Annotated in this window: 107 protein-coding genes and 1 other annotated feature (1 of these 108 running past the window's edge); of the genes, 68 read left to right on the top strand and 39 right to left on the bottom strand. The window is 43.4% G+C overall.

Features of this window, described 5'->3' with window-relative positions:
* Positions 1-467, bottom strand: partial view of a sugar phosphate isomerase/epimerase family protein gene (locus CYL31_RS19320; protein WP_212916763.1) — the 5' portion only. Its footprint begins 430 nt before the window's first position; only the first 467 of its 897 coding nucleotides appear in the window; the start codon lies at positions 465-467; its stop codon lies beyond the left edge, outside the window.
* A gap of 49 nt (positions 468-516) precedes the next feature.
* The gene (locus CYL31_RS19315; RefSeq protein WP_212916762.1) at positions 517-1,323 is read right to left on the bottom strand and encodes a TIM barrel protein; all 807 of its coding nucleotides are present in this window, start codon (positions 1,321-1,323) and stop codon (positions 517-519) included.
* Between the two features lie 437 nt (positions 1,324-1,760).
* Between CYL31_RS19315 and CYL31_RS19310 the strand changes: the two genes are divergently transcribed.
* The 3 genes from CYL31_RS19310 (at position 1,761) to CYL31_RS19300 (ending at position 5,376) form a co-directional block, all read left to right on the top strand.
* The gene (locus tag CYL31_RS19310) at positions 1,761-2,687 is read left to right on the top strand and encodes a sugar ABC transporter substrate-binding protein (protein WP_212916761.1); all 927 of its coding nucleotides are present in this window, start codon (positions 1,761-1,763) and stop codon (positions 2,685-2,687) included.
* Positions 2,688-2,749: 62 nt separating this feature from the next.
* The gene (locus tag CYL31_RS19305) at positions 2,750-4,300 is read left to right on the top strand and encodes a sugar ABC transporter ATP-binding protein (protein WP_212916760.1); all 1,551 of its coding nucleotides are present in this window, start codon (positions 2,750-2,752) and stop codon (positions 4,298-4,300) included.
* A 32-nt stretch (positions 4,301-4,332) separates the two neighbouring features.
* Positions 4,333-5,376, top strand: coding sequence for an ABC transporter permease (locus tag CYL31_RS19300; protein ID WP_212916759.1), 1,044 nt, complete (start codon positions 4,333-4,335; stop codon positions 5,374-5,376).
* Positions 5,377-5,601: 225 nt separating this feature from the next.
* Here CYL31_RS19300 and CYL31_RS19295 read toward each other — a convergent pair whose 3' ends face one another.
* Together CYL31_RS19295 and CYL31_RS19290 are read right to left on the bottom strand one after the other, a co-directional pair.
* Entirely contained in the window at positions 5,602-6,636 is a 1,035-nt protein-coding gene (locus CYL31_RS19295) for a LacI family DNA-binding transcriptional regulator (protein WP_212916758.1), read from the bottom strand.
* A 71-nt stretch (positions 6,637-6,707) separates the two neighbouring features.
* Positions 6,708-6,896 (bottom strand): hypothetical protein, encoded by a 189-nt coding sequence (locus CYL31_RS19290; RefSeq protein ID WP_212916757.1) that lies wholly within the window; start codon positions 6,894-6,896, stop codon positions 6,708-6,710.
* A gap of 186 nt (positions 6,897-7,082) precedes the next feature.
* On the opposite strand from CYL31_RS19290, the gene CYL31_RS19285 reads away from it, so the two are divergent.
* On the top strand, positions 7,083-7,928 hold the full coding sequence (locus tag CYL31_RS19285) for a MurR/RpiR family transcriptional regulator (RefSeq protein ID WP_212916756.1): 846 nt from the start codon (positions 7,083-7,085) through the stop codon (positions 7,926-7,928).
* An 84-nt stretch (positions 7,929-8,012) separates the two neighbouring features.
* Here the strand turns inward: CYL31_RS19285 and CYL31_RS19280 are convergent, their stop codons facing one another.
* The 3 genes from CYL31_RS19280 to CYL31_RS19270 all read right to left on the bottom strand — a co-directional run bounded on the left by CYL31_RS19280 (position 8,013) and on the right by CYL31_RS19270 (position 9,598).
* Positions 8,013-8,195, bottom strand: coding sequence for a PFL_1563 family small protein (locus tag CYL31_RS19280; RefSeq protein ID WP_048814147.1), 183 nt, complete (start codon positions 8,193-8,195; stop codon positions 8,013-8,015).
* A gap of 129 nt (positions 8,196-8,324) precedes the next feature.
* On the bottom strand, positions 8,325-9,017 hold the full coding sequence (locus tag CYL31_RS19275; RefSeq protein ID WP_212916755.1) for a ChrR family anti-sigma-E factor: 693 nt from the start codon (positions 9,015-9,017) through the stop codon (positions 8,325-8,327).
* 5 nt (positions 9,018-9,022) lie between these two features.
* Positions 9,023-9,598 carry a sigma-70 family RNA polymerase sigma factor gene (locus CYL31_RS19270; RefSeq protein WP_212916754.1) on the bottom strand — a complete coding sequence of 192 codons (576 nt, stop codon included), beginning with the start codon at positions 9,596-9,598 and terminating at the stop codon, positions 9,023-9,025.
* Between the two features lie 265 nt (positions 9,599-9,863).
* Here CYL31_RS19270 and CYL31_RS19265 point away from each other — a divergent pair, with 265 nt between their 5' ends.
* The 10 genes from CYL31_RS19265 (at position 9,864) to CYL31_RS19220 (ending at position 18,582) form a co-directional block, all read left to right on the top strand.
* Positions 9,864-10,307 (top strand): nuclear transport factor 2 family protein, encoded by a 444-nt coding sequence (locus CYL31_RS19265; protein WP_249411633.1) that lies wholly within the window; start codon positions 9,864-9,866, stop codon positions 10,305-10,307.
* Positions 10,308-10,317: 10 nt separating this feature from the next.
* On the top strand, positions 10,318-11,070 hold the full coding sequence (locus CYL31_RS19260; RefSeq protein WP_212916752.1) for an SDR family NAD(P)-dependent oxidoreductase: 753 nt from the start codon (positions 10,318-10,320) through the stop codon (positions 11,068-11,070).
* 65 nt (positions 11,071-11,135) lie between these two features.
* Positions 11,136-12,386 (top strand): NAD(P)/FAD-dependent oxidoreductase, encoded by a 1,251-nt coding sequence (locus tag CYL31_RS19255; RefSeq protein WP_212916751.1) that lies wholly within the window; start codon positions 11,136-11,138, stop codon positions 12,384-12,386.
* Positions 12,380-13,165: a DUF1365 domain-containing protein gene (locus tag CYL31_RS19250; RefSeq protein ID WP_212916750.1), complete on the top strand. Its 786-nt coding sequence runs from the start codon at positions 12,380-12,382 to the stop codon at positions 13,163-13,165. Before CYL31_RS19255 ends, CYL31_RS19250 begins: the two co-directional genes overlap by 7 nt.
* 39 nt (positions 13,166-13,204) lie before the next feature.
* On the top strand, positions 13,205-14,473 hold the full coding sequence (locus tag CYL31_RS19245; RefSeq protein WP_212916749.1) for an SAM-dependent methyltransferase: 1,269 nt from the start codon (positions 13,205-13,207) through the stop codon (positions 14,471-14,473).
* 14 nt (positions 14,474-14,487) lie between these two features.
* On the top strand, positions 14,488-15,003 hold the full coding sequence (locus CYL31_RS19240; protein ID WP_212916748.1) for a DUF2878 domain-containing protein: 516 nt from the start codon (positions 14,488-14,490) through the stop codon (positions 15,001-15,003).
* Positions 15,004-15,028: 25 nt separating this feature from the next.
* A complete protein-coding gene (locus CYL31_RS19235) occupies positions 15,029-15,757 on the top strand; it encodes a hypothetical protein (RefSeq protein WP_212916747.1) in 729 nt (242 codons plus the stop codon).
* A 36-nt stretch (positions 15,758-15,793) separates the two neighbouring features.
* Positions 15,794-16,351, top strand: a complete 558-nt coding sequence (locus CYL31_RS19230) for a DUF3833 domain-containing protein (RefSeq protein WP_212916746.1) — start codon at positions 15,794-15,796, stop codon at positions 16,349-16,351.
* A gap of 240 nt (positions 16,352-16,591) precedes the next feature.
* The gene (locus CYL31_RS19225; protein ID WP_212916745.1) at positions 16,592-18,145 is read left to right on the top strand and encodes an EAL domain-containing protein; all 1,554 of its coding nucleotides are present in this window, start codon (positions 16,592-16,594) and stop codon (positions 18,143-18,145) included.
* Positions 18,146-18,231: 86 nt separating this feature from the next.
* Positions 18,232-18,582 carry a DUF6164 family protein gene (locus CYL31_RS19220; RefSeq protein WP_212916744.1) on the top strand — a complete coding sequence of 117 codons (351 nt, stop codon included), beginning with the start codon at positions 18,232-18,234 and terminating at the stop codon, positions 18,580-18,582.
* Between the two features lie 24 nt (positions 18,583-18,606).
* Here CYL31_RS19220 and CYL31_RS19215 read toward each other — a convergent pair whose 3' ends face one another.
* Complete coding sequence (locus CYL31_RS19215; protein WP_212916743.1) at positions 18,607-19,572, bottom strand: DMT family transporter; 966 nt, start codon at positions 19,570-19,572, stop codon at positions 18,607-18,609.
* A 110-nt stretch (positions 19,573-19,682) separates the two neighbouring features.
* Between CYL31_RS19215 and CYL31_RS19210 the strand changes: the two genes are divergently transcribed.
* On the top strand, positions 19,683-20,615 hold the full coding sequence (locus CYL31_RS19210; protein ID WP_212916742.1) for a LysR family transcriptional regulator: 933 nt from the start codon (positions 19,683-19,685) through the stop codon (positions 20,613-20,615).
* Positions 20,616-20,704: 89 nt separating this feature from the next.
* On the top strand, positions 20,705-21,688 hold the full coding sequence (gene rlmF, locus CYL31_RS19205) for a 23S rRNA (adenine(1618)-N(6))-methyltransferase RlmF (RefSeq protein WP_212916741.1): 984 nt from the start codon (positions 20,705-20,707) through the stop codon (positions 21,686-21,688).
* 205 nt (positions 21,689-21,893) lie between these two features.
* On the opposite strand, the gene CYL31_RS19200 is transcribed toward rlmF, so the two are convergent.
* Together CYL31_RS19200 and CYL31_RS19195 are read right to left on the bottom strand one after the other, a co-directional pair.
* On the bottom strand, positions 21,894-22,799 hold the full coding sequence (locus CYL31_RS19200; RefSeq protein ID WP_212916740.1) for a pseudouridine-5'-phosphate glycosidase: 906 nt from the start codon (positions 22,797-22,799) through the stop codon (positions 21,894-21,896).
* A complete protein-coding gene (locus tag CYL31_RS19195; protein WP_212916739.1) occupies positions 22,796-23,872 on the bottom strand; it encodes a carbohydrate kinase in 1,077 nt (358 codons plus the stop codon). The genes CYL31_RS19200 and CYL31_RS19195 overlap by 4 nt, the downstream gene beginning before the upstream one ends.
* Before the next feature lie 175 nt (positions 23,873-24,047).
* Between CYL31_RS19195 and CYL31_RS19190 the strand changes: the two genes are divergently transcribed.
* Both CYL31_RS19190 and CYL31_RS19185 read left to right on the top strand, forming a co-directional pair.
* On the top strand, positions 24,048-26,354 hold the full coding sequence (locus CYL31_RS19190; protein WP_212916738.1) for a bifunctional diguanylate cyclase/phosphodiesterase: 2,307 nt from the start codon (positions 24,048-24,050) through the stop codon (positions 26,352-26,354).
* 51 nt (positions 26,355-26,405) lie between these two features.
* Positions 26,406-27,131 (top strand): 1-acylglycerol-3-phosphate O-acyltransferase, encoded by a 726-nt coding sequence (locus CYL31_RS19185; protein ID WP_212916737.1) that lies wholly within the window; start codon positions 26,406-26,408, stop codon positions 27,129-27,131.
* On the opposite strand, the gene CYL31_RS19180 is transcribed toward CYL31_RS19185, so the two are convergent.
* Both CYL31_RS19180 and CYL31_RS19175 read right to left on the bottom strand, forming a co-directional pair.
* Positions 27,128-28,504 (bottom strand): DUF3482 domain-containing protein, encoded by a 1,377-nt coding sequence (locus CYL31_RS19180; RefSeq protein ID WP_212916736.1) that lies wholly within the window; start codon positions 28,502-28,504, stop codon positions 27,128-27,130. The two genes, CYL31_RS19185 and CYL31_RS19180, sit on opposite strands and share 4 nt — an antisense overlap.
* A 3-nt stretch (positions 28,505-28,507) precedes the next feature.
* On the bottom strand, positions 28,508-29,833 hold the full coding sequence (locus tag CYL31_RS19175) for a DUF2868 domain-containing protein (RefSeq protein WP_212916735.1): 1,326 nt from the start codon (positions 29,831-29,833) through the stop codon (positions 28,508-28,510).
* A 276-nt stretch (positions 29,834-30,109) separates the two neighbouring features.
* On the opposite strand from CYL31_RS19175, the gene CYL31_RS19170 reads away from it, so the two are divergent.
* Complete coding sequence (locus CYL31_RS19170) at positions 30,110-31,723, top strand: methyl-accepting chemotaxis protein (RefSeq protein ID WP_212916734.1); 1,614 nt, start codon at positions 30,110-30,112, stop codon at positions 31,721-31,723.
* A gap of 77 nt (positions 31,724-31,800) precedes the next feature.
* On the opposite strand, the gene CYL31_RS19165 is transcribed toward CYL31_RS19170, so the two are convergent.
* Entirely contained in the window at positions 31,801-32,262 is a 462-nt protein-coding gene (locus CYL31_RS19165) for an Lrp/AsnC family transcriptional regulator (RefSeq protein WP_212916733.1), read from the bottom strand.
* Positions 32,263-32,398: 136 nt separating this feature from the next.
* Here CYL31_RS19165 and CYL31_RS19160 point away from each other — a divergent pair, with 136 nt between their 5' ends.
* The 18 genes from CYL31_RS19160 (at position 32,399) to CYL31_RS19075 (ending at position 50,731) form a co-directional block, all read left to right on the top strand.
* Positions 32,399-33,355: a DMT family transporter gene (locus CYL31_RS19160; protein ID WP_212916732.1), complete on the top strand. Its 957-nt coding sequence runs from the start codon at positions 32,399-32,401 to the stop codon at positions 33,353-33,355.
* A gap of 332 nt (positions 33,356-33,687) precedes the next feature.
* A complete protein-coding gene (locus tag CYL31_RS19155; protein WP_212916731.1) occupies positions 33,688-34,170 on the top strand; it encodes a TRAP transporter small permease in 483 nt (160 codons plus the stop codon).
* Positions 34,167-35,447, top strand: coding sequence for a TRAP transporter large permease subunit (locus CYL31_RS19150; RefSeq protein WP_212916730.1), 1,281 nt, complete (start codon positions 34,167-34,169; stop codon positions 35,445-35,447). The genes CYL31_RS19155 and CYL31_RS19150 overlap by 4 nt, the downstream gene beginning before the upstream one ends.
* A gap of 15 nt (positions 35,448-35,462) precedes the next feature.
* Positions 35,463-36,455 carry a TRAP transporter substrate-binding protein gene (locus CYL31_RS19145; RefSeq protein WP_212916729.1) on the top strand — a complete coding sequence of 331 codons (993 nt, stop codon included), beginning with the start codon at positions 35,463-35,465 and terminating at the stop codon, positions 36,453-36,455.
* Between the two features lie 122 nt (positions 36,456-36,577).
* Positions 36,578-37,273: an L-ribulose-5-phosphate 4-epimerase gene (locus CYL31_RS19140; RefSeq protein WP_212916728.1), complete on the top strand. Its 696-nt coding sequence runs from the start codon at positions 36,578-36,580 to the stop codon at positions 37,271-37,273.
* Between the two features lie 9 nt (positions 37,274-37,282).
* Complete coding sequence (locus CYL31_RS19135) at positions 37,283-38,116, top strand: Cof-type HAD-IIB family hydrolase (protein WP_212916727.1); 834 nt, start codon at positions 37,283-37,285, stop codon at positions 38,114-38,116.
* Positions 38,113-39,642, top strand: coding sequence for an FGGY-family carbohydrate kinase (locus CYL31_RS19130; protein WP_212916726.1), 1,530 nt, complete (start codon positions 38,113-38,115; stop codon positions 39,640-39,642). Before CYL31_RS19135 ends, CYL31_RS19130 begins: the two co-directional genes overlap by 4 nt.
* Before the next feature lie 17 nt (positions 39,643-39,659).
* On the top strand, positions 39,660-40,304 hold the full coding sequence (locus CYL31_RS19125; RefSeq protein ID WP_212916725.1) for a 3-keto-L-gulonate-6-phosphate decarboxylase UlaD: 645 nt from the start codon (positions 39,660-39,662) through the stop codon (positions 40,302-40,304).
* A 6-nt stretch (positions 40,305-40,310) separates the two neighbouring features.
* Entirely contained in the window at positions 40,311-41,069 is a 759-nt protein-coding gene (locus CYL31_RS19120; RefSeq protein ID WP_212916724.1) for an IclR family transcriptional regulator, read from the top strand.
* A 9-nt stretch (positions 41,070-41,078) separates the two neighbouring features.
* A complete protein-coding gene (locus CYL31_RS19115; RefSeq protein ID WP_212916723.1) occupies positions 41,079-41,948 on the top strand; it encodes an L-ribulose-5-phosphate 3-epimerase in 870 nt (289 codons plus the stop codon).
* A 260-nt stretch (positions 41,949-42,208) separates the two neighbouring features.
* Positions 42,209-43,216, top strand: a complete 1,008-nt coding sequence (gene yiaK / locus CYL31_RS19110) for a 3-dehydro-L-gulonate 2-dehydrogenase (RefSeq protein ID WP_212916722.1) — start codon at positions 42,209-42,211, stop codon at positions 43,214-43,216.
* A 69-nt stretch (positions 43,217-43,285) separates the two neighbouring features.
* The gene (locus tag CYL31_RS19105; RefSeq protein WP_212916721.1) at positions 43,286-44,794 is read left to right on the top strand and encodes a sugar ABC transporter ATP-binding protein; all 1,509 of its coding nucleotides are present in this window, start codon (positions 43,286-43,288) and stop codon (positions 44,792-44,794) included.
* An 82-nt stretch (positions 44,795-44,876) separates the two neighbouring features.
* Positions 44,877-45,926, top strand: a complete 1,050-nt coding sequence (locus CYL31_RS19100) for an ABC transporter permease (protein ID WP_212916720.1) — start codon at positions 44,877-44,879, stop codon at positions 45,924-45,926.
* 77 nt (positions 45,927-46,003) lie between these two features.
* Positions 46,004-47,116 carry a substrate-binding domain-containing protein gene (locus CYL31_RS19095; protein WP_212916719.1) on the top strand — a complete coding sequence of 371 codons (1,113 nt, stop codon included), beginning with the start codon at positions 46,004-46,006 and terminating at the stop codon, positions 47,114-47,116.
* A gap of 91 nt (positions 47,117-47,207) precedes the next feature.
* Positions 47,208-48,155 (top strand): SMP-30/gluconolactonase/LRE family protein, encoded by a 948-nt coding sequence (locus CYL31_RS19090; RefSeq protein ID WP_212916718.1) that lies wholly within the window; start codon positions 47,208-47,210, stop codon positions 48,153-48,155.
* A gap of 27 nt (positions 48,156-48,182) precedes the next feature.
* On the top strand, positions 48,183-48,857 hold the full coding sequence (locus tag CYL31_RS19085; protein WP_212916717.1) for a hypothetical protein: 675 nt from the start codon (positions 48,183-48,185) through the stop codon (positions 48,855-48,857).
* A 227-nt stretch (positions 48,858-49,084) separates the two neighbouring features.
* Positions 49,085-49,387 (top strand): helix-turn-helix domain-containing protein, encoded by a 303-nt coding sequence (locus CYL31_RS19080; RefSeq protein WP_212916716.1) that lies wholly within the window; start codon positions 49,085-49,087, stop codon positions 49,385-49,387.
* Positions 49,388-49,762: 375 nt separating this feature from the next.
* Positions 49,763-50,731, top strand: a complete 969-nt coding sequence (locus CYL31_RS19075) for a hypothetical protein (RefSeq protein WP_212916715.1) — start codon at positions 49,763-49,765, stop codon at positions 50,729-50,731.
* A gap of 95 nt (positions 50,732-50,826) precedes the next feature.
* Here CYL31_RS19075 and ettA read toward each other — a convergent pair whose 3' ends face one another.
* Both ettA and CYL31_RS19065 read right to left on the bottom strand, forming a co-directional pair.
* Positions 50,827-52,488 (bottom strand): energy-dependent translational throttle protein EttA, encoded by a 1,662-nt coding sequence (ettA, locus tag CYL31_RS19070; protein ID WP_212916714.1) that lies wholly within the window; start codon positions 52,486-52,488, stop codon positions 50,827-50,829.
* Positions 52,489-52,640: 152 nt separating this feature from the next.
* Positions 52,641-53,546 (bottom strand): DMT family transporter, encoded by a 906-nt coding sequence (locus CYL31_RS19065; RefSeq protein WP_212916713.1) that lies wholly within the window; start codon positions 53,544-53,546, stop codon positions 52,641-52,643.
* 163 nt (positions 53,547-53,709) lie between these two features.
* Here CYL31_RS19065 and nrdR point away from each other — a divergent pair, with 163 nt between their 5' ends.
* From nrdR to CYL31_RS19025, 8 genes are all read left to right on the top strand, one after another.
* Positions 53,710-54,201: a transcriptional regulator NrdR gene (nrdR, locus tag CYL31_RS19060; protein WP_212916712.1), complete on the top strand. Its 492-nt coding sequence runs from the start codon at positions 53,710-53,712 to the stop codon at positions 54,199-54,201.
* Positions 54,198-55,352, top strand: coding sequence for a bifunctional diaminohydroxyphosphoribosylaminopyrimidine deaminase/5-amino-6-(5-phosphoribosylamino)uracil reductase RibD (ribD, locus tag CYL31_RS19055; RefSeq protein ID WP_212916711.1), 1,155 nt, complete (start codon positions 54,198-54,200; stop codon positions 55,350-55,352). The genes nrdR and ribD overlap by 4 nt, the downstream gene beginning before the upstream one ends.
* A gap of 306 nt (positions 55,353-55,658) precedes the next feature.
* Positions 55,659-56,183, top strand: a complete 525-nt coding sequence (nusB, locus tag CYL31_RS19050; protein WP_212916710.1) for a transcription antitermination factor NusB — start codon at positions 55,659-55,661, stop codon at positions 56,181-56,183.
* Positions 56,184-56,544: 361 nt separating this feature from the next.
* Complete coding sequence (locus CYL31_RS19045; RefSeq protein ID WP_212916709.1) at positions 56,545-57,105, top strand: helix-turn-helix domain-containing protein; 561 nt, start codon at positions 56,545-56,547, stop codon at positions 57,103-57,105.
* Positions 57,106-57,431: 326 nt separating this feature from the next.
* A complete protein-coding gene (locus CYL31_RS19040; protein WP_212916708.1) occupies positions 57,432-57,725 on the top strand; it encodes a DUF6172 family protein in 294 nt (97 codons plus the stop codon).
* Between the two features lie 156 nt (positions 57,726-57,881).
* Entirely contained in the window at positions 57,882-58,832 is a 951-nt protein-coding gene (gene thiL, locus CYL31_RS19035) for a thiamine-phosphate kinase (RefSeq protein WP_212916707.1), read from the top strand.
* 29 nt (positions 58,833-58,861) lie between these two features.
* A complete protein-coding gene (locus CYL31_RS19030; protein WP_212916706.1) occupies positions 58,862-59,344 on the top strand; it encodes a phosphatidylglycerophosphatase A family protein in 483 nt (160 codons plus the stop codon).
* Positions 59,345-59,434: 90 nt separating this feature from the next.
* Positions 59,435-60,130, top strand: a complete 696-nt coding sequence (locus CYL31_RS19025) for a hypothetical protein (RefSeq protein ID WP_212916705.1) — start codon at positions 59,435-59,437, stop codon at positions 60,128-60,130.
* Between the two features lie 192 nt (positions 60,131-60,322).
* Here the strand turns inward: CYL31_RS19025 and hydA are convergent, their stop codons facing one another.
* The 3 genes from hydA to CYL31_RS19010 all read right to left on the bottom strand — a co-directional run bounded on the left by hydA (position 60,323) and on the right by CYL31_RS19010 (position 64,637).
* The gene (gene hydA, locus CYL31_RS19020; protein ID WP_212916704.1) at positions 60,323-61,765 is read right to left on the bottom strand and encodes a dihydropyrimidinase; all 1,443 of its coding nucleotides are present in this window, start codon (positions 61,763-61,765) and stop codon (positions 60,323-60,325) included.
* A gap of 62 nt (positions 61,766-61,827) precedes the next feature.
* The gene (locus tag CYL31_RS19015; RefSeq protein WP_212916703.1) at positions 61,828-63,312 is read right to left on the bottom strand and encodes an NCS1 family nucleobase:cation symporter-1; all 1,485 of its coding nucleotides are present in this window, start codon (positions 63,310-63,312) and stop codon (positions 61,828-61,830) included.
* 83 nt (positions 63,313-63,395) lie between these two features.
* Positions 63,396-64,637, bottom strand: a complete 1,242-nt coding sequence (locus CYL31_RS19010) for a Zn-dependent hydrolase (RefSeq protein ID WP_212916702.1) — start codon at positions 64,635-64,637, stop codon at positions 63,396-63,398.
* 217 nt (positions 64,638-64,854) lie between these two features.
* Here CYL31_RS19010 and CYL31_RS19005 point away from each other — a divergent pair, with 217 nt between their 5' ends.
* The 8 genes from CYL31_RS19005 (at position 64,855) to CYL31_RS18970 (ending at position 72,365) form a co-directional block, all read left to right on the top strand.
* Positions 64,855-65,532 carry a TetR/AcrR family transcriptional regulator gene (locus CYL31_RS19005; protein ID WP_249411632.1) on the top strand — a complete coding sequence of 226 codons (678 nt, stop codon included), beginning with the start codon at positions 64,855-64,857 and terminating at the stop codon, positions 65,530-65,532.
* A gap of 272 nt (positions 65,533-65,804) precedes the next feature.
* The gene (gene cofG / locus CYL31_RS19000; RefSeq protein ID WP_212916701.1) at positions 65,805-66,935 is read left to right on the top strand and encodes a 7,8-didemethyl-8-hydroxy-5-deazariboflavin synthase CofG; all 1,131 of its coding nucleotides are present in this window, start codon (positions 65,805-65,807) and stop codon (positions 66,933-66,935) included.
* Complete coding sequence (gene cofH, locus CYL31_RS18995; protein WP_212916700.1) at positions 66,932-68,137, top strand: 5-amino-6-(D-ribitylamino)uracil--L-tyrosine 4-hydroxyphenyl transferase CofH; 1,206 nt, start codon at positions 66,932-66,934, stop codon at positions 68,135-68,137. Before cofG ends, cofH begins: the two co-directional genes overlap by 4 nt.
* A complete protein-coding gene (cofD, locus tag CYL31_RS18990) occupies positions 68,137-69,096 on the top strand; it encodes a 2-phospho-L-lactate transferase (protein ID WP_212916699.1) in 960 nt (319 codons plus the stop codon). Before cofH ends, cofD begins: the two co-directional genes overlap by 1 nt.
* Positions 69,096-69,812, top strand: coding sequence for a 2-phospho-L-lactate guanylyltransferase (gene cofC, locus CYL31_RS18985; protein ID WP_212916698.1), 717 nt, complete (start codon positions 69,096-69,098; stop codon positions 69,810-69,812). The genes cofD and cofC overlap by 1 nt, the downstream gene beginning before the upstream one ends.
* Positions 69,805-70,578 (top strand): coenzyme F420-0:L-glutamate ligase, encoded by a 774-nt coding sequence (gene cofE / locus CYL31_RS18980; protein WP_212916697.1) that lies wholly within the window; start codon positions 69,805-69,807, stop codon positions 70,576-70,578. Before cofC ends, cofE begins: the two co-directional genes overlap by 8 nt.
* The gene (gene npdG, locus CYL31_RS18975) at positions 70,575-71,270 is read left to right on the top strand and encodes an NADPH-dependent F420 reductase (protein ID WP_212916696.1); all 696 of its coding nucleotides are present in this window, start codon (positions 70,575-70,577) and stop codon (positions 71,268-71,270) included. The genes cofE and npdG overlap by 4 nt, the downstream gene beginning before the upstream one ends.
* Positions 71,271-71,360: 90 nt before the next feature.
* Complete coding sequence (locus tag CYL31_RS18970) at positions 71,361-72,365, top strand: TIGR03842 family LLM class F420-dependent oxidoreductase (RefSeq protein ID WP_212916695.1); 1,005 nt, start codon at positions 71,361-71,363, stop codon at positions 72,363-72,365.
* A gap of 721 nt (positions 72,366-73,086) precedes the next feature.
* Here the strand turns inward: CYL31_RS18970 and CYL31_RS18965 are convergent.
* Complete coding sequence (locus CYL31_RS18965) at positions 73,087-73,893, bottom strand: amino acid ABC transporter permease (protein ID WP_212916694.1); 807 nt, start codon at positions 73,891-73,893, stop codon at positions 73,087-73,089.
* A gap of 109 nt (positions 73,894-74,002) precedes the next feature.
* Entirely contained in the window at positions 74,003-74,791 is a 789-nt protein-coding gene (locus CYL31_RS18960; protein WP_212916693.1) for a transporter substrate-binding domain-containing protein, read from the bottom strand.
* A gap of 178 nt (positions 74,792-74,969) precedes the next feature.
* Between CYL31_RS18960 and CYL31_RS18955 the strand changes: the two genes are divergently transcribed.
* The 7 genes from CYL31_RS18955 (at position 74,970) to lplA (ending at position 83,178) form a co-directional block, all read left to right on the top strand.
* A complete protein-coding gene (locus CYL31_RS18955) occupies positions 74,970-75,806 on the top strand; it encodes a hypothetical protein (RefSeq protein WP_212916692.1) in 837 nt (278 codons plus the stop codon).
* A 31-nt stretch (positions 75,807-75,837) separates the two neighbouring features.
* The gene (locus CYL31_RS18950; protein ID WP_212916691.1) at positions 75,838-76,323 is read left to right on the top strand and encodes a GNAT family N-acetyltransferase; all 486 of its coding nucleotides are present in this window, start codon (positions 75,838-75,840) and stop codon (positions 76,321-76,323) included.
* Between the two features lie 55 nt (positions 76,324-76,378).
* Positions 76,379-76,930, top strand: a complete 552-nt coding sequence (locus CYL31_RS18945) for a DJ-1 family glyoxalase III (protein WP_212916690.1) — start codon at positions 76,379-76,381, stop codon at positions 76,928-76,930.
* 262 nt (positions 76,931-77,192) lie between these two features.
* The gene (carA, locus tag CYL31_RS18940; RefSeq protein WP_212916689.1) at positions 77,193-78,323 is read left to right on the top strand and encodes a glutamine-hydrolyzing carbamoyl-phosphate synthase small subunit; all 1,131 of its coding nucleotides are present in this window, start codon (positions 77,193-77,195) and stop codon (positions 78,321-78,323) included.
* A gap of 23 nt (positions 78,324-78,346) precedes the next feature.
* Positions 78,347-81,562: a carbamoyl-phosphate synthase large subunit gene (gene carB, locus CYL31_RS18935; protein ID WP_212916688.1), complete on the top strand. Its 3,216-nt coding sequence runs from the start codon at positions 78,347-78,349 to the stop codon at positions 81,560-81,562.
* On the top strand, positions 81,562-82,038 hold the full coding sequence (gene greA / locus CYL31_RS18930; protein WP_212916687.1) for a transcription elongation factor GreA: 477 nt from the start codon (positions 81,562-81,564) through the stop codon (positions 82,036-82,038). The genes carB and greA overlap by 1 nt, the downstream gene beginning before the upstream one ends.
* Before the next feature lie 126 nt (positions 82,039-82,164).
* Complete coding sequence (gene lplA, locus CYL31_RS18925; RefSeq protein ID WP_212916686.1) at positions 82,165-83,178, top strand: lipoate--protein ligase; 1,014 nt, start codon at positions 82,165-82,167, stop codon at positions 83,176-83,178.
* 101 nt (positions 83,179-83,279) lie between these two features.
* On the opposite strand, the gene CYL31_RS18920 is transcribed toward lplA, so the two are convergent.
* From CYL31_RS18920 to CYL31_RS18900, 5 genes are all read right to left on the bottom strand, one after another.
* The gene (locus CYL31_RS18920; protein ID WP_212916685.1) at positions 83,280-83,909 is read right to left on the bottom strand and encodes a DUF1349 domain-containing protein; all 630 of its coding nucleotides are present in this window, start codon (positions 83,907-83,909) and stop codon (positions 83,280-83,282) included.
* A 391-nt stretch (positions 83,910-84,300) separates the two neighbouring features.
* Positions 84,301-85,836: an FAD-binding domain-containing protein gene (locus CYL31_RS18915; RefSeq protein ID WP_212916684.1), complete on the bottom strand. Its 1,536-nt coding sequence runs from the start codon at positions 85,834-85,836 to the stop codon at positions 84,301-84,303.
* Between the two features lie 92 nt (positions 85,837-85,928).
* On the bottom strand, positions 85,929-86,990 hold the full coding sequence (gene dinB, locus CYL31_RS18910) for a DNA polymerase IV (protein ID WP_212916683.1): 1,062 nt from the start codon (positions 86,988-86,990) through the stop codon (positions 85,929-85,931).
* A 69-nt stretch (positions 86,991-87,059) separates the two neighbouring features.
* Complete coding sequence (locus tag CYL31_RS18905; RefSeq protein ID WP_212916682.1) at positions 87,060-87,734, bottom strand: endonuclease III domain-containing protein; 675 nt, start codon at positions 87,732-87,734, stop codon at positions 87,060-87,062.
* A gap of 66 nt (positions 87,735-87,800) precedes the next feature.
* Positions 87,801-88,430 carry a TetR/AcrR family transcriptional regulator gene (locus CYL31_RS18900; RefSeq protein ID WP_212916681.1) on the bottom strand — a complete coding sequence of 210 codons (630 nt, stop codon included), beginning with the start codon at positions 88,428-88,430 and terminating at the stop codon, positions 87,801-87,803.
* A 106-nt stretch (positions 88,431-88,536) separates the two neighbouring features.
* Between CYL31_RS18900 and CYL31_RS18895 the strand changes: the two genes are divergently transcribed.
* Complete coding sequence (locus tag CYL31_RS18895; protein ID WP_249411631.1) at positions 88,537-89,130, top strand: lipoate protein ligase C-terminal domain-containing protein; 594 nt, start codon at positions 88,537-88,539, stop codon at positions 89,128-89,130.
* A gap of 66 nt (positions 89,131-89,196) precedes the next feature.
* On the opposite strand, the gene CYL31_RS18890 is transcribed toward CYL31_RS18895, so the two are convergent.
* The 11 genes from CYL31_RS18890 to dksA form a co-directional block, all read right to left on the bottom strand.
* Positions 89,197-89,709: a hypothetical protein gene (locus tag CYL31_RS18890; protein ID WP_212916680.1), complete on the bottom strand. Its 513-nt coding sequence runs from the start codon at positions 89,707-89,709 to the stop codon at positions 89,197-89,199.
* Between the two features lie 104 nt (positions 89,710-89,813).
* Positions 89,814-90,311, bottom strand: a complete 498-nt coding sequence (locus CYL31_RS18885; RefSeq protein ID WP_212916679.1) for a hypothetical protein — start codon at positions 90,309-90,311, stop codon at positions 89,814-89,816.
* Entirely contained in the window at positions 90,301-91,218 is a 918-nt protein-coding gene (ssp4, locus tag CYL31_RS18880; protein ID WP_212916678.1) for an Ssp4 family T6SS effector, read from the bottom strand. The genes CYL31_RS18885 and ssp4 overlap by 11 nt, the downstream gene beginning before the upstream one ends.
* Positions 91,219-91,405: 187 nt before the next feature.
* Positions 91,406-93,052, bottom strand: a complete 1,647-nt coding sequence (pgi, locus tag CYL31_RS18875; protein ID WP_212916677.1) for a glucose-6-phosphate isomerase — start codon at positions 93,050-93,052, stop codon at positions 91,406-91,408.
* A gap of 155 nt (positions 93,053-93,207) precedes the next feature.
* Positions 93,208-94,074 carry a pantoate--beta-alanine ligase gene (panC, locus tag CYL31_RS18870; RefSeq protein ID WP_212916676.1) on the bottom strand — a complete coding sequence of 289 codons (867 nt, stop codon included), beginning with the start codon at positions 94,072-94,074 and terminating at the stop codon, positions 93,208-93,210.
* The gene (gene panB, locus CYL31_RS18865) at positions 94,071-94,898 is read right to left on the bottom strand and encodes a 3-methyl-2-oxobutanoate hydroxymethyltransferase (RefSeq protein WP_212916675.1); all 828 of its coding nucleotides are present in this window, start codon (positions 94,896-94,898) and stop codon (positions 94,071-94,073) included. The genes panC and panB overlap by 4 nt, the downstream gene beginning before the upstream one ends.
* Before the next feature lie 3 nt (positions 94,899-94,901).
* On the bottom strand, positions 94,902-95,384 hold the full coding sequence (gene folK / locus CYL31_RS18860; RefSeq protein ID WP_212918942.1) for a 2-amino-4-hydroxy-6-hydroxymethyldihydropteridine diphosphokinase: 483 nt from the start codon (positions 95,382-95,384) through the stop codon (positions 94,902-94,904).
* Between the two features lie 14 nt (positions 95,385-95,398).
* The gene (pcnB, locus tag CYL31_RS18855; RefSeq protein ID WP_212916674.1) at positions 95,399-96,862 is read right to left on the bottom strand and encodes a polynucleotide adenylyltransferase PcnB; all 1,464 of its coding nucleotides are present in this window, start codon (positions 96,860-96,862) and stop codon (positions 95,399-95,401) included.
* Positions 96,863-97,416: 554 nt separating this feature from the next.
* Positions 97,417-98,814 carry a sigma-54-dependent transcriptional regulator gene (locus CYL31_RS18850; RefSeq protein WP_212916673.1) on the bottom strand — a complete coding sequence of 466 codons (1,398 nt, stop codon included), beginning with the start codon at positions 98,812-98,814 and terminating at the stop codon, positions 97,417-97,419.
* 102 nt (positions 98,815-98,916) lie between these two features.
* Positions 98,917-99,816 (bottom strand): tRNA glutamyl-Q(34) synthetase GluQRS, encoded by a 900-nt coding sequence (gene gluQRS / locus CYL31_RS18845; RefSeq protein ID WP_212916672.1) that lies wholly within the window; start codon positions 99,814-99,816, stop codon positions 98,917-98,919.
* Between the two features lie 5 nt (positions 99,817-99,821).
* Entirely contained in the window at positions 99,822-100,256 is a 435-nt protein-coding gene (dksA, locus tag CYL31_RS18840) for an RNA polymerase-binding protein DksA (RefSeq protein WP_430010748.1), read from the bottom strand.
* Between the two features lie 168 nt (positions 100,257-100,424).
* Between dksA and CYL31_RS18835 the strand changes: the two genes are divergently transcribed.
* Complete coding sequence (locus CYL31_RS18835; RefSeq protein ID WP_212916670.1) at positions 100,425-101,591, top strand: aminotransferase class I/II-fold pyridoxal phosphate-dependent enzyme; 1,167 nt, start codon at positions 100,425-100,427, stop codon at positions 101,589-101,591.
* Between the two features lie 48 nt (positions 101,592-101,639).
* Here the strand turns inward: CYL31_RS18835 and lptG are convergent, their stop codons facing one another.
* Together lptG and lptF are read right to left on the bottom strand one after the other, a co-directional pair.
* Positions 101,640-102,701 (bottom strand): LPS export ABC transporter permease LptG, encoded by a 1,062-nt coding sequence (gene lptG / locus CYL31_RS18830; protein ID WP_212916669.1) that lies wholly within the window; start codon positions 102,699-102,701, stop codon positions 101,640-101,642.
* 5 nt (positions 102,702-102,706) lie between these two features.
* Positions 102,707-103,822 (bottom strand): LPS export ABC transporter permease LptF, encoded by a 1,116-nt coding sequence (lptF, locus tag CYL31_RS18825; protein ID WP_249411630.1) that lies wholly within the window; start codon positions 103,820-103,822, stop codon positions 102,707-102,709.
* Positions 103,823-104,076: 254 nt separating this feature from the next.
* Here lptF and CYL31_RS18820 point away from each other — a divergent pair, with 254 nt between their 5' ends.
* The 4 genes from CYL31_RS18820 (at position 104,077) to CYL31_RS18805 (ending at position 109,517) form a co-directional block, all read left to right on the top strand.
* On the top strand, positions 104,077-105,537 hold the full coding sequence (locus CYL31_RS18820; protein ID WP_212916667.1) for a leucyl aminopeptidase: 1,461 nt from the start codon (positions 104,077-104,079) through the stop codon (positions 105,535-105,537).
* A 267-nt stretch (positions 105,538-105,804) separates the two neighbouring features.
* The gene (locus CYL31_RS18815; protein ID WP_212916666.1) at positions 105,805-106,254 is read left to right on the top strand and encodes a hypothetical protein; all 450 of its coding nucleotides are present in this window, start codon (positions 105,805-105,807) and stop codon (positions 106,252-106,254) included.
* A gap of 131 nt (positions 106,255-106,385) precedes the next feature.
* Complete coding sequence (locus CYL31_RS18810; RefSeq protein WP_212916665.1) at positions 106,386-109,169, top strand: valine--tRNA ligase; 2,784 nt, start codon at positions 106,386-106,388, stop codon at positions 109,167-109,169.
* 90 nt (positions 109,170-109,259) lie between these two features.
* Complete coding sequence (locus tag CYL31_RS18805; RefSeq protein ID WP_212916664.1) at positions 109,260-109,517, top strand: cold-shock protein; 258 nt, start codon at positions 109,260-109,262, stop codon at positions 109,515-109,517.
* Position 109,518: 1 nt separating this feature from the next.
* Here the strand turns inward: CYL31_RS18805 and CYL31_RS18800 are convergent, their stop codons facing one another.
* On the bottom strand, positions 109,519-109,941 hold the full coding sequence (locus CYL31_RS18800; protein WP_212916663.1) for a CBS domain-containing protein: 423 nt from the start codon (positions 109,939-109,941) through the stop codon (positions 109,519-109,521).
* 143 nt (positions 109,942-110,084) lie between these two features.
* Between CYL31_RS18800 and tadA the strand changes: the two genes are divergently transcribed.
* Together tadA and purL are read left to right on the top strand one after the other, a co-directional pair.
* Positions 110,085-110,573, top strand: a complete 489-nt coding sequence (tadA, locus tag CYL31_RS18795; RefSeq protein ID WP_212916662.1) for a tRNA adenosine(34) deaminase TadA — start codon at positions 110,085-110,087, stop codon at positions 110,571-110,573.
* A gap of 117 nt (positions 110,574-110,690) precedes the next feature.
* On the top strand, positions 110,691-114,590 hold the full coding sequence (gene purL, locus CYL31_RS18790) for a phosphoribosylformylglycinamidine synthase (protein ID WP_212916661.1): 3,900 nt from the start codon (positions 110,691-110,693) through the stop codon (positions 114,588-114,590).
* Positions 114,591-115,207: 617 nt separating this feature from the next.
* Positions 115,208-115,327 (top strand) — a sequence feature (16S ribosomal RNA rRNA prediction is too short).
* Positions 115,328-115,343 lie beyond the last annotated feature (16 nt).

Genomic DNA, 115,343 nt, shown 5'->3' with positions numbered 1-115,343 from the left:
TCTACACACAAGGTTAAGCCTTCCTTTTCAAGTAACGGAACCAAGACATCCATTGATCGCCAAAAGGCATTTTCGCAGGCTTCTGGTGTATGAATGCCTTGGCGATCAGCATTGGAACGTTCTGGCGAACCGCCTCGACCAAACTCGGAAATAAGCAATGGATTATCCAGCTCGACAGCGATCTCAATCGTTCGCTTCCAGTTGTCCATGGCCATTTTCCATTCGTCTTCGTATGGACTAGACCAACGATACATGGGCTGGATAGTGGACAATGAAACGTCGTGATCTTTCATGGCTTTTTTAAAGCTTTGCAAGCGCTCAGGGTAAACGCGAGGACGAGTCCACCATTGTAAAAAGTCAGCTCGCGGTGACAATTCAATGTGATCGTAGCCCATTTCTTTAGTGGCTCGGCACAGCGCCTCTAAAGAAAGGTGGCGGTGCATGTAGGGATCGAGTGCAATTTTCATAATAATAAAAACCTATTATTTATTTTTATAGAATGAATTCGGTCAGTGATTATTGAGCTAATGATTGGTTCACAAAATCAATGCTGTCTTGAACCGCTTGTTTTGGGTTTGGAAGATCCCACACTTTTTTAGAGAAAGGTTCGAATGACACTGGGCCTGAATAACCTGCTGCCAGTAAAGTACGGAGCTGCTCGACATTATCTAGTCGATCATTTGGGCCAACTAAAACACGGTCGCCATCAAGCATGTCATTAAAGGTGATATTGTCTTCTAAGCCGGAAATGTGAATTAGGCCTGTACGTTCTGGAAAAAACTCATCTTCCCCAGCTCCTTTATGGTGGAATGTGTCGTGAACTAGAGAGAATCTATCTTGCTGGCCAATCGCATCAATGGCTTCTATAGCCACGCGTTTAGAACGAAGTGAAGAAATTGGGAAGCCTAATGGTTCTACGAAACCCTTAAGATCATATTCTTCTAAAATTTTTGCGAGTTCTGAAAGCGCATATTTGAGGTCTTCGAAACTTACCTCATTGCCATCATTTAAAGGGCAAACCACTAATCCTTCTGCCTTGGCAGCTTTTGCAAGTTCCGCCATGTCTCTGGCTTGTTGGGCACGTTCATCATTCCAAACATTAAACGGGTAAAGGGCATTTATCGACAGAACTTTGATATTGAGCTCATCAGCCAACTTTCCAGCCATCTTTGCAGTCGCTAAGTCTGTTAAGCTGTTCTCGCCAACATCGTTCCTAAATTCAACTGTTTTTGCATTAAGTTGAGACGAAAGAGTTAGAAAATCTTTCAAGGAATAGGATGGGCAAACCATATGGTTTAAACCGAATTTCGGTAATGTAGACATGTTTTTATACCTTTAATGTGTACCTTGTATTTCTTCTTAAATTGCAAAGCAAGCAATACAAAAGTGCGGTTTTAGAATTATTTTTGCCTTGGCATAGTACTGCTGGTGAAAAAAAACCGTCAATCAAGAATGTTGTGATTAACTCATAAACTATCAAATCACATCATTTTTGGGGAATTATGAATCTCTATGAAATCGTAATTTTAGGCTTGACAAAATAAGTCTCATCAAGCAAATTGGAATGTATATTCCATATGTGTTTATCCATGGAATATATATATTCGAATTGAACGTGTTACCGATGAGACGTTCAATTCGATTGTTTAGAAGAAAGGGATCTCTATATGTGCTGAGTTGTCCATCTCCTAAACGCGCTTTACCGGAAAAAATAAAAACAATTAGAGCGTATAAACGCTTATTTTCGAGGAAATCGCACAATGAAAAAATTAATTCTTACAGCTATAGCTTCTTCAGTTATCGCAACTTCTGTTTCGGCAGCCGATCTAAAGATAGGCGTATCTATGGCTCTTTTTGATGACAATTTCTTAACGAGTCTGCGAAATGGTATTCAAGCCGGCGCAAAAGAGAACGGAGTAGATGTTCAGATTGAGGATGCTAAGAATGGCGTTGGCAATCAGTTAAACCAAATTCAGAACTTTATTGCATCAGGTGTAGACGCGATTATCGTTAACCCTGTTGATACTGATGCTACGACGTCTATTTCTGATGACGCGCAAGCTGCTGGTATTCCCCTTATTTATGTGAATCGTCAACCGATAAATGTCGATTTACTACCAGACAATCAGGCTTTTGTTGCTTCTGATGAGAGAGTGTCAGGGACGCTACAAACACAAGAGGTGTGCCGCCTACTCGGAGGCAAAGGTAACGTTGTGGTTATGATGGGAGAGTTAACAAACCAAGCAGCGTTACAACGAACACAAGATATTCATGATGTTTTAGAAACCAAAGAGTGTTCAGGCATTAAAGTAGTTGAGCAGCAAACGGCTGAGTGGTCTCGTACTGAAGGCAATGATTTGATGACCAACTGGATCGCAGCAGGTATTCAGTTTGACGCCGTTATTGCTAACAATGATGAAATGGCTATTGGTGCTATTCAAGCTTTAAAAGCATCTGGTCGGTCAATGGATGATGTTGTCATTGCAGGTATTGATGCAACGACAGATGCATTGGCAGCGATGAAAGCTGGGGAACTTGATGTAACGGTTTTCCAGAGTGCGGAAGGTCAAGGTCGAGGCTCTGTTGATGCCGCGATGAAATTGGCAAAAGGTCAAAGTGTTGACCAAAAAGTTTGGGTTCCATTTGAATTGGTAACACCAGAAAACCTTCATAACTATTTGAAATAATAGTTAAAGGTTAAAAAACTAGAAATCCATTAAATTAAAATAAAAATTGGAGGGATTGCGTTATGAATAGCGCAGCAGTTGAGGAAGCAGTGCCTGTTAATGGCGCAATTCCCCGAGAACAATCGTTCGAATATGTTTTAGAAGTTGACCATGTACGCAAGGAATTTCCTGGTGTGCTGGCATTAGATGATGTGATGTTAAAAGTTCGCCCAGGGAGTGTACATGCACTTATGGGAGAAAACGGAGCTGGCAAATCAACTCTAATGAAAGTTATTGCTGGTATTTATCAGCCTGATAGCGGTGAAATTAGATTGAGAGGCGAGACTATTACTTTAGAGACGCCACTAAAAGCTCAGGAATCTGGTATCGCCATGATTCATCAAGAGCTACTGCTGATGAACCAGATGACTGTCGCTGAAAATATTTGGATACGACGCGAGCCAACCAATTCTTTTGGTTTCATCGACCATTCTGAAATGCACAGAATGACAGAGGAGCTATTTGAGCGTCTAAACATTCAACTTGATCCTGAAGCTGAAATCAGCACGCTATCGGTAGCTAACCGTCAAATGGTTGAAATAGCCAAAGCCGTGTCGTTTAACTCAGATGTTTTGATTATGGATGAACCAACTTCGGCGATTACCGAAACGGAAGTGGCTCACCTTTTTGATATTATTCGCAGTCTGCGTAAACAGGGCATTGGTATTGTTTATATTACTCATAAAATGAACGAGCTGTTTGAAATTGCAGACGAGTTTTCGGTTTTCCGTGATGGAAAATACATTGGAACACATGCATCTAGTGATGTGACGCGTGATGACATCATTCAAATGATGGTTGGTCGTAGTGTTGATCAGATGTTTCCAAAAGAAGAAGTTGAGTTGGGCGATGTCTTGTTATCTGTAAAAAACCTAACATTAGAAGGTGTTTTTCACGATGTTTCGTTTGACGTTAGAGCGGGTGAGATTTTGGGTTTTGCAGGTCTTGTTGGTTCTGGACGCTCAAACGTCGCGGAAGCTATTTTCGGCGTGACACCAGCAGATTCAGGTACGGTTTGGATTAATGGCGAAGAAGTTCATATCAAAAATCCAAACGATGCCATTATGCAAGGTATGGCTTTTTTAACCGAAGATCGTAAAGAAACCGGTTGTTTTCTTTCCTTAGATATCCAAGAGAATATTCAATCTGCCGTTTTGCATGAAAATTTTGTTAATAGCGGTGGCTTTGTCGATCAAGCTAAATTGAATGAAGAATCCGAAGAGTTATGCCGAAAATTACGAGTTAAAACTCCAAATATGGAAGAGTCCATTGAGAACCTTTCAGGTGGTAACCAACAAAAAGTATTAATAGGTCGTTGGTTGCTTACCCATCCGCGCATTTTAATTTTGGATGAGCCGACACGAGGTATTGATGTTGGAGCTAAGTCCGAAATTCACACATTAGTTACACAGCTCGCTCATAAAGGCGTTGCCGTTATTATGATTTCTTCCGAGTTACCTGAAGTGCTGGGCATGAGCGATAGAGTACTTGTTATGCACGAAGGGCATGTTACTGGAATCTTGGACCGTTCTGAAGCAGACCAAGTATCTGTAATGAATTTGGCCGCACAATAGTATAAAAAATTAGAAAAATAAGAGGTTTTTTTATGACTACGTTAAATGACACCATTAAAACGGCTAAAGATAGTCAGGGAGCCAAGAAAACAAAAAGAATTCCTCCTGAGGTGAGTATTCTTCTTGTTTTAGTAGGTATTTCTATTATGTTTGAAATACTTGGCTGGATGTTTATTGGTCAAAGCTTTTTGATGAACATGAGTCGTCTACAGATTATTGTTTTGCAAGTGTCCGTGATTGGGATTATCGCCATTGGGGTGACCATGGTTATCATAACCGGAGGGATAGATTTATCCTCTGGGTCTGTTGTGGCGATGTCCGCAATGATTGCGGCAACCTTTGCTCAGTCAAGTAATTGGCCTAAAGTACTGTCTCCTGCTTTGACCGATTTACCATTTTTTGTCCCCATTCTTGTTGGTCTTGCTGTCGGTGCTATGGCTGGTTTTGTGAATGGTTGGTTAATTACGAAGACGAAAATACCACCATTTATTGCAACGTTAGGGATGATGGTTTCGGCGCGTGGTGTGGCTCGTTGGTACACTGATGGTAGTCCTGTATCAGGTTTCACAAAAGAATTTGCTATGCTGGGTAATGCCTTAGATCGTTGGATGCCAGTTGTTATCTTCATCGTTGTCGCGATTATCTTTCACATCGTTATGCGCTACACACGATTCGGTAAGTTCACCTATGCAATTGGTGCAAACCCTCAGGCTGCACGTGTCTCTGGTATCAATATTGATCGTCATTTAATCAAGGTATATACCATCGCTGGGTTGCTTGTTGGTTTAGCTGCAATGGTTGCAATTGCACGTATTAAAACAGCTCAAGCTGGTATGGGCTTGATGTATGAGTTAGATGCGATTGCCGCTGCTGTTATCGGTGGTGTTTCTCTCTCTGGTGGTCGAGGCCGTATTGCAGGAACGGTAATTGGTGCCCTGATTCTGGGTGTGATGTTGTCTGGTTTTACTTTCCTACGAATCGATGCTTATTACCAAGACATTATCAAAGGCGCGATTATCGTTGTAGCGGTTGTTATTGACCAACAACGTCAGAACAAGCGTAAGAAGACTACATAGCGTTACCTACTGTCTCTGTCGGGGATCTAAACTCCCTATTGCAGCTCTTTGTTATACATCGAGCTGCTTTTTTATGCGTGGATTTTAAGTTGCTGGGACTGTTTAGGTAAGGTTAGGCTGTTGTTTTGATAAGATCTGGATGTGGAAATGATTTCAAGTCCACATTCAAGCTGAGAGGGGATGAACAGAGAGGATTAAGAGAAGGGCTGTAAGCGATAAATCTCTTTATAAGTTTTCCGCTACATGCAGCTCGACCGAAAGTTGGACTGGTGCAAGAGGTCGGTATTGTTTGCTGCTAAAAGATTCAGCAAACAAGTCTGACAGTCTATGTGCTAGTTTTTGAACTGGCGTAGCAATAATCATATCTATGGTGCCATCGCTTAACGCTAGGCGTGTATAAGACGTTAATTCATTGCAGATAAGTGTGATTTGCTGACTTTTCCCCGCTTCTTTTAAGGCTTTAATAATGCCTTTTACGCCACCTCCGGCACTGTAAATAGCCGTTAAATCGTTCGGATAATCGGTCAGCAGTGTTTTGGTGGCTTGATATGCGAGTGTTTCATCATCTAGGTTGGTGAGCGGGGAAAGCAAATCGAAGTTATGCTTAATTTCTCTAAAGTAGGAAATAAAACTGATCTCGGCAATATCTTGGTTCAAATAGCGGTGACTACCAAGCAATATGCCAACTTTACCAGCGGTTTTAGCCAATCTAGAAATGGCCCAAGCGGCAGTGCGTCCGGCCTTTCTATTGTCTACACCAATATGTCCAGTGCAGGTATTAGTAGATAGAGGCGATAAAATAGTAAAAACGGGTGTGTTTTCTTCAACCAGTTGTTCGATATGACGATTAAGAATGTGATCATCTAGAGCGACTAGCGCAATACCGTCAGCATGCTTACTTTCTTTGATTATTTGCTCGGTGATGTATTCAGGAGTGACTTCATCCATAAAGATCACTTTTGTTTCAAATTGGAATTGTGTTTCCTGGGCGCAAGCTTGGCGAATCGCTGCTCCTAAACCTTCATAGAACTCATCATTACTGCGTTGCAGCAAAATGGATAAATGCTTAAATGGTTTGGATTCTCGTACGCGTCTTTTGAGCAAACCAGACGCGTGGTAGCCAATATCTTCAGCAGCAATAAGAACGCGCTGAGAGGTCGATTCTCGCACTTTGGAACGCTTATTCAATACTCTATCAACAGTGGCAATGCTAACACCTGCCGCATCCGCTAAATCGTGAATAGTCGGTCTTTTAGACATAGAAGATAACCTGATATTATGCAGTACGTAGTTGTTATTAGGGCTGATATCTTAGCGTGGAATTTAATGTCTTATGCGTCTTGGTTTTCATCGAATTTATAAAAAAAGTGCCATAAACAATAAAAAGTAATACCTGCAGCAATGATCCCCCAGAATGGTTCTCCTGATAGCCACTCGACTAATGTCCAGCCAAAACAAAATACGGTAGCTGCAACACGACGCCATTTAGGGCGGAAGAATTTACGATCTGCTTCGTTCAATTTAAATATCCTATTTTATTAAATAAGTATCTTTGTCTAGGCGTTTTGATACTAGACATGTTAGTAATTACTAAGTTAGAATTTTTATTCTAAAATTGCAATAATTACTTCTCTCTATAGGCTCACTATTTCTCTATGTGACTATGCTTGGTTTTTTGGGAGAACTTTGAGTACAGAGAGTATTTCATGTCAGACGTCCTAGCTCCAGAATCGCTAACAGATTTGAAAGAGATCATTAAACAGCATTATTCAAAATTAAGTAAACGACTACGCCAGGTGGCTGAGTTTGTATTAGATGCGCCAAGCGAAGTTGCCTTTGGCACCGTTGCTACCTTGTCTAAAGATGCTGGAGTGCATCCTTCTACATGGGTTCGATTTGCGAATGCTTTTGGTTTTAGCGGTTTTAGCGAAATGCAGAAGTTATTCCAACAGAACTTGATGGAGGAAGCGCCTAGCTATCAAGATCGAATTCGTTTAGCTAGAGAAGCGTTTGGGGAAGAAAGTAATCAGCAGTCTCCGTCTCAATTATTAACTCGTTTTTCACACGCTAATGCAATCGCCCTTGGGCATTTGGGTGAAACGACAGCTGCAGAGGATTTGGATAAGGCGATACAAATATTGTCTCAAGCTCATGCGGCGCATATTGTCGGAGTAAGACGGGCGTTTGTTGTCGCCAGCTATTTTGCTTATGCCTTGCGTCATATTGATCAAAAAGCGTATTTGGTCGATGGCGTGGGTGGGATGTACAAGGAACAGGCTAGCGCTTTAGACAAGAATGATGTGCTTATTGCGGTGAGCTTTCACCCTTATGCTGAGGAAACGCAAAGTGTTGCGAAAGCGGCGGCAGAGAAAAATGTGCCTCTTATCGTGATTACGGATAATCAAATTAGTCCGTTGGCTTCTATTGCATCGGTATGTTTTGTTGTCAAAGAAGCTGAGATAGACTCTTTTCGTTCTTTGTCTTCCTCGCTTTGCTTAGCGCAGGCATTATCGATTGGATTAGCTTATGAGCTAGAGAGAAAGAACGCTTAGACTGGCTTCAGGCTCGATAAAGGAAGCCAAGTCTGCGTTATTCTTTCACTAATGAGCTTAGTCTTAGCTGAATAAAACGAAGGCTTATTGTGCTTTCGTTTTGCTATTTCCTAGGGAAATGTGACGTGATCCTGTTAGTTGAGATTGTCCACTAACTCCTGAATCGATTTTATCTATGTGTCCACCGCGAGCTAGAAACTCTTGCATTTGCTTTTCAATGGATTCAGACGTCTCCGAAGCTGCTGGCTGTTTCTTCTTAGTTGCCATGATAAATAGTCCTTGTTTTTAGTTTGAACAAGGACTATACCAGATTTTCACAAAATTTGCTTGTTATTGGCTAACGTCTGCTATCGTGTGCCTATCGTTGGCTCTGCTGATAGGCACAGTCTGCTTTTATTAACTCGAATGTGGATGGTATCGACGAATAATTGGATTCAATAATCGTGTTAACCAACCAGTAAATTCAATTGGTGCGTCTAATACGGTTAAACAGATGCATTCCGCGTCTTTGGTGACGATTGGCTTATGTTTATGGCTGGCGTCACGATTAATAAAATCGCCTTGGCGATAGACGCCGCTCTCATCAGAAAATGCGCCTTCCAATACCAAAGTTATTTCGTCACCAGTATGCGTGTGAGTTGGCATATGAGCGCCCGCTTTTACTCTGGTGAGCGCAATCTGAGCACCGCCTTCTTCGTTGTAAAGGGTGGCAATCTTAAACGACGGTGATAAGCGCATCCAATTTAAGTCATCGTAATTTTTCTTAATAAATTGACGCAGGCTCTTAGGAATCGCGTAGTTATCCCAATCAATCGCGGTTGGCTCTTCTTCTACCTTCAGACTGTTGTTGTTTTGCTCGGCTTGTGCGTTTAGCTTTTCGAAAAAGCTGTCTTTTAAATTACTAAGCTGACGACTGTCGGTCTTAGTCTGATCAAAAAGATGTGAGCCGAGCATTTCCAACTTGCGGATTTGCTGTTGGCACTCATGGCAACGTTCTAGATGTGTAGATACGCATAAAGAATGTGCTAATGGTAATGAGCCGGCAGCGTAGTCGGTCAGTATTTCAATCGATGGATGGTAGTGAATCATCGATACTACCTCTTAACGTAAATAGTGAGTTTGTGCAAAGCTAGACGAACTCGAGACTTAATCGTCCCAAGTGGAAGAGATAACTCTTCTGCCGCTTCTTTATGAGTTTTGCCTTCCAAATAGACTTTGGCCAAAACCTGTTTTTGATCCGCAGGCAATTTGTCTAAGCCTTGTTGAATCCGTTCCTGATCTCTTTTTTGTTGCGCATCTTTGAATAGGTCAGCATTTTCGTCGACCACATTTTGCCAAAGATACTCAGGGTCAATATCTGATTGATGGCGACTGTTCTTACGCAAATAATCAATACGTGCGTTTCTAGCTAGAGTAAAAACCCAAGTGTTAAGAGACGCGGATTCAGGCTTGTAAGTGTGAGCCTTATTCCATATGCGAATCATCACTTCTTGAGCAATATCATCGGCCATTAAATTGGCACCAGGCTGTGCCGCTAGGCAAAAAGCTCTTACTTTCGGAACATAGTGATCAAACAGACGAACGAGTGCCGTTTGATCTCTGTGTTCCGCAATAGCAAGCATATCTGCTACGCGTTGTTCATCTGGTTCTATTTGTATTGCGCGTTCCATTTATCGCTCCAAAAGGAAGGCTGACATGTCGTTTCTCAAATATACGTGCTAATTAGAAGGATGGATCACATTCGTCTTTTTTAATAGTAAAAACATTTGTACTTTTAAATAGGTAAAAATAAGGGTGTGAAAAATCTTACTTTTCAGACCCTCTATTTAAAAAAGAGTGATCCAGAATTTGCTTGAACACGTTTAACGAAAATAAATGAAACGAATTGATTTTGATCAATTCTCCAGATCAAGATGGCTAAGGTAAGTGATGGGCATGACGGACTCTAAAATGGATCCCAATTCTTTGTTAATAGAGCGTTTTAAAGCGTTTTATCTTGATGTAAAGCATCCAAAGCTAGACAAAATAGATGACGTATATGCAGAAGATGTATTGTTTAAAGATCCTGTCCATGAGCTACGTGGTGCAGAAAACTTGCATGCTTATTTGTCAGAGATGTGTGTCAACGTTCACAGTGGCCGTTTCGAATATTTAGATCAAATTGTGTCCGATAATACGGCCTACATAAAATGGAATATGCATTTCAAACATCCAAAACTAGGCAATAAAACCATTACTGTTCGCGGCATTAGCCAGGTGCAATTTAACGAGCGTATCTATTTTCATGAAGATGTTTATGACCTTGGTCAGTTGATTTATGAGCACGTGCCTTTGTTGGGTGCTGTGGTAAAAGGCTTAAAAAAGCGCCTAGCGAACTAAGGAGAGTCCTATGAGTCAGGCAATGGATAAAAAAGTCGTTTGGATAACCGGAGCAAGTTCTGGTATAGGGCTTGCTTTAACTAAGCGTTATCTAGAAGACGGCTGGCGAGTGTTAGCTAGCGCAAGAAAGTCCGGTGAGCTTGAGGATCTATTAGAAGCGTTTGATAGCTTAACCTTTGTGCCCTTTGACATGACCGATGACAGTCAGATCGAAGCGGTTCATGATACTTTGAGTTCTTATTCTGCTCATTTAGATTGTGCTGTATTGAATGCAGGAACCTGTGAATATTTAGATATTAATGAGCCAGATTGGAAAATGATGGATCGCATAATGTCGGTTAATTTCTTTGGTCTAGTGAACAGTGTTGAAGTGTGTTTGCCTTTGCTTAAAAAAGCATCAAGTCCGCATTTGGTGGGTGTGAGTTCTCAAGCTGTACAGGCTGCCTTTCCGCAAGCTGAAGCCTATGGAGCAAGTAAAGCCGCTATTCGATATTTCTTATCTTCTTTACGAATGAATTTGAAGCAATTTAATGTCGATGTCACCTGTTTATTGCCTGGTTTTGTTGATACGCCTTTGACGCAGAAAAACACCTTTTCTATGCCGTTTCTAATGTCACCGGATGATGCCGCAAAACGAATGTTTAACGCGTTAGAGTCTCGTCCATTCGAGTACGCCTTTCCAAAACGGCTAACGGCCATGTTGTGGGCAGGAAGACATTTTCCTAAATTATGGCTTTCGATGTTGGCGCCAAAAACTAAATAACGATTTCAAATCTAAAAACACCAGTTCAGCTGGTAATAACAAAATATGTTTTAAGGGGACAATGAGTGAAAATTGCCATTATTGGATCAGGGATTTCCGGTCTAACCAGCGCTTATCTTTTACAGCAGCAACATGATGTGACGGTGTTTGAATCTGCAGAGCGGATCGGCGGCCATACTGCGACCGTACAAGTAGAAGAAGCAGGGAGTACTCGGGCAATTGATACAGGCTTTATTGTCTTTAATGACTGGACTTACCCAAACTTCATTCGTTTGATGGACGAGTTAGGTGTGAAATCTAAAGCAACAGAAATGAGCTTTAGCGTCAGCTGTCAGCGTAGTGGATTAGAGTATGGTGGAAACAACTTAAACACCTTGTTTGCTCAGCGTCGAAACCTATTGAACTTCTCTTTTATTGGCATGTTAAAAGACATCCTACGTTTTAATAAAGAAGCCATTTTTGACCTAGAAAGCGGCCAGTTAAAAGAAGGCGTGACGCTTGGCGAATATCTAAAAGAAAAGGGTTACGGTAGCCGCTTTGCGAGCCATTACTTGATTCCTATGGGAAGCGCTATTTGGTCGTCTACCTTGGATGAAATGATGGAATTCCCTTTGGTATTCTTCGTTCGTTTCTTTAAAAATCATGGTTTATTGAGCGTTAATGATCGCCCGCAATGGCGAGTAATCGAAGGAGGTTCTTCGGCGTATTTACAGCCTTTGGTTGAAAAGTTCAAAGACAGAATCGAGCTTGGGGCAGATATTACTCAAGTGCATCGCTCTGAAGATAAAGTCATCCTTCATTTTGGTGATGGCTCTGCACAGATTTTTGATCAAGTGGTATTCGCTTGTCACAGTGACGAAGCCTTGGCTTTGTTAGCTGATCCCTCCCAAGACGAGCAAGCCATTTTGGGTGCGATTCCTTATCGAAATAACGATGTAGTACTGCACACAGACACACGACTATTGCCAAAGGAAAAACTCGCTTGGTCGAGCTGGAATTATCACCTCGGCACGGATCGAACTAAACCTGCAACCCTTAGCTACAACATGAATATTCTGCAGCATTTTTCCAGCGATACGACTTATGTGGTGACCTTGAATCAGACGGATATGATCGCGGAAGACAAAATAGTTGGGCGTTTTCAGTATTCTCATCCTACCTTTACCTTGGAAGGCATCAAGGCTCAGGATCGTTGGTCGGATATTAACGGTGTGAACAAAACATGGTTTTGTGGTGCCTATTGGCGCAACGGATTCCATGAAGATGGTTGCTGGAGCGGTGTACGTGTGGCGAATGGATTAGGTATTTCATGGTAGATTTTGTTCCTAAGCACAGCGCTATTTATCATGGCATGGTGAGGCATCGTCGTTTTACACCGCGTTCCCATGCCTTTCGTTATCGCGTCTTTATGATGTATTTCGATTTAGACGAGTTGGGCGATGTGTTGGCGATGAGCCCGTGGTGGTCGATGAGATCTTGGTCACTGGCTCGATTTTCTCGAAAGGATTATTTCGGGGATGAGTCTCTGTCAATCAAACAAGCCGTCTTGTCTGAAGTAAATGAGCGTTTGGGGCTGAATTTATCAGGTTCTGTGCGCATGCTTACCAATTGTCGCTATTTCGGTTTCATCATTAATCCCATTACCATTTATTACTGCTTCGATGAAGAAGAGCTGCTGCAAGCTATGTTACTTGAAGTGACGAACACGCCTTGGAACGAGAAAATTCCTTACGTTTTAAAATGTGATCCAAGCGATCAAATGCAGCGTATTCAATTCAATAAGGCAATGCATGTGTCGCCTTTTCATCCGATGGAACATTTTTACGATTGGCGCAGCAATGTTCCGAATAAGAAGTTAGCTGTACACATGCAGAACAAAGAATTAGAGGGTGAGCAATGTGTGTTTGATGCCACATTGTCGCTGACTCGAATGACACTAACGTCAAACTCCATGGCTAGGGTGCTGTTTAATTATCCTGTCATGACGATGAAAGTCGCATTCGGTATTTATTGGCAAGCACTTAAGCTTTGGATGAAGAAAGTCCCTTTTTATTCACATCCGAATTCATCGTCTACCACTACTAAATTGAAATAATAAATTAAGTAGAACAAATGCATTAGGAGACTAACAAGTATGAACTCCGTCAGTATGGATAATCAAAAAGTGAGAAAAAATCGCACAACAACATGGTTTGATAATTTAGCCCGCAAAATGGTCTTTACTATGCTGGGTAAATTGGAAGTGGGTCATCTTACGTTGGAAGAGAATGGTGAAACCTATTCCTTTGGTGAAGCGAAAGATAATACTCAATACATTGCTCATATTCATGTTCACGATATTCATGCTTACCGAGATGTATTCCAAAACAGCAGTATCGGTGCGGGCGAAGCTTATATGAAAGGCTGGTGGTCGTCTTCAGACGTTGTTGGTGTTATTCGTTTGATGGTCGCTAACCTGAATTTAATCAATAAAATGGACGCGAAACGCCCAATCTGGAGCCGTATCGGTGCCAAAATTGTACACAAGTTAAATGCTAATACTAAAAAAGGCTCAAAGGACAATATTTCTGCTCATTATGATTTGGGTAATGACTTTTTCTCTTTGTTTTTAGATCCAACCATGATGTATTCCTCCGCGGTTTATCCTCAGATTAACTCCTCTTTAGAAGAAGCGTCGGTGAATAAACTGGATCGTATTTGCCAAAAACTTCAGCTTAGTGAAGATGATCATCTTTTAGAAATTGGCACAGGCTGGGGCGGGATGGCGATTCATGCCGCGAAGCATTATGGTTGCCAAGTGACTACTACGACTATCTCGAAAGAGCAGTACGAATTTGCCAAAGCGCGGGTTGAAGCCGAAGGTTTGCAAGACAAGATCACTTTGTTGCTTGAAGATTATCGTGATCTTCAAGGCCAATACGACAAACTCGTATCTATCGAAATGATAGAAGCGGTCGGCCACGAATACTATGACAGTTATTTTTCTAAGTGCAGTGCGCTATTGAAACCGCACGGTGTCATGGTGATTCAAGCTATCACTATTGCTGATCAGCGCTATGATTACGCACGCAGCTCTGTGGACTTTATCCAGCGTTATATTTTCCCTGGTGGTTGTTTACCATCCAACCAAGTGATTGCTCACAAGATTGCTTCTAAAACAGACATGCAGATTGTCGGGCTAGAAGACATCACTGAACATTACGCGAAAACTCTTGCGGATTGGCGTACACGTTTTCATGCGGCACGTCGTGAAGTAACCGACATGGGATTCGATGATGTGTTTTGTCGCATGTGGGACTTTTATCTAGCTTATTGTGAAGGTGGTTTTAAAGAGCGAGCCATTAGTACAGGGCAGTTTGTTTTTGCTAAGCCGGATCATCGCTTGTCGATTGGCACTAAGTAAATGGAGTAAATGGCATGAAACCTTTGATGAATGCCATTTTGTTTCAAGTCGTTTGGTTTGTCTGCTTGCTTGCTGGTAATGCTTGGGCATTGGTCGCCACTTTGGCTTATCTTTTTTTGCATGATCGCTATTTTATGCATTCTCGTAGAGAATGGCGTCTGCTGTTTTCCTTCCTAGCACTAGGTGTCGTCATTGATGGTACTTTGTTTCAAATCGGAGTGTTTTCATCGAACGTAACCTTGTTTGGACAAACAGCATTGCCGCCCATTTGGTTGCTCTGTCTTTGGGTTTGCGTCGGTACCTTATTTGCTCATAGTTTGGCTTTTTTGCGCTCACGTTATGTTTTGAGCGCTGTAATGGGCGTAGTTGGGCCAACGATGAGTTATTTTGCTGGTGCTAATTTAGCCGGTATCAGCTTGGCAGAACCTGTGATCTTGACTCTTTTTATAGTAGCGATTATTTGGTCTTTGGTGTTACCGTTGGGCGTATGGCTTTGTGAAAAATGGGCCTTGTTTCAAAGAGAGCATTAGTTAAAAAGTGAGGATAGATAAGAAAATGAAGCGTTCTTTCGTATTTTTTCCGCAGCAGCGGTTTTTTATAGCAGCCCTTTGTGCCTTCTTCTTTAGCTCTTTCTGTTTGGCCGATACATCTTTTTCAAAAATAGTAGGCAGTGCTTATAGTGTGAAAACAGGTGCTTTGTTGTATAGAGAAACTCACGAGAAACTCAGCGACGAAGCTTACAATGTAGAATATTCAGAGCCTGATGGTCGTGTTTTTGGGCATAAAAAACTCGATTTTTCTCAGTCGAAGATGACACCTAGCTTTTCTCAGGTTAATGAGCGTAATGGCGAAAAGATTGGAGTCACTCAGTCTGGTGGGAAATTAAACATCGTTTATCAAGAAAATCGTGCTGCTAAAGAAGAAAAAGCCTCTGTGAAACTTGCGGCAGGTATGATTGTCGATGCTGGCTTTGATGCATTCATCAAACAGTACTGGGATGCCTTAGAAGCAGGTAAAAACATGGATATTGAATATCTAGTGCCCAGCAAACAAACAACCTTTTCCTTCCGTTTTAGCAAAGCCTCCTGTGTGGAAGGTACTGCGGACGGCGCTCAGTGTTTCGCACTTACTCCAGTATCTTGGTTGGTAAAATTGGCGGTCGATCCTATTGTGGTTGCTTATGACCCAGCAGACAAAAGATTATTACGCTTTACTGGTCGAGCAAATATTTGTGATGAACAAGGTAAATATCAAACAGTCGATATTCAATACCATTATATGTAATTTATTTTCAACGTTAGCTTAGGAGAAGTAAGTAATATGAGACATCTGTTCCGATCTGTTACGGGTAAACTCACTGTTTTACTGTGTGTATTATTGCTTACGGCATGCTCTACGTCTGATGTGTCTTTGTACGCTAAAAATGAGCCAAAGTTTGACTTACAAAGTTTCTTTACTGGGCCTTTAACTGCGCATGGCATTTTGAAAAATCGTAGCGGTGAAGTGACTCGTTATTTCAATGCTACGTTAGAAGGTCGTTGGAAAGGTGGTGTTGGCATATTAGCTGAGAAATTTGTGTTTGATGATGGTGAAATCCAACATAGAACTTGGATTATGACGCCAAATGAGCAGGGCGAATACTCAGCAACAGCGAATGATGTAGTTGGATCTGGTGACATTAAAATATCCGGTAATGCCTTGTTTATGAATTATGTCTTACAAGTTCCCTATGATGGTGACTTAATCGAAGTGAATGTTGATGATCGTATGTACATGGTAAAAGAAGGTGTGGTTATCAACGAATCTGTGATGAAAAAATTTGGGGTCGAAGTGGGTTACTTAACTATTGTTATTGAAAAAACACCTCAACAGTACTGAGTAATTTAGTGATATTCTGACTTTTTACCCAGAAATGAATAATGCTTAAGAGACTTTATTACTAAGCTGGATAGAGGTAGTGAGTGTAAGGATTATCTTCTAGGTTATGTATAAAAGACTGCTTTAAAGCGGTCTTTTTTATTGGTACTTTTAAATATCTGTGTAATTATGCGGATATTTTCATGACCCTATAAATAGTATGTTTATGTGGTTAGATATTAAATGTAGGGAGGCGGCTTTGTGTTTAAAAATATCAGTGCATTAATGCCCTCGAAAAAAAAAGTACTTTCTTTTTATGGCCTTCTATCCCTACTTCTCATTCTGACCCTTTTCACTTTAGGGCTTTATCTTTCTTTATTAAACGATTTAGAAAATAAAACCACAGCCGCTAAACGTGCTTTATCTGAGCGAATGGATGGCATTTTCACTGAGCTAAAGCAGGTTACAGATGATGCTGATTTGTCATGTGACAGGGATAATATCAAGCTGTTACGTCGAGCAACATTTTATTCGCCCACCTTTAAAGAGATTGGCTTATTTAACTCTAATTTTAAGGTTTATTGCTCTAATCTAGGCCCTATTAACATCAAGATATATGACTCTATTATCTCTCGTATTAAAGGTAGTGCAGATAGAAAAACGGTTTCACTCATGCGCTCTAATACCTTGAGTGAGTCGACTTTTTTTGCTTTTTATCAAAGAAGCGACGGTCTTGGTGCTAATGGGCTAGCTCCACCAGATAGGATTGCTATCAGCGTTGATATAATACTCTTGCCTGATTATTTCTATGAGTTGACTCTGGGCAAGCAAATTCTTTCTTCCAATAGAGAAGGTATTGATTCAAGTGTTATGGCTGAACAAGAAGCGTCTTTGGCTGATTGGTCTATGTCATTGGTCGTACTTTTGCCTTCAAGTCTATACTGGCGGCACTTCTGGTCGCTCTTGCCGGTTATGCTAATTTGTTGGGCGCTGTTGTTAGCTGCATTTTTTATCGGGCATTTCGTACTGGTTTATTATCGTCGTTCTTTGCGCCACTGCATCAAACGAGCGATTAAAAGTGAGACCATGGAAGTACACTTCCAGCCTATTGTTTCGCTTAATGCTGGTTGCTTTCATGAAATGGAAGCGCTTATCCGTTGGCGCTCCTTTCGCCATGGTCAGGTTTCGCCATTGGTCATTGTCGATATGGCAGATCGACTTGGCCTGATTGATGACCTTACTTGGATGGTAATTCGAAAAGTTGGGGACTTTTATAGAGAGTATCCGGAGCAATTACGTAATATAAAAACGGCTGTCAATGTTGATAGACACAGCTTACTTAAAGAAGGTTTTGCTGACACCTTGGCTACTATTCTTGAAGAGTACCCAGAGTTAAAAGGTCGACTAGGGCTGGAAGTCACTGAAACCAGTGCATTAAACGCTGTGGAGTTGCCTTTGATGGTGAGTCGTTTTGAACACATTAAAGCCTTGGGTGTCGGTTTGTCCGTGGATGATTTTGGAACGGGCTATGCAGGTTTAGATTTTCTTCGTCGTTTCCCATACGACACATTAAAGTTGGATCAAGTCTTTATTGCTAGTTTGAAAGATGATCAATTTACCCGTCAGGTGCTCACCTCTGTTACTAAGCTGGCAAAAGAATTAAACATGGAGCTGGTGGCTGAAGGTGTTGAGCGAGAAGACCAATTAAACGCAGTTCGAGAACTTGGCGTAGACAGAGTACAAGGTTACTACTTCTGCCGGCCTTTACCGAAAGAGCAAGTTATTGCCTGGTTTGAAGAAAACACTATTAAATAAAGACGCTATTGCGATACTAGATTGTATTATGTGTCCGCTTCTCTTACCCTCTACCGCTCAATTTCTACGCTCAAGGTTTTTACAATATGGCAACTCTGGTTTTTCGGCTTAAATATGTTCCTGATGAGGAAGCGGACGATATTCGTCAACTATTAACCGACCACGATATTGCCTTCTACGAAACCACTGCAGGGCGCTGGCAAATTTCCATGGCTGGTCTGTGGGTAAAAGACAAAGAGCAAGCCATCAAAGCAAGAGAGTTAATTCGAGAAGACCAAATTGCCCGAGCTCAAACCATGCGTCCCATCACTTTTGGGCAATGGATATTGGGTTATTTACAACACGCTCGTCAGAATCCTACGGAAGCAATTTTTACTCTAATCGCCGTGTTGATTATTTTAGGTATTTCAATTATTCCATTTACGTTATGGCTGTAACCGCCTAAAGCTTTGAAGATCAAATTAAGCCGCTTCACTGAGTGACTTTGTTAGTAACGCGGCTTTACGCTGAACTCTTGCACTAATCAATTGCACGTTAATCGCACTGACGATAACCATTAACATTCCAAATAAACTTAACAAGTCAGCATGAGATGAGCTAATACTGCTCGTCCACCATCCAAAGGCGACACAAAGCTCGGTCAGTATAAACGCCATTACAGGCGTCAAAGCAACAGACGCGCTTACTTGCACTGTTTGCCAATAACGCATGGCTTGCGCAAAAGCGCCATAAGCGATAAGTGTATTAAGACAGCAAAATGCCGCAATCCAAGCATCATCAGAAGACATCTTTAATAGCTCGCTTGGCGATGAAAATGGCAGCATAACGATCAAGGCATAAATATATATCGCCAGTAAAATATTGGACGGTGCTAGATGTTTGAACAAAGATTTTTGCAGTAATGCATACATAGACCACGCTGCGGCAGACATTTGAACAATAGCAAAACCAACCCAAATTGAGCCTTGACCACCTTGCCCAAAAATAGGGTGGAAGAATACCAACATCCCTAGACCTATTCCCACAAAACATAGCCATTGTTGCCAGTTAATGTTTTCTTTCAGAAAGAACAAACCACCTAAGGCGAGAAACAACGGTGCAATTTGAAAACTCAATTGCGCTGAACCCGGTAATAAAAAGTTCAAGCTCCACGCAAAGCTGGTGTAGTTAATAATCAAAAAGGTTCCTGCAGCGAAAAGACGTAGCCAGTCATTTTTAGACAAGGATTTAAATTCTCCTAGCTTGCCGCGTTGCCATTGCCATAAGCCCAATATGATACCCGCTACAGAAAAGCGTAGCCAAGTCAGAGTAATCGGATCGGAAAATCCACCTGATAGTTTAAGAGCAATAGGAAGCATTCCCCAAAACAGCACGGTAACAGAGCTAAAAAAGAGGCCGTACAAGAAAGTCTGTTTTGCAGTTAACATGGCAGTAGCCTTTTAAATTAAGTGAACCAGAAATGCCATAATGGCTTCCCCCCTCTGTTAAATCCAATGCATAATAGTTCTAATCATTATGCATAAATCGAGATTTGGTCATGATCCCTAGTTCGCTACAACATTTGGATCTTAAATCCTTAACTGGACTTCTATATTTATTGGAAGAGCGTAACGTTGGCCGGGCGGCTGATCGCCTGTATTTAAGCCAATCAGCCATGAGTCGATTGCTTAATCGACTACGTGACGCTTTTGATGATCCTTTGTTTATTCGTACCTCAAAAGGCATGGTGCCAACATCAAAAGCATTAGCACTAGAAGCGCCATTAAAGTTAATGCTGGAACAAATGGCGGGGCTGGAGTCTCCTCCAGACTTTCAACCGCAAAGCAGCAACCGTGTTTTCCGCTTACAAACCACTCATTATCAGGCTCAAGCCTATGTGCCAGCTATAGCGGAACGCTTTTACCAAGAAGCGCCATTCGCCTCTTTGGAAACAACGACTATTACTGAAACCAGTTTAGTCAGTCAAACCGAGCATTCTGTCGATGTGGTGTTATGTAGTGAATACATTGAGATTCCGAATACCTACCGCAAAGTTTTGTTGGGGCGTGAAAAGTTTCGCTGCATCATGTCGAATAATCACCCACTTGCTAAGCAAGACAAAATTAGTCTTGATGAATATTTAAGCTTTTCCCATGTGCTGGTTAGTATGGGCGGAACTCGACGCGTGGTGAGTGATTTTGTTTTGGCTGACAGGGCCCATGAACGGCGTTTTGCATTTCGTACGCCGTACTTTTTGTCTGCGTTAGAAACAGTAGGGCGTACTTCGTTGTTAATTAGTACCAGCGGTTTATTGGCGGAGCGATTTTGCGCACAATTTAACCTCACAATGAAACCTTTGCCCGTTGAGTTTCCTGATTCTAAATATTTTTTAAGCTGGCCAAAAAGTATTGAACGAGACCCAGCTGTTGAATGGTTTAGAAAACTCACAGAAGAGGTGGCAAAAAGCTTAATTCCTTATCCAGAGCCGTGACCTTCCAATACCGTGACATTCCAGCGCATTTAGTCCAATCTGGGAAATTCGGTTATACTCGAGTTTTGGTTTAAAACAATGGCATCACAGTGGTCTTAAAAAGCAAGAATACGAAAAGCAAACGTACCAATAAACTAGAGCTTCATCCTCGTAATCCGCATCGTGCGCGTTACGATTTTGCCCTATTGGCGGATTCTTGCCCTGAATTGTCTGGTTTTATTCAACTGAATCAATACGGTAATGAGTCAGTGGACTTTGCTAATCCTGATGCGGTGAAAACCTTAAACCGTGCCTTGCTTAGTCATTTCTATGGCGTTGCTTTTTGGGATATTCCACCGGGTTATCTTTGTCCACCTATTCCTGGGCGAGCGGATTACATTCATTATTTAGCTGATTTACTCGCCGCCAGTAATCAGGGCGTGATTCCTCGTGGCAAAGGTATAAAAGTTTTGGATGTTGGTGTTGGTGCAAACTGTGTGTATCCGATTATTGGTCATCAAGAATATGGCTGGCAGTTTGTTGGTTCCGATGTGAATCCTGTTGCTGTGGCAACCTGTGACACCATTGTGAAATCTAACGCTTGTCTCAAAGGCGTGATTAGTGCGCGCTTGCAAACTCAACCCACTAAGCTTTTTGATGGTGTGTGGAAGGAAAAAGATCGCTTTGATTTGACCTTATGTAATCCGCCATTTCATACCAGCGAATCGGCAATGATTGACGAATCTCAGCGAAAATGGCGTGGTGTGAAAGGCAAAACAACGACGACGGAAAAGCCTGTGCTGAACTTTGGCGGCACAGCCGCAGAATTATGGTGTGATGGCGGCGAAGCTGGCTTTGTCTCGCGCATGGTAAAAGAAAGTGTGCAGTACGCTGATCGTTGTTTTTGGTTTACCTCTTTAGTGGCGCGTCAGGGCAATTTAGAGGCGATTTATCGCACATTAAAGGAAGTCGGTGCTCGCCAAGTGAAAACGATTGAAATGGCGCAAGGCCAGAAAATTAGTCGATTTGTCGCGTGGAGTTTCCTCGGTGACGATCAAATCGACTACTGGAAAGACAATTATTGGCAAAGCTAATCTCTTAGTGTGAATTCCCCGCGAAGAGAGGCTAAACGGCTTCCGTTGATCTTGTAGGTCGCGCATTTATGCCGACAAAAAACTCACCACGACAAATTACGTCTTGTCGGGCTAAAGCCACGACCTACAAAAACCAATATAAATCAACCAATTGTAGGCTAGTTAGACATGACAAACGTAGGTGTTTGCCATGTAGTTCGCTTGGTTAAAGTGCGGAGGCGATTTCGGCAGCAAGGCGAGCGTTGTTAAACACCAGCTGAATATTACTGGCTAAACTGTCGCCACCGGTTAATTCCGCCACGCGTGCTAGCAAGAAGGGGGTGGACTCTTTACCTGCTACGCCTTGTGCTTCCATCTCTGTTAATGCCTGATTAATAGCAGCATCAATGGCCGCTTTATCCATCGCAAACTCTTCCGGAATTGGGTTCGCGATAATCGCTCCACCGTGCAATTGCATTCCCCATTTTGCCTTAATGAAGTCGGCAATATCGCCAGCAGACTGCATGTTGTAATCTACTGTTTGATCACTTTCGCGAGTATAAAAAGCAGGCAGCATATCGGTTTTATAGCCTAATACTGGCACGCCTTGAGTTTCCAAATATTCACGTGTTAGAGCAAGATCAAGAATCGATTTTGCGCCGGCACAGACAACGGCTACATTAGTTTTGGCCAACTCCTGTAAATCCGCTGAAATATCAAAGGTTTGCTGTGCGCCGCGGTGAACGCCACCAATGCCACCAGTGGCAAATACTTTAATACCAGCCATTGCCGCAATAATCATTGTCGCTGCAACCGTGGTTGCACCGTGTTGTTTTTGTGCGACAACAAAGGGTAAATCACGGCGTGAGCATTTGGTCACAGACAAGCCAGCTTTTGCCAAAGTATCAATTTCATCATTACTTAATCCCGCTTTCAGGCGGCCATCAATAATGGCGATAGTCGCAGGAACGGCGCCATTATCACGGATGATTTGCTCTACTTTCTTGGCAGTTTCGGCATTTTGTGGCCACGGCATGCCATGAGAAATAATGGTGCTTTCTAAGGCGACAACAGGTTTTCCTGCCGCAATGGCTGCGGCAACATCTGGGTGTATGTCTAGGTATTGATTCATAGTTTTTCTATCCATTGAGTTACATTTTGAACAGTAAGTTCTGGGTGATTTGCGTGAGGGCTTTCTAATGTCATCGCGGCGCAAGCCAGAGCAAAAGATAGAGCCTGATCGAGGTTTTTGTTCTGCTGACGAGCACTTATATAACCTGCCAACAATGCGTCACCGGCACCGCTGTCGCTAACTGATGAGCTTGGGTGGCAAGCTTTGCGTTGGCTGTATTCTACGTTAGCAAAAAGCACGCCTTGGCTACCAAGGCTGAGCAATATTTCTTCAACGCCAGCGTTAAGTAAGGCTTCTGCTAGTTTTTCTGGTTCTGTTTCATTGCTATCAAGAATGGCTCTAGCTTCATCTTGATTGACTTTTAATAGGCTCAATTGCGGCAAGATAGAGCGTAATCTAGGCGCTTTTGCGGTGGACACTGCATCGGCAATAAAGCGTGCCGACAGAGGTTGTTTTGCCAACCATTCGATAACCTCGGCTGACAAATTCGCATCGATAATAATGCTGTAAGCGCTTTGTAATAATGCCTGCTTGCTACTAAGTTTTTGCTCATCTAGTGTGTCAATGATGCGCATGTCAGCAATCGCTGCTTGCAACTGACCATTATCATTGTTGATGGCTAAGTAAGTACCCGTTGGTAAGGTGTCATGACGTAAAACGTTATGGGTTTCGACGCCACTTAAACGAGTTTGCTCAATAAGCCAATCTCCGCGTTGATCCAGTCCAATGGGGGCGACCAAATGTACATGTTCACCCAGACGAGCTAAGTTTTCAGCGATATTTCGACCGACTCCGCCAGGGCTCTGGCTAATGGTTCCTGGGTTTGAATCACCAAATTTTAAGGTCGCGTTGCTATGACCATTGATATCGACATTGGCACCACCGAGAACAACATAAGCGTTTTGTTCGGCGAGTAAGTAGCCTTTCCCTAGGATATAACCCTGTCGAGTGAGTTGCATTATATGCCCTGCAACCGATTCTCTGCTCATACCTAGTCGATCGGCAATCGCTTGTTGTGAGGCTAGAGGATCTAATTTGATGGCTTCGTAGACGCGATAAGTTTGCTCTTTCATATGACCACTAACAGAAGTTTAAAAAAATAACTTAAGTTAATTTTTGTTGATATACAAGTGTATTAGGTCTGATATAGCATAAACATGTTATAAGCCCTATTATTCTTGATCATCCGTTGTGTTTTTGGAATTTAAGCTAAGCAGGCTAGGTCATTAGCATTAAAGAGGTTTTAAGGTGTTAAAAAGCTTTCAAGCACGACTCATTATGTTTGTCTTAGTGTTACTTGCGCTGGTTCAATTAGGAACGGCGTTAGCTGTATTGTCGTCTCTAAAAGAGGATAACTACAGGCAAGGCGTTCATTCCATCGACGTATCACGCAATGTCTTCGATTTATTTTTAGAAGCACGCGCAGAACAGTTAACCAAAGGCGTTGAAATATTGACCTCTGACTTTGGTTTTAAGCAAGCGGTAGCGACCAGAGAAACCGGCACAATTCGTTCTGTTTTACAAAATCATGGTGCGCGAATAAACGCGGATATCTCACTTCTTGTTTCCCCTCAAGGTGAATTGATTACGGCCACTCAAGAGCTGAATATTAACAATACGATTGCAGAGCTAGTTTTTGCCGCACGTCGTTCAGGTGGTTCATCCATCAGTACTATGATTGCCTTTGATAATCGTGCTTATCAGCTGGTTTTGGTGCCTATAAAAGCACCCAATGTAGTGGCGTGGGTTGGGATGGCTTTTTTGCTAGATCAAGCTTTGGCTGAGCAGATTAAAAATGTCACAGGATTAGACATCAGTTTTGTCTATGAAGTTGATAATGAACACTCTCTTTCTGGTGGATCGACCCTGCCGTTAGAAGAGAAAGATGCTCTACTGAAGGATATTGGTAACGTTGAAAGTATTCTTAAATCTCCCGTTTTTTCTAATGATGAAAAGTATCTATCGCTCGGTGTAGATCTTGGGATGCCAAATCAATGGGGCATTATTCATCTGCCTTACGGTCCTTGGCTACAGAGTTACAACAACACTCGTAACCAGTTAGTTTTGATCTTTACTGGTGCACTGGCGCTGGCGCTGCTTTTTGGTATTGCTCTTGCCCGAAATATGACTCAGCCGATTAGCCGTTTGGTCGACTACGCCAAGCAAATTGGTCAGGGTGGTAATAAAGAAAAAATTAGTGCGCCGGGTATGGTTGGCGAATTTGGCGTTTTATCCCATACCATGAAAACAATGCAAGACTCGATTATTAATAGGGAAGAAGAGCTGACCTATCGAGCTTCCCATGATCAGCTCACAGGTTTGTTCAATCAGAGTGCAGTAGAGCAGTATTTAAGCGACACATTACCCAAAGAACAGGGTGGTTTAGTGCTTGTTAATATTCGTCACTTTAAAGATATCAATAATATGTTGGGATTTGATGTCGGCAATGCCTTGCTTTCAAAAGTGGCGGAACGTCTTCAAACATGGGGGCATGATGCCAATATGTTGGCTCGATTAAGCGGTGATAAGTTTTTGCTGATTTTTGGTCGTCCAATAACTGAGCAAGATTGTAGCGATTTAAAATGTCTGTTTAGTGAAGAGTTTGAAGTAGAAAAAGGCTCTGGAATTCGTCTTGATATTAGTATTGCTATATTGCCATTTGAACATGCTACGGCCAGTGTAAATAGCGCCATGCGCCGCTTGGATATTGTGGCTGATGAAGCACGAGAATCAAGCGAGTTATGTGTTTTTTATGAAGTCGGTCAGGATGAAAACCACCGTCGTCAGCTGACAATTATCCGAGATTTACCTAGTGCGTTGAAGAGCAACCAACTGTTTGTTGTTTATCAACCTAAAGTGGGTTTAGCAGATAATGATTGCAATGAAGCTGAAGCTTTGATTCGCTGGATTCATCCCGAATTAGGTTTTCTTCCACCCGATGAGTTTATTTCTTTGTTAGAACACGCTGGCAGCATCCAACAGTTAACAAAATGGGTGCTGAATACTGTGTTGTCCCAACTGAGTAAATGGTGGGCAGAAGGGCTTGAGATACGTGTAGCAGTCAATTTATCTGCTCATGATCTGTTAGACGAACAATTGCCATTTATTGTGTCTGAAGCATTGCTAGCGAATCGTTTACCAACTCGTGCTTTGGCGCTAGAAGTCACAGAAAGTGCCGTAATGAAAGATCGAGCGAAAGTTATTAATGTCTTGAAGGCCTTGCAAGAAATGGGCGTTCACCTTGCTATTGATGATTTTGGTACGGGACAGTCATCATTAGCTTATTTGCGTGAGTTACCGGTGAATGAAGTGAAAATCGATCGAGCTTTTATCCAATTTATTGATAGCAATAAAGGCGACGAGTTTATTACCAAGGCGACCATTGAGCTGTCTCACAGTTTGGGCTTTCAGGTAACCGCTGAAGGCGCTGAGAATGCGGAGGGAACGGCGCTTTTAAGACAATATCATTGTGATAAAATACAAGGCTATTTTTTCTCTAAGCCTTTGGTTGCAGAAGAGTTCTTTAAATGGCGTGAAGCTTTTCATAAACGATAAATGACAATAAGAGATCAATCTTACACGCCGCTAACGTGAGGTTATTCCAATATGTTGCTTTTGATACGGATGGCATTGCTATTATTGTTGGTGGTAGGCGTAACACTATTAGGTATTGTGTTTTGTCTGCTTACCTTATGGTCTAAAAATCGCGTGTACTATTTAGGTCGAGTGTTTGCCCAAATTGGCCCTCTGTTTGGGTTATCGGTCGAAGGTCGAGTGGCCGAATCTGCAAAAAATATTCCCCAAGCTGTTTACGTTGCTAACCATCAAAATAATTTTGATTTGTTTACCTTGGCTGTCGTCGTTCCCAAAGGCGTGGTGACAGTAGGTAAAACCAGCTTACGTTGGATTCCTTTCTTTGGCGCTTTGTATTGGGCCAGTGGTAATTTTTTGATAAATCGAGAAAATCGTAAACAGGCGCTTGCCACCATAGATCAAATTGTCTTTAGCATGAAAAAAACTGGCTTATCTATTTGGATGTTTCCTGAGGGTACACGCAGTCGCGGGCGTGGTTGGTTACCCTTTAAACGTGGTGCTTTTCATGCTGCTGTACAAGCGGGTGTTCCTGTTGTCCCCGTTGTGTGCAGCAGTACGCATGGGCAAGTGGGTTTGAATCGCTGGGATAATGGCAAAGTCATTGTTGAAATGTTGCCGCCAATAGACACAACAGGGCTACATGAAAGTGATGTCATGAACCTGTTAGAGTCTTGTGAAAAGCAGATGCATGAAACACAGTTGCGTTTGGATCAGGAACTTCTGAATCAACAAAACTAGCTTTGATTCTTATTAGAGCTTTTATCTGAGTTAAGGATTTTTTCTAGTACGGTTTGTAAGCCTTGTTTACTTGAGTGGGTATCTGGCAAGCTTTGCTTTTCCCATTCTGGGTGTTGTTGAGCTTGTTTCCAATAAGGTTTAATTTGGTCAATCAGATCATCGTCTTGGGCTTGATTAGCAAGTTCGTAAGCTTGCTGAGAAGCATGACCACGCTGATGTAAATGGTGAATCACCGTTAAACCACGAAGACATAAAAGCGTTAACGTAGCTTTATCAAGACACAGATAATAGCGCTTGGTAAATTTGCTTTTTAGTGTGTCTTTGTAATGTTGGCCTGTTTTCCATGTGGCACCTAAAATAGCGCCAATTGTCGTCGCGGTGCCTAGTGTTAAACCTGCCGACATCACATCAATGCCTGCACCAATTGCCGCGCCAGTTAATGCGCTGGTACTGGTTTCTATTCCCCATTCTTTTAACGTATCCGTATCAAAAATATCTTGTTGCCAGCGATCATTTTTAATCGCCAGTGGTGTGGCTTTTAAGTCTTCTTCTTGAAACTCATAAAGGCGCAATAATCCGGCGATATAACGGCTTTCCAATGCTCGAATCTTATCTTCGAAAGCTGATGACTCGCTGGCTGTTGGCGGGTAGTTTGAGCACTCAATGCGAGTACAAGCCGCTTTTAGTATTAATTCGGCTAATTGATTCGCAGCCATAGTAAGGCGTAATTGTGCGGCTTCTTCTCGTGATTCAATTAGGTGTTTGATGGCGTCATAATCTTCCGGCATCAGGCTTTGAATACTTTGATATAGACGTTTTTCATCCTCGAAATAAAAAGCCACCGTGTCGTATTTTATCACCGCATGCAAATGGCGTTCTGCTAAGACTTTACGCCAAGCTTCTAGATGAGCACTTGGCGACGCGCTAAAATTCAGGATAGGAATAATGGGTTTATTCGCGCTGGCCAATAACGCCAGTTCATCTAGATACTTGCCGAGAGGTGCTTGGCGAATATCAATCACGTATAAGATGATATCTGCCTTGGTTAATTGCTTAAGGATTTTCGCTTCTTGCTCAAACTCGTCTTGTGCAAAGTGGCTTTCACAAAATGGCTGTAACCAGTCTGCACCTTGGTAAGATCGGAATGCTTCTGAATGGCGGATTTGCCAAAGGCCAATGGAATCTTCAAAACCTGGTGTGTCGGTTAAGGTAATGGCTGATTGTTGGCCGATTTTGATCTTTACACTTTCTACGTGGCGAGTGGTTCCAGCTCTATCGCTGACTTCGCCAAAGTCTTGCTTACGCAACAAGGTACGGATCAGCGAGGTTTTGCCTGTGTTTGCGTGGCCAACGACCAAGAGAGATATCGACACGGCTTAGTCCTTCTGCTTGAGTTGGGTAGAGTAAATGTGCGCTTCTTTGGCTAGGCGTTGCCAATCTTCGATAAATTTAGCCTTGCCTTGCTCTGCAATGACCATGGTCAAAGTCGAGTACGCCTTGCTGGCTTGGGTGAAAAATCGTCGTGTGCCGCGATCTGGGCTTTGTTCAGCGTTGACTAAAATATAAATAGGCTCTTCCTTGGATGAGGCTAAAAATTGATCTTGTTCTTCTCGGCTGTTTAGTAGCGAGACAGAACGCGCAGTATTTAAATAATCAGGTTTAGCATGACTCCATTCAAATAAAGCCCAATGTTGAGAAAAGGCGCTGTTTGCAAGAGTATCATTATTTGTACCGTCCGAATTCATCGGCGAGCGAGAGGCTTTATGATGGTCTGCATCTAAGATATTGCGGCTCTGGCTTTCCTGTTGGCGATAACGATTCTGAATGATTTTTTCTTGCGTACTGAGTGGCTGAATGGCTCGCTTAAAGTGGTACATCCCCAAACAGATGACGGTAAAAATTAGCCTCGGCAGCACGCCGTATATAAAAATACTTGCGAGTAGAAAGTTCGCCCAATGCTGTCTGGTGGCAGCGGTTTGTGAAATAAGGTCGACGCGACTGGCGAGAATGTCTAATTGGTTAGGAAGAGCAATACCAAACCACTGTGGAATCGCGCTGAGCGTTTGCGTCAGTTGAATAAAAGCATCGTCGCTTAATAGCGTGGTTTCCCAGACAAAGTTGACTTGATTGGTCAGTAGCAAAAGCAGAGTCATGACCCAACCTGCCAATAAATAACAGCCCCATGCACCATGAGAAAGACTGCTGATTAACCATTTATTCGAATGAGCAGGGCATTGCCAATGGATGTAAGCCGCACTCACATCTGTGTTTATATGTGAGTGCTTACTTACCTTATGATTAAGAAAAATCAGCAGGTTTAACAATATACCTTTACTTTCTGTGTGTTGTTTCATGGTGGCTATCATGGTAACAAACCAAACGACAAAATTTAGCGCATGAAATCCCAGCAAGATAATGAACAACCAAAAAATATTCACCTGATTGGATTGGCCTGTCGCAAAAGCGGGTGGCACAGCCATAAAACCCAGCAACAAAGAAACGATCAGCAACCCTAAAATTCCACGATTAAAGTAACGCTTTAGCCGTGTAAACTGAGCTAGATAGCTGGTGGATTTAGGTGATGCTTCTAGTTCTTTTAGCGCACTAGTTAGGTCGCTTGCGTGAGTCGACAATCGAAACTCGGTATGCGTTTCTAACCAAGCTGCTAGGGCGAGTTTGGCTTTGAATGTTGGGAAAGTCATGTTATCGCGTTGCTCTTTTCATAGATTCGTATGCACCCATTGTCCTCTTTATTACTTTGTTTTACTTGATGTTATTGATAAAGGCAAAGGTCAGTCACCTATCTTTAATTAAGTCTAATGTTAATGTTGTTGAGCTATATCAACAGGATAGTATTTATAAGTTATTAAATGCAGTATAAATGTAGGTAATTGTTACATCGAATTGATTCATCGTACAAAACCACTCTACTATGAGTTATACATTAGACACGGTGATTTTTGTTAGGAGACAATATTATGCGTTTTAATTCCATCAGGGTGAAAAGCTCTTTACCCGTTCTTGTGATGAGTATTACCTTTATTGTGGCCTTAGCTTCAATGGTGTATATCGTTAATCAGTTAGGCGCTGCTCTTAATGCGCAAGCAGATTCTTACGGAAAAGCCTCTGCAGTTATTCTGAATGCGGACCGAGATCTTTATCAAGCTAAGCTTGCTGAGCAACGTATTGTGGTTGGTGTGGGCAAGCTTGATGACGAAGAAAAGGATCGTGTTGAAAATGCCCAACAAGTAAAAGATCGTTTTAATTTATTTCGTCAGTACTTATCCGCCGAACCTCAGATTTATAATTCACTGGGCGACTTTGATAAAGCCTTTACGACTTGGTTAAACTCTTCTAACGCCTTTGTTGCATTAGACAAAAATGCTTCAACTTTTACTGCCGCTGAGCAAAAAGCCAATGCAGACTTTAGCGCTTTAAGAGGTATCCTCGATAAAGCGGGCGAAGCGGTAAATAACCATGCAGAAATGTCTAAAAAAGCCATAATAGAAGAAGAAAAAGCGTTTGAAAAAGTTGCCATTGTTATTGTTGCGGTAGGTTTGCTGATTGCCGTTTGGTTTAGTTATAAAACGCCTAAAACCTTGGCTCACCAAGTGCGTTATTTAGGACAGCGTATTCGTGAAATATCGGAAGGCGACGGCGATTTAACTCAACGTATCGAATTTTCTACTAAAGATGAATTGGGGGATCTTGCTAATGAATTTAACGATTTTGTCGGTCGCCTAAGAGTTATTATTGCTAATATTCATAAACAGTCTGATGCGTTGGGAGAAATGACAGGTCAGTTAAATAGCGTCGCAATGAAAACTTCTGGAATTACGACCGCATTAGCGAATGCCTCTGCCTCTATTGTTAGCGCTGGTCATGAAATGGACATGTCTAACCAACAAATGGCGACGGTAGCACGTGATACTGCAGAAGAAGCGAAGACTTCTAATAGTTTGACGCAAAATGGTATGACTGCAGTCAATAAATCACAGCACGCGATTACTGAACTGGTTTCTGATATAGAGTTGGCACTAGGGCGCTCTGATGAATTACAAAAGAGTTCTGAGAACATAGCCTCTGTCTTAGAAGTGATTCGCAACATTGCAGAACAAACCAACTTGCTAGCATTGAACGCCGCAATTGAAGCCGCGCGTGCTGGCGAGCAAGGTCGTGGTTTCGCAGTGGTCGCGGATGAGGTTCGTACCTTAGCAACGCGAACTCAAGACAGCACCAATGAAATTGAGTCTATGATTGAGAAACTAAAAATCAACGTAGCAGAATCGTCTAAAGCGATACAGAACAGCCGTGATAACGCTGGGTTTACTGTGGAGAATTTTGACGAAGTAACCAAGGTGTTCAATAGCTTGCAGGAATCTTTCGCAAAAGTTCAAGAGATGGCAGCGCAAACGGCACAAGCAACAGAAGAGCAATCAATTGTTGCTAATGACATCAACCAAAACATGGTGTCGTTGAAAGACCAAACTGATTCTGTTCAGTCTGTATCGGATCTTATCCAACAGCAATCCAAAGACATTACTAAGCTGTATCAAAACCTTGATCAGCAAGTTGGAAGTTTTAAAGTTTAGTTCTACCACGGAACGTAAACCAAAACCGTTTATCGAAAGATAAGCGTTTTTTTTATTTATAGTCTGAGGTAAGTCGTTTAAGCCATTCTTTTTAATGGCAATGGTGCCGCCGTTTTGACCGAGCGAATAGCAAAGTGGCTTTGAATGTCTTTGACATGAGGCAAAGACTGCAGAGCTTTTAGAATGCGCTCGTAGTCTGGTAAATCCATTGCGACCACTTCTAGACGATAATCCGCAATGCCAGAAACAAGATGCGCGCTGATAATGTCTTCCATCTCTAAAATCGCATTCTCAAACACAATATGCTTATCGCCAGCATGGCTTTTCAAACGCACTTCCACAAACACCGTCATGGAAAATCCGGCTTTTTGACGATCAATGCGTGCGTGATAACCCTCGATCACACCAGTGTCTTCCAATTGCTTCACGCGACGTAAACAAGGCGAGGGCGATAGATGAATTTCCTCCGCTAATGCGACATTAGTCAGACGTCCGTCTGATTGCAGATGAGAGAGAATATCTAGGTCTGTTTTATTCATATTGGCACACTTAGTACTTTATAGAATTGAATTGAGTGTTATATGCTAAAAAGTAGCCTTTCTTGAGGGTAAATAGCAAGGACATGCTCGCGGATGAGAGCAGATAATAAAGCTATCGATTTCCCGCGAGGTGGTTATGCCCCAAACAGTCACACAACACACATCATCAATATCCGCTCAAGAGCTGCCAAAATACAAACAATACGCCACAGGTTGGGGCTTTCGCCTTGGTCTATTGGCTGCTTTTGTGAGTATTTTGATTTGGGCATCTTGGCTGGTCAGTATGCGTGCCGGCATGACCAATACTTTGACGGCTTTCGATTTGGGCATCTTACGATTTTCTCCGCCAGCATTATTACTGTTTCCTTTTTTATGGCGAGCCAGAGCACAAGTAAAAGCGGTTTCTCCCATACTTTTGTTAGGTATTGTTTGTGGCGCAGGCCTGCCATTTTTCTACCTCAGTGCCACAGGTTTGAAATACGCGCCAGCGTCTCATGCAGGTTTATTGATTCTTGGTGCCTTTCCTTTCTTTGTTACCTTGCTGGCCGTGCTTTTCTATCAAGAAAAAGTCAGCCGTGAACGTAAGATTGGCTTGAGTCTAGTCAGTATTGGCGTGATTGTTCTGCTCAGTTTGTCACTACTAACCGCGCCAGAAAACACCTGGAAAGGTGATCTATTACTGCTAGCTGCGAGCTTCTTTTGGGCGGTGTATACCGTCAGTTTACGTATCGCAGGTTTGCCTCCATTGGTATCAACGGCATTGATGGGTTTAGTATCCTTGATCGCACTCGCGTTTTTATGGGCAAGTGGGCTAGCTTCTAGCGGACTAGCTGATGCCTCTTGGGACATGTTAGCTGGACAAATTCTCGTGCAAAGCTTACTCGTCGGCCTCATGACGGGCTTTTCCTACGGTTATGCTATCCACAAACTCGGTGCGGAAAACATGGCCGCCATCGGCGCCTTCACCCCAGTACTCGCCGCGCTCATCGCCATCCCTGTACTTGGCGAACACCTCGAAGGTTACTCCATCGCGGGGCTAATCTTCGTTAGTGTTGGTGTCGTTATCGCCAGCGGGATCTTTAAAAAGCGGTAGTTTTGTTGGTTTATTGTTTTGAATAGCTGCTGATGTAAATATTGTAGTGTGTTTTATCTAACCGCCTATCTTCGATTCGAAGGTCGGCGGTTTTTTTTGCTCAGATTTACAGGCGAAATAACTTTCTAAAAAAAACTGTGCAAAAAAGCTTCATTTTATTTGTTTTTATGTCATTATGCGGGAATAGTGTTTGTTTGTATTTCGTATTGCGGAATATTGTGTTTTTAATGTCTCTTTTTTTAGTGATCTTAAAGCACAAGGAAGTGACATTTATAAATATAAAAAAGTGAAACCATTGGGCTTTCCCAAAGAGTTTACAGAGGTTTTAGAGCATGAAAAAAATAATAAAATGGATGTGGCAAGGTATTGATGTGTTGATCACCGTTATTCTTGCCGTAATGGTTGTATTGGTATTTACCAATGTCGTTCTACGATATGGTTTTTCTTCTGGAATACGCTCTTCTGTTGAACTGTCTCGTTTAGGTCTGGTATGGATTGTTTTGCTGGGTGCTGCTGTGGTATTGCGTCGAGGCGAGCATCTTGTGGTGACAGAATTTTCTGAACGTTTTTTCCCTTCGGCTGTGCCTATTTTAAATCGATTTATTTGGTTGGTTATTCTCATCTCGTCAAGCATGTTGTTTGTTGGGGCGTTGAATCAAACCCTAGCAAACTGGCATAACATTTCTCCTTTAACTGGTCTTCCTACTGCGCTATTTGCATTGGCGGGTGTGATTTCAGGTCTGCTTATTGGGCTGATTTCTTTGGTTCGAATATTTAATCCCAGTTGGTTATTGGAACAGGAGAATGACGAATGACTCTGACTATTTTTCTTGGGGTATTGATCGCCTCTATTTTGCTCGGGTTACCGGTTTCTTTTGCTTTGTTGTTGTCTTCCATGGCGTTGATGCTTCATATGGATTTGTTTAGTGCAAACATTTTGTCTCAAGCACTGATCGGTGGTGTTGATAGCTTTACTTTATTGGCGATTCCTTTCTTTTTGATTGCTGGTGAGGTGATGGCAACAGGTGGATTGTCTGAACGCATTGTTCGTCTTGCTAATACTTTTGTAGGTCACCGAAAAGGTGGGCTAGGTTATGTTGCTATTTTTACTTCTATTTTATTGGCTGGCTTGTCTGGCTCAGCAGTGGCTGATGCTGCAGCCTTGGTCAGTATCCTTTATCCAATGATGAAAAACGCTAAGTATCCGGAGGGTTCGTCTATAGGTTTACTGGCGTCTGGTGGGATTATTGCTCCAGTTATACCGCCTTCTATTCCTCTAATTTTGATTGGTGTTGCTGGTGGTATTTCCATTAAGAACCTATTTATTGGCGGTATTGTGCCAGGTTTGTTAATGGGCATGACGTTGGTGTTCATGTGGGGCTTTATTGTTCGAAAAGAAAAATTAGATATTGAGAAAAAAGCGACTTTTTCGGAAAAAATGGCCGCGTTAAAAGATGGTATTTGGGCGTTGTTTTTACCCATTATCATTTTAGGGGGGATTCGTTTTGGCATATTTACGCCAACTGAAGCGGCAGTTGTCGCTGCAGTGTACGCCATTCTTGTGTCGTCTTTTATCTATAAAGAACTGAATTTCAAACGTTTGTACTATGTGCTTGGTCGTGCTGGGCGCTCCACAGCGATGGTCATGTTTTTGGTGGGGTGTGCCATGGTTGCTGCTTGGCTGATTACAGTGGCTCAGTTGCCTCAGCAATTGGCTGAGATTTTAGCGCCTATGATAGACAGCCCTCGTTTGCTGATGGCCATCATTATGCTCTTGGTGTTTCTAGTCGGAATGGTGATGGATTTAAGCCCTACCATTTTGATTCTTGTTCCTTTGTTAATGCCCATCGTCAAAATGGCAGGAATCGACCCTGTTTATTTTGGTTTGATGTTTGTTATCAACACGTCTATTGGTTTGATTACACCACCTGTTGGCACGGTTTTAAACGTTGTGTGTGGTGTTTCCCGAGTTTCTATTTCTACTTCTGTGAAAGGAATTCTGCCTTTTATAGGAGCCTATGTCGCTCTGTTAATACTCTTCATAGTATTCCCCAGCATTATTACTGTCCCGATGAAATTTATTATTGGATAACCCAAGGAGAAAATAATGAAAACAATAAAAAGATTATTTAAAGGTGTTGGTCTGGTATCCGTTGTTTCGTGTGCTGTTTTATCAAATTCGGCCCTAGCTGCAACAACTTTGAAGCTAGCTCATGCTGCCCCAGAATCTGATTTGCAGCAGGATATGTCTCTGTTCTTTAAAAAAGAAGTGGAAGCTCGAAGCAATGGTGATATTAAGGTGAATATTTTTCCTCAAGGTCAGCTTGGTAACGATCAACAGATGATCCAGAGTACTCGTTTCGGCTTAGTTGATTTTTCTATTGTTGGGCTGAATAACTATTCTGGCCTTTTACCTGAATCTGCTGCTTTTACCTTACCTTTTATGTTCCCAAATCGCAGTGCTGCTTACAAGGTGCTTGATGGCGAGGTGGGGCAGTCAGTATCTAAACAAATGGAGGCCTTTGATCTAAAAGGCCTAGGTTATCCAGAAAATGGCTATCGTAATATGACCAATAGTCGAGGTCCAATTCGAACACCAGCCGATGTGAAAGGTCTGCGTATGAGAGTGAATGGCTCTAAAGCGTTGAATGATATGTTCAACCTTTTAGGTGCTAATCCAACACAGATTCCTGTTTCAGAGCTTTATACCGCCTTGGAAACTGGTGTGGTAGATGCTCAAGATCATCCTATTGGCGTAACCTTGTCGTTCAAATTTTACGAGGTGCAAAAATACCTGAGTTTAACTCAGCATGCTTATTCTCCTCTTGCGTTCACGATGAATCTTAAATCTTTCAATAAATTGAGTCCTGCTAATCAGGAGATTATTACTCAGGTAGCAAAAGATGCGGTAGATATGCAGCGTAAACTGAGTATAGAGAAAGAAGATTCAATGATTGCAGACTTGGAAAAAGATGGCATGAAAGTCAATCGTGATGTTGATGGCGCAGCATTTCAAGAAGCAGTTAAACCAGTTTGGGAAGCATTTATCAAAGAGCATGGTGACAAGATGGTGAACGACATTTTAGCGGCTTCTAAATAGTTCTAGCACTCGAACCTTATCGGTAATTAGTGAGTGTCAGTTTTTATTTTTAAATTACTTTTTGTTCATCTGCTTATCATGTTAAAGCCATGATAAGCAGATATTACTAGTCGAGAATTATCATGTATCAGACATTAAAAGAAAGAGTATTGAAGGCCAATTTGCAGTTGCCTGAATATGGTCTGGTGACCTTTACATGGGGCAATGTGTCAGAAATTGATCGTGACAGAGAAGTGATTGCCATTAAGCCTTCTGGTGTGAAATACACCGATATGACGGTAGATGACATTGTTGTCATTGATTTTGATGGGAATTGTGTAGAAGGGAAGCTAAACCCTTCTAGCGATACAGCAACTCATATTGAACTTTATAAAGCCTTTCCAAGTATTGGAGGCATTGTGCATACGCACTCCCGCCATGCCACGATATGGGCTCAAGCCGGTTTAGATATTCCTGCATTAGGAACCACCCACGCAGATTATTTTTATGGTGATATTCCTTGCACCAGAATGTTGAGTGCGGATGAAATCTCTAAAGATTACGAGAAGAACACAGGCATCGTGATTATTGAAGAATTTCGCAAGCGAGGAATCAGTGAGACAGCGGTGCCTGGGACGATTATTTCTGGTCATGCGCCTTTTTCTTGGGGAAAAGATGCCTTTGATGCGGTACACAATGCGGTTGTATTGGAAGAAATATCCGCGATGGCAATTGGAACTCGAGCTTTGAATCAGCAGATCAAAGTACAGGATGAATTGCTGGATAAACACTATATGCGTAAGCATGGTGATAATGCGTACTACGGTCAGAAGAAATAAGGCAATTCTATGTATGAATTATTAGCACTCGATTTGGACGGCACTGTACTCAAATCAGATCGTACTATTAGTCCTATTCTGATCGCCAAAATCCGCGAACTTTCTGAACGTATTCCGGTGATGATAGTAACTGGACGCCATCATACGACGGCGCGTCCTTACTATTTAGAGCTTGGCTTGAAAACACCAATTATTTGCTGCAATGGTGCTTACGTTTATGACTATCAAAATGAGCAAGTACTCCAGCATAACGCTTTGTTAAAAGATGTTGCTAAACAGTTTGTTTCGCTAGCAGAAGAGCACGATGTGACTGCTGTTATGTATGTCACTAACGCCATGTTGCATTCAAAACATCGCCCTTTACCTTATGTTGAAGCTTTGTCTGAATGGGCAAGTACCTTCCCAATAGGGAGTCGTCCACAGATATATAAGGTCGATAATTTTCATCAAGAGATTGAGCGTCACTCCTTCGTTTGGAAATTTGTTTTAGAGGGAAAAGAAGTAGATCACTTTGCTGCATCGCCTTTTATTCAGCAGCACTTTAATGGGGAGTATTCTTGGACGAATCGCATCGACTTTGCTCGTATTGGGAACACTAAGGGCGCAGCGCTGACAGAATACCTCGAAAAAATAGGTATTAGTGCTGATCGTATTGTTGCGGTAGGGGATCACCATAATGATATCTCTATGCTGACGTTAGCTGGAATGGGCGTCGCTATGCTTAATGCTGATGAAAATATTCAACGACTGGCAGATAGGGTGACAATAGCTACTAATGACGATGATTTTGCCTTAGCAGACTTAATTGATCAGCTTTTTCTGACCGAGGGAGAAAGCAAATGAATTATTTTATTGGTTTAGACTCAGGCGGCACCTTCATGAAGGCCGCTTTGCTAGACAGTAATGGTAAGCAAATAGCGATTGCAAAAGTGTCGGCCAAAGTGCTAAACGAGCAACAGGGCTGGGTGGAACGCGAGCTAGATGACTTATGGAGCGATGCGAAATCAGCGCTTATTAAGCTACTTAAATCCGTTGATATTGATGCGGCAGATATAAAAGGTTTAAGTATTTCAGCACAAGGCAAAGGGGTGTATCTGTTAGATAAAAAGGGAGAAAACTTACGTAATGGAATTATCTCCTCAGACTCCCGCTCACTAAGCATCGTTAAAAGATGGCAAGAAGAAAAAATCCCCGAAGCTATTTATCCAATTACTTTACAGACCTTGTGGACAGGGCATCCTGTTTCCATTGTTCGTTGGCTAAAAGATCACGAGCCGCAAAATTACCAACAGATCGGGTCAATTTTAATGGCGCATGATTATTTGCGTTATCGCTTGACTGGTAACATTGCTGCAGAGTTAACCAACATTTCAGAGAGCAACTTCTTTAATGCTACTAGCGGTGAATATGATCCCGAATTGCTGAGAGTGTTTGGTATTGAAGAGGTTTTCTCTGCGCTACCCCCGATTATTAAACCAGATGAGCTTGCGGGCTATGTCACCCAAAAAGTTACTGAAGAAACTGGGTTAGAAACAGGCACGCCAGTGTTTGGCGGCTTATTTGATGTGGTTTCTACCGCGATTTGCTCTGGTATTAATGCTAATGAGGATACTCTTAATTATGTTACAGGTACTTGGGCTGTGACCTCAGGTATTGCGACTGGTATTCCTTCAAAATCAGATATAAATGAGTCGAATTACAATTACGTATATGGTCATTATGTTTTGGATAAGCAATACATCATTCATGATGCCAGTCCTACATCGGCTAGTAACTACGAATGGTTTCATGATTATTTGGGCAAAAATGGTGAAATAGATCATCAGACTAATCAACAGCTGGTCTCTGAGTTGCCCGCTGCAGCTAGCGAGTTATTTTTTGTACCTTTCCTTTATGGTTCCAATATGGGGTTGGGTATTAAGGCCGGCTTTTATGGCATGCAGTCCCATCACACTAAAGGTCATCTAATTCAAGCGATTTGGGAAGGCATTCTATTTTGTCATAATGTTCATTTGGATCGAATGCGTACTCGTTTCCCTAATGCTTCTGTTCTGAGGGTAACAGGAGGTACAACTACTTCTGAAGTCTGGATGCAGATGCTCGCTGATTTAACAGGCATGTCAGTTGATATACCTAGTCTTGATGAAACTGGGTCTCTTGGTGCTGCTTTAGTTGCCATGGTGGGCGTTGGGCAATATGAAAGTATTGAGTCCGGTCTCGCTGCTATGGCGATTGATGCGAAACGCATTGAGCCGAATCCAGCTCATTATCATGCTTACCAGCGTAAGTATCGGCGTTATTTGAAATTGGTGAGCCTATTCAAAGAATTTGAGAGCAAAGATTTTGAAGAGACAGAGTTTGAACTTTAAATATTTAAGGAAACGTTATGACCAAACCTTTATTACAGATTGCGTTAGATGCAACCGATATACAGACAGCAATAGCATCTGTAGAGAATATTGCGGATTATGTTGACGTTATCGAGATAGGTACTATCTTAGCTTTCGCACATGGGGTGAAAAGTGTCAGTTTGCTACGCGAAAAATACCCTCAACATGTTATTGTTTGCGACATGAAAATTACTGATGCCAGTGCTATTTTAACTAAAATTGCATTGGCAGAAGGGGCGAATTGGGTAACGGTAAGTGCTGCTGCACACATTGAGACGATTCGGGCTGCTTATCAAGTGGCTGAGGAATGCTCTGGAGAGATTCAAATTGAACTCTATGGACATTGGACATTGGACGATGCCAAAGCTTGGGTCGAGATAGGTATTACACAAGCTATTTATCACCGTTCACGTGATGCTGAATTAGCTGGTGTGACGTGGACAGAAGAAGATTTAACAAAAATGAAGGCGTTATCTGATTTAGGAATCGAATTATCTATCACGGGTGGAATTGTGCCCGAAGATCTACATTTGTTTAAAGATCTTAAAGTAAAGTCTTTTATTGCTGGCCGTGCATTGGTGAGTGCTGAGGGACGTTCGATTGCTGAATCCTTCCATAATGAAATTGAAAAATATTGGTAGGTATTAATGAGTGAACAAATAAAGTCACTTCTGAAATCGTTAAGTGTATTGGAGTTTCTAGGTCAATTTCCCAATGGTGCATCATTGCAGACCATTGCAAAGCAAACAGGGATGACCAAGTCATCAGCTCACCGCATTCTTTCAACATATGAAAGTGCGGGCTATGTCTCTCAGCTCTCCAGTGGTCGTGACTATCGACTAACGATGAAGCTATTGCATGTGGGGCAGGTGGCGTTAAATTCAGATGTGACTGGTTTTGTGAAACCTTATTTAACGCAATTGCTTGATGCCATTAATGAAACGGTAAATTTCTTGGCGTTTGATGGGGATAACATCCTTTTCAAGGACAAGTTAGAACCAAGCAATGCTTCGTTTCGTACTCGAACCTATATTGGATTGCATTCGCCTGCTTACTGTTCGGCCGCGGGTAAATGTTTTTTAGCTTTCGCCTCAGACCAGATACGCGAAGCCTATTGGCAGCGCAATCACAATACAATGCGACAGCTAACGGAAAATACCATCTTGGATAAAGGTGCCTTTTTTAAGGAGCTAGAGCGGGTAAAAGAGCGTGGCTATGCTATTGACGATGAAGAAAACGAAGCCGGCATATCCTGTGTAGCCATTCCTGTTTTTAATAAAGACGGAATGCCCATTTATGCCATCAGTGTGTCTTCATTGACGCCGAAGATGGCTCGATTAGGCTTTGACTCTCTAGCTGGCATAATTACAAAGACCGCCAAGCTAATTGAGGAAAAGTTATTTTGAGGTGAAGTAATGATTCATTTTGCAAAGACGTTTCGTTTAGGTATTTATGAAAAGGCATTGCCAGCTGACTTGAGTTGGCGTGAGCGTCTAGAAAATGCCAAGGCGCTGGGGTTTGATTTTCTAGAAATATCCGTTGATGAAACTGAAGATCGGCAAGCTCGCCTTGATTGGTCTGATGACGAAATTTACACCCTGAGAAATCTTTGCATAGAACTTGATATGCCATTGCAGTCAATGTGTCTGAGCGCGCATCGTAAATACCCTTTTGGTTCCATGGATGACAAAGTTAGAGAGCGAGCCTTTGATATTATGGAGAAAGCCATAGCACTCGCTTACAAGCTCGGTATCCGTTGTATTCAAATGGCGGGTTATGATGTGTATTACGAGCCCCAGTCAGAACAAACACACCAGCGTTTTGTTGCTGGTATGCAGCGAGCTACCAAAATGGCCGAGCGAGCAGGCGTTCTTCTTGGTGTAGAAATCATGGATACTCCTTACTTGAATTCTTTGAGCAAGTTTGAGGTACTAAAGCGAGAAATTCCGTCGCCATATTTCATGGCTTATCCAGATGTTGGTAATATCTCTGGTTGGAATCATCATGTACCTACTGAGTTAAAGTTAGGACAAGACCATATTGTGCAGATCCATTTAAAGGATACATTGCGAGTATCTCCAGATAGTAAAGGACAGTTTCGAGATCTGGTTATTGGCGAAGGTGAAGTTGATTTTCATGCCATTTTTAAAACCCTTGTCGAGATAGATTACGCTGCGCCATTTGTGATTGAAATGTGGGCGCAGAATGACAATTGGTACGAAGACATTGTTCAGGCCAAAGCGACACTTGAACGCATAGCTCATGAGTCCGGCTTAGCGCTTTAGTTGCGTCCATTAAGAGAGTAATCGTTTGCTCTGTCAAAGAGCAATACTGACGATTAGTTGTCTCTTCCCCCTTTTTTTCCAAATGTCCTTCCCGATATTCAATCGCTTAATTTTTATTTGAAAATTAAGCGATTGGCTTTGTCTGTGAATAAAAAATATAAAAGTTGATTAAAAAAGCTTCACATATTCTGGCTTTGTGTCATTATACGGAAATACAATAACAATATATTCCGTATTGCGGAATTAAGGTTGCGCTTATTATGCCTATCATTTCGGTAGAACAACTTCAAAATACGTATGAAAAAATCCTCTTATCTCGTGATATGGCGTCTGACATGGCCAAACGTTTAGCGGCAGGTTTCGCTGATATGGCGAATGAAGGAGTTTACTCTCATGGTATCAATCGTTTTCCTGTTTTTATTGGTCAAGTTGACAAAGGGCAGATTCAACTAAATGTCACCCCTGAGTGCGTTAACAGTATGGGCGCTTTGGAACAGTGGGATTGTCATTATGGTCCAGGTGTTTTGAACGGGTTGATTTGCGCGGATCGAGCGATGGAATTGGCACGTGAGTATGGCATTGGCATGGTCGGTATGCGCAATTCAAATCATTGGATGCGTGGTGGAGCTTACGTATTAGAAATGGCTCGCCAAGGCTTTGCTGGTATTGCGGCGACCAACTCTATTGCTGTGATGCCTGCTTGGGGGGGGAAAGATCACCGTATTGGAACCAATCCGTTAATTATGGCGATAGCAGGTGATCCACCAGTATTGGTTGACTGCTCAATGTCTCAATTTTCTTATGGTCAGTTACAAAATCACGTTCTAGCCGATAAAGAATTACCTGTTGTGGGCGGTTATGATGATGAAGGTAATTTGACCAAGGACCCTCATATTATTTGGGAAAATAAACGTGTCTTACCAATGGGCTTCTGGAAAGGTTCTTCCATGTCTATTGTTCTAGATATGATGCTGACCGCTATTACTGGTGGACGCTCTGTTCCTGCCATTACAGAAGACCAAGACGGCGAATTTGGTGTGTCGCAATTTCTCATTGCTATTGATCTAAGCAAAACCATAGAAAAAGCTCAGTTTGCAACCGAAATGCAGCGTATTCGCGATTATGTTCTGGCGTCAGAGCCTGCTGACAGTGGTGAAGTGTCGATCGCGGGATCAAGAATACAAGCCTTTATCGACAAGCATGAAAAAGCCGGCGGTATCGATATTCACCCTGAAATCTGGAGTCAGATCCAACAACTTGCTCAGTAATATTAAGAGATACCAGCGTTAATAGACATCAATTACTTAACAATAAAAATAATGTAAGTGGGGTGAGGTATGTTGGAAACCAGTGAGCTGAAAAAGTCAGAAACGTCACTTTTGCAGTTTAAGAATATTACTAAAAGATTTGGTAATAGCATCGCAGTGAACGATGTGTCTTTTAATGTAGGTTCACATTCTGTAGTGGCCTTATTGGGAGAGAACGGTGCTGGAAAATCGACTTTGATCAAAACTTTGGCGGGTATTTACCAAGAAGATCAAGGTGAGATTGTTTATCAAGGTGTACCGTTAGATCAGAAGAATAGACATCATGATGAAATTGCCTTTATCCATCAGGATTTAGGTCTAGTTGATTGGATGACAGTGTCAGAAAACATGGCGTTAGCTATGGGGTACTGTAAGAAATTTGGTTTAATCGACTGGCCAGCGACTGATGCTCGAGCCGCAGACGCACTCGCTAGCGTCAATGCAGATATAGACCCACGTACTCGAGTATTCCGCTTATCTCGCGCAGAACAATCCTTGATTGCCATTGCTCGTGCCGTTTATTGCAAAGCCAAAATTCTTGTTTTAGATGAACCTACTGCGAGTTTACCTGCTGCCGATGTCGAACGATTATTTGAAGTCATTCGCGATCTTCGTAAAAAGGGCGTGGGCATGATTTATGTTTCCCACCGTTTAGATGAAGTAATGGAAATATCCGACAGCATGGTCATTATGCGAGACGGTTTGTTGGTTGCTGAATGTCTAACAGAAGGTATGAAATCTAAAGAGCTTGTTGAGCTTATCGTTGGTAATGCTCAAAAAGACTTCCATCGACTTAATGTTGCTCCTAGCTCTCCTACTGTACTTGATGTCTCGGATTTTGAAGCCGGAAATGTGGGACCCGTTTCCTTTCATGTAAAACAAGGTGAAATCCTTGGTCTAATTGGCTTACGTGGCGGCGGTCAAGGTGAAGTGGGGCGTGCTTTGTTTGGTGACTATCCAATATTTAGTGGCCAAGTCCGACTGGATGGTCAATTGCTTCACTTAGATTCTACTTCTGCTGCCATTAATGCTGGTATTGGTTATGTAGCGGGCGAGAGGGGAGAGAATCTCGCGATGTCTATGTCTGTTCAAGACAATCTTTTTATTAATCCTTTATTAGGTGAAACGCCTTTCTTGTCGCTCAATGCTCTGTCTAAAGAGCAAGATATAGCGAGTGACTTGATTGATCGCTTTGACGTTCGCCCTAGAGATCCTAATCAGACTATTGAGAACTTAAGTGGTGGTAATCAGCAAAAAGTCATTATGGCTCGTTGGCTGAATTTGAAAAAGCGCGTTTTGATTCTGGATGAGCCTACAGCGGGGGTAGATGTAGGTGCCAAGGCTGAAATATACAACTTGCTCAAAACGGCAGTGAGCAATGGACTCACAGTGATAGTAGTTTCTACTGACTTTGAAGAGATAGAGAAGATTTGTAATCGCTGTTATGTATTCAGCAAAGGGCATATTCATAAAGAGTTAGCAGAGGAGGAAATGACCTTTGCCAATATGCTGAAAGTCGCTTCGGCGGATGGTGAATAGTTACCGAGTTGCTCGTTCGTAACGAATGAAAACGTGTTTCTTATTGAATAGCTAAAATAAAAATTATAGAGAGTAGCAGACAATGACAACTTCTATTAAATCCACGGCATTAGAGCCGGATCACAATGATAAAAATTCATCCAACGAGGGGCTTTTTTCCCATGTTGGTCGCTATCTTCCAGTTTATGGTCTACCTATTTTAACCCTACTATTGATCATGTTCTTTTCTGTTTTATTACCGGATACTTTTCCAACCATGCTGAATTTACGCTCTATTTTAAGCGATAAATCCATCATCGCGATTTTAGCGCTTGCTGCCATGGTTCCTATGTTAACAGGCAAGATGGATCTGACAGTTGGTTATGGCATTGTACTTTGGCATATTTTAGCAATCAGCCTTCAAACTAAATTTGGTATGAGTTGGCAAATGGCGGTATTCGTCGTTTTAGTATGTGGCATGTTGTTTGGCCTTCTTAATGGTCTTTTAGTTGAGATGGCTAAAATTGATTCTTTCATTGCTACGTTAGGTACTGGCACTGTTATCTATTCCGTTGCACTTTGGTATACCGGAGGGCGTCAAGTAATTGGCTCTCTAGATGCTGATTTCTACTCACTCTCGAATGCATTTTTCTTTGGTTTGCCTGCGCCTGCATTTTACGTGTTGGGGATTGCTATTTTGTTGTGGATTATCACTGAGCGTTTGCCTTTGGGGCGCTGCTTATATGCTATTGGCGCTAACCCTAGAGCGGCTGCGCTGAATGGTATTCCAGCACGCAAGTATGTTATTGGTGCGTTTGTTACCTCTGGTTTATTGACTGCTTTTGCAGGCGTGCTTTTAGCAGCAAAATTACGAATTGGTCAGGCAAATGTTGGTCTGGAGTTTTTATTACCTGCTTTGGTTGGGGCTTTTCTAGGATCTACGACCATCCGTCCCGGACGAGTCAATGTGCTTGGCACCATTATTGGTGTGTCTATTCTGGCCGTGGGTATTTCAGGTATTCAGCAGTTAGGCGGGGCATTTTACATTGAGCCATTGTTCAATGGCGCAACCTTATTGATATCCATAGGTATTGCAGGTTATGCCCAGCGTCGAGGTGGCCGCATAAAACGAATTATGAAAAAGAGTGAGTAGCAAGCCAATTGAAATGAGTGAATGAGTTTGTAATTTAACTTCGAGATATAAAAACAAAAAACACAGATGAGGTTACCATGAAAAAATATCAATCTATTTTAAAATATAGTTCTTTAAGCTTATCTATATTGCTAGCCATAGGAACAGGCAGTGCTAAAGCAGATGATTTTTTAGATATAGCTAAAGCGAAGGTTCAAGCAGCAACAGCACCTTATAATAAGTGGGACGGTCCAACCTCGGGTCCAAAAGCTGTGTCTGGAAAAACGATTGTCTTTTTGGCTTCTGATATGCGAAATGGTGGTGTGCTTGGTGTAAGTAATGGCGTAGAAGAAGCTGCAGTTTGGACAAAATGGAAGGTTCGTGTGCTGGATGGTCAAGGAACAGTATCTGGCCGTACCGCAGCGTTTAATCAGGCGATAGCGTTAAAGCCAGATGGTATTATATTAGGGGGCTTTGATGTTAATGAACAAGCTGCCGCACTTGAAACAGCCACGAAACAGGGTATTAAAGTCGTAGGGTGGCACTCTGCACCAAATCCAGGTCCTATTCCAAGTAAGAACTTATTCTCAAACATTACGACTAGCGCTGATGACGTCGCTGAAATTGCAGCATTAGCTGCAGTGGCAGGTTCTGATGGTAAAGCTGGAGTCGTTATCTTTACTGATTCTGCTTATGCTGTTGCGATTGCCAAATCGGATGCTATGGCTAAAGTCATCAAGCAATGTAGTGGCTGTACTCTAATATCCGTTGAGGATACACCGTTATCAGATACTTCTACACGTATGCCTCAGTTAACAACATCTTTGTTGCAGCGCTATCAAGGTAAGTGGACCTACTCCTTGGGAATTAATGATCTTTATTTTGATTACATAGGTTCTGCATTAAATGCCTCTGGTCTACCTGCAGATAAACTTCCTCGTAACATCTCGGCTGGCGATGGAAGTCAATCGGCTTATTCACGCATTCGTTCTAACTTCAACCAAATAGGCACAGTACCAGAGCCACTTAATATGCACGGTTGGCAAGTTGTTGATGAACTAAACCGAGCCTTTGCGGGCGTTGCTGATAGCGGCTTTGCGACCCCGGTACATTTGGTTACCCCGGAGAATATTCAGTTTGACGGTGGTCAAAACGATATTTTCGATCCAGACAACAATTATCGCGAGCATTATAAAGCGATTTGGAAATAGTCTCTGATAAGTAATAAAGCCCCTTTTTCTATTTAGATGTTAAAAAAAGGGGCTCTTTATTTCAGTTTTTATGATGTTTTGGATATTGAATATGTTAGCTGTCGAAAAATTTGATAATAGAATTGAGCGTATTTTATTAACAGATTCTGTTCTAGAAAAAGTTTGTACAGGCGCGACATGGAGTGAAGGTCCTGTCTGGTTAGAAGCTTCTCAAACTTTGTTGTGGAGTGATATTCCCAACAACCGAATATTAAGTTGGAACGAGGAGAAAGGGCTAAGGGTATGGCGTTCGCCTGCTAACTTTACCAACGGTCATTATCTAGATTTGCAGGGCAACCTATTGCATTGCAGTCACGGTGGTCGATCTATTGAGAAAACCTACTTGCAAACCGGTGAAACCATCACGTTAGTCGACCGATATCTTGGTAAGCGTTTGAACTCGCCAAATGATTTGGTTGTGAAATCTGACGGTACTATCTGGTTTTCTGATCCACCTTACGGCATTTTATCTAATGTAGAAGGTTATAAAGCCGAGTCTGAACAAGAGGGTAATTTCGTCTATCGTTTTGATCCTATTAACGATGAGCTATCCGTTGTTTGTCATACCATTGAAGAGCCCAATGGCTTGGCTTTTTCACCAGATGAATCAAAACTCTATATCGCCGACACTTCTGCAGCATTACGAGAAGATGGCTCGGGAAATCATCATATTAAAGTATTTGATGTCGAGCAGGGGCGCAAGCTAAGCAACGAAAGGTTGTTTGCCGTGGTGTCACCGGGTTTAGCCGATGGCTTTCGAGTGGATCAACAAGGTTGGATCTACACTTCGTCGGAAGACAGTATCCAAGTTTATCACGATGACGGCACCTTGTTAGGCAAAATATTTGTTCCAGAAAAAGTCTCTAACTGCACTTTTGCGACAGACAGGTCTTCTAATCACAAAGGCGAGACCTTGTATATTACTGCTTCTACTTCCATTTATCGTATTAGATTGAATACCCGTGGGGCTCGTCCTCAGGCTTCCGGCAATGGTATTTGATAGCGAAACTTTTTTAAGGGATCATTGATGAATTTTACAGAATATTCCACCATTCTTAGTGCTTTTAAAGAGGGTGTATTTACTTCTATCCTAGACAGCTACGACGATATTTGCCATGCACAAGATCAGTTGATCGCTGAACTCACCAGCAAAGGTGCCGTTATCAAAGGCTGGAAAGTCGTTGAGGATTCCGGTGTTTTTATCCTATCACCTATTTTTGATTTTCAAATTTTTGAGAATAAGGGCGCTCAGTTACCTAAGGATGAATTATCTGGCATCGAAGTGGAAATCTGCTATCAGTGCAGTGTTCCGCTTTTAGCAAGTGATATTGAGTACGCGGTTAGCAATACCCAGCCACTGGTGGCTCTTGAAGTCTTGCGTCCAAAAATTAATGACAAGAGCTATCAATCTTGTGACTTTTATTACAACTTCGGCATCTTGGTTTCGAGCCAACCTATCGCAAGTGACTTTTCTCTCAAAAGCGGACAAACCTACGATTACTCGACCAGCGCTCCCGATTTTTTCGAACAGAAAAAGGCGGTGCTGTTGAAGGGCGTACAAGAATGTGTTCGTCGAGGCTATATCGATGATTTTTTCTTCATGACAGGCAGCCTTAACGGACTTATTGCAACCGATTCATGCTTGGGCAAAAACGAAGTCATTGCATCAAATGGCACGTTAATTAGTATAGATGTTGTGTAGCGCTTTTTGAGTTTTTCGATGGAACAATTAAGCGTTTTTAGCTTACTGGTTCCCATTCCCATATTTGGCGAACATCTAGAAAACGACTCCATCGCCGGACTCATCTTTGTCAGCATCGGTGTCGTTATCGCCAGCGGGATCTTTAAGAAGAGGTAGGTTCCAGTAGTTTATAAATATACCCTATTAGGGTATATTTATAAATCATTTAGAATCTTGAAGAGATCGCCATGAGTGATATTTTAAAGTCTGTTCATAAGACAGCCAAAGGCCTTAAAAAAGCGGGTGTGATTGATAAAACCACCATGCGTCAGTTTGATACCTTATGCTTAACCTCCATTCATGACTTCACGCCTGAACAAGTCAAAAAACTAAGACTCGCCAACAACCTTTCCCAACCCGTTTTCGCACAATATTTAAATGTCAGCGATAAGCTGGTTAAAAAATGGGAGCAAGGTGAAAGCAAACCCAGAGGCGCAGCGCTGAAAATGCTGTCTCTTGTGGAGCGAAAAGGGATTGAGGTTATTGCCTAGCCTTACCCAATTAACCTGAACTTGTAGAAAGCTTTGTATCTCACTTTCAGCAATAAATGAGGTAGTACGTTTCTTGTCTCTCACTCGTGTACATCAAATTCACTAGTCTCTCATTTTTTTAAGTAAATGAGAGACAAAGTCTTATATGATGTTTTTATATGCAATACCTGAACGTTAGCGAGAAATGGGAACAAGTGAGAGCAAACCTAGAGGCTGCGCTGAAAATGCTGTCTCTTGTGGAAAAAAAGTATTGAGGTAATTGCCTAGTTAGTCTCTTTTCCTTGTGTCTTGCAAGGGAAAATAGAAAGTGGGGCTTATTTCTTTTGGGTTTATAATTATTGGCTCTGGTCTTTTTATACGAAGCAAGGATATTAAATGTCACATAGGAAAACGCTGACTCAGCTCGGCTGGTTTAAAGTAGCATTTTTTGCACCACTTGCTGTTGGCGCTATAGTCGCTGGGTTTATTGCGTGGCATGACTTCTTTTCCGTTGAGTCTATGAAAGCGTGTTGGACATCTGATTGTATTAACGATGCTATTGGTCGTTTGAAGTTACCCATTGCCATCATGGCTCTTATTTTCCCTGCGGTGGCGCTTGTTGCTTCACATCATCGGTCAGCTCAAACGGCTATACAAATAGAAAGAACAGACAAGCAAATTCAGCAGGCCCAATTAAAGAATTCATTTGAAAATTGTGTGAAGCACAGAGAGCTTTTTTTTTCATATTTGGAAGAGCAAGAAAAGGTTTTAGGCGTTAAATTCACAGAAAAACAATTTTTATATGAAATAATATTCCGTGAGAATGACTTTATTCACTTCGCTTACTATGCAGATGAAATGGCTCTTAACAAAGAGTTAGTGTTAATGAATGATGACCAGGTGTTTTATAACTTTCAGAATCATTTTCACTATGTTTATTTTATATTGAATGAGCGTATAAAGTGCTGGAATCTATTAACGGGCAGTGAAGAAAGAAAGTTTTTCCATCTTGCTGATAACCTTAATACTGGATGGCTTTGGTGCGGCATCTCTATCACTATAGGAAGGAGTGGGCGATCTATTTTTGAATATAATGGCTGTTATATAAATGGTCGTTTTCAGCATGATTTTTATTTAATGCTTAGCGTCTTACAGAGTCTTGAAAAGTTTTGCCTGTCAAAAGCGTTTCAAGAAAGACAAACTACTCTATATCGTATAGAAGAAAGGAAGTTTACAGAAGAGTCATCAGATTTCTCACAGTGTTTATACACAGAAAAACGTCGAATTAGGCCTGTTTTAGACGTGAATGGTGTTGTGTCTGGGTACGAGGAAGTGCCTGACCCAGAAGAAATGATCCCGTTTTAGAGAATGAAATGCTTTTGATTAAAGATCATTAAAAAACCGCTTCCATCTCTGAAAGCGGCTTTCCATTCTTTACCAACCAATCCTACTAAATAGAATTACGCATCAATACGTTTGTATTTGATACGCGTTGGTGTGGCTTCGTTGCCAGTACGAGCTTTGTAGTCGGCTTCGTATTCGGCGTAGTTCCCTTCGAAGAAGACAGCTTTGGAATCGCCTTCGTATGCAAGGATGTGTGTTGCTATACGGTCTAGGAACCAACGGTCGTGGGAAATAACAATCGCGGCGCCTGGGAAGGCCAGTAGTGCGTCTTCCAGTGCACGTAAAGTTTCTACGTCAAGGTCGTTGGTCGGCTCATCCAGTAGCAATACGTTGCCACCTTCTTTAAGCAGTTTCGCAAGGTGCAAACGGTTACGCTCACCACCTGACAAATGCTTAACCAATTTTTGTTGATCCGACCCTTTGAAGTTAAAGCGACCAATGTAAGCACGAGACGGCACTTTGTAGTTGTGAACCGTGATCATGTCTAGGCCATCTGCGATTTCTTCAAAGACGGTTTTGTCGCCGTCTAGTTCACGCATTTGGTCAACGTAAGCAAGTTGTACTGTCTCGCCCAACGTCACTGTGCCGGTATCTGGTTTTTCGATGCCTGCGATCATTTTGAATAGGGTAGATTTACCTGCACCGTTACCACCAACAACCCCGACAATTGCACCTTGTGGCACAACCATGTTGAAGTCTTCTAGTAGCATCTTGTGTTCGAAGCTTTTGCTAACGCCTTCGATTTCGATGACTTTAGAACCAAGACGAGGTCCTGGTGGAATGTACAATTCGTTGGTTTCGTTACGATCTTGGAACTCTTGTGAGTTCATCTCTTCGAATCGAGCCAAACGCGCCTTGGATTTAGATTGACGACCTTTGGCGTTTTGGCGAACCCACTCAAGTTCCGATTTAATGGCTTTTTGGTGAGAGGCTTGTTGTTTCGCTTCGGTTTGTAGACGCGCGTCTTTTTGCTCTAACCAAGAAGAGTAGTTGCCTTCGTATGGAATACCATGGCCACGGTCAAGTTCCAGAATCCAGCCAGCGGCGTTATCTAGGAAGTAACGGTCATGGGTAATCGCCACAACAGTGCCTGGGTAATCTTTTAGGAATCGCTCTAGCCAAGCAACGGATTCCGCATCCAAATGGTTTGTTGGCTCGTCCAGTAGGATCATGTCTGGCTTGTTCAACAACAAACGACATAAGGCAACACGACGACGCTCACCACCAGAAAGGTGTTCTACTTTCGCATCCCAGTGTGGAAGACGTAGAGCATCGGCTGCAACTTCAAGGGCGCGCTCTAGGTTGTGGCCTTCTTTTGCTTCGATCAAGGCTTCAAGTTGGCCTTGTTCTTTTGCTAGCGCATCAAAGTCCGCATCGGGTTCAGCGTATTCAGCGTAAACCGCATCCAAACGCGCCATCGCTTCAATAACGTCAGCGAACGCTTCTTCAACAATGCCGCGCACGTTCTTTTCTGGATCAAGATGAGGTTCTTGCTCCAAATAGCCGATTTTGATGCCCGGCATTGGACGTGCTTCACCATTATGCTCGGTATCAACGCCCGCCATAATGCGAAGTAGAGTCGATTTACCAGAACCGTTAAGACCCAATACACCGATCTTAGCGCCAGGGAAGAATGAAAGAGAAATGTCTTTTAGAATCTCGCGTTTTGGGGGTACGACTTTCCCTACGCGGTTCATGCTGTATACAAACTGAGCCATAAAGAATCAACTTATCCTATGATTGGAGATCCATGCACTATTAATGTCGTGCATAAATTTCGTTAAAACGCTCCAGAGGGTTGCCAAAAAAGTCTGGCAAGTCGATGGAGAGCCAATTGCAATTAGTGGGGTTAAGGATAGCACAATCAAGGCTATTTCAGAATAATCAAAGCCGCGCCAGCCACAACGAAAATCGCACCAAGCCAGGCGCCAAATGCAGGGCGTTGGCCGGTGGTGATCCACAAGCCCGGTAAAATTAGTACGGGAACAACTGCTGATAGCGTAGTGACAATACCGACATTAGCGTTGCCGACGCCCCAAACTAGGACGCTCATGCCGATAACCATACCAATGGTGGCGAGGGTAGCGATGCCCATGAAATCAACACGAGTTAGTTGAGCAAAGGGAATCGCGTCAGCAGGTTGTTTGTGTCGATAAAACAAACCATAAGCCAGAACTAGAGCGAGAGCGCCAGTTCCCACGCGTAACGCAGACACCGCAATTGGGTCAGCACCATCAAGCAAAGCAGGTTTGCTAAGTAGAGCGCCACTGGCCTGACCAAGCGCTGCACCGAGTGCGAGTAAAATTCCCATGCTCAATTTGCCTTTAGTTTGTTCCCAAGCATGAAGGCTGTTTCTGCGACCAAACAATATGGCAATCACCACGCCAATCAATACCAAGCCGCAGGCAAATAGCTGACTAAAAGAAAGGTTTTCCCCTAAAAATAGCCAACCTAACAGAATCGACATAGGCGCGTTGGTGGCAAAAAGCACACCAGTGCGTCGAGGGCCAAGGCGATGCACCGCAGTAAACAGCATGGTGTCGCCAATGAAAATCCCTAACAAACCAGACAGCATGACTATCTCGGCATGTTGCCACAAGGTTGAATTGAAGCGCTGGGTGATTAAGCAAATTGCCAAAAGAATGGAGCTGGCAATAACAATACGAAAGGTATTAAAGCGCATGGTGCCAAAACGTTGAATTAAGTTTGGCGCCATCAGGCTCGAAATAGTCCAACACAAGGCAGCAACCAAGCCTGATAATTCTGCGAACGGCATATAAATCCTTATAAATTCATTCATTCTTTAATGCAGAAGAATGATAAAAGCGCACACAGTAGCTCGGTAGCTATATTATGGCGGGGTTGGTATGATTTCACCCATCACACGATGGCCTAATTTTCAGGCATTCTTACACCAAATTAGCGATATTGGAAGCACCATGCGATGCCCTTTTTGTGGAACTCAAGATACTAAAGTAGTGGATTCTCGATTGGTTTCTGAAGGCGCACAAGTTCGCCGCCGTCGTACCTGTAGCCATTGCCAAGAGCGCTTCACCACCTTTGAAGTGGCCGAATTACAAATGCCTAAGCTGATCAAAAGCGATGGAAGTCGAGAAGTGTTTGACGAGGACAAGTTGCGCAATGGCATTATCAAAGCTATTGAAAAACGTCCCGTTAGCATTGAAGCAGTAGAAACTGCGATCACTCGAATCAAAGAAAAAATGCAAGCCACTGGTGAGCGAGAATTACCCTCTCGTTGGACTGGCGAAGCCGTGATGGAAGAATTGCAGCGTCTTGATCAAGTGGCCTACGTTCGCTTTGCTTCCGTTTATCGAAGCTTTAAAGATATTAGCGAATTTCGCGAAGCGATTGACCGCCTAGAAAGCCATAAGACGGCTGCCCCAGAATCGAAAAAAGAAGACGAAGCATGACAGCATATAATCACGAATACTGGATGGCAAAAGCCATTCAACTAGCGAAAAAAGGCCGCTATACCACTCATCCGAACCCACGGGTTGGTTGTGTGTTGGTTAAAGATCAGCAAATCATTGGCCAAGGTTTTCATGTCAAAGCCGGAGAAGGTCACGCCGAAGTCAATGCCTTGGCGGATGCGAAACAAGATGCTGTTGGTGCAACCGCTTACGTCACTTTGGAGCCTTGCAGCCACCAAGGTAAAACACCGCCTTGTGCCGATGCCTTGATCAAAGCTGGCGTCGCGCGAGTTGTTTACGGTATGCAAGACCCAAATCCTGAAGTGTCTGGTAATGGTTTAGCGAAAATCAAAAAAGCCGGTATTGAAATCATCGGTCCTGTGTTGGAATCGGACTGCGAAGCGCTCAATCCCGGTTTTATCAAACGCATGCGCGAAGGACTTCCCTACGTGCGAGTGAAACTTGCCATGAGCATGGATGGCCGCACGGCAATGGAATCTGGTGAAAGCCAATGGATTACCGATTCAGCGGCGCGTCTTGATGTACAGCGTTTACGCGCGCAAAGCGATGCTATTGTCACAGGTATTGGCTCGGTGTTGGCAGACAACCCAAGCATGACGGTTCGCATTGACAACGATGACCAAGAAGCCGATCCGAAAAGCGTGCGTCAGCCGATTCGTGTGGTAATGGACACGGCGTTGTCGATTCTTCCTGAAGCGAAAATTCTTTACCCAGCGAATCAAGCTTGGGTATTTTCAGTAGAAGAAGAGGTCGAAGCAGAGCATTTAGAAGTGCTCACTAAAAAAGGCGTAACTGTGCGCTTTGCTCCACGTGGCGAAGATGGTCGACTCGACTTGCTGGACGCAATGGAACAACTTGCCGATGCAGGCATTAACGAAGTTTTATTAGAAGCTGGCGCAGAATTGGCTGGTGGTTTTTTAGAAGCGGGTCTGATCGACGAAATCGTGGTTTACATGGCACCGAAACTATTGGGTTCCAGTGCCCGTCCATTATTTAAATTGCCTTTAGAGGCGATGGACGAAGCGGTTGATCTGACACTTAAATCGGTTCGCCAAGTTGGACAAGATGTGCGTTTGGTCTATATACCAAAATACCTCGATGAAGATTTTGAAGGCGATTTTGACGAATAGCCAAAAGCTGAGTCATTGCTTTTTCAGGCTTTTTTTAAGAAAAGCCTGAAAATCGTTTTTTCTTGCTGATATTTCGCCAACTTTGCCGAGAAACCTAGAATAAATGTTGCTATAATCGCCGCACAAGACAACCCGTATATTCGTACCTTTGGTCGATATGACTCAGATACTGTCTAAAGGCTGTATCTAGTAGCTCTTTAACAACCAAGGGTATTTTTTAAACAAACAAAAGCCAAACAGACAAAAGCCAAATAGGCAAAAGCGTCAGCCCATAAGGCGACGTAGTCTGGACAATTGAGGCAAAAAATGAGCGAAGTGGAAACAGCAAACGACCAAACTCCAGCACCAAAACGTAAAGAGAAAAAACCTTCACGTTCGCAATTGCGCAGTGCTTCTCGTCGTTTGGCATTACAAGCGGTCTATCAGTGGCAGATGAACCAATCTGCCGTGAGCGAGATCGAAACTCAATTCGTTATAGACCAAGACCGTGATATGGATTCTTGCGATAAAGTCTACTTCCGCGAATTGCTACAAGGTGTAACAGCCAGCGCGAAAAAACTGGACGCTTTGTTTGAAGAATTACTAGATCGTCCATTAAGCGAACTAGACCCAATTGAATTGGCCGTTATGCGTATCGGTGCATTTGAATTGTCTCAACGTTTAGACGTGCCATACCGTGTCGCGATCAACGAAAGTGTAGAGCTAGCAAAAGGCTTCGGCGCGACGGAAAGTCACAAATACGTAAACGGCATTCTAGACAAGCTTGCACAACGCGTGCGCCGCGAAGAAATCGCCGCTCGTCGAGATGCTAATAAAGAGTCGAACAAATAGTCGAAAGACGATTATTTAAAGACTACTGAAAGCATTCTTGAAAGACAGCTAGAGCCCCGTTATTACTTGCTAATAACGGGGCTTTTTTATGCCTTTATATTGAAAAAAGTACTGTCCCTTCCCTTTTCTTCAAGGAGAAGGTTAGGATGAGGTTACTTTGTCTTTACGCACCAGCTTTGGTTAAATCCAACAAATAACGACTTGTTTCGAAACTATCGCCTACCTCCACAAGTCGTTATTTGTTGGATTGTATTGCGAGATGCAAGGTTGTCTATATTGGCTGAGATATGATGATTGTATTGCATAAAGCTTAAATGCGATGATATTCATATTATTTCGAACTTCGAGAGACTAAGCTTTCATGAAAATAAGTAATCCATTAACAATAATTGCGGTTTTTGCAGGATTAGCAGAAACGTTAGCTACGGTTGCTTTAGTTCAATTGCCTAGTGAAATACAGATTGTTTTTGTGTATTTCGTAATGGCATTCCCTACTTGTATAGTGTTTCTTTTTTTCTGGATTTTGTATCACAAAAATTTTGTTTTATATGCTCCCAGTGATTATCAAAATCAGGATCATTATTTAGAAGCAAATAATCTTAGTGAAAAGATTTATGAACAGGTAGATCTTGCGTTTGAGTCTATTAATAAAAAGGGAAACAACATCAGTCAAATTGAGATAAATGCAGTCAAAGAGAGGTTATCCCAAGTTATTTCATCTGAAGTATTATCATCTCTTTCTAATTCGATTTTGGATGCTTTAAAAGATGGGCCTAGTACGGAATTACAATTAGCTGAGCGATTGCAATGCAATAGGAATTCTATTCGAAAAGCGACAAGGAAATTGGAAGAACTATTTTTAATTCAAAAGATTCGATATGAAAACTCAATGGCAGCACCACAGTGGAAGCTGATAATTTGAAATTATACGCTTTGATTTGAACCTTCTTAACCGTATCGCTTATATATTGGAAGATGTAGGATTTATTCGGAAGGAAAATTATGCTTCACAACATTCTAGAATGAGAAAATTAATGATATTGCATTTAGCCGACAAGCGTTGGAATTGATCTCAACAACACCGCCTCCTGCTTCCCATAAGCTTAGTGCACCGAGAGGGGACTCATTTCTGGATTGTAAAAATACATCTTATTTCTCTTATTGATGGCTGGTTTATTCTGAACCCGCTATCATAGGCAGTATCAAGGTGGCTGTTACGCTGCCTTACTCAATACTTTTAGGATCATAATGAAAAAGAACTTTGTTTTATCTCACCCCAAAAAATCATACCAGCGTCTTATTGAAGAAGCGAAAAACGAAGTTAAGCAGTACATCAAAGCAGAGCGTAATAAAGCCTTGCCAGATGGCGCGGATTTTTGGGGATTTAACTGCAAATTTGGTCAAGTCGCAGACAAGGCACGTTCAATTCACGAAGGTGATATCAATACCAATATTAGCTCGGCGCAAAGCCAGCATTGGAAGACTTTTTATCTAGAAGTGATTCCAACACCAAAGCAGCGTGCAAAACGCTCAGAAGATTAAGCGCGAATTTGGCGTTAAAAAGTACAATTAAAACAGGGCAGATTACCTAGCGTAATCTGCCCTGTTTTGCTTCTGACATCGGCGGTTTAATACGGTATGCTTTGCCAGTGTTTTCGGTGCTGTATGTGAGGTCCGAAATAATAGAAGGGTAGTCTGTTGAAAGAATTCGAGTTGATACAAAACATCTTTCAAGCGTCTGTGATGGCAAGTACACAGGGACGTGGAGATCTTTTGTTGGGCATTGGTGATGATTGTGCTCAGGTGCAAGTGCCGCAAGGTCAGAGTTTGGTGTTTTCCATGGACACCTTGGTCGAAGGGCGACATTTTCCTTTCGATGCAGATCCTGTTGATATCGGTTATCGCGCGGTGGCAAGCTGTGTGAGCGATTTAGCGGCAATGGGCGCAAAACCAGCGTTTTTTACCTTGGGACTGACTATTCCAGAATCTGATCCACAATGGTTAGCTGGTTTGGCACAAGGCATGGCGGAACTGGCCGAGCCAATAGGCTTGGCCTTGGTTGGCGGCGATACCACCAAAGGCCCGTTGACCATTACGCTGCAAGTGCATGGTTATGTAGAGCCAGACATGGCGGTAAAGCGTAGCGGGGCAAAGTTCGGTGATGATATTTATGTCACCGGTTTGCTAGGCGATGCCGCGGCCGCGGTGCCGATTGTCACGGGCGAGTTGCAAGTATCCAGTGAGCGCTTTGATTATTTTTATGATCGTTTTTGGCGTCCGCAGCCAAGGCTAATAGCTGGCATGGCGCTGAAGCGAGTGGTTCATTCCATGATGGATATTTCCGATGGCCTTGCTCAAGATATCCAGCATATACTTAAAGCGTCTGGCGTCGGGGCAAATATCGACGCGAGTCGTGTGCCGATTTCCGCTGAGTTAAGTCGTTGGCAACCTGAAACTGCGGTGGCATTAGCGTTAACCGGTGGCGATGATTACGAGTTATGTTTTACTGCATCAAAAGCTCAAGTCACTGAGATAGCGCTAATCACGCAAACCCTAAGCTTGCCTTGTACCAAGGTGGGGGAAATTGTCGACAATGGTTTTGTGATCCAAAACTATGATGGCGAAGTAACAGGTTGGCAACATTTCTAATTTTTTATTTAACGAGTAGGTAAAGCTTCATGGCAAACTCTGCCCCAGCGTCGGTATGGCGTAATCCGATACATTTTTTGGCGTTTGGTCTTGGCTCTGGTGCCGCGCCAAAAGCACCAGGAACCTTTGGTACGCTTGCTGCTGTGCCCCTGTTTATCTGGTTCCTACAAGATTTAACCGCCACAGCGTACTTCATCGTACTGGTAGTGACATCGCTGGTGGGAATCTATCTTTGTGGTAAAACCTCGAAAGACATGGGCGTACATGACCATGCTGGTATCGTCTGGGACGAATTTGTTGGTTTCTGGATCACCATGTGGCTGGCGCCTGCGGGTTGGTTTTATATCGTGCTGGGCTTTGTGTTGTTTCGCCTATTCGATATCTTGAAACCTTGGCCAATCTCTTGGGTCGATAAAAACATCCACGGCGGCTTCGGCATCATGCTGGACGACATTTTGGCTGGCATTATGTCTTTTGTTGTACTGCAGGCTTTGATCGAATTTGTCTTGTAACCGCTTAAAAAAGCAGAATAAAGCGTTTAGCTCTTTTATCCAAAGCGAGAAATTCAGATATTTAATATACGTTTTAATGTTAGGAGTACTATGACATCGATTATCTCTGCTATCACAGGTTATATAATTGTCGTCTCTACGTTCTACTTGATGGGATATTGGACCGAGTTTGGTATTAATCATTTGGAGTATATAACTATTTCTGAAGTGGCTGTTGTTGCACTGAACTCCATTCTTGCATCTTTTGGCTTTATCGCACTCGGCTCACTTCTGAGCTACATATACTTGGGAAATATTTTTAAAGTTGGTGAAGGTAAATATACTCCTGAGGGGAAATTTATAAATAAATGGTGGAAGTTGATAGCGTTTCCATTTGTAATTCTTGCTGTGTATGCAATATACACTGATAAACCTCTTGCTATGTATGCTTTAGCGCTAATCTTCGCTCCCATAATTGGAATATGGATTGGAAATCAGGGCTTTTTAGAGGGTGTTATTAAAAACCCTGAGATAAGATTTTCTGTCATCAATATGGCTGTTGTTGTTATATTTTTGTCTCATCCAAAAGGTTTCTTAGATGCATATGCAAGGAAAAATGATTCTGATAATCATCAGGTTCTTATCGAAAACATCCAGTACACTTACATAGGTAGACTAGGTGACAACTTATTTCTTTATCAAGAAGCTAGCAAAAATATAATTCAATTTACCCCTGTACCGAAAAAAATAAAGTATCTTTCTAACAAATCCAGTAAAAAGGATGCAGAGATCATCACCTCTTCTTGATATGTGAAACTTTTGATGAATCTTGATTATAATAAAATGATTAACTTTAACTCCTGTTATATGAAAATACTTATTCTGCGAAAACTCTATAAAAAACCGCAGATAACGGATCATGTAGTGTTCGCGCCAGTGTCGAAATGATCCGTTATCTGCGGTTTTTGAAGCTTCATAACGTCGTGATAGTGCTCTCTTTTAACGCACAACCGCTTTGGGTTTATTCAGTTCTTTACGCTTTCTTAATGATTCGTAGAAAGGCGCGTAAGCTGGACGATCAATGTATTTTCCATCGCCAGATTCGACCATCAGTACATTGTCATGCCAAGCGAGTTTGCCATTACAAATAGTGGTTTCTGGCACACCGTGGATTTCCATGCCTTCAAAAATACTGTGTTCGATTTTCGAGTGATGCGTTTTTGCGGAAATCGTTTTAGTCGCGGCAGGGTTCCAAATCACCAAATCTGCGTCTGCGCCGACACGAATACAGCCTTTGTTTGGATACATGTTGAAGATTTTGGCTGTGTTGGTCGAGGTTAAGGCGACAAATTCATTCATGGTGATTTTGCCTTCGTTTACGCCTTTTTCCCATAGCACCATCATGCGTTCTTCCACGCCTGCTGTGCCGTTAGGAATTTGCGTGAAGTTGTTTTTGCCCATGGCTTTTTGTTCGGCACAAAAGGCACAATGATCGGTAGCAGTAGTTTGTAAGGTACCGCCTTGCACACCTTTCCATAACGCATCTTGGTGATGTTTGGGTCTAAACGGAGGGCTCATAACATGAGCCGCAGCTGTGGCCCAATCTGGATTTTGATACACACTTTCGTCAACCGTGAGATGACCTGCTAATACTTCGCCAAATACGGTTTGGCCGTGGTCTTTGGCGTAGCGAATGGCATCGACGGCTTCTTCTGTGGATACATGCACAAGATAAATTGGCGCGCCAAGCGTATTGGCAATGCTAATCGCTCTGTTAGCTGCTTCGCCTTCTACAGAAGAGGGGCGCGACAGTGGATGGGCTTCTGGTCCCGTCATGCCTTCAGCCATGAGTTTGTTTTGTAAGTGATAAACCAATTCACCATTTTCTGCGTGAACGGTTGGGATAGCACCGAGCTCTAGACACTTGGTGAAGCTAGCCACCAGAATGTCATCGGTTGCCATGATGGCATTTTTGTAGGCCATGAAATGTTTGAAGCTATTCACGCCATGGTCTTTTACCAGTATTTTCATTTCTTCCGCTACTGTGTCATCCCACCAAGTAATGGCGACATGGAAGGTGTAGTTAGAATGAGCTTGTTTCGCCCAGTCGCGCCATTGGTGGTAGGCATCTAGTAACGACTGCTGAGGGTTGGGAATGACAAAATCGATAATGGTCGTGGTGCCACCAGCGAGCGCCGCCACTGTGCCCGAAGCAAAATCGTCTTTTGCGACTGTGCCCATGAAAGGTAATTGCATGTGAGTATGTGGATCGATACCGCCTGGCATGATGAGTTTGCCTGTGGCATCAATGGTTTCAACGTCTTTTGGCAACACGCTGATGTCGCCAATCTCGACGATTTTATTGTCCTTGCAAAGAATATCGGCTTTGAAGGTTTCTTCGTGGGTGACGATCGTCCCACCTTTAATAAATAGACTACTCATGTGTCGTCCTTTTCTAGTTGTAAAGTATACGCGGCACCAAGCAGTGCCGCGGTGAAAATAATTTAGGATTGCAGTGCGTCGGTTTGAGTCGCAGAAGCGGTTTGCATATTGGCAAGTACGAAGTAAACGATGGCACCAGTGAAAGCACCAGTGAACCAGCCGTAGCTATAGAACCAACCAAGAGCCGGCATATTTAGCGCGATTAAGGTAATGACAACAGGCACAGCAAAGGCGATTAGTCCCGCATTGTTAAACGCTGGATAAAGGCTATTTGGTGTATAAAGTGCGACCAAATCTAAATGCTGACGTTTGATTAAGAAGTAATCGACAATCATGATGCCAGCAATCGGACCAAGTAGACTTGAATAACCCAGTAGCCAGTTTGAATACATGCCTTCTACGCTGACATCCGATTCCAACAAACCTAATTTTTTTAGTAATTCCCAGCCCATTAGCAGAATACCAATCAAGCCGGTGAGCAAAGCGCCACGAGTATGATTAATCAGTTTTGGTGCGATGTTTTGGAAGTCATTAGTTGGGGAAACCACGTTAGCTGCAGTATTCGTTGAAAGCGTGGCAATGACGATCAAGATCATCGCAACAGCAACCCAAAATGGGCTGTCGATTTTGCCAATCAAAGATATTGGATCGGAGATGGTTTCGCCTACCAGCGTTGTCGAGGCTGCGGTTAGAACAACACCTAAGGCTGCAAAGAAGAACATGGTGATAGGCAAACCAACGATTTGACCAATAACCTGATCTTTTTGCGATTTTGCATAACGGCTAAAATCGGGAATGTTCAATGATAAGGTTGCCCAGAAACCAACCATAGCTGTTAGACCGCCAAGGAAGTAGCCCATAAAGCCAGCGTCGGCAGGACGGCTTGCTGGTGTTGCAAGCAGCTCAGTAAAAGATACCTTGTCGCTCGCCCAAAACATCAGTCCAATGGCAACGATTAATAACAAGGGTGCAGATAAAGTTTCCATCCATTTGATAGATTCTGCGCCACGGATTACCACGTACATGTTTAGCGCCCAGAAAATGAAGAAGCCGATCACTTCGCCGACGCCACCCAAGCTTGCCCAACCATCGGATACGGCAGACAAGAACAAATGAATCGCCAAACCGCCAAACATAGTTTGAATACCAAACCAGCCACAGGCCACCAGAGCACGAATCAAGCAAGGGATGTTTGATCCAATCATGCCGAATGATGAACGCAATAACACAGGGAAAGGAATACCGAACTTGGTGCCAGGGTAGGCGTTTAGAGTTAGCGGAACCAGCAAAATGATGTTGGCGATAAGAATAGTAAATAAGGCTTCCATCACCGACAAGCCGAAGTAGGCGGTCAACACTCCACCCAAAGTATAAGTCGGCACACAAATAGACATACCGACCCATAACGCGGCGATATTCCACTTGCTCCAAGTACGATCTTTTACTTTGGTTGGCGCTAAATCGTCGTTATACGCTGAACTTTGTTGGAGGTCGCTATCAACCTCCAACTCATAAAACTCACCTTGTTTAACAGACTTGCTGGTCATTTTTGCCACCTCTTCTATTTTTCAATTATTTATAGGTTTCATTCAATGGTTCTTTGTTTTCTTCATTTATTTGTCATCATGAGTTATTGATGTTCTTTAGCTATGCGTTCGCTGGCTTCGAGCATGGCGTGCAGCAGCACATTGGCGCCTGCCGCACATTCTTCTGGTGAACTGTATTCCGCTTCGTTATGACTGATGCCATTCAAACAAGGCGTAAAGATCATCCCCGTTGGTACAAGATCCGCCATGTAACAGGCGTCATGACCCGCACCGGCGTAAATGTCCATGTGGCTATAACCGAGTTTTTCGGTGGCGGCTTTTACGTCGTCGGAAGCGTTGAACTCCACTGGAGCGAAATACCAAAAAGGATCGACGTTAACTTCCACACCATGATCGAGAGCGATTTCTTTGCAAAACGCCAATAGCTCTTCGTGCATGGTGAGCAATACATCAGGTTTAGGATTACGAAGGTCAGCGCTGAATTTCACATTGCCCGGAATCGTATTGCGTGAATTTGGCCAGACTTGCATAAAACCCACCGTGCCCAAGCCATTTTCATGGCGAAGTGCGATGGCATTCATTTCGGTAACAATGGCAGTAGCCGTTAACATCGCATCTTTGCGAAGGTGCATGGGTGTGGTGCCAGAATGAGAAGGGCGACCCACTACCTCAATGTTGTACCAGCGAATACCTTGGCCTAGTCGGACGATGCCGATGGCTTTTTCTTCGTCTTCAAGAATCGGCCCTTGTTCGATGTGCGCTTCGAAAAATGCGCCCATGTGCCGGCTGCCCAGTTCCATCTCGCCCAAGTAACCAATACGTTCTAGTTCGTCACCGAGACGAATACCATTGACGTCGGTTTTGTTTAATTCGGTTTCCAGATCGAAGCGACCGACGTAAGTTCCTGAGCCTTGCATAGCGGGTTGGAAGCGCGAGCCCTCTTCGTTGGTCCAAACGGAAAATTCCATCGCAGTGGGGGTTTCAATGTTGTTTTCATGAAGTGTGCGTAATACTTCAACGCCAGAAAGAACGCCGAAGACACCGTCGAACTTGCCACCAGTAGGTTGAGTATCAAGGTGGCTACCTGTTCCAACAGCGGGTAAATCATTGTTTGTGCCTGAGCGACGAGCAAAGATATTGCCGATTTTATCGACTTCAACGCTACAGCCGCAGGCTTCACACCAAGAAACAAAAAGGTCGCGGGCTTGCTTGTCTAAGTCTGTTCCTGCAAGGCGATTGCAGCCGCCTTTTTCAGTGCCGCCAATGTCGCCCATTTCCATTAAGGTGTCCCAAAGGCGTTGCTCGTTGATACGAAGGTCTTGCATTACTAGCTCCTACTTCTGCTTCCAATACCTTTACCAAAAGGTAAAAAATGTCGATAAAAAAACATCAACAACTTGTCTTTTAGGTCAGCAATAAGTAGGCCAAGTTTTAATCAAGTTTGCTGAGAAAGGCTCGTTAGAGTCATCTGACTGTGCTATTTTAAAACCTGTAAAAAAGATAATGTTTAATAAAAACAGCGTCTTATAAGATTAAAAAAGAATGTACTTTTTATTTAAGGCGGATTGGATTTTGGTTGAGAAGAAAGCGAAACGCACAAAGCAATCAATTAATAGAGAAGAATTAGAGTCACGTATATTACGTTCTGCCGAAGTGTTATTTGCAGAAAAAGGTTACAGCGGATCTTCTATGGAAGCGATTGCGGTAACGGCAAATATTTCTAAGCAAAATCTTATTTATTACTTTCCAAACAAAGAGTTACTCTACAAACGTGTGTTAAAAGAGATGCTCGATATATGGATAGAAAAGCTGTCTTTTCTAGAAACTCAAGGTGACACACCTGAGGCAGTTATTCGTCGTTATGTGCGCGAAAAAATGCAGCTTTCACGCATGTATCCGAATGGTTCTAAGGTTTTTGCTCATGAGATTATCAGTGGCGCACCTGTCTTAAAAGAGTACCTAATTAGCCACTTAAAACCTCAGTTTGATCGAGATGTTATGTTGGTTAAGTCATGGATAAATAAAGGATTAGTCGACGATATAGATCCAGAACATCTGTTTTTTACTATTTGGGCCGCGACACAAACCTATGCGGATTTCTCGGTGCAAATGGAAGTGCTATTAGGCAAGCATCGTTTAGATGAAGATGATTTTGAACGAGCGGAATTAGCGGTGACCGACTTTGTTGTGCGCGCTCTTGGTGCCGAAAAAAATAATTAAAAATAATTTCATCGAATTTTCCTGCTGATATTTTCATAACTGGCGTTTTTTATGACCAATTGAATTGTGTAAAAAAACGCCAATTTTCATCATCTTAACCTTTTGGTTAACTTATTACTTAACTAAACTTTAGACCGCTAGCCCTTTATTAGTGCGTGTTTTGCACTAATAAAAACAATTTACTCTGCGCAAAATGATTGCTATTAATTTTTATACCAAATGGTAAAAAAGTTAATTTAACCTCATCAAATCACTAATAGCGTGGAGTGAATATGATCTCTGATTCTGAAGCCATATCTTATGAGTTTGCTACTGGGCCAGACTTGTACGCACTCTGCCAAGAAGCCGCTAAAGCGCGTGATAACGCTTGGGGCAAACAGCTTACTTATTCAAAAAAAGTCTTTATACCTTTGACTAATATGTGTCGTGATACCTGCGGTTATTGCACTTTTGTGCAATCGCCAGATTCGCCTCACGCTAACTATATGACGCCGGAGCAAGTGTTAAAAACCGCACGAGAAGGCGCGGCATTAGATTGCAAAGAAGCTTTGTTCAGTTTGGGCGAGCGCCCAGAAGAACGTCATCAGAAGGCTCGCGACATGTTGGCTAATTTAGGTTACGACAGCACCTTAGATTATCTGCATGACCAATGCGCAAGCGTGTTAACTCACACCAGCTTATTACCTCATGTTAATGCGGGTGCTTTGTCTTTTGACGAGCTGAAACGCCTGAAACCCGTTTCCGCAAGCATGGGAATGATGCTTGAAAATGTGTCCAATAATTTACTCAAGAAAGGCCAAGCTCATTATGCTTGCCCAGACAAAACGCCAAAACGTCGACTCGACACCATAGAGCAAGCGGGTCGACTTGATATCGCCTTCACTACGGGAATCCTTATTGGCATTGGTGAAAATTGGGCAGACCGAGTAAACAGCCTTATCGCCATTCGTGATCGCCATCTTGCCTATGGGCACATCCAAGAAGTCATCATTCAGAACTTTCGCGCCAAAGCAGGCACGGCAATGGCCGATTATCAAGAACCCAATTTAGACAACATGAAGCGCACCATCGCCGTTGCCCGTTTGATCTTACCCGATGACATCAGCATACAAGCACCACCCAATTTGGAAGTGGAATACGGCAGTTACATCAATGCGGGTATTAACGATTGGGGCGGTATTTCGCCTTTGACCAAAGACTTCATTAACCCAGAACGAGCATGGCCGCAGATCAGTAGCGTGGCGCAAGCTTGTGAAGGTTTGGGTTATTCGCTGGCAGAACGTCTGACCATTTATGACCGCTTTCAGCATCAGGACAATAAATATCTAACACCTAATTTAACGCAACGAGTCGCGTCGCTGGTTAGCCGTGCTGCTCAAGTGAGTGGAGGAGTTATCGCATGAACCTATTTCCTTTAACGTCAAACAATGCCCAAGTGAGCGAATCTGTTCGAATGATTTTGCATAAGTCTTTATTGGGCGAAGAGCTGAGTGTCGAAGACGCTTGTGTGTTATTTGCTACGCAAGGTGCAGAAGCCCAAGCTGTATTAGACACCGCCGACAAAGTACGTGAAAAGCGCGTCGGCAATGTCGGAACTTTTGTGATTACGCGCAATATCAACTTTACCAATGTGTGTTACATGGGCTGCCGATTTTGCAATTTCGCCAAAGAGAAAGGCGACAAAGAAGCAGAATTTCTCACCGTTGAGCAAGTCGCAGATCGAGCCGAAGAAGCTTGGAATCGCGGTGCGACAGAAGTCTGTATTCAAGGTGGATTGCATCCAGACATAGGCGCTGATTATTACCGTAACCTTATTATCGCCGTGAAAAATCGTGTGCCAGAGATTCATATTCACGCCTTTTCTCCGTTTGAAATTTGGTATGGCTGCAAAAAAGGTCGCCTTGAGCCAGAAGCCTTTTTGACCGAGTTAAAAAATCTTGGTTTGGGATCTATGCCGGGCACAGCGGCAGAGATTTTAGACACCGAAGTACGTAAACAACTGACTAAAAATAAACTCACTACAGAAGAGTGGGTGCGCATTATTAAAGCCGCCCATTCTGTTGGCGTGCCGACGACTTCTACCATCATGTACGGTCATGTTGATCAGCCGATTCATTGGGCAAATCACCTCAAATTATTACGCGATATTCAAAAAGAAACCGGTGGATTTACCGAGTTCGTTCCGCTGGGTTTTATCCATTACGAAACCCGTTTATACAAGGACAACCCAGACAAGGTTCGCCCTGGCCCAACTCAAGACGAGCATTTTAAAATGCACGCCATTGCTCGCCTGATGCTGCAAGGTCATATCGATAACATCCAAGCCTCATGGGTGAAAATGGGCCCTGATGTGGCCGCGAGAATGCTACGTTCCGGTGCTAATGATTTGGGCGGCACCTTGATGAACGAAAGTATTTCTCGCGCGGCTGGGGCAACGCATGGTCAAGAAGTCTTCCCAGAAGACATGGTGTCCAATATTCATGCAGCAGGTTTGCATGCAGTACAGCGCAGCACCAAATATGACGTCGTAAAAGACTATCCAATAGCCGCCACTAGCATCAAAGCGCCATTGACGAACCGTATTGCGATTCAAGGAGTGGCTTAATGACCAGCTTAAATATCACCTTGTTGGCGGGTGGCGTAGGCGGTGCGAAAGCCGCCGAAGGTTTGGCAAAAAGCCAATACGCCAGCTCGACCAAGATCATTGGCAACATTGCTGACGACGATGAGTTTCACGGTCTTTGGGTCTCGCCAGATATCGATACGCTGATTTATTCCTTAGGCGATCAGATCGACCGCCAGCAAGGTTGGGGACGTAAAAACGAAACTCATCAAGTACTCACCGAGCTAAAAGCCTTAGGGCAAGACACTTGGATGACCCTGGGGGATTTGGATCTCGCCACGCATATTTACCGAACGAATTTAAAGCACCAAGGCGTCAGCGCCAGTGAAATAACAGAACGCTTGGCAAAACGTCATGGCGTTAGCGTGCCGATTTTGTTGCCGACCAACGATGTGCTGCAAACCCGAGTGAAGACACCTCAAGGCTGGTTGTCTTTCCAAGAGTTTTTTGTACGTGAGCATTGTCAGTCCGACGTGCTGGATATTGAATATCAAGGTATCGCTGATGCCAAACCGACTCTTGAGGCCTTAGAGCAAATTGCTAACAGTGACTTAATTATCATCGCGCCGAGCAATCCTATCGTCAGTATTGGCGCGATTCTCGCTGTGCCGGAAATTCAGCAAGCAGTGGAAAAAAGTGGCGCTTATGTCATTGCTGTTTCACCTTTAATTGGCGGAAAAACGGTAAAAGGCCCTGCGGATAAAATGCTCGAAAGTGCAGGAAAAAGCATCGATTCAAAAGGTATCTATGACTGTTACAGTTCATTTTTGCATGGCATGGTGATTGACGATGTAGATCAGCAAGACACCGCATGGTTGCAAGCGCAAGGTCTGGATGTACTGGTAACGCCAACTCTGATGAAAACACCTGAGGAGAAAACGGCGTTACTCACTCAAGTGGTCGAGTTCGCCTTGTCTTATAAAAAGCAGAGGGCGGCCTAATGAAACATCATTCTGCAACGTATTCGCCAAGCATTTATCACTTAATCGATAAGCTGTGCGTGGTGATTCCGATGAAATCGCCCAAGCGTTCCAAACAAAGGTTGGTTGGCTGCTTGTCGGATGCGGCCCGTGAAAAGCTGTCTTTGACCTTGTTTGAAAACACCTTGGCGTTTTTTCAGCGCCATTTCCCCATGCTAGATGTGTTGGTAGTGAGCGAGTCCCTTGAAGTGCTTTCGCTTGCTCAGGCTTATGAAGCCAACACCTTATTTGATGATGGAGAGAAAGGTCTAAACGGCGCGTTAGATTTTGCCTGCGATTGGGTGAAGCAATCTGGATACGATAGCCAACTTATCGTCCCTAGCGATATTGCGGCGTTGGACCCAGAGGAAATTATCGCATTGATGAAGGCGGCTCATGATGCGCCAGTGGTGATTGCCGTTGCCAAGGATGGCGGCACCAATGCGTTATTAACATCACCACCTGATGCGATTCACTTTGAATATGGCTGCGATTCGGCCTCTGCCCATAAAGCCAATGCAATGAATAATCGACTGGTTTGTCGCAGCCTGCATCTTGCCAATCTCGCGTTGGATATTGATCACAGCGAAGACCTGCAAGTAGCGGTGATTCGTCAACCTGAACGCTTCAAAGCATGGCGCGACAGTGGACCGCTATTCATAAATAAATCGCACATTAAGGAGCGTCACTATGCCTGATTCTATGAGCATGTTTCGTCTGATGGGTTTACCGAACTTTCGGGAAGGTGATGATTTAGCGCAAAAAATTATTGATACCTTAACTACGCAAAATCAAACGCTGGTAGCTGGCGACATTCTAGTGATCGCGCAAAAAGTGGTGTCGAAAAGCGAAGGTGCATTTGCTTATCTAGATGACATCACGCCCAGCGAAGAGGCCATCGAGTTGGCGAAAACGGTTAATAAAGACCCACGTAAAGTCGAAGTTATTCTTTCGCAATCGACGCGCATTGTGCGAGCAATGAAGCGACCAGATCAAGAAGAAGGCGTGCTGATCGCCGAGCATAAAAATGGCTACATCTGCGCTAATGCGGCGGTGGATGAATCCAATGCCGACCATCCCGGGCAACTGATTTTACTGCCCGAAGACCCAGATAAAAGTGCGCGATTACTGTGTCACAGATTAGAAGCACATTTTGGCTGTGATTTGGGTGTGGTGATCAGCGACACCTTTGGTCGTCCTTGGCGATTGGGGCAAACCAACGTGGCGATTGGCTTAGCGAATGTGCCAGGCGTGATGCACATGTTGGGTGAGTTGGATGCCTTTGGACGACCTTTGAGTGTCACCGCGCCAGCCTTTGCTGATGAACTGGCAGCAGCATCTGGGTTACTGATGGAAAAAAGAGCCAAGTCGCCAGTGATTGTATTCCGCGGCCTATCTTGGCCAAAAACCGACAGTTCGAGCCGAGACCTGATTCGTGCTCACAACGAGGATCTTTTTAGATGAAAGACGAAGCAAACAATAAAGTCGCCATCATTGGCGGAACCGGCCCGCAAGGGAAAGGACTGGCCCTGCGTTTAGCATTGGCTGGCGTCAGCGTGGTATTGGGCTCTCGTGATCCTGCCAAGGCAGCAGAAACCGCACAGCAGCTTATCGCCACCTTGGCGGAACAGGATTGTCAGGCGGACATTACTGGCTTGTCGATGGAAGACGCGACCAAAGCCGCAGACGATATGGTGATCTTATCAGTTCCTTATAGTGGTCACGATGCCACTTTGACCGCATTAGCACCATTACTCGTTGGCAAAACCTTGGTCGACATCGTTGTGCCATTGGCGCCGGGTAACCCAAAAGCTGTGGTGATGCCAGCAGCTGGCTCGGTGACAGAATCGGCGCAGTTGTTATTGGGCGACGACATCCCTGTTATCGGTGCCTTACATAACGTGTCGGCGGTGACCTTGAATGATTTATCTCGTGCCATCAATTGCGACATCTTGGTGTGCGGTAATGACCTTGAAGCGAAAAAGCGTGTCATGGATTTGATCGAAAAAATGGGCACCAAAGCCTACAACGCTGGTTTGGCAGACAGTGCTCGCTGCGTAGAAGCGCTGACGCCGATTTTGATTCGTCTGAACATGTCGAAAGAGGTGCCGTTTTCTCATGCGGGAGTTCGTATCTGCCCCCCAGATGGACACTAGTTTATGGCGACTGCGCTCTCCAATACTTTGTTAATCACAGTTTCAAATTTTTAAAAATATTAAAAAGCATAATCACAAGAGGAACACATTATGGAATTTGGCATTACGTTTAAAGGCTTCGTCAGCCCAGATCGCGCGCGGAATCTTGTTCGTCAGGCGGAAGCGGCGGGTTTCACTTACTGCTGGTTTTACGATTCACATATCCTGTGGCGTGAGTCATTTGTGGCCATGGCAATGTGTATGGAGCACACCAAAACTATGCGTTTTGGTCCTTGTGTGACTAACCCGAATATTCGTGACTGGTCTTTGTCGGCCAGCTTATACGCGAGCTTGGCGCATCAAAGTAATGGTCGTTTCGACATCGGTCTTGGTCGTGGTGATTCTTCCATGCGAGTAATGGGTAAAAAACCCGCGACCTTGGCGCGCCTTGCGGAATTTACTACCAAGGTAAAAGCCATGGTGCGCGGTGACGAAGTGGAATACGGCGAATGCCCTGAGCCTGTTAAACTGCCTTGGGCGACGGGCTATGAATTACCAGTTTGGATTGGCGCTTATGGCCCGAAAGCCTTGGCGACAGCGGGCGAAGTAGGCGATGGTTTGATCTTGCAAATTGGTGATCCAGACTTGGTAAAATGGTTTAAAGATCAATCTCTTGCAGCGGGTGAAGCCGCAGGCCGTGATATGTCTAACTTCAAAGTCCAAGCCGCTGCGCCAGCTTACTTTGGTGATATGGATTATTGTATCGAGCACACTAAATGGTTCCCTGCGATGGTGGGTAACCACGTAGCAGATATTGTTGAACAATACGGCAGTGATTCGGGTTTGGTACCAAAAAGCTTAACGGATTACATCGAAAAACGTCGTGGTTACGATTACTCCAAACACGGCCAAAGCGACAATCCATTCTTGGACTTCATCACCGAAGACATAGTAAAAAGCTTCTGTGTATTGGGAACCGTCGAAGATCATATCGCTAAGATCAAAGACCTAGAAGCGGCGGGAACCACGCAGTTTAACATCTACCTAGACAGCGGCGACGAAGAAGAAATCATCGCCAAATACGGTAGAGACATTATTCCCGTGTTTAATGGCTAATTTGTTTTGATCATAAGCGAATAACATTCCTCCTCGAAACTACCGCCTACCTCGTCGGAATGTTATTCGCTCATGATATTTGAGTCAGCGGATATGTTTTTGCGGTCATCGACCGAATAACATTTCTCCTCGAAACTACCGCCTCCCTCGTCGGAATGTTATTCGCTCGTGATGTTTGAGTCAGCGGATATGTCTTGCGGTCATCGACCGAATAACATTTCTCCTCGAAACTACCGCCTCCCTCGTCGAAATGTTATTCGCTCATGGTGTTTGAGTTAGCGGATATGTCTTTGTTCCTTCCCCTTTTGTCTACGATACAAGATGTCATCTTTCTTTGAATAAAGGGGAGATGATTTAGTGATTAGTTGACTTAGCCTTCTGAACTTGAAATCCCGAATAAGTCACTTCGACGCAATCCCGATTGCGCGACCTTATGGAGTTTCAGAGTCAGTTAAAAATATCCTTTCCCATAGCAGTAAAAACAATCTATGCCTTACGATACAAGGCGCGTAGGAAGCAATAATGCGCCTATGAAAAAAATCAGGCATTAAAGGTCTTAAAGCGAATTTTTGCTTTTCTTTAAATTGAAGTTTTTGGGCGCTAGCAAAAAGTTACACGCCCAGCAGGGCGGAATAAAGGTCGGGAATACAAAGCGTTTGAATGGAGCCCAAAGAAGAGAATACCCCTTCCCCCTTAGCAGCGGGCGGGAGCTAGTCTCTAATCAATGATGATCATTGCGCCTCAGATGGCTTTCAAAAGCTCGTATCATTAGCGATAAGCTGAGTGTGAGTACGAGGTACATGAAGGCGACGACGTTGTAGGTTTCGAAGAATTGAAAGGTGGAGGAGCTGAATACTTTGCCGAGTTGGGTGATGTCTTGCACGCCTAATACCGAGACGAGTGCGGAGTCTTTGATCATGGCGACGAGGTCGTTGCCAAGGGGCGGTAAGATTTTGCGCATGGCTTGGGGTAGGGTGATAAGACGGAAGCGGTGCCAGTTGGATAAGCCTAAGGCTTTGGCGGCTTCGATTTGGCCTTTGCCAACTTCTTGAATCCCTGCGCGGAAGACTTCTGCAATGAAGGCGCTGTAGCTGATGGCTAGGGCAATAATGGCGCGCCAGAGTAGGGTGAAATCTCGTGTGCGAGCTTTTTCTATCCAGCCCGCTTCAATCGGCATTTGTAATGCCCAGTTGTAGAATTTTACCATTTCTGGTGCGCCGACAAAGGCGATGTAGAACAGTAGTACGAGAACGGGTACGCCGCGAAATATTTCTACATAAAAACGGGCGAATTCACGAAGTATGCGATGACGAGAAAATCCTGCTAGTGCAATTAATAACCCAAGAAAACTTGCCAGTATAAAGGCGGTAAATGTTACGCCGATTGTCGTCAGCAATCCTTCGCTTAGTGCGCCTGCGATGCGTTGATAGCTTTGGTCGGAAATCATGTTCCATAGCAGAACCAGAGCAATAATAATGATGGTGACGAGCCACCAAGGCGTGCGTTCTAGGGATTTTTTAAAGGGCATAATACATTCATAGCAAGACCGTTCCGTGGTGGTTAACAATAAAAAACGGATCGCTATAAAAGTATAAGATCCGTTGCTGTGAGTTTGTTGTTTCTATTGACTGGTTTTTTTAGCGGTTATAGTCGAAGAACCATTTTTTGTTCAGGGCTTCTAATGTGCCGTCTTTTTTCATGCTTTCGATGGCAGCATTGATCGGCTTAACAAGGTCTGAGCCTTTAGCCAAAATGAAGCCAAAATCTTCAGATCCCAATGGGCCTCCAACGATTTTGAACGCACCTGGATTGGCACCGATATAACCGCGAGCAGAGGCTGCGTCCATTAATACGCTGTCCACATCGCCAGATTTAAGTGCTTGGACTGACGCGCCAAAGGTGTCCAATAAGGTGATGCGAGGATTGTTTTCATCGCCATCAAGCACATCGTAGACGGCGACATAAAAGTTGGTGGTGCCTGCTTGCGCACCAAACTGTAGGTCTGGGTTGGCGGCAAAGGATTTTGCATCGTTAAAGCGTTTTTCATCGGAACGCACTAACATGAGCTGTTGAGAAGTCATGTAAGGAATAGTGAAGTCAATTTGCTGGGCGCGCTCTTCATTAATAGTAATACCGTCCATGCCGACATCGTATTGGCCTTGTTTGACGGCTTGGATCATGGTGTCCCAGCTGCTTAGGTGCCATTCAATGTTGGCGTTTAAGCGTTTGCCAATTTCGTTCATGGCATCGTATTCCCAACCAATACCTTCACCTGTTGCTGGGTCGACAAAGTTAAGTGGCGTGTAGGCATTTTCGGTGACAGCTAAAATCGTGCGACCTTTAAGGTCTGGCAGGCTGTCGGCAAAGCTGAAGCTGCTGATCGAAACGGCAGCGATAACCATCAAACGAGATAACAAAGACACCATGTTTTCATACCTTTTATGGAGTTGCTTTAAATTGGTTGCGATTATACACAGCCATGGTGCAAAGATCTCTAGCAAGCTTTAGGCCATCAAGTGGCATCTGTTGGCGTAAGCGAGTATATTTGCTTACCAATATTCAATTAGATGAATGTGCACTTTTACGACTGCGATTAAGGTTATTATGTCCCGCGAATTACCACCTCAACAGGCTTTTCAGACTCATTGCTTAGCGCAAATGGGCGTGGTGTCCTGGTTGCCTATTGAGAAAAGTGAGTCTGCTACGGACAGTGTGACGGGCACGGTTTTTATGCCGCCTCAGCCTTGGCCTATTGATGTGGCAGTTCCGTCAAGTTCCTTCGCGGACTCATATGGTGATCAGTCTTCAGCTGGGTTTAGATCTGCCGAGCCAGCGCCAGTACCTAAATTATCGCCAGAAGAAAAAGAGCCTTTGGTTCATAACTTGCGAGAGCAGTTAAACGCTGGGCCGGAAATTATCGTCGAAGATTTGCAGCCAATCGAAGAGTTGGCTGTCGATATTGTGGTTGAGCCAGATCCAACGCTAAATACTCAAATTACGCGACTGAATATTCACGCTTATGTTTTGTCTAATAAACTTTTGATTCTAAGCGATGTCCCTCAAGTATTTTCTCAAGCGGAAGACATTGAGCGCTTGGCGTTAAAAATGGGGCAAGCCTTGTTAAAACAGCCGATTGATGAATGGCAGGGCAGTGCGTTTAGTTGGCCGGGGCAATTGCGCAATCCGTACTTCTTGAATCGTACCGATTGGCTGTTTGGCGCGTTAGAAAGCTATGTGGGCCGTTTGGTAAAAGATTTCCCTGAAACTCCATGGCTAGTGCTGGCTGGTGCGCAAATTACGCAGTTAGTGGAAGATTTACCGCCTGAAAGCCCGTTAAAACACTATCCTACTGCGCACATCGTAAGTTTGTCTGAATTGTATCGTATTCCTGAACTGCGCAAAGATGCGTGGCAAGTGATGCAATCCAGCTTTTTCCGTTAATCTTTTTGCCTTTAATGAGGCGTTCAATTTTATGATTCCTTCTGTTTCTATTCGTCTGGCTGTTGAGTCAGATTTGCTTCCTATTATTCAACTTGATGCCTTGTCTAATCCTCACCCTTGGGGGGAAAGCTTGGTCGCTGATGCATTACAGACACGCAAAAATTGGGTGGTTGAGTTAGGAGACGCGACGCAGAAATCGATCGTTGGTTGGTTAACTGCGTCGATGGTGCTTGATCAGTCCGAATTAGAATTAATTGTGATTGATTCCTCTGTCCGTAGACAGGGGCTAGCTAGACAGTTGATGATGGTTTGGTTAGAGACGGTCGCGCAGCTGGGTGTTAGTGAGCTGCTGCTGGAAGTGCGTGAGTCGAATCTAGGCGCCATTTCCCTTTACGAATCGTTAGGATTCGAATTGGTTGGTCGCCGAAAAAATTACTATCAAATAGAAAAAAAAGGGCAAATAGAACAAGGCCACGAAGCGGCTTGTTTGTTTACACTGAAAATAGAAAGCCTTTAAACGAAGTTGTTGTTTAACGCTTTTATGAATTTAATGTATTTGAAAGAGGTAAAGTATGAGCAAGGTATTGGTTCCTATTGCTAACGGCAATGAAGATATTGAAGCCATTACGATTATCGATGTGTTGCGACGCGGTGGCGTGGAAGTTACTGTGGCGAGTATTCATGAATCGAAGCAAGTTGTTATGGCACACGGCATTAAATTAGAAGCCGATGTTTTATTAACAGATGTGGCGGATCAAATTTTTGATGCTGTCGTGTTGGCTGGCGGTATGCCAGGTGCTGAGCATTTGCGTGACTGCGAGTTGCTAATCGATATGTTGGAAAAACATGATATTCAAGACGCTTTATTAGCGGCTATCTGTGCGTCGCCTGCTGTAGTGTTTGGTACTCATGGTTTTGTGGTGGATAAACAAGCGACTTGTTACCCAGGTTTTGAAGATGGGTTGATTGGTGCTGAGTACATTGCGAATGAGCCTGTGGTGATGGATGGCAACATTTTGACTGGCAAAGGGCCTGCTGCAGCAATGGTTTTTTCTTTGACGGTATTGGGTAACCTAAATGGTTACGATGCAGCTAAAAGTGTCGCTGATGGATTGTTGTGTTGAGAGGTTATTTTGTCCTGTGCTTATTCTTGACTAAGAAGTCAAGAAAAAATGCGTTCAAATCCCGTGTTTTTGCCTGTTTTCTCGGCAATTCGGTGGACGCAAAAGTCGTATCGGAGTAGAATTAGGCAGATTTTTTGAACGCGAGATCCATTGGTTATCCATCATTGGAAGAACGGCAAAAACGCAATTTCTTAAAAGCGAGATGAGCCGCCGGTTTATCTCGCTTTTTTGCAACCTGATAGTCTCTAAATGGGAGGTTCCTTTGGCAACATCAGCGATTCTGGCTCTGGAAGACGGCACGATTTTTAAAGGGGTGTCGATCGGAGCAGATGGCTCCTCAACGGCCGAGGTAGTATTCAACACCTCAATGACCGGTTATCAAGAAATTCTTACTGATCCTTCCTATGCTCGACAAATGGTCACCTTGACCTATCCCCACATCGGGAATACAGGCGTTAACTCTGAAGATGAAGAATCCGATAAAGTGTGGTGTGAAGGTTTGATCATTCGTGATCTTCCTTTGGTTGCTAGCAGCTGGCGTTCACAAGAATCTTTAGATTCTTACTTGAAGCGCAAAGGTGTGGTTGGTATTGCCGACATCGATACGCGTAAATTGACTCGTATCCTTCGTGAAAAAGGCGCGCTAGCGGGTTGCATCATGGCAGGTGAAAACCTAGATGAAGCCGCTGCCGTTGCTGCTGCCAAAGCGTTCCCAGGCTTGAAAGGCATGGATCTAGCGAAAGAAGTAACGGTTGAGAAAGCGTATGAGTGGACTGAGTCTACTTGGGATCTTGTGAAAGGTCACACGACGCCAGAATCTTTCGACTTCCACGTGGTTGCTTATGACTTCGGTGTGAAACGTAACATTCTTCGTATGTTGGTTGAGCGCGGTTGCCGTTTAACCGTTGTGCCAGCAAAAACTCCAGCTAGTGACGTTTTGGCGATGAATCCAGATGGCGTATTCCTATCCAATGGACCTGGTGACCCAGAGCCATGTGACTACGCGATTCAAGCTATTAAAGAGATCCTAGAAACAGAGATTCCTGTCTTTGGTATTTGTCTTGGACATCAGCTTTTGGCTTTGGCTTCTGGCGCGAAAACCAAGAAAATGAAGTTTGGTCACCACGGTGCAAACCATCCGGTACAAGCTATTGAAAAAGGCACAGTGATGATCACCAGCCAAAACCACGGTTTTGCGGTAGATGAAGACACTTTGCCAGCTAACCTTGTGATGACTCACAAATCTTTGTTCGATGGTTCTTTGCAAGGCATCGCGCGTACAGATAAGAGTGCATTCAGCTTCCAAGGTCACCCTGAAGCGAGCCCGGGGCCACACGATGTTGCGCCGTTGTTCGATCAGTTCATTGAAAACATCAAAGCCACTAAAGCCTAAAAGTAGGAGCGGAGCGAAATATTATGCCAAAACGTACTGACATAAAAAGCGTCTTAATTTTAGGTGCAGGCCCTATTGTTATCGGTCAGGCTTGTGAGTTTGACTATTCTGGTGCGCAAGCGTGTAAAGCGCTTCGTGAAGAAGGCATTCGCGTTATTCTGGTGAACTCAAATCCAGCGACTATCATGACTGACCCAGTTATGGCTGATGCGACTTACATCGAACCAGTTGAATGGAAAACAGTAGAAAAAATCATTGAAAAAGAACGCCCAGATGCGGTTTTACCGACTATGGGTGGCCAAACAGCATTGAACTGTGCGTTGGATCTTGAGCGTCACGGTGTTCTAGAAAAATACAATGTTGAGATGATTGGTGCGACAGCAGATGCTATCGACAAAGCAGAAGATCGTAGTCGTTTTGATAAAGCGATGCGCGCAATTGGTCTTGAGTGTCCGCGTGCGGGTATTGCTCACAACATGGAAGAAGCGCTTAAAGTTCAATCTGAAGTAGGCTTCCCTTGTATTATTCGTCCTTCTTTCACTATGGGTGGTACCGGTGGTGGTATCGCGTACAACATGGAAGAATTCGACGAAATCTGTACTCGTGGTTTGGATTTGTCTCCAACCAACGAATTGCTAATCGATGAATCTTTGATCGGTTGGAAAGAGTATGAAATGGAAGTTGTCCGCGACAAAAAAGACAACTGCATCATTGTTTGTGCGATTGAAAACTTTGACGCTATGGGGGTTCACACGGGGGATTCCATTACAGTTGCGCCAGCACAAACTTTGACGGATAAAGAATATCAAATCATGCGTAACGCTTCTTTGGCGGTATTGCGTGAGATCGGCGTAGAAACCGGTGGTTCCAACGTACAGTTCGGTATGGATCCAAAAACAGGTCGTCTTGTTGTTATCGAGATGAATCCTCGTGTATCTCGTTCGTCTGCTTTGGCATCGAAAGCAACTGGTTTCCCAATTGCGAAAATCGCAGCAAAATTGGCGATTGGTTACACGCTTGATGAGTTGCAAAACGATATTACTGGTGGTCAAACGCCAGCGAGCTTCGAGCCTGCAATTGACTACGTTGTTACTAAGATTCCTCGTTTTACGTTCGAAAAATTCCCAACAGCGAATGATCGTCTAACCACGCAAATGAAGTCGGTTGGTGAAGTTATGGCGATTGGCCGTACTTTCCAAGAGTCTTTGCAAAAAGCATTGCGCGGCTTAGAAGTGGGTTCTGATGGCTTCAATCCTCAGTTGGATTTTGCTGAAGAAAACAGCAAAGAGAAATTGGCTTACGAGCTTCAATCTCCTGGTTCTGACCGTATTTGGTACATTGGTGATGCCTTCCGTTCTGGTATGACGGTTGATGAAGTGTACGAAGCAACTGGTGTTGATCATTGGTTCTTGGTGCAAATCGAAGACTTGATCAAAGAAGAGGCTGCGTTGGCAGACAAAGGTCTGATCGACATGACTTACGACGTGATTCGTCGTTTGAAGCGTAAAGGTTTCTCTGATGCGCGTCTGGCTAGCTTGTTAAGCGTGACTGAAAAGTCTATGCGTGAGCGTCGTTACTTAATGAACGTTCATCCAGTTTACAAGCGTGTTGATACCTGTGCGGCAGAATTTGCTACTAACACAGCGTACATGTACTCAACGTACGAAGACGAGTGTGAAGCAGCACCAACGGATCGTGAAAAAGTTATCATCCTTGGTGGTGGTCCAAACCGTATCGGTCAAGGTATCGAGTTTGACTACTGCTGTGTACACGCAGCGCTAGGTCTACGTGAAGACGGTTACGAAACCATCATGGTGAACTGTAATCCTGAAACCGTATCGACTGACTACGATACGTCTGACCGCTTGTACTTCGAGCCAGTAACGCTTGAAGACGTGTTAGAAATCGTTCGCAAAGAAAAGCCAAAAGGCGTGATCGTTCAATTCGGTGGTCAAACGCCACTGAAAATCGCTCGTGCTTTGCAAAACGAAGGCGTGCCAATCATTGGTACAACGCCTGAGTCTATCGACCGTGCAGAGGATCGCGAGCGTTTCCAAAGCATGATCCAGCGTTTGGGTTACAAACAGCCTCATAACGCGACAGTGCGTAGCGTTGAGCAAGCTGCAGCGAAAGCCGCACTTATCGGCTACCCACTTGTGGTTCGTCCATCCTATGTATTGGGTGGCCGTGCGATGGAAATCGTTTATAACGAAAAAGAATTGATGCGTTATATGACCAGCGCGGTGAAAGTATCTAACGACAGCCCAGTTTTGCTAGATCACTTCTTGAATGCAGCGATTGAGATCGATATCGACTGTATCAGTGATGGTCATCAAGTGGTTATCGGCGGCATCATGCAGCACATCGAACAAGCGGGCGTTCACTCTGGTGACTCTGCGTGTTCTTTGCCTCCATACTCTTTGTCGAAAGAAGTGCAAGATGACATTCGTGAGATGATCACAAACATGGCGCTAGAACTTGGCGTTGTTGGTTTGATGAATACTCAGCTTGCGGTTCAGGATGGTGAAATTTATGTGATCGAGGTTAACCCTCGTGCATCACGTACTGTGCCTTTCGTTTCTAAGTGTATCGGTCGTTCTTTGGCGCAAGTTGCTGCCTTGGTAATGGCAGGTAAAACACTGGAAGAGCTTGGTTTCACTAAAGAAATCATTCCTTCTTATTACAGCGTGAAAGAAGCCGTTTTCCCATTCAATAAGTTCCAAGGTGTCGATCCGATCCTTGGGCCTGAAATGAAGTCTACGGGCGAAGTGATGGGCGTGGGTGATACCTTCGCTGAAGCATTCGGTAAAGCGGTTCTTGGTGGTGGTACGGAATTGCCAACATCTGGTCGTGCTTTCATCAGTGTTCGCGATATGGACAAAGAAGGCGCGGTAGACGTCGCTCGTCGTTTGGCTGAACTAGGCTTTGACCTTGTAGGTACCGAAGGTACAGCGAAATACCTGACTGAGCGTGGTGTTGAAGTTCGTAAAGTGAACAAGGTGAATGAAGGTCGTCCACATATCGTAGATATGATGAAAAATGGCGAAATTGATTACATCATCAATACGACGTCTGGTACTCAAGCGATTGCAGATTCTTCTGTTATTCGTCGTACAGCTTTACAGCGTAAGGTTTGTTACACTACGACATTGGCTGGTGCTGAAGCAACGAGTATGGCGATTAGCCTAACAGGTGAAACGAAAGTTAGAAGACTGCAAGATTTGCACTTGGGGAAATAATGAAAAAAGTACCAATGACAGTAGAAGGTGAAGCTCGTCTTAGAGAAGAGCTTAATCACTTGAAAACTGTCGTCCGTCCTCGCGTGATTGCGGATATCGCAACCGCGCGTGAGCATGGCGACTTAAAAGAAAACGCAGAATATCACGCGGCTCGTGAAGAGCAGGGATTTGCTGAAGGTCGTATTAAAGAGATCGAAGGCAAACTTGCAGATTCACAAGTGATTGACGTTAAAGCATTGCCAGTAACTGGCAAAGTGATTTTTGGTACAACAGTGACTTTGTTCAATGTTGATACCGAAGAGACTGTCACTTACAAAATTGTCGGCGACGATGAAGCTGATGTGAAAGTGAAGAAAATCTCTTACGCTTCACCTATCGCGAAAGCCATTATTGGGAAAGAAGAAGGCGACGAAGTTGCCATTCAGGTTCCTAGTGGTGAAGTGGTTTATGAAATCGAGAAAGTTGAATACCTATAAATAGGTGTTAGATACTTCTCTCTAAAAACCATGATGTGAAAGCATCGTGGTTTTTTTATGTCTGCGAAAACGTTATAAAGGTAGCTGATTTTTAAGCTTATTCCTTTTGTAATACGAGAAAATGCCATGGCTAGCCGAATTCTAATCTCCCATTCTAATAACCCTCATTTTAACCTGGCGGTGGAAGATTGTATTTTTCGCTCTATGCCAGCGGATCAGCGCGTGTTGTTTTTATGGCGAAATGCTGAAACTGTGGTGATTGGCCGTTCTCAGAACCCGTGGAAAGAATGTAATATCAACAAGATGGAGCAAGACCAAATACACCTTGCTCGTCGTCAAAGTGGTGGTGGTGCGGTATTTCATGATTTAGGCAATACTAACTTTACCTTTATGGCGGGCAAACCTGAATACAACAAAGAAGTCTCCACCGAGATTGTTTTGCAAGGCTTGAAGAAGCTCGGTATTGAAGGCTACGCCAATGGCCGAAACGATTTAGTGGTGGGAGAAGGTGATGGTATGCGTAAATTCTCTGGCTCCGCCTACAAAGAAACCAAAGATCGCGGTTTTCACCATGGCACTTTATTGCTACATGCAGATTTAAGTCGCTTAGCCAATTACCTAAACCCAGATGTGAAAAAGCTTCAGTCGAAAGGCATCACCTCAGTGCGTTCACGAGTCACCAACCTAAACAGCTTATATCCGGCTATTGACCATCAACTCGTCTGTGACGCCATTGTCGAAGCGTTTTGTGAATACTTTGATGAAGTGCCAGTCATAGAAGAAATTTCCCCTGAAGCCTTTCCAGACTTACCTGGATTTGTGGAAAAATTCGCCCAGCAACAAAGCTGGGATTGGAACTTTGGCAAATCGCCACAATTTACCCACACGTTAGACGCACGCTTCAAATGGGGCGGCGTAGAAATTCACCTCGACCTGAGTAACGCTCAAATTACCGCCGCGAAAACCTTCACCGACAGCCTTTTCCCAGATCCAATTGAACTGCTTGCAGAAAAACTGGTTGGCGTGACTTACCGACCAGATGCCATTGCAGATTGTATTGACTCGCTCATTGAAAGCTATCCAGACCATAAGGCCGATTTAGAAGAGATGAAAGAGTGGTTGGTGAAGGCGGTTTCTTAGACCAATTCCCATGTGAGCCGAATAATTCGCTTAATCGGCTCACATGATGAAAGACAGTTGGCAACATCCTGATTGTCTAAGCTTTATCTTTGACGTTGGGTTTAGGCGGAGTGAGCTAGCCACTTACAAGGCTCTAAACTCATATCGGTGAACGTAGCGGTAAAAGATGAATTCTGAGGGCTGCACGCATACACACCAAATTTTACCGATTTCTCTGCGGGTTGTGGTGGGTTGCATTTGCCCATCTCGACCGTTGTTTCACCAAGCTGATGCAAATGAAATACGCGCATTTGATTGAAAACAATACCATCAAATGATGATTCAATCAGGAAATCAGCCCCTCGACGGCTTAAGCGATACCAGATTTCTTTTGGTAAGGGAATATCTGAGGTGGCCCAGTCTGAGTAGCCAAAATTCGTTACGACACTTCCTAGTCTTGAAAATGCTTGGTTTTCGTATTCAATTGAGGCTTTGAACCAATTCTCACTATCGAGATAGATAATAAGACCACATTGATCAAATTGAGTTTGGTAAGTGAAACTGGCTTTGGCGGTAAAGGTGAAGTTTTCGCCAAATTCGATCTGCAATGCGGGAGCATTGTCATTACGAAAGCCATAGTAACTGCGTTGCCAGAGATCCGTGTTCGGCTCAGTTGTTATAGAGACTGAGTCTATACTCACCTCATTCAATTTTGGCTCAAAAATCCATTTACCATTTGTAAAATCTACCATTTTAATCCTTTACGCTCCTTCTTGAATTTGTCTTGTTATTAATGCTGACCGTGAATTTATTGCTCTGGTGGTTTTTGAATCTTTTTAAACGAATCTATTAAGTGAAAAGATAGCATTGAAAAGTCAGGCGTTGTGTCTTGATAGCTTCCGCTGGTAACTAAATAAAAACCTTGAGCCGAATAAATGATTTATTCGGCTCACATCTGCTCTGACAGTTTAATGGAAAGATTCTAATTTCCCCAGCAGTTAGCTATGAGCGGGAATCAGTGTGTAGCCTTTGATCAGGTGGCTAAGTTCTGTGTGCTATTGCACTCTTGTCTTTTCAAGGCAATATGTCAGGTCAGGTCAGGTCAGGTCAGGTCAGGTCAGGTCAGGTCAGGTCTAATTTAATTTAAAACAAACTTAGCTGATTCCCTTCTTCATTATCATTCGTTTTTCGCTTTCGTGATGACTTAGAGCTAGAGCGTGATCTTTTTTGATTTTGTTCATTAAAACCTTTTGCAGCGATAATGTTGTGCTGCGCTCTTAACTCTGTGATTTTTGCTTTAGCTGTTCTGTGAACAATTTCAAAATCTACGAGGGGAGCAGGATAAAAAGATCCTCCTTCCGATTTAATGCCAGTCTTCAAATAACCTTTACTTTTCCAAGGTTCAAAAATCCAAGTGTGACTGATATCCCTTAATTCAGGAATCCATCTTTTTACAAAAATACCAGACCTATCGAGATCAAACGCTTGATTTACAGGGTTATAAATCCTTAGTGTTTTATTTCCCGACATTCCACTATGCATCTGGATCTGTGGATAATGTATGCCTGGTTCAAAGTCTACAAATAACTTAGCCAGCCACTCGGCCACGGGTCTCCAAGGTAAGGAAAGAGAAAAGGTTGCAACGGAAACCAGCATAGCCCTCATCCTAAAGTTGATCCAACCATGAGCGTGCAGACAGCGCATGCAAGCATCAACCATAGGCCATCCTGTTCGCCCCATTCTCCATGCTTCAAATTTATCGGCATCAAAAGGACGATCAAGCTTTTCCATCGCGGATGTAAGCGCTACATGTTCCATATGATGATTACTCTCGAAAGTCTGGATAAAGTAGCAGTGCCACCACAAGCGAGTGTAATAATCATGTAAGCTTTTTTTCCAGAAACTGTTTTGCACTTTTTTCTGGGCTAATAGCACTGCATTGGCAATCTCCCTCAGACTCAGGCATCCGTTCGCTAAATAAGGGCTTAACCTGGAACATCCACTTTCCGCCGTTAGAGGAGAACTGATCGATCCTCTGTAACGTTCACTACGATGATTTAAGAAGCTTTCGAGAATAAGCAAACCGTTTGTTCTGCCGCCCAATTGTCTAAGCGGACAATCCAACTCGTCGTAGGTCACAAGCGTTGGCAAATTTGATAGCTTTAATTCCGAGGGTAATTCAGCGTTGATGAAATACGGATTGTCAGACACCGTAGATGGGGGTCGGGAAATCCATTCATCCCAATGTGCCTTAAATCTGGACTTCCTTTTACTAATAGGCCTTACAACCCCGAACTGAGCGTATTCTCTCCAATCAACATGCTCTTGCCTGCACCATCGTGCAACTTTCTGATCTCTTTCAAATGTCCACAAGTTACCGATTTCTTCGTGGCTGTGTAGAGTAAAATGGCCAAAGTTGCAGAGAATTTGCTTTAACGCAACTTCAACGTTTCCTTCAAAAAGAACCAGCCGACCGCCGATATTCTGCAACTGCTCGGCAAGGTCGAAGAGAGATTCACGAATGAAGAGCCATTGCCGATTACTTGTGTCTGGCAATTGCCAGTACTCGTGTTCAACCTGGTAGAAACAAAGCACAGGCCCCAGTAAGCTGGCACGAGATAATGCTTCGTGGTCTACAACTCGCAAATCGCGTTTAAACCAAACAACCTGTAAGTTCAAGCTGACTACCTCTTCTATCAGGGTTGATAACTGTGACGTTTAAAATCACTTAGACGAACTAACATCCGCTCCACTGCATCCTAAATTTTGACTTAGTGATGAAAAAGGCTCAGTTGCTCTTCATTTTCACTGGCATCAGTTAAACCTACAGACAAACCAATCAAGCGGACTGGTGAACCGTGACCACTTTCCCAACAACGATGTACTAAGTCTGCAAGTTTTTGATGACAAAGGTGAGTTGCTTTTGCTTCACGCTCGACACTTTGGAAATTGGTAAAACGGACTTTTACCGATAACCTCGAAATCTTTCGTTTCGAAAAAATAATAGATTCTCTGGTCATCAACTCAGGTAGCAAATCTTTTAGCAAAACATTCACAGCCCTATCAACTGCATATAAATTTTTAGGTAATGTTCGTTCGATGCCTACCGATTGCTTTTCTTTTTGAACGACCACATGTGCCCTATCAACGCCCTGACACCTCCACCAAAGTAGCTCACCATTGCGACCGAACAACGCCTTTAGTTGTTGCAGTGGAGCACTTTGAATGTCTGCCCCCGTAAATAAACCAACTGCTTTCAGTTTTGCTAATGTTGACGGTCCGACCCCAGGAATTTTATCCAACGTTAGTCTGCTGATGAAAACACCTATTTCATTCGGCGGGACCACGCAAAGTCCTCCGGGTTTATAAACATCAGAGGCAATTTTTGACAGAAATTTAAGTGGTGCAACCCCAGAGGAGACCGATAGGCCTATACTTTCTTTTATGTCTAATGTGATGGCTTGAGCTAACTTTGTAGCGCTTCCCCCAAACATTGTCGAGTCAGAGACATCGAGATACGCTTCATCCAAGGAGGGCATTTCAATCTTATCTGTGTACTTTAGGAGCAACTCCTTCATCTCTGCACTAACGCTTCTGTAAAGCTCCATCCTTGCAGGGAAAGTAATTAAGTCCGGACAAATAATGAAAGCATCAGAGAGCAACATTGCAGAACGAAGCCCGGCAGCACGAGCGGGATAGTTGCAGGTAGCAAGAACCGGAGACCTGCTGACAGTTCCAATAACAGCCACCGGATTATGACTTATCTCAGGCCTGTCTCGAATTTCTACAGACGCGAAGAAAGCGTCCATGTCTATGTGTATAAACTTGTGCAACAGGAGTCTCCACAAAGTAAGACCAGCCCTTTCAACAAGAGGCTGGTTGAACTGTCGAAAAAGGCTTGTTTAAGAATCGAATTGTTTGCAAAGCTGATTTACACAACACTCGGAGCACTTCGGTTTTCTGGCTGTACACACTTGCATACCGTGTTGTATTAGCCATTCATGGGCATGTTTTTTGTAAAATGACGGTGTAACAAGATTGATCTTGACAGACGCCTCTTCAGCCGACTTAGCCTCAACAATGTTTAAGCGATTCAGGACACGAAGTACGTGTGAATCTACGGCTATCGTGTCCTTAGAAAAGACAAAATTGAGCATTAAATCTGTTACTTTGCGGCCTACACCTCGGAGCTTCATCAGCTCTTCTCTAGTTTCCGGAATCTTACCATTGTGAACTTCGAGGATCTGTCGTGCCATCACCTTGAGATTAACTGTTTTCCTGTTGTAGTGTGCTACAGGCTTAATTAATTGTCTTAGTTCTTCATCATCAAGTGCCAGTAGTTCTTCGAAATTAGAGACTCTCTGATACAAGGGGACACAAGCATTTACGACTCTTTTAGTTATAGTCAGAGTTGATAGGCATCCAGAAACAATACTTCTAAAAGGAGTGCTCGACAAACCATTTGTCATCCAAGGATCATCTGTGTTCTCGAACGTAGGATAGGTCTGGCTTAGTATTTCATAGATTTGAGCAATTTCAGTACTTGATGCTAACCCTTGTTGATTCAACTTATTCACAACGCCTCCGAAAAATGGACTGTTCAGTCCATTTTGTCGTTTGTTGCAGATTTTGTCAATTCAAACCTAGAGACTATTAATCAAACCTTTAGCATTTAACAGAACAATTACATCTGACACATGGTCACAGATATGCTCTTTTGAGTTTTCTGGGAGACAGCCAAAAGCAGCTTGAAAGCATAAAGGTTGAATTACTAACTCACAAAACCTTACTGCAATTTCTCTGAGATGCTCATCATCGCGACTTTCTAAGAAAGTTTTGAGAGCGAATTCTACGTAATCTACCGAGCCAGTGAGGCTCGATTGATAGGCCTTTTGAGCCAGCTGCGGAAAATTAAGAGCTTCCGCCGCAGTAATTCTGATAAAAGCAATACATCTGTCAGCGAGCATGCCAGCAGCAAGCTTCTCACCAACCTGTTGAAGACAATCGTTAAGATTGCCATATTTTGGAGCTTCACCTAATTCAGTAAACAATGTTCTTATTGAACGTTGAACCACAGCAGAAAATAAACTTTCTTTGTCACCAAACCTCAGGTAAAAAGCAGATTTACCGCAATCTGAAACACTCAAAATCTGACTAATCGAAGTTCTACCATAGCCCTGGCTCATGAATAGGTCAGTGGCACAGGCTAAGATCTTTTCTTCAAATAACCCCGCTTCACTGGCTTTTGGGCGACCCTTTTTCTTTATTGTCATAATGCTTAACGAACTCTATGCTAATTGAAATACGTACTTGTCTACATGATACTAAATTTATGTTAATAGAAAGAGAAATGAACCAAGAGAAGGTTAGCCTTCCACAATGCAACGCCTTTTCAAAGTATACCTCCTCATTCTTTTTGTAGTGGCAGATTTAAGTCGCTTAGCCAATTACCTAAACCCAGATCTGAAAAAGCTCCAGTCGAAAGGCATCACTTCCGTACGTTCACGAGTCACCAACCTAAACAGCTTGTATCCGGCTATTGATCATCAACTCGTCTGTGACGCCATTGTCGAAGCGTTTTGTGAATACTTCGGCGAAGTACCAGTCATAGAAGAGATTTCCCCTGAAGCCTTTCCAGATTTACCTGGCTTTTTGGAAAAATTCGCTCAGCAACAAAGCTGGGATTGGAATTTTGGTAAATCACCGCAATTTACCCACACGTTAGACGAACGCTTCAAATGGGGCGGCGTAGAAATTCACCTCGACCTGAACAACGCGAAAATTACCGCCGCGAAAACCTTCACCGACAGCCTTTTCCCTGATCCAATTGAACTGCTTGCAGAAAAACTGGTTGGCGTGACTTACCGACCAGATGCCATTGCAGATTGTATTGACTCGCTCATTGAAAGCTATCCAGACCATAAGGCCGATTTAGAAGAGATGAAAGAGTGGTTGGTGAAGGCGGTTTCTTAGGTTAAAACCTACGTGAATAGATCTATGAGCCGAATAAACGATTTATTCGACTCATAGATCGTAAAATTAATCTTCTATCTTAATTTCTTCTAATGGTTTGCCATCATGTAGCCTATGCATTACTCGGATATGATGCTTTCTATAGGTGACAAAGCCGAAGTATGTCTCAGAGTAAAGTATAAAAAGTGCAATGATGCTTACTGATGCAGATATAAACCTTATGTGCTGGGTGCTAGATAGTTGAGTTGTTTGAGCGTATTCAATTCCTGCGGCTATTATTGTCAGAATTAAAGGAAAGCCATGAAGGTATTTTAATGCCGTTATATAAGAGTGATGTCCCCAAATGATTTTTATGTTGAAAAACATAAAGCAGGGTATTCCAATGAGTATACTTACAATAAAGGCTATATCCGACTCGATATTAAAGCTTTCTCCTATTTCAGAGTATGTAATTGATATGGAATAGATACTTAAAATAGTGACAATTAGGAAATATGTTACATATTTTAATGGAGGGTATGGGGTTATGAAATCTGAATCATGCGTTTTAGGCTGACCTCCATGAGTAAGTTTTTTCATTAAGATCCTATGGTTATTTGTATTTATACAGCTAGGTTGGGTAGTAATATTGAATTAAAATGAAGCTAATATTGTCTCATATTTATAATTTAATCGAATGCAACTTAGTCTTCGATCTCAATTTCTTCTAGTGGTTTCCCATCTCGTAGTTTATGCATAACACGAATATGATTTTTTTTATAAGTAACAAAGCTAAAGTAGGTCTCAGAATATAGGAGATATAAATTAAATGCATTCATACATATAACTATAATTTGAACTCCCAAAGAATTTTTCACGGACGTGTTTGTTGTTAATCCTGAAATTATTTCAAATACTAATAATAAAAATACAACAGCGTTGATCTTTTTCAAAGTTATAATATAAGAATGATTGCCCCATGCAATTTTCATATTTACAAATATAAATAGCGGGACTATTGAAAATATAGTGATAAAATATTCAGCGGTGGCTGTTAAGTTAAAGTGTTTGAGTATCATTCCTGAAGTTAATGAAGCAGTTATTATAGTAAATATTGTTACTGCTAGGAAACATACAGTAAACCTAAGTGGAGGGAGAGGAGATAGGAAGTCTGAGTCATGTGCTTTTAGCTTATTTGTCATGAGCATTCTCCCACACACCAATTGTCATTCCATTTACAGCGCCGGATAGGGCGCTGCCTGTGAAAGATAGACTTGCACCTATAGCGTCTTTTAATTGATTTACATATGTTCTTTTTATCCCAAAATTAGAATAACGTTTGGGGTATGTTCCTGATTGCATGTACTTTTTTAAAAGAGTGTTATTTACGTTAGGATTTTGCATGCGGATTACTTCTTCTGTGAGCCTTTTTCGGTCGGCTCTATTTAACCCTTTTAAGGTATCAATATAGCTTTTACCTGTGCTTTTTTTAGTTAATTTAGCTGCTTTTATTGTCATTGCGTACGATGTTCCAGCCCCTGCGAGTGAAATTACATCAAGAGCATAGCTCATAGTCACGTACCATTGATTGGAATCTAATTCATCATTTGTTTCTGCGTTCCCAGAAATTTCATTGTAAGTTCTTAATCCACCGTTTACGCACTGTATAGTGCTTGCAATAGCTGCTGATGTTGATAAATAGGTTAGTGGTGAAGTTGTTCCTGCTGTTAGGGGGATAGTTCCTGCAGTGCCGATAACTACTAGCCAGCTCAAAGCAGCAGCTCCACAGCTTAAGGCAGCACCAGATACTTCTAAGACTAGATTTCTTTCTTTGGGATTATCTTGGTTTTGCTTTAAATATGAGGCGAACTCTTCAGGTGACATGTTTTTATAAGGCTCACGAAGAATTACATAGATAGGATCTAGTCTGCATACATTGCTAAAGGGACGGAGTTCTATGATATTTAGGTTGGAGTCAATGTATCTGACTCCTGCACCTGATAGCGCATATATTTTGTCAATCTCATTAAAAAGTTTTTTTAGATCGATATTCAACTCTATTTTTTTCTTAAGTTGGTCGCGCTGGAAGGGTGTCATAAAGCCTATCATAGATTCATTCCTTGATCTTTTTCTAATAAGTTACGATATTTTACGTCAACTTGAGGTCATTTCAACCTTGTTGTTAGTCTTTTAAAGCGAATTCATTTTTTCTTAGCGGAGAATAGCAAAACAAAAACACCAGCCGAGGCTGGTGTTTTTAATGTAATGATAGAAAGTCTAAGCCGCTCTTTTTTAGTTAAGCCTGAGCTTTCTTGAACGCTTTGATCAGTGCTTGAGTAGAAGCATCCAGTGCGCTGTTGTCACTGTCGCTGACTAGACGGTTGTAGATGTCTGTTCCCAATACTTTGCCGAGCTCTACGCCCCATTGGTCGAATGAGTTGATTCCCCAAATTGTGCCTTGTACAAAAGTACGGTGCTCGTAGAGGGCGATCAAGGCACCAACAGTGGCGGGTGTCATTTTATCCGTTAGTAGGGTGTTGCTTGGGCGGTTGCCTTTGATCACTTTGTGTGGCGCGATAGCGGCGATCTGCTCGTCTGTCGCACCTGAATCACGAAGTTCTTGCTGCGCTTGCTCAAGTGTTTTGCCAACCATCAAGGCTTGTGACTGGCTTAAGCAGTTAGCAAATAATTGTGCGTGGTGTTCGCCAATTGGGTTGTGAGACGCCAATGGCACGATAAGGTCCACAGGGACAAGACGTGTGCCTTGATGCAATAACTGGTGGTAAGCGTGTTGGCCGTTGGTGCCAGCGCCACCCCAGATGATTGGGCCTGTGTCTGTTTCTACTCCATCGCCATTCAATAGCGTCGATTTACCGTTACTTTCCATGTCTAGCTGCTGGATGTGAGCAGGCATGGCGCGTAGGTAATGATCGTAAGGAATCAAGGCGTGAGTTTGTGCGTTGTGGAAGTTGATGTACCACACGCCTAATGCGCCCATGATAACCGGTAGATTTTCTTCAAATGGTGCGGTGCGGAAATGCTCGTCCATTTGGTGAGCACCGTCTAGCAATTCGTAGAAGTTGTCCATGCCAACAGCAATGGCAACAGGTAAGCCAATAGCTGACCAAAGTGAATAGCGTCCGCCAACCCAATCCCACATAGGGAATATATTTTCTTCCGCCATGCCGAAGTCGACGGCTTTTTTCACATTGGAGCTCACGGCAGCGAAGTGTTTGCTGACGTCACTTTGTGAGCCGCCGTTGCTTAGGAACCAATCACGCGCTGCGTTAGCGTTAGATAAGGTTTCTAAGGTACCGAAAGTTTTAGACGAGATCACAAAAACGGTGGTTTCAGGATTCACTAGCTTCAGTTTGCCTGTGATGTCTGAACCATCGATGTTCGCCACAAAATGGACTTTAATGCCGTCTTTTTCGTACGGCGTTAAGGCTTCAGCGACAACTTTTGGCCCAAGGTAAGATCCGCCAATACCGATTGAGATGACATCGGTGATGCGTTTGCCTGTGTAGCCTTTCCATTCACCGCTGTGTAGTTGTGCAACAAATTTTTCCATTTGCTTAAGAGTGCTGCGAACTTCTTCTAGTACGTTAACACCATCAACCATAAGGGAATCTTGTGCTTGGCTAGCGCGTAGGGCGATGTGCAATACAGAGCGGTCTTCGGTGTTGTTGATGTGCGCACCGCTGAACATGCCTTTAATTGCTTTTTCTAAGCCCGCTTCTTTTACTAAGTCTGTTAGTAGCCCAAGAGTTTTTTCATTGGTGCGGTTTTTTGCGTAATCCAATGTCCAACCTGCCGCTTGAGTGGTGTATTTCTCGGCACGTTTGGGGTCTGCTTCAAACAGGCTTTTCATGCTAACAGATGCCATTTCTTGTTTGTGCTCTGTTAGTTTCTGCCAAGCAGTTAATTTTGTGGGTGAGCTCATTATAATCTCCCTAGAGACCTTTTCACGACTACTGTGCTCACCAATACTTTGTTAAAAACAGACTCAAAATGCTCATTTATAACCCATAAACTCCGCTTTCTCGTCTGTTTTTGCCTCGTCTTGGTTTTGCTCGTGACATCGTGCAAAGATCTCACCTAGTTTGTTGAAAGTGAATCTAGTTCTACACGCAGGTTATCAATTAAGCGTGCTTTACCTAGATATGCCGCCGTCAATATGACGAGGCGCTTCTCTTCTTCTGATGGTGTTTGTAAATTTTCTTGTGCGCGGATTTCGAAATAATCACGACGGAAACCAGCCGCTTCAAGCTTCTGCTGAGCTTGTTCGCAAATGTCCTCGTGACTCGCACGGTTTTCAATTAGCGCTTCTTTTGCCCATAACAAGGTTTGATAAATTGTTGGGGCGATGCGTCTTTCTTCTTCTGTTAAGTAACCATTGCGCGAACTCATGGCAAGGCCATCTTCGTTGCGCGCGGTATCAACACCTATAATACGTACGTTAGAACTTAGGTCACGTACCATGTCTTGGATGACTTTAAGTTGTTGGAAATCTTTGTTACCAAATATGGCACAGTCTGGCTGAACAATATTAAATAATTTTGTTACTACGGTAGAAACGCCAACAAAATGCCCTGGGCGAGAAGCGCCACAAAGAATGTCAGAAATGCCGACCACTTCGATTTGTGTTTGACTGCGTTTGCCGTCTGGGTACATTTCTAGTGCATCTGGTGCAAATAGGTAATTGCAGCCATTGGCTTCAAGAACGCGTTTGTCTTCTTCCAAGGTTTTTGGGTAACGTTCTAAATCACTTTGATCCGAAAACTGCATTGGGTTGACGAAGATAGAAGAGACAATGATTTCACCTTCTTCTTTTGCTTTGCGAATCAGTGACATGTGGCCGTCATGGAGGTTGCCCATGGTGGGTACAAACACAATACTTTTGTCTTTCAAACGTTCTATTTTAAGTGCGGTACGAAGCTCTGCCACGGTGTGGAATGTTTTCATGATTTGAATCCGTGCTCAGGTCCTGGAAATGTGACGTCTTTAACTTCTTGTACGTAGGCTTCAAAGGCTTCAGTGACATTTCGACCGTCAGTTAAAAAGTTTTTAACGAATTTAGGAGTATGACCTAGATTAATGCCGAGCATGTCGTGCATAACCAGAACTTGGCCATCGGTATGGTGTCCGGCGCCAATGCCGATTGTCGGTACAGGAACGGCTTCTGTCAGTGTTTTGCCCAGTTCTGTTGGTATGCATTCGTACAGAAGGATATCGGCTCCAGCAGCAACAAGGTCTAGAGATTCTTGCAGTAATAAGTCGGCTGCGTCTTGGCTTTTGCCTTGTACTTTGTAGCCACCAAACTTATGCACGGACTGTGGTGTCAGACCTAAGTGTGCGCAAACAGGAATGCCGCGTTGGCTTAGTAGTTTTACTGTATCTGCTAACCAGCTGCCACCTTCAAGTTTGACCATATTGGCGCCAGCTTGCATTAGCTTTGCTGCGTTATCAAGCGCTTGTTCTGGCTTGCTGTAACTCATAAAAGACATATCCGCGAGGATGAAGGCATTGGTATTGCCTCGTTTTACTGCCGCGGTGTGGTAGCACATATCTTCGATGGTAACGGGTAATGTACTGTCTTGGCCTTGTATGACCATGCCTAGAGAATCCCCAACCAAGATAGTTTCAACACCCGCGACGTTCATGACGTTAGTAAACGATGCGTCATAGCTTGTTAGGCAGGTGATTTTTTCTTTAGCCGCTTTCATTTTTTTGAGTGTGGATAAAGTGACTGGTTTGGTGAGTTTTCTTTGTGAGTTATCTGAATACATAATTCATTCTTCTTTGATAAAGACCAAATCGCTGGTATCAAGTTGCTGTAATTGCTCGGTAACGGTTTTTCCATTTGCTAAGAGCATATCAGGCGCTAGGTCGCTAAGCGGCTTTATAACAAACCCTCGTTCTAGCATGAAGGGATGTGGCACGGTTAGCCTTGGTAACTGTATTGTTTGTTGTCCGTACAATAACAGATCTAAGTCTAGGGTGCGCGGTCCCCAATGACGTTCTCTTACTCGACGTTGCGATTGTTCGATGCTTTGTAATAAATCGAGTAATTCGATAGGGGAGAGAGCGGTGTCGAATTTGGCGACAGCGTTAATATAGTCCGGTTGATCCTGTGGACCAACGGGTTTGCTGCCATAAATAGAAGAAACACGAAGATTTTTTAGATCGTCGTGTTTCTTTAGGGCGTCAATGGCGCGATCAAGTTGCGCCACTGGATTTTCAAGATTACTGCCGAGGCCAATATAAGCGTGTATCAAGACGCATCCTCTTACTCGTCAAAGGCTTCACTTTGTGGAGCTGTGTTAGCGGTATTGCCATTGCTCTTTCTGCGACGACGTGGGCGGCGTTTTTTAGGACCTTCGTTGTCTTTAGTGAACGAGTCGATGCTTTTAATTAGATCTCTTTGCTGGCTTTCTGTGCCATGCTGGAATTTTTCCCACCAATCGCCTAATCCATCTAAGTTGGTTCCGCTAAGTTCACGAATCAGTAAAAAATCGAAACCAGCACGGAAGCGAGGATGTTCAAGCAATAAGAAAGCACGTTTGCCGTAGCGTTTTGGTAGTCGGTACTGCATATCCCAGATTTCACGCATTGGCGTAGAGAATCGTCGTGGAATAGCGGTCGATGCCACTTGGTTGTCTAATACCATATTGGCAGCTTGGTGCAATGCTGGTGTTGCTGGCATGCCTTGCGTTTGGAACTCTTCATGACGAAGTGCCACGCTTGGCCAAAGCAGTACAGCGTATAAGAAGTAGGGCGCTGTGGTTTTACCGCTTTGGATGCGGTCGTCGGTGTTTTTTAGACCTTGAAGTATGAAGGCTTCAGGATCGATGTCATTACGTTTCCAGCCGCTTTGCAGTAAAGCGTCAGTATCTGGAAATAAATAACGGAACAAGCCGTACTGGCGCAACAAATGGAACGTATCAATGCCATTGCCGCTACCAAGCAGTTTTAACACTTCTTCAAATAGGCGTGCTGGTGGAATGTGATCTAGCAGGTGAGCCATTTCTTTGATCGGTGCAGCGGTTTCGGCTTCTAGTTCGAATCCTAGTTTGCCGGCAAAACGAATCGCACGCAGCATACGAACTGGATCTTCTTGATAACGCTGACGAGCGTCACCAATGATACGAATCTGTTTGCTTTCAATGTCTTTTAGGCCGCCACAGTAATCGTGAATACTGAAGTCCTTAACATTGTAATACAAAGCGTTAAAAGTGAAGTCGCGGCGTTCGGCGTCTTCTTCAATATTGCCATAGACATTGTCACGCAATACGATGCCGTGGGCAGAGCGAGCAGAGTCTTTGCCTTTCAGGGATTTTTGAGTTGTGCTTTCTTCTGCGGTGTCATCACTGTCATCTTGAGCAGAGTTGGCTCTAAATGTTGATACTTCAATGATTTCGCGCCCAAACGTCACATGGACCAATTTGAATCGGCGGCCAATGAGTCTTGAGTTTGAGAAAATGGTGTGAACTTCTTCGGGAGTGGCGTTGGTAACAACGTCAAAATCTTTTGGCTCTATGCCAATAAGATGGTCTCGAACGCAGCCACCAACAAGAAATGCATCGTAGCCAGCTTTATTTAGGCGATACAATACTTTGACGGCATTTGGGCTTAAGTCTTGTCGAGATAAGCTGTGATCGCTGCGAGGGATAATAATAGGGTAAGTCTGTGCCTTTGGAGAGGCAAACAGTGAGGTAGCTTTACGTACCAGAGATTTTAATCCTGTAAGCATTAGACAACAAATTTTAAAGTTAACGAAAAGGACATTCTACACGTGATGAACTAAAGTTACACGGATAATGGTATTGTTTGAGCAAAATGGGTATGTCGATATAGAAGAGATAACAGAAGCGATTGCTTATTTACTAATCAGTAAATAAAATAATCGCTTTGGATACATGAAGATACTAGTTCCGAAAACAAAGTGGGTGCTGCTTCTGCAGTTCTACTCAGGTTTTATTTTTATTATTGCATCGTTTTCATTGCCCGAAGGCTTGTATATCTAAAAAGATCAATTATCCAAAGCGATTTTCCATCCATAGCCTCAAATTTTTATTTTTATTTGAAGAGGCTACGGTGTTCCTAGTTTTTATTGTTATTTTTAAGAACCTACATACGACGATTAACTTATTTTTATTCTTGGTCAATCTTCTTATCGTTGTGTCATATATAAGGCATTTGTTGTGCCAAAAACAATAAAGTGCTGATTTTGTTGGGTTTTGGCATATTTTTGTACACTTTCTTTACAGTTTTGTGTTTATTTTTTGGGTATTTTGGTAGCAAGTGTTACTTTTCGGTTGTTACTTTTTTGGGTATAGCTAGTTTCTGTCGTCTTTCCCATAAGCTTTTTCTTGATATGCCCAAGGAATGTGCAAGTTGTGTCTCGGTCATCTTGTGTTGGTGCGTAAGGACAAAGTGTTTGAAGTAATCGTCCAGCGTTGTTCCTGTCATTAAATCTTGTTTTGTTGATAGCGAAATATTAGTGCTATTGGGCTTGTTTTGCTGGCTGGCGAGTTTGAGATTAGCTGCTTCAACTCTTTCTGGCGGGCTCAAAATAACCGCTCTTTCGATGGCATTTTCCAGTTCTCGTACATTTCCAGGCCAGTTGTGTGCACGTATGGCTTTATCGAATGTTTGATTGTATTTGTATATTGGCTTGTTGTGTTTTTTACAGGCGTTTTCGAGAAGTATTTGCGCAAGCATGGAAATATCATCTCCCCTGTCCCTCAGTGGCGGCAGGAGGAGCTCCATCACGTAAAGTCGATAGTATAAGTCTTCTCGGAAAAGTCCTTGCTTAACCATTTCTATTAGGTTTCTGTGGGTGGCGGTAATTAATCGAATATTTACTTTGGTTGATTGTGTGGCACCCACCCTGCGTATTTCGCCTTCTTGTAATACTCGTAATAGTCTTGCTTGTGCTTCTAGTGGTAGTTCGCCAATTTCATCTAAGAAGAGCGTACCTTTATCAGCAGCAAAAATTAGGCCGTCATGTGAGGCGTTTGCTCCGGTGAAAGCGCCTTTTTCATGACCGAAAAGCTCTGATTCTATTAGGTTTTCTGGAATGGCGGCGCAGTTGACGCTAATAATTGGATGGTTGTGACGTTGACTTAAGTTGTGAAGTGCTTTGGCAACCAATTCTTTGCCTGTTCCAGACTCTCCTCGGATAAGGACAGTGACATGGGTTTCTGCGATCTTACGCATGTCGCTGAAGAGTTCTTGCATTGGTGGGCACTGGCCGATAATGCCACTTCCGGCAGAGCCTAGAGTGATGGATTCTTCTTCAGTATTGGATTGGTGGGATTGAGCTGTTGCTTCTGAGATTGGTGTGGGGCGATCTTTTTGTTCTAGGGCATTCACAACATGCTTAAGTAGTGTTTCAGAGTCTGTCGGCAGGGGTAGGTAGTAAAGCGCCCCCTGTGCCATGCTGCTGACGCCTGTGCTTAGGCTGGCCTTTGCATCAAGTACGATGCGATTTGGCACGCTAGGGAGTTCTGTGTTGCTTTCGGCGAGATGGTTGATGGCTTCTTGGTCAATCAGCAATAGGTGAAATTCAGACAGTTCATAATATCTATTGGCTTGTTCAAACGTACTGCTGGTGTTTACTTGAAAGCCATATCGAGACAGCCACTTTTCTGATTCTTTAAGTGGGGAGTTGTCTGGGCAAATGATCATAATGCTGTGCATAAAGTGTCACCTCTTGTAACTAATGTAACGATTATACACATGAAGGCTGTTTGGTCGAGATGGACTTGAGTTGAATTAAGGAGAATTGAGTTGACAAAAAACTTAGATGAAATGCAGGTCTTGCTCTTCCAGTGGAAGGTTTTTGATTTCTTTTAGTTTACTTGCATCCCACGCTTCGATGGCTAGCGATAGGGCCTCTGTAATCGAAGATGGTTCTAGCAGATCAATCTTAAGATAGTGTAGTGCGCGCAAGAGTGTAGGAAGGTGGCCGTTTTTAATTGGCTTGGCATGATTTTGTTTGCTTATTTTATCGCCAGAGTGATTGGTGATGAGTGGGATGTGGCAAATGTTCGGCGGTATCCATCCAAATAAATCATAGAGGTGAAGCTGTTGAGCGGTGGTTTCAATTAGATCTGCGCCCCTAACTAAGTGGCTAATATTTTGGAAGTGGTCGTCGACGACAACCGCAAGTTGGTAGGAAAAAAAGCCGTCTTTTCTTTTTAAAACTGGGCAATTATTTTTGAGATCTTCAGTAAATAATAAAGTGCCTTGAATACTGTCTTGGCATTGATAAATCTTCGAACTGGTTTTTAGTCGCCATGAATGGGGGGTGTTTAGCGTGCTTGGACATTCAGTTGGGTGATTGCCGCTGTATTTAGCAAGAGACTGGCGTGTGCAATTGCATGGAAATACGATCTGTTGTTTTTTTAATTCAGACAGCTGTTGTTCGTAAATATTAATGTGCTGGCTTTGAACTCGAATAGATTCGTCGGAAAAAAGCTGGTAACTATCGAGAGTCTTGGTGATTTGTTCGGTGAAGCTGGATTTGCAGCGTGTGCCATCCACATCTTCAATGCGAATGATCCAGCTGCCGTGCTGTTTTTTTGCATCCAAATAGCTCGCTAATGCGCTGACTAGCGAGCCAAAGTGGAGTGGGCCGGTTGGCGAAGGTGCAAAACGGCCACGATAGAGAGTTTGTTCGGGGTTAGTGTGGTGAGACACCAGTGTTAGCCGCCGATTTGTTTCTCTTTGATTTCAGCCAGTGTTTTGCAATCAATACACATGGTCGCTGTCGGACGAGCTTCTAAACGACGAATGCCGATTTCGATACCGCACTCTTCGCAGAAGCCATAATCGTCAGCATCGATAAGCTCAATCGTTTGAGAGATTTTTTTAACCAATTTACGTTCGCGATCTCGAGCGCGAAGTTCTAGGCTAAATTCTTCTTCTTGGCTAGCTCGGTCATTTGGATCAGCATAGTTCACAGCCTCTTCTTTAAGGTGGTGAACGGTGCGATCAACCTCTTCCATAAGATTTTGCTTCCAGTTGAGTAGAATGCTTTTAAAGTGCGCCAACTGGTTTTCGTTCATGTATTCTTCGCCATCCTTAGCAACATAAGGAGTGAAGTCTTTCATTAATGATTCAGGGTTCATATTTGGCATACGCATTGCCTCACTTCGCAGGTTTCCATTGTGGTAGCCTGTAACCAATAAAATTAGGTGATTTATTTTCGGGCGGAAACTTACCAGATAATGTGGCTGTTAACCACATTTTTTGCGCAAAATGTCGCGATATTTTTGAAACGAGTTGATAAAGGTAGAGAAAACGGGATGGAAAAGCATAAGTTAGCAACCAGAGTTGAGCAAATTTCGCCGTTTCAGGTGATGGAAGTATTGGCTCGAGCCAAACAGCTGCAATCTCAAGGTGAAGACGTTATTCATCTTGAGGTTGGTGAGCCAGATTTTGTTGCTGTAGAAGCGGTTGCTAACGCTGGTGTGGAAGCTATTCAGCAAGGTAAAACAGGTTATACCTCGGCAACGGGTTTGCCTGAGCTTAAGCGTGCTATTAGTGATTATTATCTTAGTCGCTATCAGGTAACCGTCTCGCCAGAACGAATTATTGTTACGCCAGGTGCATCAGGGGCTTTGTTACTAATGGCGTCGCTGATGGTGAACGCTGGCGAAGAAGTGGTGATGCCTGACCCATGTTATCCATGTAATAGACATTTTTTAATTCAGGCTGGCGCGACAGCAAAGCTGGTTGAGACAAAGCCTGAAGAGGGTTTTGAGCTGGATCTGAATACGTTATCCGACCATTGGGATAAAAATACATCTGGGCTTTGGCTTGCTTCTCCATCTAATCCGACAGGTGCGGTGCTTAGTAAATCTTATATTTCGCAGGCTTGGGAAAAGGTAAGTGAATTTGGCGGCCATTTGCTGGTGGATGAAATCTACCAAGGTTTGGTTTATGAGGGTGATGACTTTTCTGCTCTTTCTATTTCTGATGATATTTTTGTTGTTAATAGTTTCTCGAAATATTTTGCCATGACAGGCTGGCGATTGGGTTGGTTAGTTGTGCCTGAATGGGCAATTGAAGGCGCGACTAAGCTAGCGCAAAACTTATTTATCGCGGCATCAAGTGTGGCTCAATATGCGGCGGTGCGAGCGTTTTCGCCAGATGTATTCGCCGAGTGTGAAGTGCGTCGGCAAACATTGAACGCTCGCCGATTGGTTTTATTGGAAGGCTTGGAGGTGATAGGTTTGCCAGTAGTTGCGCCGGCGCATGGGGCTTTTTATATCTATGTTGATGTGTCGAGCGTGACGCAGGATGCTATGACTTGGTGTTTAGAGTTACTTGAGCAAGAAAAAGTAGCGCTCACGCCAGGTGCGGATTTTGGTGTCAAGGACGCACATAAGTACGTGCGGTTTGCTTATACCTGCGATGAACAGAGGTTGCAAAAAGCCTTAGAAAGGATTGCTCGTTTCATGGCTTCTTAGTTGTAGATATGGCGGTTTGATTTGTTATTTAAGAGTAAGGTGCAGAGTCTACCCTCTGCGCCTTACTAATATGAAACCTGCTAGTAAGCAGATAACAATTGGAATGCTAACGCCGATGACTGGTGGGAAGTTAATGGCGACACTCATACGGCCAAATAGGTTGAGCGCATTTTGAAATGCCAAGCCTATTATGACCCCTGTAAATATTCGACCGCCCATTGTGGAAGACCTAAGTGGTCCGAAGACGCTTGATAGTGCAACAAGCACGAGTGCTAACGAGGCGATTGGTCGCAGTGCGGTAATCCAAAACTCCAATTCATACTGGGCGCCATCGAGTTTTTGCTGCTTTAAGTAAGTTTGGTAGTTTTTAAGCTGACTTAAAGACAAAGCGTCGGGTTCTTGTGATGCTAAAAACAAGTGTTCTGGTGTGATGCTAACGTTCCAGTTCGCGTGCTCCATGCTTTTTTTCTCTACATGATCGGAGGCGAAGACTGTTTCTGTTACGTTATTTAATTGCCATTGAGAGCCTTCAGTATGTTGTGCGCTGCTTGCCGTTATTATGTTTTTCAATTTCTGGCCATCAGGCGAGAAAATTTGTATACCATATAGCTTGCCCATATCGTCCGCAGCATCAATGTAAACAAAAGTATTGTCGGCTTTTAGCCAGACGCCTCCTGTTAGTGAGAAAGTTCCACTTTCTTGGCCTTTGAATTTTTCTATTAGGTTCGCTTTTTGCTCTGCAACAGGGGCAACAAATTCTGAAATCCCCATGCCTAGCAGGGAAACAAATAGGATTGGTTGGCATGCTGCAATACCAATGCGCCAGATTGGCATTCCCGCGGCACGCATAACGGTTAATTCTGATGTCGCAGCTAATGTGCCTAAGCCCATTAGGGTGCCAATCAATGAGGCCACTGGAATGTATTCTGCTAATTTTCCAGGCAGGCGGAACATGATCACCTGTAACAGAGATTGAATGGTGTAGTTATCATTTACTTTTTTGATTTGCTCTATAAAAGTTAGCGCAAAATCTAATCCAAGCAGTACCACGGCGACAATTAAAAATGCCCATAAAACGCTGCTGGCAATGTATTTATCTATTTTAGTCATATTGGTTACTCGTTTGAGTCCGCTGCGTTGGGAAGTCTGGCTTTGCGGCGCTCAAAGACTTGATTGTACTGCGCAAAAAGCACTGCAGCGATGAGTATGAACATGCCATGTATCCACCATAAACCGAGTTGAATAGGGAGCCTGCCTTTTTCGAGGCCTGTACGTCCCCAAATGAGAAGGGCGATATAGAATATCATCAACAGGATAGCAGGTAGCATTTTGAAAAAACGGCCTTGTCTTGGATTTACCTGGCTTAGCGAAAGTCCAATGATGGCAAGGATAGGAATAATAATAACCAATGAAATACGCCATTGGAGCTCGACTTTTTCTAAAAGATTATCGCTGTTTATTAAGCTAAAAGTGGTTTTTGTATATGGATCATCAATGATGCTCTCATCTTTACTTTCCATGCGCACTGCGTAGGTATCAAATTGTGTAATGCTGTAGTTCGCAGTGCCAGGTTTGCCTTCGTAACGTGTGCCATTCTTGAAGACAAGATAGTTTTGATTGCCTTCAGAGCTAATGCGGATTTGTTCTGCATAAGCTGCAAATGTTTGTATTGGAATATTAGTGTCTTTTTTGCGCACGACATCAGAAAGGAATATTTGATTCATCCAGCCTTCTTCAGTAAAGCTATCTATGTAGCTTGTGCGTTGGCCGCTGCCTTCAAAGCGTCCGGGGATGAGAAAGTCAAAGGCAGATAGTTGGTCTTGCGCCTGAGAGGCTTCTGCTGCTTTATATTCGCTGTATGGCGCGAGCCAAAAATTCACAGAAGCGCTGACCGAGCCGACAATAAAGGCAATGCCAAGAGTGTAACCGGCAAGTTTTAGTTTACTAATGCCGCTGGAAAAGAGCACAGACATTTCGTTTTCTATATAAAGACGACCAAACGAAAGTAGCAAGGCCAAGAAAAAAGCCAGCGGCAGAATCATCTGTACGAAACTAGGAACATGGTAGCCGAGAATGACGAATAAAAATTCGAAGGTCATTCTTCCGTCGGCAATACGGCCTAAGTAGGTGGAAATTCGACCACTTAGAATAACGAGCAGTAAAATAAGAGTTACGCCAACAGTTGACACAAGCACTTCTTTCGCTAAGTATCGGAATAGTCTCAAAGTCACCTCTGGATGGATTCTGCTTTTTAAGCGTAGAGTTGATTACATATCTAAAGCCCCCATTATCTCGTGGTAAGAAGTATATTATCCAGTTTTTTTTAAAATGAGACCTTTGCACGACAACACTGCTGGCAAATAGGGTGTTTGAAAATGGCTTAAAAATGCCGATTTATGACAAATAAATCGTGTTTTTGCTTTGTCTTTGCTTCGCTGGTGGCCTTGTGTAAATGTCTTGAAGTTATTTTATTGAGGGTTTTTTCATGAATATGGCGTTATTTGATCGCTTATCCACAGTTCAAGCGGATTTGCTTGTTGCATTTGTTCCAAGTGAGGGTGACTTTCCGGAGTCAACGTCTTGGATTGATGAGAGTGCCAATGGGCAAGTCTCTCAATTACGTGAAACAGGTGTATTTAAAGGTGGCGTGGCACAAACGCTATTGCTACCTGGTGTATCACAAGATTTCGCACAGGCGGTGTTGTTAGTTGGCATTGGTAAAGATGCTCAGTTGAGTGATATGCAAGCTCGTAAAGTCATTGCCGCCGTAGCAGCTCAAATTAAAGGTTTGCCATTCGCATCAGTTGCGGTCGCAAGCGCTGGGTTAGTGCTGAAAAATCGTTCTCAGGCTGATGTGCTCGCTCTGGTTGCTCAATGGTTAAATGAAGGCTTTTACAACTTCCTTGGCTTTAAAAAAGACGATGCTGAGAAAGCGACAAAAGTTACGTCCTTATTGTTAGAGGGCACAGATGAAGCGGCTTTGGCAATTGGTACGGCTACGGCGAAAGGTTCTGCTTTTGCTCGTCAACTAGGAAATCTTCCTGGTAACGTGTGTACGCCAAGTTACTTAGCATCTAAAGCGCAGCAGCTAGGTGAAGAGTACAGTATCGGTGTTGAGTTACTAGACGAAAGTAAAATGGATGAGCTAGGCATGCATTGCTTGTTGTCTGTAGGTCATGGTAGTGATCAGCCAAGTTATTTGATTGTAATGAACTATCGTGGTGGAGAGGAAGGCGAGGCGCCTCACGTTCTTCTGGGTAAAGGTATTACTTTCGATACCGGTGGTATTTCCTTGAAGCCTGGTCCGAAAATGGACGAGATGAAATACGATATGTGTGGTGCTGCTAGCGTTTTCGGTACGATGAAAGCGATTTGTGAGTTAAAACCAAAATTGAACTTCACGGCTGTTATTGCAGCCGCTGAGAATATGCCAAGTGGTCGTGCAACTAAGCCAGGCGATATTGTGAAAACCATGTCTGGTCAAACGGTAGAGATTTTAAATACCGATGCCGAAGGTCGTTTAGTGCTTTGTGATGCTTTGACTTACATTGAGCGCTTCAAACCGAAATCAGTTGTTGATATTGCCACTCTTACGGGTGCTTGTGTGGTTGCTTTGGGTAGCGTTAACTCAGGTATGTACGCGAACAATGATGATCTAGCATCAGAATTGAAAACAGCAAGCCAAGTTTCTGCCGATAAGATTTGGCAAATGCCGCTAGACGAAGAATATCAGCAGCAGCTTGATAGTAATTTTGCAGACATTGGTAATATTGGTGGTCCAGAAGCGGGATCTGTTACTGCTGCGTGTTTCTTGTCTCGCTTTACTGGTTCTTATCCTTGGGCGCATTTGGATATTGCCGGCACAGCTTGGGCTGGTGGTGCAGCCAAAGGAGCAAGTGGTCGTCCAGTGGCTTTGTTGACACGCTATTTGCTTGGTAAAGCGTAACTAACTCGCTCTATTACTGACGCATAGCGTTTATTAAAAGCAGCAATCATTAATGGTTGCTGCTTTTTTTTATTCAGTCTTTTAAAAGGAAAGATTAGTCTGATCAAGGTGTTATTTTTTTTCGGGCTAGGTTGAGTCTATTATCTTCATTTGGAGAGGGTGGACTTTTGTGTTCTTCAATGCGAAAGTTGAGGGCTTCAAATGATGGGTTAAGCGAATAATATTGCTTAATCCTTGTATTTTGCCTTCTTAATATTGGTTTTTCCTATGTCAGATTTAGCCACTCAGTATGATGATGGTGTTTTTGAGCCAGATGAAGAAACCTTGATTTCCGCTTTACGGAATCAAGATGACATTCCTATTTTGATGGATATTGTCGCTGAGAGAGTCGACGTCGAGAAAACGGCTTTTTCCGTAAGTCAGGAAGAGCACTTGGCGCACTCTTTTGATGACCCTTTAATGGATGAAGAATTAAAAGAAGAAGCTGTTAGTGAAAGTGTTCAACAAGAAGCTTCTCAAAATGATCTCTTTGATCATTCTTTAGATACAGCGACACCAGATAATGTTGTTACTGATTCTGTTTTATCCCAAGAACTTATTGCCAAAACCATTGCGGAAGTACTTGAAAAACGTTTGCCAGAGTTGGTATCGGAAGTGATGCAAGCATTGCAGTCTGCTAGGGCAGTCCAGAATGGTAATACAATTCAAGAAGAGTAATACAAATCAATAGTCGTTTTACGTATCTGCAGACGGCTTAATTACCCACGTGTTATTCTTTATCTTGTTATGACACGTTATAATTCTTCAACTTACAATTGATCGCTACATAAGAGCCTTAAGACATCATAATGGAAAAGACCTACCAACCTCAGAGTATTGAACAGCCTATTTATAAACGTTGGGAAGAGGGTGGATATTTTTCCCCTCAAGGCAACGGTTCTCCATTCTCTATCATGATTCCACCACCAAACGTCACCGGTAGTTTGCACATGGGGCATGCTTTTCAGCATACCTTGATGGATGCGATGATTCGCCGTGAACGCATGAAAGGTAGCCGTACTTTGTGGCAGCCGGGTTGTGACCATGCGGGTATCGCGACTCAAATGGTGGTTGAACGCCAATTAGCCGCTCAGAATATTACTCGTCATGATCTTGGTCGTGAAAAGTTCCTTGAAAAAGTCTGGGAATGGAAGGGTGAATCTGGCGGTACTATTTCTGATCAGATGCGCGTTTTAGGTGATTCTGTTGCTTGGGATAAAGAACGTTTCACTATGGATCCGGGCATGTCGGCTGCGGTTCAGGAAGTGTTTGTACGTTTATTTGACGAAGGCATCATTTACCGTGGTCAGCGTCTTGTAAACTGGGATCCAGTGTTGCATACGGCAATTTCTGATCTTGAAGTCGTTTCTGAAGAAGAAAATGGCTTCATGTGGTACTTCCGTTACCCACTTGCTGATGGTGTGAAAACAACTGATGGCAAAGATCACATCGTTGTAGCAACGACACGTCCTGAAACTATGTTCGGTGACGCTGCTGTTGCGGTTGCATTGGATGACGAGCGCTTTACAGATCTTGTTGGTAAATTTGTTGAATTGCCATTGGTTGGTCGTCGTATTCCAATCGTTGCTGACGAATATGTAGATAAAGAATTTGGTACGGGTTGTGTGAAAATTACGCCCGCTCACGATTTCAATGACTATGAAGTAGGCAAGCGCCACGACATGCCATTGATCAATATTTTGACCGACGATGCGGCGATCAACGACGTAGCGCCTGAAAAATATCGTGGTATGGATCGTTTTGACGCTCGAAAAGCGGTTGTTGCTGATTTTGATGCGCTTGGCTTGCTTGAGAAAGTTGTTGATCACAAATTAAAAGTACCACGTGGTGAACGTGGCAATACGGTTATTGAACCTTATCTAACACAGCAGTGGTATGTCGCGGTTGAATCATTGGCTAAGCCTGCGATCGAAGCTGTTGAAAATGGCGATATCCAATTTGTGCCTAAGCAATGGGAAAACACTTATTTTGCTTGGATGCGTGACCTTCAGGATTGGTGTATTTCTCGTCAGCTTTGGTGGGGGCATCAGATTCCAGCCTGGTATGATGCGGATGGCAAACACTACGTTGGTAAAAATGAAGAGGAAGTTCGCGCAAAATACAGCCTAGGTGCTGATGTTGGGCTAACTCAAGATGAAGACGTGCTAGATACTTGGTTCTCTTCCGCTCTTTGGACCTTTGCTACACAAGGCTGGCCAGAAGAAACACAAGATTTTGCTGAGTTTAGTGAGTCGGATGTGTTGGTAACCGGCTTTGATATCATTTTCTTCTGGGTTGCCAGAATGATTATGATGACATTGAAGTTTACCGACAAAGTACCGTTTAAAACGGTTTATATCACTGGCCTTATTCGTGATGAGCGCGGTGATAAAATGTCGAAATCCAAAGGTAATGTTATCGATCCACTGGATTTGATTAATGGTATTGATATCGAATCTTTGGTTGCGAAACGTACTTACGGCATGATGCAGCCGCGCTTGGCTGAAAAAGTCGAAAAGAATACTCGTGAAACCTACCCAGAAGGTATTCAAGCCTACGGTACTGATGCACTGCGCTTTACGCTTTGTTCATTGGCGTCTGGTGGTCGAGATATTAAGTTCGATCTTAATCGTCTTGAAGGTTACCGTAACTTCTGTAACAAGATTTGGAACGCGACGCGTTATGTCTTGATGAATACTGAAGATCAAGACTGTGGGCAGAATGGCGCTGAGGTTGAGCTGTCTCTTGCCGACAAGTGGATTATTTCTCGCTTGCAACATGCTGAAGACGCAGTAAATCGTGCTTTCGATACGCATCGTTTCGATTTGGCTTCTCAAGCATTGTACGAATTTATGTGGCACGAATACTGTGATTGGTATTTGGAATTGTCTAAGCCTGTACTTTGGGACGAAAGTGCCACAGCAGCGCAATTGACGGGTACTCGTCGTACCTTGGTTCGCGTATTGGAAGCTTTCCTTCGTCTTGCTCATCCAATGATGCCATTCTTGACCGAAGAAATTTGGCAGCGTGTTGCACCGCTAGCTGGCATCGAAGGCGAAACCGTTATGTTGGGTAAATACCCAGCGGCTGATGAAGCGAAAAAAGACGCGCAAGCAGAAGCAGACGTTGAATGGCTGAAAGGTGTTATCGAAGGCATTCGTAATATCCGTGGTGAAATGAATATTTCTCCTTCTAAGCCGCTTACTATTTTTTTCCGTAATGGTTCTGAGCAAGATCAGGCTCGTTTGGATGCGAACTTAACCTTCTTGCAAACGCTGGCTAAATTAGAGTCTGTAACTTGGTTGAATGCGGGCGATGAAGCGCCAATGTCAGCCACTGCGTTAGTGGGTGATATGGAAGTGCTTGTACCAATGGCTGGCTTGATTGATAAAGAAGCTGAACTTGCTCGTTTGCAAAAAGAAATCGATAAAGCGTCAAAAGAATTGCAACGCATCCAAGGCAAACTTTCCAACGACAGTTTTGTGGCGAAAGCGCCTGTTGAAGTGGTTGAGAAAGAGCGCGCTAAGTGTGATGACTTGCAGTTGGCGGTCGGTAAGTTAGAAGAGCAAAAGATCAGTATTGAATCTTTGTAAATACGCGTTGTAAAAACATAAGGTCGGAAGTCTGTTTTGGTTTCTGACCTTACGCTTACTTAATAAAAATAAAAAAGAGGCGAGATAGTAATGGAAAGATTAACTGGAAAAGTTAAGTGGTTTAACGACGCTAAAGGCGTGGGTTTTATTAAGAGAGAAGACGACAGCGATGTGTTTGTGCATTACAAGTCGATTGTTTGTGATGGACACAAAAGCCTGAGAAAAGGGCAGTCGGTTAGTTTTCTTTTATCTGAAACTGATTTTGGCTTGCAAGCGATGGAAGTGCGTTTAGAAAAAGAGGCGCAAGTTGCATCCTCTGACTCTAATCAACAGCTTGAAAGTGCTTAGTTTATTTAGATTCTGTTAGCATCTTGTGCGCGAGTTTGACGAAGTCGACTGGCGTAATGATACCAACGAGTTTGTTGTCTTGAGTTACTGGTAGGCAGCCGTATTTGTTTTCAATGAAAAACTCTGCGGCCATGTCCAAATCTGTGTCAGGGCTTACGGTAAGTATGTCTTTATTCATCGCATTAGTGATGGGAGTTTGCTGCTCTTTTTTTGAAAGCTGCTGGGTGCCAAACTGACTAACAAGATGGAAGGCGTGACGTAAGTATTCTCGCTGCGTGAGCATGCCAACACATTCCCCTGCGTCATTGACGATTGGGATGTTCCTAATGTTTTTTTCTTGCATCAATGCTTTGGCTTTTGCCAAAGAATCATTTTCTCTTAATGTAATTAAGTTAGTAATCATTAAGTCGGCTACAGTGCGCATGAATCAGTCTCCATATGTCTATTTCAGCGTGTTTATTTTGACAGTAAGGTTCAGTGTAGAGCGTATTAAGTATGAAAGGCAATTATGTCTTACAAGGCAACTGTGTATTAGAAAAAGTATAGCGGCCTTGAGGTAGATCAATAATGACAGATCAAGAATGGATGGAACGCGCGATAGCGCTGGCTGCAAAAGCGGCATCAGAAAATGAAATCCCAGTGGGCGCTATTGTCGTGCTTAATGACGAAATTATCGGTGAGGGCTACAACGGGCCAATTTCTCTTTGTGACCCAACTGCCCATGCAGAAATTCAAGCGATTCGTATGGCCTGTAAAACCATGAATAATTATCGTCTGCCCGATGCTACTTTATATGTAACATTGGAGCCTTGCTCTATGTGCGCTGGCGCTATGGTTCATGCGCGTATTGATAGAGTGGTTTATGCAGCGACGGAACCCAAAAGCGGTATTGTAGAAAGTCAGGGACAATTCTTTGAAGCGCCATTTCTTAATCACAAGGTGAAAGTTGAGTCTGGTGTATTGGCCGAAATAGCTTCTAGTCAGCTTACTCAGTTCTTTCAATATCGTCGCGAACAAAAAAAGAAGCTCAAGGAACAGGCAAAAAAGGCGATTTAGGTGATTAATTCCGTCATTTTGTGTAGAAATTTCATACTCTGCTAGCCTCTATTTGCTTCATTGATTTAAAATACCCGCACCATTTCCCCAAAACTACCAAGTGAGGCAATACTCAACATGCTAACTCTGCATGGTTCCGCAGCGCTATCAGCGTTTCGCAAGGCAAAGTTATTAGCCAATATGCAAGCATCTATCCCATCTGTCACAGATGTTGATGCTCAATTTCTCCATTTTGTGGAGCTGGTTGATAATCAAACGCTTACTGCTGAACAGGAAACTGTTCTACAACGCGCTTTGGCCTACGGTCCTAAATCCTCCCAAGTCAGTTCATCTGATCAAAGTGTTTTAGTGGTTCCTCGTTTAGGAACGATTTCACCTTGGTCATCGAAAGCAACCGATATCCTTCATAACTGTGGCCTTGCGGCCGTATCCCGCGTTGAACGTGGCGTGGAATACTTTATCCATAGCTCGGTGCCATTGGCGCTTGAAGAGCTAGATTTGTTGTCTGCTATGTTGCATGACCGCATGACAGAAAGCGTGCTTCCGGCATTGAGCGACGCGACTGACATGTTCTCTCATGCAGAACCGGCACCAATGACAAGTGTTGATGTTCTAGGTGGCGGCCGTGCAGCCTTGGTTGAGGCAAACCAAACGCTCGGTCTTGCCCTTGCTGATGACGAAATTGATTATCTTGTTGAGTCTTTCATTGAGTTGGGTCGTAACCCAATCGATGTTGAGCTAATGATGTTTGCTCAAGCAAACTCTGAACATTGTCGTCATAAAATCTTTAATGCGTCTTGGACCATTGATGGCGAAGAGCAAGAGCGCTCTTTGTTTAAAATGATCAAGAACACTCACGAACATAATCCACATGGCACCTTGTCTGCTTATAAAGACAACGCTGCTGTGATGGAAGGTCACTTTGGTGGTCGTTTCTTCCCGTCGGCAGAAACACGTGAATACGATTTCAGTCATGAACACATCGATATTTTGATGAAGGTAGAAACCCACAACCACCCAACGGCCATTTCACCATTTTCTGGCGCAGCAACAGGTTCTGGTGGTGAGATCCGTGATGAAGGCGCGACAGGTATTGGTTCTAAACCAAAAGCAGGTTTGAGCGGTTACACAGTATCTGATCTTAAAATCCCAGGTTTTGAACAGCCATGGGAAAGCTACTATGGCAAACCATCTCGTATCGTAACGCCTTTGGACATTATGATCGAAGGGCCTATTGGTGGCGCCGCATTTAATAATGAGTTTGGTCGTCCAAACCTATTGGGTTACTTCCGTACTTACGAACAAACCATCCAAGGCGCGTCTCAAGAAGAAGTGCGTGGTTATCACAAGCCAATCATGTTGGCGGGCGGTATCGGTAACATTCGTCGTGAGCATGTTGAAAAACAAGAGATCAAAGTTGGCGCTAAGTTAATCGTACTTGGTGGTCCTGCGATGTTGATTGGTCTTGGCGGCGGCGCAGCGTCTTCTATGGCATCTGCCGATGGTAACGAAGATCTTGATTTTGCTTCTGTACAACGTGGTAACCCAGAAATGGAGCGTCGTTGTCAGGAAGTGATCGACCGTTGCTGGCAGCTTGGCGATAAAAACCCAATCAGCTTTATCCATGATGTGGGCGCTGGTGGTTTGTCTAACGCTTTGCCTGAACTAGTAAAAGACGGCGAACGCGGTGGTAACTTTGATTTGCGTAAGGTGCTTAATGATGAGCCGGGCATGTCTCCACTAGAAATCTGGTGTAACGAATCGCAAGAGCGTTATGTTATGGCAGTTTCTCCAGATCGTGTCGCAGAATTTACGGCGATTTGTGAGCGTGAACGTTGTCCTTTTGCCATCGTTGGTGAAGCGAAAGAAGAAATGCATTTGCAAGTAGCAGATGAACATTTTGGTAATAATCCTGTTGATTTGCCAATGTCTGTTTTATTTGGCAAACCGCCTAAGATGCACCGTGAAGCAACCAAATCGATTATTGCTGGTGATAATTTCACGGCGGTAGAAGTAGATCTTGCGGAGGCTGCAAATCGCGTATTGAGTTTGCCTACGGTAGCGAGCAAGAACTTCTTGATCACTATTGGTGATCGCTCAATCACGGGTATGGTTGCTCGCGATCAAATGGTGGGTCCATGGCAAGTGCCTGTAGCGGATGTGGCGGTAACAACGTCTTCTTTAGAAAGCTACACCGGCGAAGCTATGACGATGGGCGAGCGTACGCCTATTGCTTTATTGGATGCGCCAGCATCGGGTCGTATGGCGGTTGGTGAAGCGTTAACTAACTTGGCTGCAGCACACATTACTAAACGTAGTAGCATTAAGTTGTCTGCAAACTGGATGGCGGCTGCTGGCCATGAAGGCGAAGATGAAAAACTCTATCAAACGGTAAAAGCTGTCGGTATGGAGTTGTGTCCAGCATTGGATATTGCTATTCCAGTGGGTAAAGACTCCATGTCGATGAAGACCGTATGGAAAGAAGATGGCAAAGAAAAAGCTGTTACTTCACCTTTGTCTTTGGTTATCTCAGCCTTTGCTCCAGTTACGGATGTTCGTAAAACACTTACGCCTGAACTGCAAAATAAAGCTGATACGCGTTTGTTATTGATTGACTTGGGTGCGGGTAAAAATCGTCTTGGCGGTTCTGTTATTGCTCAGGTTTATAATAAGCTGGGCCAGCAAGCGCCAGATGTAGATGATGCAGCAGCATTGGCTGGCTTTTTCGATACGACTCAAGCATTAAATGCTGAAGGTAAATTGTTAGCTTACCATGACCGTTCTGATGGCGGTGCGTTTGCTACTTTAGTTGAGATGTCATTTGCGAGTCATTTAGGGTTGAATATTGATCTTGATGAAACCATTACTAATCGCATGCAAGTGGCGCCAGCTTTATTTAATGAAGAGTTGGGGGCAGTCATCCAAGTTAATGAGTCTGATGTAACGGAAGTTATTTCTGCTTATGCAAACGCTGGTGTTACGACGACTCCGATTGCAACATTGTCCGGTGATGATTCGATCCGTGTTTGTTTTGCTGGTGAAACATTGCTAGAAGAAACGCGTATTAATTGGCAGCGTGTTTGGTCTGAAACCAGTTACCGTATTCAAGCATTGCGTGATAATCCTGATTCAGCACAGCAAGAATTTGATAGCCTGTTGGATGCGAAAGACCCAGGTCTATCTGCTGACGTTCGTTTTGATCAAAATGAAGATATTGTTGCAGCCTTCATTGCGTCTGGCGTTAAACCTAAGATTGCCGTACTACGCGAGCAAGGTGTAAATGGCCAAGTTGAAATGGCAGCCGCTTTCCATAAGGCCGGTTTCACTCCAGTAGATGTTCATATGAGTGATATCTTGTCTGGTCGTACGACGCTGGATCTGTTTAGTGGTTTGGTAGCTTGTGGCGGTTTCTCATACGGTGACGTATTGGGGGCTGGTGAAGGTTGGGCAAAGTCTATCCTTTTCAACCCAGTTGCTCGTGAGCAATTCGAAGCTTTCTTCAATCGTCCTGATACTTTCACGCTTGGCGTGTGTAATGGTTGTCAGATGTTGTCGAATTTATACGAATTGATTCCTGGTGCAGGTCATTGGCCGAAGTTTGTTCGTAACCAATCTTCTCAGTTTGAGGCTCGTTTGGTTCAGGTAGAAGTGCAAAAGTCGAACTCTATCTTGCTTGCCGGCATGGAAGGTTCTCGTATGCCGATTGCCGTTGCTCATGGCGAAGGTCAAACGGAATACCGTGATGATCAAGACATGGCTGCACTTGCTACAGCAAACCAAATTGCATTGCGTTATGTAGATAACTACGGTCAAGCAACTGAACGTTATCCATTTAACCCAAATGGTTCTGCGCAAGGTGTAACGGGTTTAACATCTGAAGATGGTCGAGTGACTATTATGATGCCTCACCCAGAGCGTGTTTATCGTACGGTTCAGCACAGCTGGCATCCAAGCGAATGGCAAGAGCAAGCGCCATGGTTACGTTTGTTCCAGAATGCGAGAAAGTGGCTAGGTTAATCTAGTTGCTTTAATAGCAAACCATAAAGCCTCTAATCGAAAGATTAGGGGCTTTTTTTATGGTTATTGATTTGGATTGTTTGATAAATAAGCAGCCTTGCTTTGTTCTGAGTGTTTTTTGAACAAAAAAGGCAGCAAACTAAAATAATTAAAAGAATTTCAAAAAAGAGGTTGCACATAAAATTTTGGAATGTATTATACGCACCCACTGACACGGACAACGACGCAAACAAGAGTTTGCCACTTACTTAGGTAAGAGAGTTGAACGTAAGATCAGACGCTCTTTAAAATAGATAATCAGATAATTTGTGTGGGCGCTCGCTGGAGGCTTCAGAAGATTGTCCGGATTGGTTTTTAACTGGTTCGAGATGATCAAAAAAAATTGAAGTCTTGCGAAACGTCTAACACGTCAATTCGCTTTATGTTGGCTTGTTGTTCTTCGGAGCAGTGAGTCGATTAAGTTATTGTTAGTGTAATAGATTTTGAGTAAGCAAACTTTTTAACTGAAGAGTTTGATCATGGCTCAGATTGAACGCTGGCGGCAGGCTTAACACATGCAAGTCGAGCGGTAACAGGGGAGCTTGCTCCTGCTGACGAGCGGCGGACGGGTGAGTAACGCGTAGGAATCTACCTAGTAGAGGGGGACAACATGTGGAAACGCATGCTAATACCGCATACGCCCTAAGGGGGAAAGGAGGGGACTTTTCGGAGCCTTCCGCTATTAGATGAGCCTGCGTAAGATTAGCTAGTTGG

Source organism: Marinomonas sp. A3A (genome assembly GCF_018336955.1).
GTDB lineage: Bacteria > Pseudomonadota > Gammaproteobacteria > Pseudomonadales > Marinomonadaceae > Marinomonas > Marinomonas lutimaris.
This window is presented reverse-complemented; position numbering and strand designations above follow the sequence as displayed.

Excerpts from the sequence above, each read along its gene's own strand:
- CYL31_RS19165 (WP_212916733.1), bottom strand. The coding sequence starts at position 32,262 with ATGAATAAAACAGACCTAGATATTCTCTCTCATCTGCAATCAGACGGA.
- CYL31_RS19010 (WP_212916702.1), bottom strand. The coding sequence starts at position 64,637 with ATGCAAGACCTTCGTATCAACGAGCAACGCCTTTGGGACACCTTAATG.
- CYL31_RS19315 (WP_212916762.1), bottom strand. The coding sequence starts at position 1,323 with ATGTCTACATTACCGAAATTCGGTTTAAACCATATGGTTTGCCCATCC.
- CYL31_RS19030 (WP_212916706.1), top strand. The coding sequence starts at position 58,862 with ATGGCAAACTCTGCCCCAGCGTCGGTATGGCGTAATCCGATACATTTT.
- ssp4 (WP_212916678.1), bottom strand. The coding sequence starts at position 91,218 with ATGATAGGCTTTATGACACCCTTCCAGCGCGACCAACTTAAGAAAAAA.
- carB (WP_212916688.1), top strand. The coding sequence starts at position 78,347 with ATGCCAAAACGTACTGACATAAAAAGCGTCTTAATTTTAGGTGCAGGC.
- CYL31_RS19045 (WP_212916709.1), top strand. The coding sequence starts at position 56,545 with ATGAAAATAAGTAATCCATTAACAATAATTGCGGTTTTTGCAGGATTA.
- CYL31_RS19235 (WP_212916747.1), top strand. The coding sequence starts at position 15,029 with ATGAAGCGTTCTTTCGTATTTTTTCCGCAGCAGCGGTTTTTTATAGCA.
- tadA (WP_212916662.1), top strand. The coding sequence starts at position 110,085 with ATGACAGATCAAGAATGGATGGAACGCGCGATAGCGCTGGCTGCAAAA.
- pcnB (WP_212916674.1), bottom strand. The coding sequence starts at position 96,862 with ATGCTTACAGGATTAAAATCTCTGGTACGTAAAGCTACCTCACTGTTT.
- CYL31_RS19025 (WP_212916705.1), top strand. The coding sequence starts at position 59,435 with ATGACATCGATTATCTCTGCTATCACAGGTTATATAATTGTCGTCTCT.
- CYL31_RS19090 (WP_212916718.1), top strand. The coding sequence starts at position 47,208 with ATGTTAGCTGTCGAAAAATTTGATAATAGAATTGAGCGTATTTTATTA.
- CYL31_RS19120 (WP_212916724.1), top strand. The coding sequence starts at position 40,311 with ATGAGTGAACAAATAAAGTCACTTCTGAAATCGTTAAGTGTATTGGAG.
- CYL31_RS19160 (WP_212916732.1), top strand. The coding sequence starts at position 32,399 with ATGCCCCAAACAGTCACACAACACACATCATCAATATCCGCTCAAGAG.
- hydA (WP_212916704.1), bottom strand. The coding sequence starts at position 61,765 with ATGAGTAGTCTATTTATTAAAGGTGGGACGATCGTCACCCACGAAGAA.
- cofH (WP_212916700.1), top strand. The coding sequence starts at position 66,932 with ATGAACCTATTTCCTTTAACGTCAAACAATGCCCAAGTGAGCGAATCT.
- CYL31_RS18820 (WP_212916667.1), top strand. The coding sequence starts at position 104,077 with ATGAATATGGCGTTATTTGATCGCTTATCCACAGTTCAAGCGGATTTG.
- CYL31_RS19300 (WP_212916759.1), top strand. The coding sequence starts at position 4,333 with ATGACTACGTTAAATGACACCATTAAAACGGCTAAAGATAGTCAGGGA.
- CYL31_RS19310 (WP_212916761.1), top strand. The coding sequence starts at position 1,761 with ATGAAAAAATTAATTCTTACAGCTATAGCTTCTTCAGTTATCGCAACT.
- CYL31_RS19275 (WP_212916755.1), bottom strand. The coding sequence starts at position 9,017 with ATGATTCACTACCATCCATCGATTGAAATACTGACCGACTACGCTGCC.
- pgi (WP_212916677.1), bottom strand. The coding sequence starts at position 93,052 with ATGAGCTCACCCACAAAATTAACTGCTTGGCAGAAACTAACAGAGCAC.
- CYL31_RS19245 (WP_212916749.1), top strand. The coding sequence starts at position 13,205 with ATGAACTCCGTCAGTATGGATAATCAAAAAGTGAGAAAAAATCGCACA.
- CYL31_RS19185 (WP_212916737.1), top strand. The coding sequence starts at position 26,406 with ATGTTGCTTTTGATACGGATGGCATTGCTATTATTGTTGGTGGTAGGC.
- CYL31_RS19080 (WP_212916716.1), top strand. The coding sequence starts at position 49,085 with ATGAGTGATATTTTAAAGTCTGTTCATAAGACAGCCAAAGGCCTTAAA.
- CYL31_RS19305 (WP_212916760.1), top strand. The coding sequence starts at position 2,750 with ATGAATAGCGCAGCAGTTGAGGAAGCAGTGCCTGTTAATGGCGCAATT.
- CYL31_RS19115 (WP_212916723.1), top strand. The coding sequence starts at position 41,079 with ATGATTCATTTTGCAAAGACGTTTCGTTTAGGTATTTATGAAAAGGCA.
- panB (WP_212916675.1), bottom strand. The coding sequence starts at position 94,898 with ATGTATTCAGATAACTCACAAAGAAAACTCACCAAACCAGTCACTTTA.
- CYL31_RS19125 (WP_212916725.1), top strand. The coding sequence starts at position 39,660 with ATGACCAAACCTTTATTACAGATTGCGTTAGATGCAACCGATATACAG.
- cofC (WP_212916698.1), top strand. The coding sequence starts at position 69,096 with ATGAAACATCATTCTGCAACGTATTCGCCAAGCATTTATCACTTAATC.
- CYL31_RS18805 (WP_212916664.1), top strand. The coding sequence starts at position 109,260 with ATGGAAAGATTAACTGGAAAAGTTAAGTGGTTTAACGACGCTAAAGGC.
- CYL31_RS19135 (WP_212916727.1), top strand. The coding sequence starts at position 37,283 with ATGTATGAATTATTAGCACTCGATTTGGACGGCACTGTACTCAAATCA.
- CYL31_RS18955 (WP_212916692.1), top strand. The coding sequence starts at position 74,970 with ATGTCCCGCGAATTACCACCTCAACAGGCTTTTCAGACTCATTGCTTA.
- CYL31_RS19195 (WP_212916739.1), bottom strand. The coding sequence starts at position 23,872 with ATGAAAGAGCAAACTTATCGCGTCTACGAAGCCATCAAATTAGATCCT.
- CYL31_RS19155 (WP_212916731.1), top strand. The coding sequence starts at position 33,688 with ATGAAAAAAATAATAAAATGGATGTGGCAAGGTATTGATGTGTTGATC.
- nusB (WP_212916710.1), top strand. The coding sequence starts at position 55,659 with ATGAGCGAAGTGGAAACAGCAAACGACCAAACTCCAGCACCAAAACGT.
- panC (WP_212916676.1), bottom strand. The coding sequence starts at position 94,074 with ATGAAAACATTCCACACCGTGGCAGAGCTTCGTACCGCACTTAAAATA.
- CYL31_RS18950 (WP_212916691.1), top strand. The coding sequence starts at position 75,838 with ATGATTCCTTCTGTTTCTATTCGTCTGGCTGTTGAGTCAGATTTGCTT.
- CYL31_RS18815 (WP_212916666.1), top strand. The coding sequence starts at position 105,805 with ATGTCAGATTTAGCCACTCAGTATGATGATGGTGTTTTTGAGCCAGAT.
- CYL31_RS19150 (WP_212916730.1), top strand. The coding sequence starts at position 34,167 with ATGACTCTGACTATTTTTCTTGGGGTATTGATCGCCTCTATTTTGCTC.
- CYL31_RS18965 (WP_212916694.1), bottom strand. The coding sequence starts at position 73,893 with ATGCCCTTTAAAAAATCCCTAGAACGCACGCCTTGGTGGCTCGTCACC.
- CYL31_RS19260 (WP_212916752.1), top strand. The coding sequence starts at position 10,318 with ATGAGTCAGGCAATGGATAAAAAAGTCGTTTGGATAACCGGAGCAAGT.
- CYL31_RS19250 (WP_212916750.1), top strand. The coding sequence starts at position 12,380 with ATGGTAGATTTTGTTCCTAAGCACAGCGCTATTTATCATGGCATGGTG.
- CYL31_RS19210 (WP_212916742.1), top strand. The coding sequence starts at position 19,683 with ATGATCCCTAGTTCGCTACAACATTTGGATCTTAAATCCTTAACTGGA.
- CYL31_RS18810 (WP_212916665.1), top strand. The coding sequence starts at position 106,386 with ATGGAAAAGACCTACCAACCTCAGAGTATTGAACAGCCTATTTATAAA.
- CYL31_RS18960 (WP_212916693.1), bottom strand. The coding sequence starts at position 74,791 with ATGGTGTCTTTGTTATCTCGTTTGATGGTTATCGCTGCCGTTTCGATC.
- dksA (WP_430010748.1), bottom strand. The coding sequence starts at position 100,256 with ATGCCAAATATGAACCCTGAATCATTAATGAAAGACTTCACTCCTTAT.
- CYL31_RS19005 (WP_249411632.1), top strand. The coding sequence starts at position 64,855 with ATGTACTTTTTATTTAAGGCGGATTGGATTTTGGTTGAGAAGAAAGCG.
- CYL31_RS18920 (WP_212916685.1), bottom strand. The coding sequence starts at position 83,909 with ATGGTAGATTTTACAAATGGTAAATGGATTTTTGAGCCAAAATTGAAT.
- purL (WP_212916661.1), top strand. The coding sequence starts at position 110,691 with ATGCTAACTCTGCATGGTTCCGCAGCGCTATCAGCGTTTCGCAAGGCA.
- nrdR (WP_212916712.1), top strand. The coding sequence starts at position 53,710 with ATGCGATGCCCTTTTTGTGGAACTCAAGATACTAAAGTAGTGGATTCT.
- CYL31_RS19265 (WP_249411633.1), top strand. The coding sequence starts at position 9,864 with ATGACGGACTCTAAAATGGATCCCAATTCTTTGTTAATAGAGCGTTTT.
- CYL31_RS18850 (WP_212916673.1), bottom strand. The coding sequence starts at position 98,814 with ATGCACAGCATTATGATCATTTGCCCAGACAACTCCCCACTTAAAGAA.
- CYL31_RS19170 (WP_212916734.1), top strand. The coding sequence starts at position 30,110 with ATGCGTTTTAATTCCATCAGGGTGAAAAGCTCTTTACCCGTTCTTGTG.
- npdG (WP_212916696.1), top strand. The coding sequence starts at position 70,575 with ATGAAAGACGAAGCAAACAATAAAGTCGCCATCATTGGCGGAACCGGC.
- greA (WP_212916687.1), top strand. The coding sequence starts at position 81,562 with ATGAAAAAAGTACCAATGACAGTAGAAGGTGAAGCTCGTCTTAGAGAA.
- CYL31_RS18945 (WP_212916690.1), top strand. The coding sequence starts at position 76,379 with ATGAGCAAGGTATTGGTTCCTATTGCTAACGGCAATGAAGATATTGAA.
- cofD (WP_212916699.1), top strand. The coding sequence starts at position 68,137 with ATGACCAGCTTAAATATCACCTTGTTGGCGGGTGGCGTAGGCGGTGCG.
- CYL31_RS18800 (WP_212916663.1), bottom strand. The coding sequence starts at position 109,941 with ATGCGCACTGTAGCCGACTTAATGATTACTAACTTAATTACATTAAGA.
- CYL31_RS19285 (WP_212916756.1), top strand. The coding sequence starts at position 7,083 with ATGTCAGACGTCCTAGCTCCAGAATCGCTAACAGATTTGAAAGAGATC.
- CYL31_RS19085 (WP_212916717.1), top strand. The coding sequence starts at position 48,183 with ATGAATTTTACAGAATATTCCACCATTCTTAGTGCTTTTAAAGAGGGT.
- CYL31_RS19065 (WP_212916713.1), bottom strand. The coding sequence starts at position 53,546 with ATGCCGTTCGCAGAATTATCAGGCTTGGTTGCTGCCTTGTGTTGGACT.
- CYL31_RS19075 (WP_212916715.1), top strand. The coding sequence starts at position 49,763 with ATGTCACATAGGAAAACGCTGACTCAGCTCGGCTGGTTTAAAGTAGCA.
- cofE (WP_212916697.1), top strand. The coding sequence starts at position 69,805 with ATGCCTGATTCTATGAGCATGTTTCGTCTGATGGGTTTACCGAACTTT.
- CYL31_RS18895 (WP_249411631.1), top strand. The coding sequence starts at position 88,537 with ATGCAACGCCTTTTCAAAGTATACCTCCTCATTCTTTTTGTAGTGGCA.
- yiaK (WP_212916722.1), top strand. The coding sequence starts at position 42,209 with ATGCCTATCATTTCGGTAGAACAACTTCAAAATACGTATGAAAAAATC.
- CYL31_RS19105 (WP_212916721.1), top strand. The coding sequence starts at position 43,286 with ATGTTGGAAACCAGTGAGCTGAAAAAGTCAGAAACGTCACTTTTGCAG.
- cofG (WP_212916701.1), top strand. The coding sequence starts at position 65,805 with ATGATCTCTGATTCTGAAGCCATATCTTATGAGTTTGCTACTGGGCCA.
- CYL31_RS19140 (WP_212916728.1), top strand. The coding sequence starts at position 36,578 with ATGTATCAGACATTAAAAGAAAGAGTATTGAAGGCCAATTTGCAGTTG.
- ribD (WP_212916711.1), top strand. The coding sequence starts at position 54,198 with ATGACAGCATATAATCACGAATACTGGATGGCAAAAGCCATTCAACTA.
- CYL31_RS19215 (WP_212916743.1), bottom strand. The coding sequence starts at position 19,572 with ATGTTAACTGCAAAACAGACTTTCTTGTACGGCCTCTTTTTTAGCTCT.
- CYL31_RS19175 (WP_212916735.1), bottom strand. The coding sequence starts at position 29,833 with ATGACTTTCCCAACATTCAAAGCCAAACTCGCCCTAGCAGCTTGGTTA.
- ettA (WP_212916714.1), bottom strand. The coding sequence starts at position 52,488 with ATGGCTCAGTTTGTATACAGCATGAACCGCGTAGGGAAAGTCGTACCC.
- CYL31_RS18885 (WP_212916679.1), bottom strand. The coding sequence starts at position 90,311 with ATGACAAATAAGCTAAAAGCACATGACTCAGACTTCCTATCTCCTCTC.
- CYL31_RS19295 (WP_212916758.1), bottom strand. The coding sequence starts at position 6,636 with ATGTCTAAAAGACCGACTATTCACGATTTAGCGGATGCGGCAGGTGTT.
- CYL31_RS19280 (WP_048814147.1), bottom strand. The coding sequence starts at position 8,195 with ATGGCAACTAAGAAGAAACAGCCAGCAGCTTCGGAGACGTCTGAATCC.
- CYL31_RS19015 (WP_212916703.1), bottom strand. The coding sequence starts at position 63,312 with ATGACCAGCAAGTCTGTTAAACAAGGTGAGTTTTATGAGTTGGAGGTT.
- lptG (WP_212916669.1), bottom strand. The coding sequence starts at position 102,701 with ATGACTAAAATAGATAAATACATTGCCAGCAGCGTTTTATGGGCATTT.
- CYL31_RS19100 (WP_212916720.1), top strand. The coding sequence starts at position 44,877 with ATGACAACTTCTATTAAATCCACGGCATTAGAGCCGGATCACAATGAT.
- CYL31_RS19220 (WP_212916744.1), top strand. The coding sequence starts at position 18,232 with ATGGCAACTCTGGTTTTTCGGCTTAAATATGTTCCTGATGAGGAAGCG.
- lplA (WP_212916686.1), top strand. The coding sequence starts at position 82,165 with ATGGCTAGCCGAATTCTAATCTCCCATTCTAATAACCCTCATTTTAAC.
- CYL31_RS19270 (WP_212916754.1), bottom strand. The coding sequence starts at position 9,598 with ATGGAACGCGCAATACAAATAGAACCAGATGAACAACGCGTAGCAGAT.
- CYL31_RS18900 (WP_212916681.1), bottom strand. The coding sequence starts at position 88,430 with ATGACAATAAAGAAAAAGGGTCGCCCAAAAGCCAGTGAAGCGGGGTTA.
- CYL31_RS19145 (WP_212916729.1), top strand. The coding sequence starts at position 35,463 with ATGAAAACAATAAAAAGATTATTTAAAGGTGTTGGTCTGGTATCCGTT.
- CYL31_RS18835 (WP_212916670.1), top strand. The coding sequence starts at position 100,425 with ATGGAAAAGCATAAGTTAGCAACCAGAGTTGAGCAAATTTCGCCGTTT.
- CYL31_RS19095 (WP_212916719.1), top strand. The coding sequence starts at position 46,004 with ATGAAAAAATATCAATCTATTTTAAAATATAGTTCTTTAAGCTTATCT.
- CYL31_RS19230 (WP_212916746.1), top strand. The coding sequence starts at position 15,794 with ATGAGACATCTGTTCCGATCTGTTACGGGTAAACTCACTGTTTTACTG.
- CYL31_RS19130 (WP_212916726.1), top strand. The coding sequence starts at position 38,113 with ATGAATTATTTTATTGGTTTAGACTCAGGCGGCACCTTCATGAAGGCC.
- CYL31_RS19200 (WP_212916740.1), bottom strand. The coding sequence starts at position 22,799 with ATGAATCAATACCTAGACATACACCCAGATGTTGCCGCAGCCATTGCG.
- CYL31_RS18970 (WP_212916695.1), top strand. The coding sequence starts at position 71,361 with ATGGAATTTGGCATTACGTTTAAAGGCTTCGTCAGCCCAGATCGCGCG.
- CYL31_RS19040 (WP_212916708.1), top strand. The coding sequence starts at position 57,432 with ATGAAAAAGAACTTTGTTTTATCTCACCCCAAAAAATCATACCAGCGT.
- CYL31_RS19240 (WP_212916748.1), top strand. The coding sequence starts at position 14,488 with ATGAAACCTTTGATGAATGCCATTTTGTTTCAAGTCGTTTGGTTTGTC.
- CYL31_RS18890 (WP_212916680.1), bottom strand. The coding sequence starts at position 89,709 with ATGAAAAAACTTACTCATGGAGGTCAGCCTAAAACGCATGATTCAGAT.